Origin of the sequence: Bradyrhizobium sp. TM239, assembly GCF_036247985.1 — a bacterium.
GTDB lineage: Bacteria > Pseudomonadota > Alphaproteobacteria > Rhizobiales > Xanthobacteraceae > Bradyrhizobium > Bradyrhizobium ottawaense.
This window is the reverse complement of record NZ_BTIR01000022.1, coordinates 1-115,343: the sequence shown is the minus strand read 5'-3', so window position 1 is coordinate 115,343 and position 115,343 is coordinate 1. Positions and strand designations below refer to the sequence as shown.

Sequence of the window (115,343 nt, the reverse complement as noted above, 5' to 3'; positions counted from 1 at the left end):
GAGCTAGCGGCGTTGCACTCTTGGAAGTGAGAAGACAGCACGAGTTCGGCCAGGTGATCCCAGTACTCTGCTTCTGCGAGCAGCTTCCATTTCTTCATGCTGTTGTACGCGGCCTGTTGACGGCACAGCGAACCCATCGCACGCAAGCGTCGCACCTTCTCAACTGCCTCCACTGCGAACCTCCCTTCGCGCTCGCTTTTTTGCAGCGCATTTGTGTTGTCACAACTTCGCAGATTGAATTGACGAGTGATAGTCCGGTGTTTGACGGTGAATCGATGATAGCGCAATCGTCTGACTTTTCAGCTAGTGGGCCGAATGACACGTGCATTGACGACAGCAAAGTCGCTCGCCTTGCCACGTCGGTCACAACAATTGTCCCGACGATTGCACGTCGGGGTCATTCCAGATCATCAGGCACGGGTCCATCCGCCGTCCCTGATGATCGTTGATGCCACTGATTACCGCATCCGATCTGGCGCAGACTGTGGCACCCGGGTGATGACATTCTGCCTCAAAGCCGATGGCTGTCCACCTCTCGTTGGTGGTACTCCAACCGGCTCACTCGCCAAGCACGGGCTGCCCGCCGCGGCGCCGTATACGGCGTGGCCTCCTGTCCGCCGGGAAACCGACTCCCTCCCCGTATCGTAGAGGCTCCTGAAACGGAGATGACATGAGCGTGCCGGAAATCATTCGACAAGCCATCGAGATCGGTGAACGGAACGGCAAGATTACCTTCGATGAATTGAATCAACTGTGTGACAGTCGAGTACTAGGCCCCAAAGACATCGAACGCATTCTCAACGCTCTAAGCGAAGCAGGAATTTGGGTTGAGGGAGACTGAACCTGGCTCTGGCGCAAGCAGCGAGGAGAAGGCGCGCTTCAACACGCTGCAACAGGTCGCAAGCCCCATGAGGACGGCGCGCGTGGGACCTACACCACCGTCCGGTGCCGTTCGATGCAGGTCTGCAGCACCTCGTCCATCGGCTTGCCCCACCAATCGTGGGAGAAGATCTCGATCTCCGAATAGCCGGCGAAACCCTGCGCTTCGACCGCGTCACGCACCGACTTGATGTCGATGACGCCGTCGCCCATCATGCCGCGGTCGTTGAGGATGTCTTTCGTCGGCACCAGCCAGTCGCAAACATGGAACGCGAGCAGGCGATCTTGGCCGGCGCGCGCGATCTGGCCCATCAGCTCCGGGTCCCACCAGATGTGATAGACGTCGAGGGCGACGCCGAGCATGCCGGTACGATCAGGGTCGAGCCGATCGCAGATGTCGAGCGCCTGCTTTGTCGTGTTTACGCAGGCGCGGTCGGCAGCGTAAGCGGGATGCAGCGGCTCGATCGCCAGCGGCAGCTTAGCCTGCTTGGCGTAGTCGAGCATGTCGGCGAGCGCTTCTTCGACCTGCCCACGCGCCGCCACGAGATCCTTTGAGGTCTCGCTGCCCGGCCGCGAATATTGCGGCAGGCCGCCGACGACCAGAACGATGCAGGGCGCACCCAGCGCCTTGGCTTCATCGACGCAGCGGCGATTGTCGTCACGTACCTCCCCGCGGCGCGAGGCATCAGAGGTGAACATGCCGCCGCGGCAATAGCCCGACAATTCGAGGCCGGCGTCGCGCACGGCGCGCACTGCGCGATCGAGACCGACGGTCGCGACCTGGTCGCGCCAGGGATCAATGGCGCGGATGCCATGTTTCGCACAGGCGTTGATGATCTCGACAAGATCACCCTGCTTGCGAACGGTCGCCGTATTGAGAGACAGCCAGCGATGGTCGGACGAGAAATCGCGCATCAGGATTCGATACCGTGGGTGGCGAGCACGGTCTTCATCCGCTGCGTCGCGAGTTCAGGGTTGGCGAGCAGGCCGGCCTTGTCGGCCAGACGGAACAGCTCGGCCAGATGCAACGTTGAGCGCGTACTCTCCTGTCCCCCGACCATGGTGAAATGGTCCTGGTGGCCGTTGAGATACGCCATGAACACCACGCCGGTCTTGTAGAAGCGCGTTGGCGGCTTGAAGATGTGGCGCGACAGCGGCACTGTCGGCCCCAGCACGTCGTGGAAGCCGGCCTCGTCCCCGGCCGCCAGCCGCGACAGCGCGTAGGACGCCGCCGGCGCGATGGCATCGAAGATACCGAGCAGCGCGTGCGAAAAGCCTTCGCTGTCGCCGGCGATCAGCTCGGCGTAGTTGAAGTCGTCGCCGGTGTACATCTTGATGCGCTTGTCGAGGCGACGGCGCATGTCGATCTCGCGCTGCTTGTCGAGCAGCGAGACTTTCACGCCGTCGACCTTGGCGGCGTTGCCGTTGATGATGGCGACCGCCGTATCCATCGCCTTGTCGAGATCCCCGGTGCCCCAATAGCCCGACAGCGCCGGATCGAACATGTCGCCGAGCCAATGGATGATCACGGGCTGCGCTACCCCCGACAGCACGCGGTCATAGACCTTGGCGTAATCGTCGGCATTGCGGCCGAGTTTTGCCAGCGCACGCGACGCCATCAGAATGATGCGGCCACCGACCTTCTCGACCGCCGAGATCTGTTCCTCATAGGCGCGGATCACGTCGTCGAGGTTCCTGGCATCCTCAACCGCGAGATGGTCCGTGCCGGCGCCCGAGAACACCAGCGCGTTGCGGCGCTTGGCGGCGCCGACCGAACGCGTGATCAGCTCCAGCGAGGTCGGCCAGTCCAGACCCATGCCGCGCTGAGCGGTGTCCATGGCTTCGGCAACGCCGAGACCGAGGTCCCAGACGTGCTCGCGAAAGGCGATGGTCTTGTCCCAGTCGACGGCAGCCGCCAGCCAGGGATCGTTGTCGGCGAAGGGATCGGCGACCGTGTGCACGGCCGAGAAGGCGATGCGGTTCAGCGGCCCTTCGAGCTTTGCAGGGAACGTGCGCGAAGCCGCTAACCGGTAGGTCTCGATCGAGCGATCGGCCTTCGGCAATTTCAGCGACAATGACGACATCGGTTGGACGGGCTTGTTCATGATTTCGGACCTCTCCCCGTCATTGCGAGGAGCGAAGCGACGAGGCAATCCAGACTCTCGCCGCGGAGGCATTCTGGATTGCTTCGCTTCGCTCGCAATGACGGTATCAACACTTACTTTCTGCGGACCTCAGACCTTGATCGGCGCGACGTCGATCCAGCGCCGCTCCTTCCAGCTCTTCAGCGCGCACTCGGCGAGCTGCACGCCCTTGGCGCCTTCGAGCAGCGTGAACTTGTAGGGCGCATCCTCGTAGACGTGGCGGATGAACATCTCCCACTGCTCCTTGAAGCCGTTGTCGTAAGCGACGTTGTCGGGCACCTTCTGCCAGTCGCCGTAGAAATCGTGCAGCCGCTTCTCGTCGGGATTCCAGACCGGCCTCGGGGTAGCCTGCCGCGCCTGGATCATGCAGTCGGTGAGCCCCGCGACCGCCGAGCCCAACGTGCCGTCGACCTGGAAGGTGACGAGATCGTCGCGATAGACGCGCGTCACCCAGGACATGTTGATGTGCGCGATGACGCCGCCTTCGAGCTGGAAGGTCGCGTAGGCGGAATCATCCGCGGTCGCCTTGTACGTCTTGCCCTGCTCGTCGAAGCGCTCGGGGATGTCGGTATTGCCGATGCAGACCACGCTCTGGACGTTGCCGAAGAGGTTGTCGAGCACGTAACGCCAGTGGCAGACCATGTCGAGGATGATGCCGCCGCCGTCCTCGTCGCGGTAGTTCCAGGACGGCCGCTGCGCCTCCTGCCAACCACCTTCGAACACCCAATAGCCGAACTCGCCGCGCACCGAGAGAATGCGGCCGAAGAAGCCGCTATCGCGCAGGAACGCGATCTTCTTCAGGCCGGGAAGGAACAGCTTGTCCTGCACCGTGCCGTGCTTGACGCCCTTGGCGTTCGCAAGCTTCACGACCTCGAGCGCTTCTTCGAAGTTCGTCGCGATCGGCTTTTCGCAATAAACGTGCTTGCCGGCATTGATGGCCTGGGTCAGCAGGCCGGGGCGCGCTTGCGTGGTCGCGGCGTCGAAGAACATGGTGTCGTTCTTGTCGGCGAGCGCCGCGTCGAGGTCCGTGGTCCAGCGCGTGATGTTGTAGCGCTTGGCGAGCGCCTCGACCTTCTCGGCGCTGCGGCCGACCAGGATCGGATCGGGCATCACGCGGTCGCCGTTCTTCAGGCGGACGCCGCCCTGCTCGCGGATCGCGACGATCGAGCGGATCAGATGCTGGTTGAGCCCCATGCGGCCGGTGACGCCGTTCATGATGAGGCCGAGGCGTTGGGTGGTCATGTCAAATGCTCCTGAAGTGATCTTGGCTGTTCGAGCGGGCGGAGCGCCGACCAGTCCGGATGGACCGACGTCGCAAAGCCCGTTGCGTGAAGCGATCCCGTCAGGAGATCGCCGTCGTGAATGGAGAGGCGGATGCCCTGCCCGGCATCGGCATAGAGATCGGGATGCGCGGCCGCGAAGGCCCGCGCTTCAGTGGCGGGCGTCTCGCCGAAGCCGTCGACATAGTGATGGCCGTTGCGTTCGGCATGGGTGACGCCGATGAAGGCGCCGAGCGCGAGATCCTGCTGCACGGCAAGGCCGGCCTGGCAAGTGAGGTCCTCGCCGGTCACGAAGAACGTTTCAGCGCCGGTAGTCCATTGCGCGGCGCGGACCGCGTTAAGGATCGATTTGTAGAGACCCTTGCAGGATTTCGAGGAGATGCCGCGATAGCCGAGCGGCCTCATCGCCAGAAACGTTCCGTAGGAATCATCGGCTTCGTCGATGATGAAGTCACGCGTGGCGAGCGACCCGAGAGCTGTCTGGAATGTAATATCGCGCGGCATTGGCTGCTCGATGTAGAGAAGCCGGGTCGAGATTCCGTGCAGCGCTGCGTCGCCATCTAGGCGACCGATCAATGCACGCAAGGCGGCGAGGTCAGCGTACTGCTCGTTGGCGTCTAGCGAGACCTTGTAGTCACGCTCCAATTTGCCGAGCTCGTTGCCGATGCGGACCAGTCGAGCCGCATCTGCTTCCGGATCGCCCGAGAGCTTGAGCTTGAAATAGCGCGCCCCAGCGTTTTCGCGCACGTCCGCTACACCGCCCTCGCCCTCAATCTTGTCATCGAGGCCGACCGTGTGCCGGATGGCAACCCGCGGCAGAGGCGTCCGCCCCATCAGAAACCTGGCGATCTCGGCGCCGGTCAGATCGAGCGACATCCGCCCGTCGATCCCTGCGATGTTGTCGGCCATTCCATCGAAAAAACTGGCGCCAACCGCGCGCAGCAGCGCGTCGAGGATCGCCTTGTCGATTTCCGCCGGACCATAGCCCGCTGCAAGTGGCGGAATATTCTCGTCCGCACACGTCTTGACCTGGGCGCTGATGCACGACGCATGCAGACCGAACGCCGGCCGAAAACTCGTCTCCGCCAAATAAAGCTCGCGCGCGATCTCCAACGAACGGCGCAACTCGTCCACCGTCTGCGCCGGCGACAGCTCCGGCCGCTTGTCGAACCATTTTGGCACCAGCAGCTCGGCGCTTGCGCCGACGGCGCTTCCCTTGCCCTCGACCTCGATTTCGACCCGCACGAACAGCTGCGGCGTCGCATTGATGGTGATCGCACCGAAGCGGAACGGCCGCGCGAACTGCACGGAACGTTCGAAGAAGGCGATGTCTCGCAGCTTCAGGCGGGGTGACATGGTGCTACGGCCTGGCGAAGTTGGTAAGCGAGGTTTGGCCACGGGCGCGGTGCACCTCTCCCGCCTGCGGGAGAGGTCGGCACGAAGTGCCGGGTGAGGGTTTTCTCCTCTGGGGAGTTCTCGCGAGTGGAGACACCCTCTCCCCGACCCTCCCCCGCAGGCGGGGGAGGGAGCGCACCGTGCACATGGTCCGTTCAGAGAACTCCATACCCACCTAGTCCAATGCCCCTTGCGAGAAGAAATGCTTGCGGATGCGCTGCACGAGCTCCGTGAACACCGGATCGGCCATCACATCGAGCGAGCGCGGGCGCGGCAGCGGCACGTCGTAGATCGCGGCGACCGCGCCGGGACGCTCGGTCATGACGAGGACGCGGTCGGCGAGGAACACGGCTTCCGGAATCGAATGCGTGATCAGGAGCACCGTCTTCCTGGTTTCGCGCTGAATCCGCATCAACTCGACATTCATGCGCTCGCGGGTCAGCGCGTCCAGCGCACCGAACGGCTCGTCCATCAGCATGATCTTGGGATCGTGCACCAGCGCGCGGCAGATCGAAGCGCGCTGCTGCATGCCGCCGGAGAGCTGCCAGGGCAGCTTCTTCTCGAAGCCTTCGAGCCCGACCAGCTTCAACAGCGCCTTGGCACGGGCAAGATATTCGTCCCGCGGCAGCCGCTTCATGTCGATCGGCAGCATGACGTTGGACAGGATGTTGCGCCAGGGCAGCAGCAACGCGCTCTGGAAGACGATGCCGACATTGCCGTGCGGGGTCGTTACCTTCTCGCCCTCGACCAGGATCTCGCCTGACGTCGGCGGCAGCAAGCCCGAGATCAGCTTGAGCAGCGTGGACTTGCCACAGCCGGATGGCCCGACCACGACGAAGAACTCGCCGTCATTGATGTCAAAATCGAGCGGCCGCAGCGACGGCACGTCGCCGTCGCGCGTCCGGTAGGTCTTGGACACACCGGAGAGCTTGATGCCCGAGGCATCACCGGCAGCCCGGTCGCTCACCAGCCTCAGATGCGCTGCGGGCTGCACGTCGATGGGCTTGGTCGCGGGGTTCATCGCAGCTCTCTCCCCCCGTCGTCCCTGCGAACGCAGGGATCCATACGCCGTGCCGGCGCGCCCGGGTACGCAGGGAGAGACCTTCGGCAACAATCAAGCCCGGTGGTTATGGGTCCCTGCGTTCGCAGGGACGACAGCGGAGAATGATCGCTCACGAGCCACTCTTCGGCAGATAGTCGTTGGTGTAGAAGGCCTTCGGGTTGTCCTTGGCCTTGGCATCGAGCCCGCCATATTCGACCATCAGATTGACGGTTTCCGTCATGTTCTGGTCGGTGACCTGGAACGGCCGCTTGCTCTTGGTCTCCGCGGTCCGGTACAGCGGAATCGTCAGCTCAAAGCCCTGCGTCAGCGTGTCGATCTTGCCGCCCTTGGGGTTGGCATCGAGGATCGACTGCGCCGCCGCCTTCGGCTCCTTCTCGGCGGCTTCCACCGCCTTGGTCGACGCCGACATGAAGCGGCGGACCAGATCGGCATTGGCCTTCACATAGTCGGCGTTGGCGATGATGCCCGAGGAGACCATGTTGATGCCGTAGTCGGCAAACTTGATCGGGTAGACGTCCTTGCCGGTCGCGTCCTTGATCTTCATCGACTGGTCCATGACGTAGCCGAGCAACAGATCGGCCTGGCCGTTGATGACGGCGTTGAGCTTGGTCTGGCCGTCGCCTGCGACGGTCTGGAAGTCGCTCTCCTTCAGGCCGGTCTTCTTCAGGAACAGCGGCCAGATCTGGGTCATGGAATCGGCCGGCGTGATCGCCACCGTCTTGCCCTTGATGTCCTCGGGCTTCCTGATGTTCTTGTCGGCAAAGCCCATGGCGGACATCGGGCTGGTCTGCAGCAGCACGCCGGTTGCAACCACGGGCGCGCCCTTGATTGCGGCACGCATCATGGTGGGAACGTCGACATAGCCGAAATCGGCGGTCTTGGCGGCGACGGCCTGCGTGGTCGCAGCCGAGCCGCGGCCTTCCTGGATCTCGAGGTCGATGCCTTCGGCCGCGTAAATGCCCTTGGCCTTGCCGTAATAGAACGGCGCGTGCTCGCCATAGACGTACCAGTTGAGCATCAGCACGACCTTGTCGGCCGCCTGCGCCGGCATGGCCGCAAACACCATCAGCGCCACTGATGCAGCCCCAATCAACCGCTTCATCGTCACTCTCCCTTGCCGTTGCTTCGGCCGTTGGTGGCCGTTTGTGCTTGAGTTAAGAAGCGAAAATCACGTCCTCGCGCTGGCTGACATGCCAGGGAATGACCAGCTTCTCGATCCGGTCGACGATCCAGAACAGGATCACGCCGAGCAGCGCGAGAATGACGAGGGCCGCGAACATCGTCGGCAGGTCGAAGGTGCCGATCGAGCGCTGCATCACGTAGCCGATGCCGGAATTGGACCCCACGAACTCGCCGACGACCGCACCGACGACGGCGAGGGTCACCGACACTTTGAGGCCCGAGAAGATCGCAGGCAGCGCGTGCGGCAGATTCACCGCACAGAACACCTGGAAGCGGCTGCCCTGCATGGCGCGGGCGAGATCGACCATGTCGGGATCGACGGACTTGAAGCCCTGCACGGCCGAGACCACGACCGGGAAGAAGCCGAGCAGGAACGCCGAGATGACCTTTGGAATGATACCGAATCCGAACCAGACCACGAACAGCGGCGCGATCGCGATCTTGGGCACGGATTGCGAGAACACCAGCAGCGGATAGACGTAGCTCTCCACCGTCTTCGAGCCCGCGATCAGCATCGCGACGGGAATGCCGAACAGAGCGGACAGCGCGAAACCGCAGACGGTCGCATAGGTCGTCGGCCAGGACTGGCGCAGCAGTTCCGGCCACTCGGTCCGCAGGACGGCGACGACATCGAGAGGCGCCGGTATCTGGTAGGCAGGAATCCTGAACAGCCGGATCGCAACATCCCAGGCCACGACGATGAAGACCAGGAACAGGAACGGCCGAACCCAGGCCGCATTCAGCACCTTGGACACCGCACCTTGCGGCTTCAGCTCAGCCAATTTTCACTCCCGGCATTCTTCTTCGTTCTGGAGAGAAATTAACCCGTTGGATAAATACTGTCCAGAGGATTTACTGTGGCGTTTTGCGGCGGTTCCGAGGTGCTTTGAAAATGGAACGGTCGCCTCCGTGTCCCGGACGCGCTGCAGCGCTCTTGCGTTGCTGCGCAGAGCCGGGACCCAGGAGCCACGCGTCCCGTCGATCCATGGGCCCCGGCTCTGCAGCGCACCGCGAAGACGCGCTGCGCTGCGTCCGGGGCACGAGACCGCTCCACTTGCGACGTCATATCAGTGAAAGCGGGCAATAACGGCGGAGATTGAGAAAACGGGTGGATGCTACATCCACCAACGAGCGGACCGCCCTAAACCGTCTGCGCCACCGTGGCGCGCGACTTCGGCGCTTTCGGGATCTCGAACAACGCGAAGGACTGCCCGGTCAGCGCGGCCAGGACCAGGCCGACCATATGCGCCAACCGCTCGTCCTTGGCCTTCTTGTCCAAGAGGTCGCGGCCGAAGATCACGCTGAGGGTCGCCGAGTTCGAGAGGTAGAAGAAGCAGAGCCCTGCGATGGAAATGTAGAGCTGCACCGGATCGACCGCGACCTGGAAGTCGCCGCTGTCGACGCCGCGCCGCACCACGGTGCGGATCATCTCGACGAAGGGCGAGTGCATCGACTTGACCTTGGTCGATTTCTTCAGGTGCTTTGCGCGCGCGAGGTTCTCGGTCTGGAGCAGCGACAGGAATTCGGGATTGCGAAGGAAGTAATTCCAGGTGAACTCGATCAGCCGCCGGATCGCCTCGGGCGGCTCGAGGTGCTCGAGATCGAGCCCCCGCTCCTCGCTGCGGATCTTGTCATAGGCGCCTTCGAGCACCGCCAGGTACAGCTCGTCCTTGTTGCCGACGTGGTAATAGAGCATGCGCTTGTTGGCGCCGGCCTTGGCCGCAATGCGGTCGACGCGCGCGCCGGCGAGCCCGTGAGCGGAAAACTCCTGCTTGGCGGCTTCGAGAATGCGCAGCCGCATCCCCTCGGGATCGCGCTGCCATTTCAGAGTTCGCTTTGCCTTCGCCAAACCGGGGTGCTCGCTGGGTGGTCAGGCTACGCGTGTAACACGAGGGGGGGGCCGCCGCATAGTTTCGCGACAGCGAAAGCCAAGCAAGCCGGTTTCGTAGGGTGGGCAAAGGCGCGCTTGCGCCGTGCCCACGTCGTCTCACCAAATAGGCAGGACGTGGGCACGCTTCCGCCTTCGCTCTTCGAGCTACGGCGGACAAGTCGCTTTGCCCACCCTGCGGGAGTCTTCGAGCGGAAAGAGCCGCCTAATCCACCGGCTTGGGCGAGCGCTCCAGCAGAACCGTCTGAATGCCGCAGGTGCCGTTCCGCACCGTCATGATCCGCGTGCCGGGCTTGCGGCCGTTGCGGACCTCGGTGACGTCGAGGCCGGCGGCGATCAGGCGGGCGCGCGTGGCGTCGATGTCGGCGACCCGCCAGCTCAGGCCCCACAGCCGGTCGTGCGCGAGGTCGCCGCCAGCAACCGGCCGACGGACCACCTCGACGATGAGATCGCCGCATCGGAAGAACATCAGCTGGCCCCAATCCTGGTGCGAGCGGTCGAGCGCCAAATCGAGGCCGAGCCGCGCGCCGTAGAGCGCCGCGGCGCGTTCGGAATCCTCGGTGGTGACCACGACGTGGTCGAGCGCGTCGATCGGCGCGACGTCGGTCGCGACCGAGAGCGGGCGCTCGTCGGCAAGCTCGAGGAAGAACATGCGCACGCCGCGCGTGAGTTCCGTGGCAGCGCGCGTGCGCTTCCAATGCAGGACGGCTCCCGATTCGGCGTCGCTGCTCTCCACCTCGGTGACGGGATCAGGCTTCAAGGCCACCCGCTCCAGTCGCCGGTGCATCCTGCTCATATCTGCGACGCGAAAGCACAGGCTGGCGAGCATGCCCTCCTGGTCGTCGAGCAGCGCGCGCATCCGGTCCGCGGTCACGCTGAAACCGCTCGGCGCCATCAATTCGATCGTCATGTTCTCGAGGGTGAACAGCACGCGGTCGGCGCCCTCGCCGGAGTTCTGCCAGGCCGGCGCGCGGGCGAGCAGCGTCTGGTAGGCCGCCTTGGCTGCACCGATATCCCTGACCAGAGCGACGACGTGATCGAGGCCGGTGATCATATGTCCCCCTTTTGATCGACCCTTTTATTGACCTGGAACCAATGCGCCGAAACACGGCGTTTGTCCGGGCTTGGCATTGCCCGGTGATGGTCGTATTCCGGCCCCATGCTGACCTCAAGCGCTTGGGGCGGCAAATTTGCGAATAATTTCAGCGATCCCTGAGCGGAACCGGTGCTACAGTAAGCGGCCGGCCTGGACCACAAAGCGCATGACGGACAAGCAATGCAGGCTCTCTTCATCGGACAGACCTATATCGACGTCGTCTTCATCACCGACCACATGCCGACCGGCGACGAAAAGCACGTGGCCTCGGACTACGCAGTCTCCTTCGGCGGCAACGCGGTGACGGCGGCGTTCTGCTGCGCCAAGCTCGGCATCGTGCCTGACCTGATCGCCACCGCGGCCAATGACTGGCTGGGACGCATGTTCCAGGACATGTGCGCAAAATACGCGATCTCGCTGCACGGACGGAAGGTGAACCAGTCCTCGCTCTCCTTCATCATGCCCAAGGACGGCAAGCGCGCCATCGTCCGCTGCCGCGACGACGAGCACATCCATCCCTTTCCGATGCTCAATCTCGGCGGCTGCCGCGCGTTGCACGTGGATGGCCACCAGCCCGATGCCGCGCTCCACTACGCCAAGGTCTGCCGCGAGGCCGGCATCCTGACCTCGCTCGACGGCGGCGGCCTGCGCACCAACACCCATGAGCTGCTGGAATTTATCGACGTCGCCATCGTCGCCGAGCGCCTGTGCGAGCAGATGGATTTGACGCCGGAGAAGATGCTCGACTATCTCAAGAGCCGCGGCTGCAGGATCGGCGGCATTACCATGGGCGAGAAGGGCCTGCTCTGGTACGACGAAACCGGGACGGTGCAGGTGATGCCGGCGATGCCGATCCCGCGCGAGCGCGTGATCGACACCAACGGCGCCGGCGACGTCTTCCACGGCGCCTATGTCTATTCCTACCTCGCCCACCCCGGCAAAAGCTGGCGCGAGCATTTTGATTTTGCCCGGGCCGCCTCGACCTTCAAGATCCAGCGCCTCGGCAACGAGGCCGGCCTACCGACGCTTGTCGACATCGCCAAGGTCCGGCATGAGTTCGAGGTCAGGGTTTAAATTCCACAGGGGCAATTATGGGGCGTGTCTTCGTCGCCGGCAGCATCAACATGGATGTGGTGGCGACCGCCGATCGCCACCCGCGCGTTGGCGAGACCGTCGCGGGTCAGCAGGTACTGTATTTTCCGGGCGGCAAGGGTGCGAACCAGGCGGTGGCGGCGTCACGGCTCGGCGCCCGGACCACGCTGATCGGGCGGCTGGGGAAGGATTCCTTTGGCGCTGAGCTGAGGACGTTCCTCGGCGCGCAGGGTATCGAGCTCGGCTCGGTGCGCGACACCGACACGCATACCGGCACCGCGATCATCACGGTCGCGGCCTCCGACAACACCATCGTCGTCATTCCCGGCAGCAATGCGCAGGTCGGCGCGGATGATGTCGCGGACGTGCCGCTGATGAAGGGCGATATCGCGGTCAGCCAGTTCGAGATTCCGCTGCCAACGATTGCCGCGTTCTTCCGCCGCGCGCGCGAGGCCGGCGTCGTAACCTTGCTCAACCCGGCGCCGGCGCAAAAGATGTCCGGTGAGCTGCTCGCGCTGGTCGACATCCTCGTGCTGAACGAGACCGAGCTAGGCTTCCTCGTCGGCGCTGAACTCTTCGACAGCGACGAGCCCGCGAAAATCCTCGATGTCGCGCGAAACCTTCAGGCCCGCGCGGACCAGAGCATCTGCGTAACGCTCGGCAAGCGCGGCGTGCTCGCGCTTGCCGGTCGCGAAGAGGTCGCGGTGCCCGGGCGTGCCGTGAAGGCGGTCGATACCACCGGCGCCGGCGATTGTTTTGTCGGCGCGCTCGCCGCGCAACTGGCTGACGGTGTGCCCTTGCGTGCCGCCCTCGCCTTTGCCAACGCCGCCGCCTCGATCAGCGTGCAGCGCATGGGCGCGGGGCCGTCGATGCCGACGGCCACGGAAGTGGCGGCGGTGCTCCGCGCTGGCTGATCACGCCAGCGCGCTCTTCAGATCGAAGCTCTCATCCGCGGCCTGAGCCGGCGTGATCGAGCGATTCATGCCCTGCAACCGTCGGCCGAACATGTGATCGCCGGCGCGGTTGATGGATTCGATACCGAGCAGCGTCTCACCCTTGTAGCAGAACGCGGAGAACGCCTTGTTCGCGGCGCTGCCACGCAGCACGACGCGGTCATAGCCGGTGGTGAGGCCGGCGATCTGGAGCTTGTCATCGCCCTGGTCGCTCCAGAACCAGGGATGGCTGTCATAGGGCTTTTTGTCGCCGGTCAGCCGCGCCGCGAGGCAGCGGGCGTGGTCGGTGGCATTCTGCACCGATTCCAACCGCAGCGATCCGCCGAAGCGCGGGCTTGCGAACAGCGCGCAGTCGCCGATCGCGGAGATATCAGGGTCGGCCGTCGAAAGATATTCGTCGACGATGATGCCGGCGGCGACCGGCAGCCCGGCCTCAGCTGCAAGCTCGATGTTCGGCAGCACACCGACGCCGACCACGACGAGGTCGGCGGGCAGATGCCGTCCGTCGCTCAGGGAGACCCCGGTGACCTTGCCGCCTTCTGCCTCGATCGAGGTGGCCTGCACGCCGAGGTGAATGCGGATGCCAGCCTCGCGATGCCGCGCCTGAAAATACTCCGAGACCTCCGCCGTCACCGCCCGCGCCATCACGCGCGGGGCAAGCTCGAGCACGTCGACCTCGAGGCCCTTGATCCGCGCGGTGGCGGCGAATTCGATACCAATGAAGCCGGCGCCGATCACCACGACCCGTGTCTTCGAGGGCATGATCGCACGCAGCGCATCGCTCTCGTCGAGGATGCGCAGATATTTCACGTCGGGCAGATTGGCGTTGGGCAGGTCGAGCAGCCGGTTGCGCGCGCCGGTGGCCAGCACGAGGTGACCGTAGGCCAGCGTCTCGCCCGAGGCGAGCAGCACCTTGTGGCCGGCGCGGTCAATCGACACCGCGCGACCCGCGATCAGCTCGATCTTCTGGTCCTGGTAGAATTTTTCGGGGCGGAACATCAGGCTCTCCGGCCCGGCCGAGCCCTTGATATAGGCCTTGGACAAAGGCGGCCGCTGATAGGGCAGATGCGCCTCGTCATTGATCAGGCAAATGCGCTCGGAAAAGCCCGCCTGGCGCAGCGATGCCGCGACCTGATAGCCGCCATGGCCGGCACCGACGATGATCACCGGACCGTCGCTCATTGGACGGCCCATTTCCGGAAGACACGAGCGTAACCCATGTCGTCTCCTCTCTCGCTGATTTTGGTTGCTGGCCTTACGAGGAGCCGGCGCTCGTGTCCGTCTCTTGGCGAAGGCGGCCCCATTTGAGCCTATCGTTTCGCCCCGCGCAAGGGCGGCGGCCGGGGATTGTCACCCCTGCCCTTCTGCGATTTAGTTGCAGCAACCACCCCTGCCGGAGATTTTCTCAGATGCCAGCTCCCATCTCCCTGCCTGATGATCCCGCCCTGCTGCGAATCGACGGCCCGATCGCGACCATCACGCTCAACCGTCCCGCCGCGTTCAACTCCATCAACCTCGCGATCGCGCAGAAGCTCGAGCAGCTCGCGGCCTATATCGAAGCCGCTGACCCCATCAGGGTCGTCGTGCTCGAAGGCGAAGGCCGTGCGTTCTCGGCCGGCGGCGATCTGCAGACGATTGGTGCCGCCGCTGAAGCGGGCACGGTGACACCTGTGGTCGGCGAGCTCTTGAAGCACTATCACGCCTTCATCGAGATCGTCAGACGCATGCCAAAGATCTCGCTGTCGAGCGTCCACGGCTCGGCCGCCGGCGCTGGCATGGGCCTCGCCTTCGTCACCGATCTCTGCATCGCCGCTGATGACGCCAAGTTCACGCCCGCCTATGCCAAGATCGGAGTGTCGCCGGACGGCGGTTCGACGGTCGGCATCGTCGGCACAGTCGGCTCCCGCCGGGCGCTGCAGATCTTCCTGTCCGAGGACAACTTTACTGCGCGCCAGGCCTATGAATGGGGCCTCGTCGCCAAGACGGTTCCGGCCGCCGAACTGAAGGCGGCCACGCGACAACTCGCCGAGCGTCTGGCGCAGAACCCGCCGGCTGCGATCGCCGGCACCAAACAGCTGGTCTACCAGGCTGCCACCACGCCGGTGAAGCAGCAGCTCGATGCCGAGGAGCACAAGATCATCATGGCCATGAACACGGAAGAATTCCGCACCGCCGTGAAGAAGTTCACGAGCAAGTCGAAGTGACGACTCCAGCGCGTACGTTCTACGGCCTTCGTCATGGTGCGACCGACTGGAATCGCGAGGGACGATTCCAGGGGCGGACCGACAATCCGCTGAACGAGGACGGCCTGCGGCAAGCGCACGAGGCCGTGGACATGCTGCGCGGCGCCGACATCAGCCGCATCGTCGCAAGTCCCTTGGCCCGCGCGGCACGAACGGCCGAGATCATCGCGGCCGCGATCTCGGTGCCGCTGGCGATCGACGACGGCATCATCGAGTTCGACTTCGGAAGCTTCGAGGGCCTGCCCGTTCGCGACCTCATGATCAAGCATGGGGTCAAGTCGGCGACGGGCCTCGTCTCGATCCTGCCGGCCGACGGCGAGAGCTGGGACGCCATGACGGAACGGTCGCTGGCTTGCGTCTCGGCCTGGCTCGACGGTCACCCCGACGATAACTTGCTGTTCGTCTGCCACGACGCTGTGATGCAGGGCATGGCGAACGCGCTATGCGGCAGCTACTTCAAGAATAGCCATGGCACGCCGTTCCGTTACGTGCGCGAGCAGGCGCAATGGCGGATCGAGCAAGTCGTTACTTAGGACAGATATAGCCCGTCCCCGCCGGGGACTTGAAGCAGCCGACCGATTCCGGCAGCACCTTCTGCGGCAGCCACAGCACCACGCTCGGGAAGTAGATCGCGAATGCGATCGTCCCCAGGAACACCAGATAGATCGGCAACGCAGCGCGTAGCGCTTTCGCGAAACTTATGCCGACGAATTTCGACGCCATTAGCAGCACCAGCCCGTAAGGCGGCGTGATCAGGCCGAAGGCGAGCGTGGCGATCAGCACCACGCCCATATGGACGCTATTGATGTCACCCGCCTCCGTCAGCGTGTTGACCAGCGGCATGAAGATGATGATGGTCGGCACCGGCTCGATGAAGTCGCCTACGATGGTGAAGAGCAGCACCATCAGCAGCATGATCAGATGCGGATCGTTACCTGCCATCGAGGTGATAACGTCGGCGATGTAGCTCGCGCCCCGCAGATAAGCGAGCATCCAGCCGAAGGCATTGGCCGCGCCGATGGTGACCAGCGGCAGCGAGAAGATCAGTCCGGCAATGCAGAAATCGTAAGGGATATTCTTGATGTGCCCTCGATTGAGCGCGGGGATCACGACGAGCACGATCCAGACCACGGCAACGACGCCCGCCTCCGTCGGCGTGAACCAGCCGGTCAAAATGCCCCCTAACAGGATCACCGGGATCATCAGCGGCAGGGCCGCATCGCCAGCCGCGAACACCACCTGCCGAAGCGGGGCGCGCGGCTTGCGTAGGCCCGAGGGACCGAAGAAGTAGCAGTAGATCATCAGGCCGAAGCCGATCATGAGGCCCGGTACGACGCCCGCCATGAACAGGCCGGCGATCGAGACGTTACCGACCGCGCCGTAGACCACGGCGGTGATGCTCGGCGGCACCAGTGCGGCAATGGTCGAGGCCGAGGCGATGATGGCGGCGATGAAGGCGGGCTCGTAGCCCTCGCGCTTCATCGGCCCGCCGAGCGCGCGGCTCATCACGGCGACGTCGGCGGTGGTCGAGCCTGACATTTCCGAGAAGAACATGCTGAAGACCACCACGACCTGCGACAGTCCGCCCCTGATATGCCCGACCAGCGACACCGACAGGTTGGCTATTCGCACCACCACGTTCGCCGAGCTCATGAGCTCACCGACCAGCAGGAAGAACGGGATCGCCAGCAGCGCCTCGGAATCCACGCCGTCGAAGATCTTCTGGATGATGGCGGCGAGCGAGACGTCGGACAGGATCGCGCCGATGAAGACGCCGGCCATCAGCGAGAACGGCACCGGCACGCCGAGATAGCCGAACGACAGGAAGCAGACCGTCATCAACGCCAGGACAACAGGAGCGCTCATAGCTGCGCCCTCGCCTGCGCATCGGTGACGATGGGCGTTCCATCTTCCTCAGGCGGCTCGGGATGATCAAAGCCGTTGCGCAGGCCGTTGACCAGCTGCTCGATGGTGAACAGGCCGATCAGCACGCCCGACAGCGGGATGATTGCATAGAGCGAGGCGATCGGTGTTCCCGACGGCAGGCGAAAGCTGCCGAAGCCGCGGAGATAGTTCTGGTAGCCGTACCAGATCAGGCAGAACGCAACCCCGAGCACGACGATGCGGATGATGACTTCGACGATCATGCGCGAGGTGCCGTGCAAGGCCTCTGAGATGGCGGTGAGATAGAGGTGGTCGTTGCGCCGGGTCGCAGCCGCCGTGCCGACGAAGATCGCGTAGATGAACAGCGTCGAGGTCACCTCCTGGAGCCACAGCCAGGGATGACCGATGGTGCGCGTCACGATGTCGGCGGTCACCGATAGCGAGAACCCGAAGCACAGCACGCCGCAGAGGATCATCAGCGCGAGCTCGAGCCAGTCGAGCCAGCGCCATTTCAGGTGGCGCTGGCGTTGCACGAGCAGTTTGTCGGCGATGGCCATCAATGTCCTCGTCGTCCCGGGCCTAGTGCGAATCGGCGGCTGCTGGCTGAGTGAACCTCTCCCGCCTGCGGGAGAGGCATAGGCCGCCTACGGCGGCCCTTCTTCTAGGACACGCCGAGGCTAAGCCTCGGCTATGGCGGAGCGCCGGGTGAGGGCTGCCTCCTCATTGGGGTACTCCGCGGAGACACCCTCTCCCCTACCCTCTCCCGCAAGCGGGAGAGGGAGCGCACCGTCTTCCGGCATCACGTTAGTTGATCGACCGGATCAAGTCCTTGATCTTCTCGGCGTGGGGACCGAGCTCCTTGGCGAGCTTGTCGAGATAGGGATCGGCAATCGTCGTGAAGGTCTTCTTGTCGACGTTGTCGACGATCTTCACGCCCATCTTCTTCAACTTCTCGGCCGCGGTACGTTCGAGCTCGAACGCCTTTGCCGGCTCCTTGGTGCTGATCTCGTTGGCTGCGGTCTGCACCCAGCCCTTCTGCTCGGCCGAGAGGCTCTGCCAGAGCTTGTCCGAGATGAACACGAGCGCGTTGTTGGCCTCGTGCTCGGTGATGTTGAGGACCGGCGCGACCTCGTAGTGCTTGTTGACGAGGTAGACGTTGATGCTGTTCTCGGCGACGTCGACGACGCCGGTCTGCAGGCTGGTGTAGACGCTGCCGAACGGCATGTGCACGGTCTGGGCGCCATAGGCCGGGAACATGGTGTCCTCGGTCGCGGTCGCCTGCACGCGGACCTTCAGGCCCTTGACGTCGCCGACGTTGTGGATTTCCCGCTTCGAGTACATGTGGCGCACGCCCTGCGATCCCGTCGCGATCACGTGCAGGCCCTGCGTGGTCTCGTCGATCAGGGTCTTGAGCGCTTCGAACACTTTCGGATCGGCCAGCCCCTTGATCACGTGGTTCTCGTCGCGGAACAGGAAGTGCAGGGACATCACGCCGGCCTGCGGCGAGATCGTCGCGGTGTTGGCGGAGGAGATGATCGCGAATTCGACGTCGCCGGCTTTGACGAGCTGGAGCACCTGCGGCTCCTGCCCGAGCTGCGCGCCGGGATACTGGTCGATGATCATGGTGCCCTTGCTCAATTCCTTGAGCTTGTCGGCAAAGAGGTCACCCGCGATGGAATAGCCGGTGTTGCGCGGCTGGTCGTAGGCGAAGCGATAATGCTTCACCTCCTGTGCCCCCGCCCCGGTCACGAACAGCACGGCAGCCACAGCCGCCAACCCATGTAAGAATCCTGGCATGGATCGTGCAATCATCGTTTCCCCCTGTTGTATCGCCCGCCGCTTGTGCGGTCTGAGCGCTCGATCGAGTGGTCGATCAACCCTTCTCAGTCGTCTTCCCAGTCCTCTGCATGAAATCGAAGTCGCAGCCCTCGTCGGCCTGCATGATGGTCTCGTTGAACAGCCAGGCATAGCCGCGCCGCGCTTCATCGAGCGCAGCCGCCGGCTTCAACGCGGCGCGCCGGCGCTCCAGCTCGGCTGCATCGACCAGCAGCTCGATGCTGCGCTTGGCCACATCCAGGCTGATCATGTCGCCGTTCTTCACCAGTGCCAGCGGCCCGCCCACGGCGGATTCCGGCGTGATGTGGAGAACGATAGTGCCGAACGCGGTGCCGCTCATGCGCGCATCCGAAATGCGCACCATGTCCTTGGTGCCGCCGCGCGCGAGCTTCTTCGGGATCGGCAGATAGCCAGCCTCAGGCATGCCGGGCGCGCCCTTGGGGCCGGCATTGCGCAGCACCAGCACATCGTCGGCGGTGACGTCGAGATCGGGATCGTCGACGCGCAAGGTCATGTCCTCGACGGATTCGAACACGACGGCACGGCCGGTATGCTTCAACAGCTTGGGGCTCGCGGCCGATTGCTTGATGACGGCCCCGCGCGGCGCGAGATTGCCGTGCAGGACGGCAAGGCCGCCTTCCCTCTTGATCGGATTGTCGCGCGAGCGGATCGCGTCCTGACCAGGCACGTCCTCCGCATCGGCGACGACATCGCGCAGCGTCTGGCCTGAGATCGTCTTGGCGTCGAGATCGACGAGGTCGCCAAGCTGCGCCAACAGCTTCGGCACGCCGCCGGCGTGATGGAAGTGCTCCATATAGTGCTCGCCCGACGGCTTGAGGTCGACCAGCACCGGCACCTCGCGGCCGATCTGGTCGAACACTTCGAGATCGAGCCGATGCGGCGAGCGATGCGCCATCGCAGTCAGATGGATCAGGCCGTTGGTGGAGCCGCCAATCGCCTGGAGCACGACCTGCGCATTCTTGAAAGATGCCGGCGTCAAGAGCTCGCTCGGCTTCGGTCCCTTGGTCTTGGCCATCTCGGCGGCAACCCTGCCGCTCGCTTCCGCAAGTCGGAAACGTTCGGCATGCGGTGCCGGGATCGTCGCGCTCATCGGAAGCGACAGGCCCATGGCTTCGATCATGCAGGCCATGGTGGACGCCGTGCCCATCACCATGCAGGTGCCGACCGACGGCGCGAGGCGGCCGTTCACTGCTTCGATTTCGACATCGTCGATTTCGCCGGCCCGATACTTGCCCCAGAGACGGCGGCAATCGGTGCAGGCGCCCAGCACCTCGCCCTTGTGATGGCCGACCACCATCGGCCCGACCGGAATGACCACGGTCGGCAGGTCGGCGCTGATCGCCGCCATCACCTGCGCCGGAAGCGTCTTGTCGCAGCCGCCGATCACGATCACCGAATCCATCGGCTGGGCCCGGATCATCTCCTCGGTGTCCATCGCCATCAGGTTGCGCAAATACATCGAGGTCGGATGCGCAAAGCTCTCGGCGATCGAGATGGTCGGGAACACGAACGGCATCGCGCCCGACAGCATCACGCCGCGCTTGGCGGCCTCGATGATCTGCGGGACGTTGCCGTGGCAGGGATTGTAGTCGCTGTAGGTGTTGGTGATGCCGACGATCGGGCGCTCCAGCGCGTCGTCGGAATAGCCCATGGCCTTGATGAACGCCTTGCGCAGGAACAGCGAGAAGCCGGCATCGCCATAGCTCGTCAGACCCTTGCGCAAACCACTCGTCATCATGGCACTCCTTCAGTTGCCATTGTGGTACAGCCCGCCCCTCGATTGTCAATAAGCTTGGTCCATATGGTCGCATTTTCCGCCGAATGGCCGCCTCTTCGTCTCGAATTATTGACAATCTGCCACTTCCCTGCTCCACAGGGCGGGCCGGCCAGACGCCGGGAGACCGAGGGCATGTCCGACATTCGCACCGCAGACAGCATGCCGGTCCGGCACGACGATCCGGACGACGTCGTCGCGCGGCTGGAGGAGGACATCATCTTCGGCCGCCTCGCGCCCGCCGCGCGCCTCACCGAGGACGCGCTGATGTCGCGCTACGGCACCTCCCGCCACTTCGTGCGTCAGGCGCTGGTGGATGCCGAGCGCCGCGGCATCGTCCGCCGCGAGAAGAATGTCGGCGCGACCGTGCGGTTCTATTCGGCCGAGGAGGTCCGACAGATCTACGAGGTCAGGGAGATGCTGACCCGGCAGGCCGCGCTGATGATCCCCCTGCCCGCGCCGCAAGCCCTGATCGACGAGCTCTCCGCCCTGCAACGGCAATATTGCGCGAAGGCCGATTTGCGGGATCTGCGCGGCATCCACGAGGCCAACGACGCCTTCCACCTCGCGCTGTTCTCGGCCTGCGGCAATCCCTATCTGGTGCGCTCGCTGCAGGACTACATGAACCTGACATTGCCGATGCGCGCCAAGAACCTCGCCGACCGCGAAGGGCTCGCGCAATCGCGGCGCCAGCACGAGATGATGATCGAGCTGCTGATGGGGCGCGACAGCTGGGCGCTGGCGCAGCTGTGCGTGGATCACATGCAGTTCAGCAAGAAGGATTATCTGGCGAGGATTGGAGGGGAGACGCGACGCTAGCGTGTGACGCCACACGAATATTCAGTACCGCCTCAGTAGCCCGCGATCTATGCTCGCCTCGCCATAATCGGCGCAAGCCCTTTTCGGGTTTCTGATCAGATCTGTGCGGACGCGCCTGAAGGTTTTGCGGGCCGCATCGGACACCTCGGGACGGAATTTGCGGGGATCGTAGCTCTCACCATCGCGGGCCTTGATGGCCGCAGCATAGGCGTCGATCATGGCCATCGCCGCATCCGGACTGCCGAGCAATCGGGCGCCGAGCTGAACGCTGCTGCTGCCATCAACCTCGTAACCGTCGCACCGCTGCTCGAGCACCACGGAGGCGATGACCAGCTGGTCTAGGAACGTCGCCTCGGCATCGGTGAGCGCTGCAGCTTGCGCGGGGCCTGATACGATCGTCGCGATCATCGCGACGGCTGACAATTTGATTCTCATTGTCGTGGCTCTCAATTCCGATCGCACGAAACGAAAGCCGGATGATGTCCGCGGTGAGGTTGATCTGGATCAATGGCGGTCGCCGCGAGTCACATGCTTGCTGACGGGCATCATTCCTTCAACACGTCATTGCGAGCGTAGCGAAGCAATCCAGTATCCCGCCGCGGAAAGACGCTGGAGTGCGTCGCTGCGCTCGCAATGACGGTGTCGAGTACTGCGCCCCGACTTCACCGTCCTCGCGGAAACGCCCCTCACCCCAACCCTCTCCCCGTAAGAACGGAGCGAGGGAGCGCACCTGCGTGCGCGTCAGGCGTCAGCGCTTATTCCAATCGATAATCCGGCTCGCGTCGGCATCGAACTCCATGCTGCAGAACGTGCCGCCCTGGAAATAGTCGCCGACCGGATCCGGCTTCAGCTTGGCCTGCTCGGCCATCGCGTGCTCGCGGAAATCTTCGGCGCGGCCCGTGGGGCGATAGCCGAATTCGTAGGCGCGGCTGTTGTCCCACCAGGCTCGCTCGTTGAGGGAGGCGCCGTAGAAGATTTCGAAATGGATGTCGGGATGCTCGAGCCCGATGCGGCAGAGCTGCACGAGGTCGTCGGGCTTCAGCCAGATCGCGAGCCGGCGCTGGTCGAGCGGCATGTCGCCGAAATTGCCGATGCGCAGGCACGTCACCTTCAGCCCGTGCTTGTCGGCATAGAGCGCGCCGACGGCTTCGCCGAACACCTTGCTGACGCCGTAGCGGCCGTCGGGGCGCGGAGTGACGTCGGTGCCGATCTTGTGGTGGCGCGGATAGAAGCCGACGGCGTGGTTCGAGGAGGCGAACACGACGCGCTTGACGCCCTTGCGGTAGGCGGCCTCGAACAGATTGTAGCCGCCGATGATGTTGGCCTGGAGGATCTGATCCCAGGTGCCTTCGACCGAATAGCCGCCGAAATGGATGATGCCGTCGACGCCTTCGCAGATCGCCTCGCATTGCGCGAGATCGGCGAGGTCCGCCGCCTTGAATTTTTCGTTCGCACTGAGATCGACAGGCGGCTTGATGTCGGAGAGCAGAAGATCCGGATAGATCGGCGGCAGCAGTTTTCGCAGGCTCGTGCCGATTCCGCCCGAAGCTCCCGTCATCAAAATACGCGGCATGTCTTCCCTCACCGTTGGTGACCGATTTGCCGTCACGTGTCCCTAATGATAGCAGGATTGTCCAGAGGGAACGAAACGAGAGAACCGACATGAATGAGGCATCGTCCCACACCCAGGAACGGCCGGGCTGGCGGCCGGCGACCTATTACCCCGACTCCGCGATCAAGGCGCTCGATCCCCGCTTCGAAAAATACTGGCTGAAACTGTCGGCGGTGGAGCGGCTCGCGACCGGCCTGCGCTGGGCCGAGGGTCCGGTGTGGTTCGGCGACGGGCGCTATCTCTTGTGCAGCGACATCCCGAACCAGCGCATCATCAAATGGGAGGAAGAGACGGGCGCGGTCTCGGTGTTCCGCAAGCCTTCCAATTTCGCCAATGGCAACACGCGCGACCGGCAGGGCCGGCTCGTTACCTGCGAGCATGGCGGCCGGCGCGTGACGCGCACCGAGTATGACGGCAGCATCACCGTGCTGATGGATCAATTCAACGGCAAGCGGTTGAACTCGCCCAACGATGTCGTTGTTAAATCGGACGGCTCGATCTGGTTCACCGACCCGACCTTCGGCCTGCTCGGCAATTACGAGGGTTACAAAGCCGAGCCCGAGATCGACATGAACGTCTACCGGCTCGACCCGGAGACCCGCAAAGCCACCGTCGTGGCCGAGGGTGTGCTCGGGCCGAATGGGCTCGCCTTCTCGCCGGACGAGAAAATCCTCTACCTCATCGAATCCCGCGGCGTGCCGACCCGCAAAATTCTCGCCTATGACGTCTCGCCTTCCGGCGATAAGCTTTCGAACAAGCGCGTCTTCGTCGATGCCGGCCCCGGCACGCCCGACGGTTTCCGCGTCGACATCGACGGCAATCTCTGGTGCGGCTGGGGCATGGGCGATCCCGAACTCGACGGCGTCGTGGTGTTCGCGCCCGACGGCGTGATGATCGGGCGCATCGCGCTGCCCGAGCGCTGCGCCAATCTCTGCTTCGGCGGCGTCAAGCGCAACCGCCTGTTCATGGCGGCGAGCCAGTCGATCTACGCGCTGTATGTGAATACGCAAGGCGCGGTTGGGGGATAGGTGCTTCGCACCGCCCTGTAGCCCGGATGGAGCGAAGCGTAATCCGGGGACCGTTCCCGCATTACGCTTCGCTCCATGCGGGCTACGAATAGAAAACGCCGGAGCGGTTTCCCGCTCCGGCGTCATTCGTTCAGGCGAAAAAGCTTACGCCGCGTTGAAGCCGGCGACGGCCTTCACTTCGAGGAAATCCTCGAGGCCGTACTTGCCCCACTCGCGGCCGTTGCCCGACTGCTTGTAGCCGCCGAACGGCGCGGTGCGGTCGTTGGGCACGCCCTGGAGGTTGACGTTGCCGGCGCGGATCTGGCGGCCGACGCGCTTGGCGTCTTCGACCGAGGCACCCGTGACGTAGCCGGCGAGGCCATAGGGCGTGTCGTTGGCGATGTGCACGGCTTCCGCTTCGTCCTTGGCGCCGATGATGGTCAGCACCGGTCCGAAGATCTCTTCACGGGCGATCGTCATGTCGGGGGTGACGTCGGCGAAGATGGTCGGACGGACATAGAAGCCCTTGTTGACGCCTTCGGGCAGGCCCGGGCCGCCGGCGACGAGCGTTGCGCCCTCGTCGATGCCCTTCTTGATCAAGCCCTGGATCTTGTCCCACTGGCCGCGGTTGACGACCGGGCCGATGGTGGTGCCTTCGGCGCGGGGATCACCGGCCTTGGTCTTGTCGGCGACGGCCTTCGCGATCGCGGCGACGTCCTTCATCTTGGACAGCGGCACGATCATGCGCGAGGGCGCGTTGCAGGACTGGCCAGAGTTGTTGAACATGTGCATCACGCCGCCGGTCACCGCCTTCGTGAGGTCGGCGCCTTCGAGGATGACGTTCGGCGACTTGCCGCCGAGCTCCTGGCTGACGCGCTTCACCGTCGGTGCCGCGCGCTTCGCCACATCGATGCCGGCGCGAGTCGAGCCGGTGAAGGAGATCATGTCGATGTCGGGGTGCTCGCTCATGGCGGCGCCGACCTCGGGGCCGAGGCCGTTGACGAGGTTGAACACGCCCTTGGGCACGCCGGCTTCATGGAGGATCTCCGCGAAGATCAGCGCCGAGGTCGGGGTGAACTCCGACGGCTTCAGGATCATGGTGCAGCCGGCGGCGAGCGCGGGTGCGACCTTGCAGGCGATCTGGTTGAGCGGCCAGTTCCAGGGCGTGATCATGCCGACCACGCCGATCGGCTCGCGCAGCACCATGGCGGTGCCGACCGGCTCCTCGAAATGGTAATTCTTGAGCACGTCGAGCGTGGTCATGAGATGGCCGAGGCCGGCGCCGGCCTGGAGCTTCTCGGCCATCGGCAGCGGCGCGCCCATCTCGTCGGACACGGCGGCGCCGATCTCCTTGAGGCGGCCCTTGTAGATCTCGATGACCTTGGTGAGCAGCGCGACACGCTCTTCACGGCTGGTCTGGGAGAAGGTTACAAAGGCGCGCTTGGCGGCGGCAACCGCCTTGTCCACGTCGGCCTTGGAGCCCAGCGCAACCTCGTACATCGCCTCTTCCGTCGCGGGATTGACCACGGCGGTGAACTTCTTGACGGCGGGATCGACCCAGGCGCCGTCGATGTAGAATTGCATGCGATTGACCATCGTTAACCTCTTCTTGGGGGCATGGTGGGGGCGTTTCGGCAGGCATCCTTGCACGAAAGCGCCGACAATTGAACCCGCCATATGCGGGGCCAGCGTTGCGGCGGACGCGCGGAATATGGGACGCGATTTGAAGCGAAGCAAGCGGCCTGGGTCCCGGCTCAGCGTCGCGACATTTCATGTCGCGCCTCGTCCGGGACACGCGATTGGAGCGCGTCTAACCAGGCTCGTGCCCCGGACGCAGCGCAGCGCTACTTCAGCGGGGCGCTGCAGAGCCGGGGCCCATGCAGCCGGTTACCTCGACTACACCGCCATCTTTCGATGCAGCACCGGCGCGCCGGTGGTGAGGCTTTCGGCCGCATCGATGATTGCGTTGGCATCGATGCCGTAGTGTCGATACAGGTCAGCGATCGTGCCGGTCTGGCCGAACTGCTCGACGCCGAGCGCCTCGACGCGGTGGCCGCGGACGCTACCGAGCCAGCCGAGCGCTGACGGATGGCCGTCGATCACGGTCACGATGCCGCAGTCGCGCGGCAGCGGCGCCAGCAATTTCTCGATGTGGCTGAGATGCTGCACGCCGCGGCGGTCGCGCCGCAATTTCCGCGCGGCGGTCCAACCCGCATGCAAGCGGTCCGCCGAGGTGATCGCGAGCAGGCCGATATCGCGCCGGCTCTCGCCGACGAAGCCCGTCGCCTCGATCGCTTCCGGCGCCACCGCGCCGGTATAGGCGATCACGACTTCGGCATTGGGGCCCGGCTTGCGCAGCCAATAGGCGCCGTCGGTGATGCCCTGCGTAAGCTCCGACGTCATGATGCGCTGGGCCTGCTCGATGCTGCGCGTCGACAGCCGCAAGTACACCGAGCCGCCCTCGCCCGCTTCGCGCTGCATGTGCTCAAAACCGAAAGCCATGATCACGGCGAGTTCGTCGACGAAAGCCGGCTCGAACGAGGCGAGCCCGTCCTGTGCCATGCCGATCAGGGGCGTTGCGATCGACTGGTGCGCGCCGCCCTCGGGCGCGAGCGTGATGCCTGACGGCGTCGCCGCCACCATGAAGCGCGCATCCTGGTAGCAGGCGTAGTTCAGCGCATCGAGCCCGCGCTCGATGAAGGGATCGTAGAGCGTGCCGACCGGCAGCAGCCGCTCGCCGTTGATCTGGTGCGACAGCCCGAGCGCCGAGAGCATGATGAACAGGTTCATCTCGGCAATCCCAAGCTCGAGATGCTGGCCCTTGGGTGAAAAGTCCCAGTTGAACGTGGACGGAATTTTCTCGCTGCGGAATAAATCCGCCTTTTCGGCGCGCGCGAACAGGCCGCGGCGATTCACCCACGGACCGAGATTGGTCGAGACCGTGACGTCGGGCGAGGTCGTGACGATGCGCCTCGCCAATTCGCTGTCGCTGCGCGCGATCTCGTTCAAGACGAGACCAAAGCCCTGCTGGGTCGACATCTGCGGCGACGGCTTGAAGGCGAGCTGCTGGGGCACCTCGACGACCGGTGCGCTCAGGCGGCGGCCGTCCTGGTTGAACGGCACGCGCGCGAGGAAGGCATCGAGCTCGGCGGCGGATTGCGCGAGGCCTTCATACTTCTCCCATTCATGCCCGGGCCGGATGTTCTGGCTGTCGCGATATTTCTCCATCTGCGCGACCGTCATCAGGCCGGCGTGGTTGTCCTTGTGGCCCTGGAACGGCAGGCCGACGCCCTTGATGGTGTAGGCGATGAAGCAGACCGGGCGATCGTGATCGATGGATTCGAAGGCGTCCAGCATGCTCGCCATGTCGTGGCCGCCGAGGTTCGACATCAGCGCCAGCAATTCCTCGTCACTGCGGCTGTCGATCAGTTTCGTGATCGGCCCCTGGTCGCCGATCTCGTCGTGCAGATGTTTTCGGAACGCTGCGCCGCCCTGGAAGCACAGCGCGGCGTAAAGCGCATTCGGGCAATTGTCGATCCAAGCCTTAAGAGCCTCGCCGCCGGGCTCGGCGAAGGCCTCGCGCATCAGGCGACCGTATTTCACGATGACCACGTCCCAGCCGAAATTACGGAACATGGTCTCGAACTTTTCCCAGAGCCCTTCCCGCACGACGGCATCGAGCGACTGCCTGTTGTAGTCGACCACCCACCAGGTGTTGCGCAGGCCGTGCTTCCAGCCCTCGGCGAGCGCCTCCCAGATATTGCCCTCGTCCATCTCGGCGTCGCCGACCAGCGCAATCATCCGCCCCTCGCGGCGATCCTTCATCCAGCCATGCGCCTTGACGTAATCCTGCACCAGCGAGGCAAACAGCGTCTGCGCGACGCCGAGGCCGACCGAGCCGGTGGAGAAATCGACGTCGTCGACGTCCTTGGTGCGCGAGGGATAGGATTGCGCGCCCTTGAAGCCGCGAAAGTTCTCCAGCTTCTCGCGGCTCTGCCGGCCGAACAAATACTGAATGGCGTGGAACACCGGGCTCGCATGCGGCTTCACCGCGACGCGATCCTCAGGGCGCAGCACATGGAAATACAGCGCCGACATGATGGTGGCGAGCGAGGCGGACGAGGCCTGATGTCCCCCGACCTTCAACCCGTCGGCATTGGGGCGGATGTGGTTGGCGTGGTGGATGGTCCAGGATGACAGCCACAGCGCCTTGCGGCTCAGCGCGGTCAAGGTGTCGAGGCGGGCGGTATCGACGGGCATGGCAAAAGCTCCCGGAAAACAGGTGGGGCGATGATACGCCTGCGAGGGGCGCCAAACTTCTCAATTTTTCGCGCAATACCTGATGATATTGGGATAGCATACTAATAATTCTCCAAAATATGCAGGTTTCATCCCAATGCCAGAGCTAGACGCCATCGACCGAAAGATCCTCGCGCTGCTTCAGGCCGACAGCCGGATGACCATGCAGGAACTCGCCGACAAGGTCGGGCTCTCGGTCTCGCCCTGCCATCGCCGGGTCAAGCTGTTGGAGGAGCGCGGCGTCATCAGCCGCTACGTCGCGACCGTGGACCAGAAGGCGCTCGGCCTGCATGTCAGCGTCTTCATCTCGATCAAGCTGGCGCGGCAGAAGGAGGAGGATCTCAACCGCTTTGCCCGCGCGATCTCGAAATGGGACGAGGTGCTGGAATGCTATCTGATGACCGGCAACCGCGACTATCTCCTGCGCGTGGTGGCGGCCGACCTCGCCTCCTACGAGACCTTCCTCAAAACCAAGCTGACCCGGCTCGACGGCATCGCCTCGATCGAGTCGAGCTTTGCGCTGAGCCAGGTGAAGTATTCGATCGCGCTACCGGTGTGATAGCGGCGGCTGTCACATGGGTGCAATAGACGCCACCGATGGTCCTCGGCGACTGGCACCCGAGCCGAGAGAAGGACCCATGACCGCATCCGACCGCACCCCTGAAATGGCCAAACGCGAGCGCATTATTCGGGAAATGACCGACGATCTCGACGAAGAGCTGGAGATGGAGCTCGACGATGCGCGTCTCGACGAGCTCCTGGAGGAGACCGATACGCTGGGCCCGGCGGTCGACCGCAAGCTCTATTTCCGGGAGTTGCTGCGGCTCCAGGGCGAACTGGTCAAGCTCCAGGACTGGGTCCAGAGCGAGAAGAAGAAGGTCGTGGTGCTGTTCGAGGGCCGCGACTCCGCCGGCAAGGGCGGCGTGATCAAGCGCATCACCCAGCGCCTCAATCCGCGCATCTGCCGCGTCGCGGCTCTCCCCGCGCCGAGCGAGCGCGAGCGCACGCAATGGTATTTCCAGCGCTATGTGTCGCATCTGCCCGCGGGCGGCGAGATCGTGCTGTTCGACCGCAGCTGGTACAACCGCGCCGGCGTCGAGCGCGTGATGGGCTTCTGCAGCGACGAGCAATACCAGGAATTCTTCCAGACGGTGCCGGAGTTCGAGCGGATGCTGATCCGCTCCGGCATCATTTTGGTCAAATACTGGTTCTCGATCACCGACGACGAGCAGCAGTTCCGCTTCACCATGCGCATCAAGGATCCCTTGAAGCAGTGGAAGCTGAGCCCGATGGACGTCGAGGCCCGCAGCCGCTGGGAGCTCTACACCAAGGCCAAGGAGACCATGCTCGAGCATACGCACCTTCCGGATTCACCGTGGTGGATCGTCGACGCGGTGGACAAGAAGCGCGCGCGCCTCAACTGCATCGCGCATCTGCTGAGCCAGATGCCATACCAGGAGGTCAGCCGCGTGCCGGTGGTGCTACCGCCGCGTGTCCGCAACCCCGACTATCACCGCGGGCCCATTCCGGCGGAGATGTACGTGCCGGCGAAGTATTGAGAAAGGTTTCGTAGGGTGGGCAAAGCGGCTTGTCCGCCATAGCTCGAAGAGCGACGGCGGAAGCGTGCCCACCAATCTCACCAGGAACGCGGATGCATGGTGGGCACGGCGCTTTGCGCCTTTGCCCATACTACGAGACCGTCACCGCCACGGCTGCACGATGATCTTGGTGTGCACTTCCGGGTTGGCGAGATCGGCGAAGGCCCTGGCGACGCCGTCGATGCCGACCTCGGCCGTGACCATCGCCGCCGCATCCACCTGCCCTTCCGCGATCAGCCGAAGTGACGCGCCGAACTCCTCCGGAGTGTAGCCGAGCACGTATTGGACGTTGAGCTCCTTCATGATGCCGAGCATGGGCTCGCTCTTGTCGGTCTCCATGCAGACGCCGACCACGACGATCCTGGCATCGCGCGGTGCGCCTTCGAAACCCTGCTGCAGCAGCCCGGGCACGCCGACGCATTCGAAGATGATCGCGGGCTTCAGCGCCGGCAGCATGGCCTGGAACGGTGGCCTCGCCGCCTTCTCGGCGTCCGACATCTGCGCGTGCTCGGCCCAGGTCGCATAGGGCTGCGACACCCTGGGATCGACGACGATATCGGCGCCGAGCTTTGCCGCGAGCGCGCGCCGCGCCGGCGAATAGTCGGCGGCGACGATGGGGTGCAGCCCCTTGATCTTCAGCGCCGCGATCACCGCGAGCCCGACGGGGCCGCAACCGATGACGAGCGGCACCTCGCCACCCCGGATGTCGGCCTTTGCCACGGCGTGAACGCCGACGGCGAGCGGCTCGGTCAACGCCGCATGTTCCGGCGCAAGACCGTTGGGCACTTCGAGCAGGAGCGGCTCGCTCAGAACCATCTGCTCCGCATAGCCGCCGACGAAGTCGTTGGAGTAGCCGATCCCCTTGATGCCTTCCGGCGTCACCAGCGCGGGCAGCGAGCAGACATGCGTCCCCGGCTTGAACTTGCGTTCCGTGCCGGGGCCGTAGTCGACGATCTCGCAGCAGAATTCGTGACCGAACACGACGTCACGCGACAGATCCATCGGCGTGCGACCGGTCTTCCTGGCCATCTCCACCATCCGTGGTGCATGCTGGCGCGCATGCAGGTCGGAGCCGCAGATGCCGCAGGCGAGCGTCTTGACCAGCACCTGGCCCGGGCCCGGCTTCGGCTCGGCCATCCTGTCGACGACGATCTCACCGTTCCTGAAAATCGCAGCGCGCATCCGGCTCCTCCCGTATTGTTGGAGCCGTTGATAGCACATGACAGCATGCGCAAACTTGCGTCAGGGGTTCGGGGAACGCTCTTCCAGCACCAGCAGCTGGGCGCGGCGGATACGCTCGCGATGGGCGATGTAGAGACCGCTGGCGACGATGAAGGCTGCGCCGACGACCGTCCAGAGATCGGGGACCTCGCCGAAGATGAAGAAGCCGAGAATGCTGACCCACAGCAGCTGGGTGTAGGAGAACGGCGCCAGCACCGAGGCATCGCCGTAGCGATAGGCCAGCACGATGATCCACTGGCCGACGGTCGAGGCGACGCCGATCACGATGCCGAGCCCGATCGCGGTCCAGGTCGGCGTAACCCAGACGAACGGCACCATCACGGAAAGGATCGCAACGCCCGTGAGCGCGGAATACGCCATCGTGGTGAGCACGGCTTCACGCCCGCTCATCATCCGCGTCAGGATCAGCGCGGCGGCCCAGCAGAACGCAGAGACGATCGGGAAGAACGCGGCGGCGTGAAACGCGCTCGAGCCGGGCCGCAGGATGATCAGCACGCCCGTCAGGCCGATCGCGGTCGCGATCCAGCGTCGCATGCCCACCGTCTCGCTGAGGAAGACGATCGAGAGCGCGGTGACGAACAGCGGCGAGACGAAGCCGGTCGCCGAGGCCTCCGCGATGGGAAGGAACCGCAGGCCGGTGATGAAGAACAGCGAGGAGCCGAGCAGCGCGGCACCGCGCATCAGCTGCAGTCCGAGCCGCTCGGTGCGCATCGCATGGAGCGGAGAGCCCGGCAGCATCACCGGCGTGAACATCAGCGCGAACGTGACGAAGCGGATCCAGGTGATCTCGATCGACGGCAGGCTGGTCGAGAGATATTTCGCAGTGACGTCGGAGGTGCCGAGAAACACCGTCGACAACAGCACCAGTGCAATGCCCTTGAAGGGATGGTCGACACGCGCGGGCGCGCGGCGAGCCGTCTGCTTCTTCTCCGGCACGGGCATGGGGATACTGTCGAGCCTTGCGGCTGCGGCGGGCGGCGGTGTCACGGCTGGAACCCGGGAAAAAGCGAATCGAGAACGGTTGTAAAAAACGACAAATGCGCCGCATTCACAACTTCCGAAAACAGGATGCCGATATGCGCGAGCCGCCGCGCGCGTCAATGCTCCGTTAATAATGGGCGTTTGTGCATTACAGCATGGGCAGGCTGCGCGGCTTCGGACCGCGCGGAAACGCCGCATCTAACGCCGTAATCTCGTCTTTCGTCAGCACGAGATCACCGGCGGCCGCATTCTCGCCGGCATGTTCGGCAGACGAGGCCTTCGGGATCGCGAACACCGTAGTCGCACGGGTGAGGAAGCCGAGTGCGACTTGACGCGGCGTCACGCGACGCGCCTCCGCAATGCGCGCCAGCACGGCACCGCCCTTGCTGCGCGCGTCCGGGAAATCGTCATGACCGAACGGGGAATAGGCGACCACGGCGACACCATGCCGCTCGCACCAGGGGATCACCGCATGCTCGATCGCGCGTTCCTTCAGATGATAAAGCACCTGATTGCAGGCAATGCGATCCTCGCCGGAGACGTCGAGAATTTCGTCGAGATCATCAGCATCGAAATTGGAGACGCCCCAGGATTTGATCTTGCCTGATTTCACCAGCTCCTCGAACGCGGCGACGGTGTCTTCGAGCGGATAGGAACCGCGCCAGTGCAGGAGATAGCAATCGAGATGATCCGTCTTCAGCCGCTTCAGCGAACGCTCGCAGGCGGTGATGGTGCCGCGGCGCGACGCGTTGCTCGGCAACACTTTGGAAACGAGAAACACTTCATCGCGGCGGCCCGCGATCGCGTCCGCAATGACGAGCTCGGCATCGCCATACATCTCGGCGGTGTCGATGTGGGTCATGCCGAGATCGAGCCCGCGCTGAAGCGCCGTAATCGCGCGCTTGCGGTCGCCGTGGTCGAGATACCAGGTGCCCTGCCCGATGACGGAGACTTTGGCGCCGGCTTTGCCGAAGAATTTTGTGTTCATGTTAGAGCTCACAGTCCGCCGATATCCGCAACCAGCACGCTGCCGGTCGACGACTCCGTGATATAGAGCCGATTCCCGCTTTCGCCACCGATTGCGACATTGGTGCAATTCGGCCCCGCGCACGACTTGATCCGCGCGAGCAATTCCCCGTTCGGGGCGAACACGAAGACGTGGCCGAGCGAAGCGTGGCCGACGAAAAGGCGGCCCTTGGCGTCCATGGTCAAGCCATCGGGACCGCTGGTGCCGAACAGCGAGCAGAAGCGGCCGACCTTGGATACACTGCCGTCCTTCATGAACGGCAACCGCCACACCGCGTTGTCGCGCGTCATCGCGACGAACAGTACGGTTTCGGTGAGATCGAGCACCAGGCCATTCGGGCTGATGCCGGTATCGATCAGGCAATCGAGCCGACCATTCGACGCGAGACGATACACGCGACCGCTGGGGTCGTGCAGGCCGGTCTGGCCCTGATCGGTGAAATAGATGTCGCCGTTGGAAGCAAGATGCAGGTCGTTGCAGCCGCGGAAGGATTCTGAATTGCGCGCGGTCAGGACGGGCTTGATGCGACCGGCCTTGGGGTCGAGCTCCATGATGCCGTGCCTGTAGTCGGCCACCAGGATGCGCCCATCAGATGCGATCTTCAGCCCGTTCGGCCATCCCTCATATTCGATCACGAGCGACCATTCGCCATCAGGCGCGATACGAAAGATGCGGCCGAAGGGAATGTCGACGATGTAGAGATTGCCGTCGCTGTCGAAAGACGGTCCTTCGATGAAGCTGTCGGTCGGCACATTCGGCCGGTTGGCATCAGCCCAATCGGTCCGCACGCCCCTGCGGCGGAACTTTTCGGGCATCGCGGAGAAAAGCCTCGTCTCGATCAGGCGCGGCGGCGTTTCCAGGTACATCATGGTTGTTATGGATTGCTGAGGGGGGAAGCCGCAGCACCATAGGGCACAATCGAGGGCCCGTCGATTGGGCCGGGGGAATGGCTGCGTCCACGCCACCCTCGCGTCCCGGGCGCGCTGCAGCGTGAAACGCTGCTGCGCAGAGCCGGGACCCAGAAAGGCCAAACACTCGCTGCTAGATGGGCCCCGGCTCTGCAGCGCACCGCTACGCGGTGCGCTGCGTCCGGGGCACGAGGCCTACCCCACCGCCCCCGCGACCTTCGCCTGCTTCACCGGCGCCACTTCCGTCGTTGCAATCAGGCGCTTCAGCTCCGGGATGCAGGAGCCGCAGTTGGTGCCGGCCTTGAGCTTCGCGCCGATCTCAGCAGCCGTACGCGCACCGGCCGCGATGGTGTCGCAGATGGTGCCGCGGCCGACACCGAAGCAGGCGCAGACAATCGGGCCGGTCGAGGCGGCGCCTTCGCTGGACTTGCCTGACAGCAGCATGCGGCGCTGATCGTCGGTGACCAGGTCGGCCACGAACAGGCTCTTCACCACCTCCCAGTCTCCGGCATCATGCCCAGGGCCGACGAACAGGCAGGTGTCGATGCGATCGCCCGCGAACGACGCCGCACGATAGATCCCGCCGCCGAAGTCGCGATAGTCGGCGACGTCCTCGCCGGCGACGCTCTCGACCCAGGCCGGCCAACGCGAGAGGTCCGCGTTGTCGGCAAAGAGATAGCCAAAGCCGCCGGTGACCGTGACGCGGGTCCACAACAGGTTCGGCGGCAGATCGAGCTGCCTTCGCGACAGCGCAAAGCCGCGGAAGACGAATTCATAAGGCGCGATCGCGGCCGGCGTCGCCTTGGATTCCGGCTGCCCCGAGAACGGATCGGTGAAGGATTGCACCAGCGCGCCGACGCGGCCGTGCGAGGTATTCATCGCGCTCCAATGGATCGGCGCGAACAATGTGCCACGCTGAGTGCCGTCACTGACGACGACCTTCAGGATGCACTGACCGTAATCGGTGGTCACGCGGGCAAAGCCGTCGTGAACGATGCCGTATTTGCCGGCATCATCAGGATGGATCTCGACGAAGGGCTCTGGCAGATGCGCGCCCAGCCGCTGGCTGAGTCCCGTGCGCGTCATGGTGTGCCATTGGTCGCGGATGCGTCCGGTGTTGAGCCTGAGGGGACGCGAGGCACCGGTCTCGCCGCGCAGCGATGGTACCTCCGGCGCAACGAAGCGGCCCTTGCCGTCATTGGTGAAGAAGCCGCCCTTCGCAAAGAAACGCTCGCTCGACGCCTCGCCTTCGCGCACCGGCCACTGCACCGGCTTCAAGGCATCGAAGGCGTCGTCGGACAGCGAGGTCAGCGCGCCGATGTCGAAATCGCGGCTACCGTCGTTTTCGAACGCCGAGAGCGCAGCATGCTCGCGGAAGATCTCGGCGGCGGATTCGTAGTTGAAACTGTCGCCGAAGCCGAGGCGCTTGGCGGTCTCGCTGAGGATCCACCAATCGGGGCGCGCCTCGCCCGGCGCCGGCAGGAACGAGCGCTGGCGCGAGATGCGGCGCTCGGAATTGGTCACGGTGCCCGACTTCTCGCCCCAGGCGAGCGCCGGCAACAGCACATGCGGGCCGGCATCGACGGTGTCGTTGGACAGCACGTTCTCGGAGACCACGAACAGCTCGAGCTTCTTCAACGCCTCGCGCACGAAGTCCGCATCGGGCAGCGACACCGCGGGGTTGGTACCCATCACCCAGAGCGCCTTGACCTCGCCGCGATTGATGGCTTCGAACAGCTGCACCGCCTTCAACCCCTCGTGGGTTGCGATGCGCGGCGCCTTCCAGAACCGCCTGACACGATCGATGTCCGGCGGCGTGAAGCCCATATGCGCCGCAAGCATGTTGGCGAGGCCGCCGACCTCGCGGCCGCCCATCGCGTTGGGTTGGCCGGTGAGCGAGAACGGCGAGGCGCCCGGCTTGCCGATGCGCCCCGTGGCGAGATGGCAGTTCAGGATCGCGTTGACCTTGTCGGTGCCCTGCGCCGACTGATTGACGCCCTGCGAATAGAGCGTGACAACCTTCTCGGTGGCGCGGAACATCTTGAAGAAGGTGGTGACGTCCTGCTCGGAGAGGCCCGTCGCGAGCGCCGTCGCAGCGACGCTGCCGGCGATGCTGCGCGCTCGCGCCAGCGCGTCGTCGAAGCCCGACGTGTTGTTCGCGATGTAGTTCTGATCAAGCGCACCATTGTCGGCGAGATGGGCGAACAGTCCGGAGAACAGCGCGGTGTCGGTGCCAGGCTTGAGGCCGAGGAACAAATCGACGTCTTCAGCCGTGTCGGTACGGCGCGGATCGATCACGATCATGCGCGCGCCGCGCTCCCCACGGTTCTTCAGCATCCGCTGGAACAGCACGGGATGGCACCAGGCCGCGTTCGAGCCGACGAAGACCAGCAGATCGGCCTGGTCGAGATCCTCATAGCAGCCGGGCACGGTGTCGGCGCCGAAGGCGCGGCGATGGCCGGCGACCGACGACGACATGCATAGCCGCGAATTGGTATCGACATTGGCCGTGCCGACAAAGCCCTTCATCAGCTTGTTGGCGACATAATAGTCTTCGGTGAGGAGCTGGCCGGAGAGATAGAACGCGACCGCGTCCGCGCCGTCGCGCGCCACGATGTGCTGCATGCGGTGCGCGACATGGTCGAGCGCATCGCTCCAGGCGACGCGTTCGAGCACGCCCTTGCATCGGATCATCGGATAGAGCAGACGGCTTTCCAGCCCGACGGTCTCGCCGAGCGCAGAGCCTTTCGAGCACAGCCGGCCGAAATTGGCGGGATGGTCAGGATCGCCCGCGATCGCCGCACCGCCCTTGCCGTCCGGCGTTGCAAGCACGCCGCAGCCGACGCCGCAATAGGGACAGGTCGTCTTGGTGGCGCGGAGCGTGGGATCGATCGCCGTCATATCAAGCTGCTTTCGAAGGAAGCGCGAGCGCGCGGCCGAACATCATGTCGGGTCGGATCGCCGCCACCTTGTCGCGATTGCGGATCAGCTCGAGATACCAGAGCGCATCGACGGTATCGCCGATCAACACCGCGCCGGTGAGCCGGCCGTCGGCGATCACGAGCTTCTTGTAGGTGCCGCGCCTGCGGTCGGTCAGCACCAGGCTCTCGCTGCCCTCGCCGCCCATGAAGTCGCCGGCAGAAAACACGCTGACGCCGGAGACCTTCAGATTGGTCGAGACCACGCTGCCCTGATAGGCGGCGGGCTTGCCGGCGAGATGGCGTGCCAGCACCCGCGCCTGTTCATAGGCCGGCTCGACCAGGCCATAGCAGGTGCCGCGATGCTCGGCGCATTCGCCGAGCGCGAAGATGTCGGGCGAGGCCGTCTGCATCTCGTCGTTGACGACGATGCCGCGGTTGACCGCGATGCCGGCGTCTTTCGCGAGCGCGACGTTTGGCTTGATGCCGGCGGCGAAGATCACGGCGTCGGCCTCGATGCGGCTGCCATCGGCAAGCTCGACGGCCTCGACATGACCATCGCCCTGGATGCGGGCGGTCGAGGCATTGAGCAGGATGCGGATGCCCTTGCGCTCGACCAGCGTCTTGAGCAGGTCGGCGGCCGGCCCATCGAGCTGACGCTCCATCAGCCGGTCCATCAGATGCAGCAGCGTCACCGGCGCGCCGGCCTTGGCAAGGCCGTAAGCTGCCTCAAGCCCGAGCAGGCCACCGCCAACCACGACGACACGCTTCTTCGCAGCGGCCAGCGTCAGCAAAAGGTCGACGTCGCGCGTATCGCGAAAAGTGTGCACGCCGGCGAGATCGGCGCCCGGCAAATTGAGCCGCAGCGGCGTCGATCCGGTGGCGAGCACGAGCTTGGAATACTCCATGCTCTCCTCGCCCTCGATCTTGAGCTCGCGGCGGCCGGTGTCGATCTCGGTGACGCGATAGCCATAGCGGACCGTGACGCCGCGATGGCGCCACCAGTCGGCCGGCCGCAGTTCGATCTCGTGCGAGCCGGTCTCGCCGGCCAGCACGGAGGAGAGCAGCACGCGATTGTAAGCGAGCCGCGGCTCTTCGCCGATCACCGCGACCGCATAGCGGCCGAGCGAGGTCTTGGCGAGCTCGTCGACCAGACGCGCGGCCGCCATACCGTTACCGACGATGACCAGCGGTTCACTCACGAGGCATCTCCTATTCAGCGGCCTGCGGCTGTGCGCCATAGGCCTCGGACATCATGTAGCCGGACAGCACGCCGTAAGCGTCGGTCCAGGCCTTTGCCAATTCGGGCGTCCAGGCTTCGCCAAGCCCCTTCTCCAGCGTCCACAACAGCGTCGCACCGACCACGGGATAGTGTTCGGCCATTGCGCCGTAGGCGACGTGACGCTTGGCGAGCGCGGAGGCCGCGGGAAGAATCGTCTCCAGGTTCGACAGGCCGCTGACGACGGCGGCGAGCATGCCCATCAGCTTCTTGCGCTGCTCGGTCATGTCTTCAGGGAACATCGCGCGCACGGACGGCGCCACCTCGAACAGGCGGTCGTAGAACAACGCGGAGGCAGCTTCCGAAATCGGCGCGACCTTGGCGAAGCTCTGCTGGATGAGGGTGATCTGTTCGGGCGTCATGTGGTTCTCCTGTCTGTTTCGGTTTGCCTTGGTGCGCTTCGTTGCGAACAAGGTTCATGGGTCAAACGTCATCAGAGAGTCTTCTCCCCGCGTACGGGGAGAAGCGACATTCGTGCCAAGTATTAGACCCTTGCTTGGGCAAGGCTTGAGGCGCCCTCACCCTGCGGGCCGCGACGCAGGTAGAACCACCAGGTCAAGCCGAGGCAGCTGGCATAGAAGGCGAGATAGATCGCGAGCGCGAGCTGGGGGCCCCCGGTCAGGGCGATCGACTTGCCGAAACCGGTCGGGATCAGGTAGCCGCCGACGGCACCGATCGCGCCGATGAAGCCCACCGCTGCACCGCTCTCGATGCTCGCCGTCTTCAGCGCGAGCGCGCGCGCCGCCTCGCCCTTGCCGCGCACCCTGAACAGGTTCTCTTCGCGGAAGATCGAGGGGATCATGCGATAGGTCGAGCCGTTGCCAATGCCCGTCGTCACGAACAGGATCAGGAACATCGACAGGAAGCCGATGAAATCCTTTTGCCCGACGAAGTAGAGCACGCCCACCGTTGCGCCTGCCATCGCGATGAAGTTCCAGAAGGTGATGATGGAGCCACCGATCTTGTCGGCGAGCCAGCCGCCGAGCGGACGCGACAGCGAGCCGACCAGCGGCCCCAGGAACGCAATCGCAATCGTGATTTGCGGGAACTGGGTCTTGATCAGCAGCGGAAACGCAGCCGAATAGCCGATGAAGGAGCCGAACGTACCGATGTAGAGATACGCCATGATCCAGGTGTGCTTGCGCTTGACGATCGCAAGCTGGTTCTTCACCGACGACTTCGCCGTGGTCAGGTTGTTCATGAAGAACACGGCACCGAACACCGCGATCGCGATCGGCAGCACCCACATCAGGCCGGCATTCTGCAGGAAGATGCCGTCGACCGGGGTTGCCTGGAACAGATTGAAGACGGCGAGCGTCATCAGGATCGGGGTCAGGAGCTGCACGCTGGAGACCCCGATATTGCCGCCGGCCGCGTTCAGGCCGAGTGCCCAGCCCTTCATCCTGTCGGGGAAGAAGAAGGAGATGTTGGTCATGCTGGAGGCGAAATTGCCGCCGCCGAGACCCGCGGTCGAGGCGATCAGCAGCATCAGCCAGAACGGCGTGTCGGGCTGGCTCACGAAATAGGCAAGCGACAGCGTCGGGATGAACAGGATCGCCGCGCTGAAGATGGTCCAGTTGCGGCCGCCGAAGGTCGTGACCGCGAACGTATAGGGAAAGCGTATCAGGGCGCCGATGAGCCCCGGCACAGCGATGAGCTGAAACAGCTGGTCGGTGGTGTAGTGAAAGCCCGCCTGCGGCAGCTTGGTGGTGACGATGCTCCAGATCAGCCAGACCGAGAAGCCGATATGCTCGGCCACGATCGACCAGATCAGGTTGCGTCGCGCGATCGTCTTGCCGGTCGCATTCCAGAACGCCTCATCTTCGGGGCGCCAGTCTGAAATCCAAGTAGGATTCTTCGTCATTGAGTATCCCTTCCAGGCTCACCGCTGCGTCGTTGCAGGCTCCGCCTCACATGGAGGCGCGCTCCGAGGCTTCACCCCGGTGGCGAGTTCACGATGCTGATTGATGATGTTGAGGGACGTCGTCGTTGGCGTCGCGCAAAGACATTTCAATTTCCGTGCCAGTTGCGCGCACGCTGGAAATGCAGGGATTCCAGGGCGTTATTCGTATTGCCAGAAATTCTGGCAGGGCCTTTCCGCACGCTAAATTTGCGATTCGCTCAATCCTTGTGCGGCGCACAAGGATTGAGCTTGATGTCGATTATTTAGGCGCAGACCTTCTGCCAGTAACCTTTGGTTTACGCGGCCTCGACGAAGCGATGACGCTCGTAGAGGAATTCGAGCACGCGCTGGCGGCACTTCAGATAGGTGGTGTTGGTGGCGAGCTCGAGCCGCTTGCGCGGGCGCACCAGCGGCACCTCCAACACCTCGCCGATGCGCGCGCTCGGCCCATTGGTCATCATCACGATGCGGTCGGACAGCAGCACGGCCTCGTCGACGTCGTGAGTGATCATCAAAATGGTGTTGCCGAGCTTCTGATGCAGCGCCATCACCGAGTCCTGCAGGTGAGCGCGGGTCAGCGCGTCGAGCGCGCCGAACGGCTCATCCAGCAGCAGCACCTTCGGCTCCATCGCCAGCGCCCGCGCGATGCCGACGCGCTGTTTCATGCCGCCGGAGATTTCGGACGGGCGCTTGTCCCTGGCGTGGGCCATCTGCACCAGGTTGAGATTGTGCATGACCCAGGCGTCGCGCTCGGCGCGGGACTTGGTCCTGGCAAAGACCTTGTCGACGCCGAGCCTCACGTTCTCGTAGACGGTGAGCCACGGCAACAGGCTGTGGTTCTGGAACACGACGGCGCGGTCCGGCCCCGGCGAGTTGACCTCGCGGTTTTCCAGCAGCACGCCGCCGGTGGTGGCGTTGGTCAACCCCGCGATGATGTTGAGCAAGGTCGACTTGCCGCAGCCGGAATGGCCGATGATCGAGACGTATTGACCCTTCTCGATCGTGAGATTGATCTCCTTCAGCACCTCCGTGGTGGCGGCACCGCGGGTAAAGACCTTGTCGATGTGGTCGAGCTTCAGATAAGCGGTCATGTGCTCTTCTCCCTCAGTTCAGCGCGGTGCCGCGGGTGACGACCTTGCCGAGGCCGGCGATCATGCGGTCCAGCACGAAGCCGACGATGCCGACATAGAACAGCGCCAGGATGATCTCGCTGATATGCGAGGAGTTCCAGGCGTCCCAGATGAAGAAGCCGATGCCGACGCCGCCGATCAGCATTTCCGCGGCGATGATGGCGAGCCAGGACAGCCCGATGCCGATACGAAGGCCCGTGAAGATGTAAGGCGCCGCCGCCGGGATCATGATCTTGGCGAAGAACTCGAGCGGGTTGAGCTGCACCACCGCCGCGACGTTGCGATAATCCTGCGGGATGTTGCGGATGCCGACCGCGGTGTTGATGATGATCGGCCAGATCGAGGTGATGAAGATGACGAAGATCGCCGAGGGCTGGCCGTCGCGGAACGCCGCGAGCGAGAGCGGCAGCCAGGCCAGCGGCGGAATGGTGCGCAGCACCTGGAACAGCGGATCGAGCCCGCGCATCGCCCAGACCGACTGCCCGACCAGCACGCCGAGCGCGATGCCGGCGATCGCCGAGAGCGAATAGCCGAAGGCGACGCGCTGGAGACTGGCGGACAGATGCCAGAACAGGCCCTTGTCGATGCCGCCATGGTCGAAGAACGGATCGAGGATCAGCTCCTTCGTGTCCTTGAACACTTTTGACGGCGGCGGCAGCGCCGAGCCGGCGCGGCGGCAGACCAGCTCCCACACCAGCGTCAGCAGCGCGACTACGACGAGTGGCGGGATGACGCGCACGGCCAGCTCCCGCGCCATGCGCGCGTAGGCTTCACTGCGTGGCGCACGCTTCGGCGTCATCGCAACGACCGGTGCGGCGCTCGCAGCAGGCGTCGCGGTCTCAAGCTCAATCTTGGTGGCAGGCATGTTCATCGAAAATCCTCTTCCGGCTTGAAAGGACGAAGCGGCCGCCTGACGGCGGCCGCGGGCTCTATCAGACTTCGACGCGCTTGATCGCGAGCGATTTCAGATAGGCTGCCGGATTTTCGGGATCGAACACCTTGCCGTCGAAGAAGGTCTCCTTGCCGCGCGAGGTGGAGGTCGGAATGTCGGAAGCCGCAACGCCGAGCGTCTTGGCCGCGTCCTTCCACATGTCCTCGCGATTGACCTTGGCGATGAGCGCCTTGCTGTCGAAGCCGGCCTCGTATTTGCCCCAGCGGATGTCCTCCGTCATGAACCAGAGATCATGGCTCTGGAAGGGATAGGAGGCATGGTCGCGCCAGTACTTCATGATGTGCGGCGAGTTCTCGACCACCTTGCCGGGAAGGCCGTAATCGAACTTGCCCTTGGCGCGATCGGCGATGTCCTCGACCGGGCAGTTGATCCACTGGCGCTTGGCCATGATGGTGGCGAGCTCCTCCTTGTTCTCCATCTTGTCGGCCCATTGCTGGGCTTCCATCACCGCCATCAGGATCGCTTTCGCAGCCTTCGGGTTCTTGTCGACCCAGGCCGCGCGCATGCCGAGTGACTTTTCGGGATGCTTGCTCCAGATCTCGCCGGTGTTGACGGCGGTATAGCCGATGCCCTGGTGCACCAGCTGCCCGGGCCAGGGCTCGCCGACACAGAACGCATCCATGGTGCCGACCTTCATGTTGGCCACCATCTGCGGAGGCGGCACGGTGATGGTCTCGACATCCTTGTCCGGATCGATGCCGCCGGCGGCGAGCCAGTAGCGAACCCAGAGGTCATGCGTGCCGCCGGGAAAGGTCATCGCCACCTTGGCCGACTTGCCCTCGGCCTTCTTCTTCTCGAACGCCGCCTTCAGCAGCGAGGCATCGACGCCGACCTTGAGGTCGGCATATTCCTTGGCGACCGAGATGCACTGCGCATCGAGATTGAGCCGGGCCAGGATGTACATCGGCGTCGGCTGGTTGTTCTGCGTCACCTTGCCGGCCGAGATCAGATACGGCATCGGGGTGAGGATATGCGCGCCGTCGATGCCGTTGCCCTCGGAGCCGAGCACGAGATTGTCGCGCGTGGTGCCCCAAGAGGCCTGCTTCTGCACGTCGACGTCGGGCATGCCGTATTTGGCGAACAGACCCTTATCCTTGGCGACGAAGAGCGGGCCGGCATCGGAGAGCGCGATGAAGCCGAGCTTGGCGCCCTTGACCTCGGGGCCAGCGTCCTGCGCGAAGGCGCCGGCGGGAAAATTCAGTTTGGCGGCGGCGAGAAGTGCGGCGGTAGAGCCTGCGGCCTTCAACAATTGGCGGCGGCTGAGCCCATTGTCCGAGGGCCTGCGGGTGCGCTTGGTCATATGTCGTCCTTTGCGTCGTTGCAGAATTGATGGCGTCAGTGCACACGAGCAGCCCGTCCGTCCGGCGGCGCCGTCTTTGGCGCATGCGAACGCACGACGGGGGAGACCCCCGTCTGGTGGCGTCGGCAAGTCGGATGAGAAGTCTCGCGGGACGGCTTCAATGGCGTCGGCACGGAACCATTCAAGCTTCATGCCAAGCCCTTCGCCGTCAAAAATGGAGGACAATGAAGAGGTTACGGTGATCGCGCCAGACTGCCGCACCTCCGCTCCGCACGCGAAATTTGCGGCCTGCTCAATCTTTGTGCGACGCACAAAACTTGTGCAATAGCCCGGGCAAAAGGCTTGGGGGCACGTCGGCAGCCAACCAAGCAGCGACCCATCATATTGAGATTGCTTGATCTTTCTCGTTGACCCGAACGGCACGCGACTTGCATTTCCTGGGCCGTCAACGAAGACTGCGGCTCGCCGCATTGTTGCAGCCTCTGGCGGCTGCATCCCGGAAGCTCACTGCTTCGCGGCCCTCACCGGCTCAGTCCTCGTGACGCGATTCTCACGGCTTCCAATTCTCCATACCGCTCGTGCGTGGCAAGCCAGCCCGCACGGCCAAAGATCTTCAGCCGCGCTCTCGCCAGGGGTGCGTCGATCTCACTTACGAAGCAAAAGGAACCATTGATGTCGTATCTCGCGCCTTCGGAATTCGTCACCAAGATGGTGGATGCGGGCGAGTCCAAGATCTTCATGTCCACCCGGGATACCATCATTCGCGCCTACATGGCCGGCGCCATCCTCACGCTCGCCGCCTGGTTCGCCGTCACGATCAACGTCAACACGGGCCAGCCGCTGGTCGGCGCGCTCTTGTTTCCGGTCGGCTTCGTCATGCTGTACCTCCTCGGCTTCGACCTCCTGACCGGCGTGTTCGTGCTCTCGCCGCTTGCCCTGATCGACAAGCGTCCTGGCGTCACGATCGGCGGCGTGCTGCGCAACTGGGGCCTCGTGTTCATCGGTAATTTCGCCGGCGCGTTCACGGTCGCCTTCATGATGGCCTTCGTCACGACCTTCGGCTTCACGCAGCCGCCGGACAAGGTCGGTACCGCCATCGGAATCATCGGCGAAAGCCGGACGCTCGGCTACGCCGCGCACGGTGCGGCCGGCATGGCGACGCTGTTCATGCGCGGCATGCTCTGCAACTGGATGGTCTCGACCGGCGTCGTCGGCGCCATGATCTCGACCTCGGTCCCCGGCAAGGTGATCGCGATGTGGATGCCGATCCTGGTGTTCTTCTACATGGTGTTCGAGCATTCCGTCGTGAACATGTTCCTGTTCCCGTCCGGCCTGCTGCTCGGCGCAAAGTTCTCGATCCTCGACTATCTGATCTGGAACGAGATCCCGACCGTGCTCGGCAACCTCGTCGGCGGCCTCGCCTTCACCGGCATGACCCTCTACGCCACGCATGTCATGACCTTGCCGAAGCGCCAGGTCGACAAGGCTGCGAAGCCCCGCGTCGCGGCCTGATCGAATACGTCTCGACAGGGGAGCCTTGCCCGAGCAGGGTGAGGCTCCCCTCTCCTGGTGATGACGATGACCCGCGGACTCCTGATTTCGGTCGGCCAGCACTCCGACAAGGGCCGCAAGCCCGTCAACCAGGACTTTCACGGCGTCCTCATTCCAGAGGAGCCGCTGCTCGGCCTGAAGGGCATCTCGGCGGTCCTCGCCGACGGCATCTCTTCTAGCAGCGTGAGCCAGATCGCCAGCGAGTCGGCGGTCAAGAGCTTCCTGATGGACTATTACTGCACGTCGGAATCCTGGACGGTGAAGACCTCCGCCCGCCGCGTGCTGGATGCGACCAATTCCTGGCTGCACGCGCAGACGCGCAAGAGCCAATACGCCTATGACCGCGACAAGGGCTATGTCTGCACCCTCAGCGCCATGGTCATCAAGGCGACCACCGCGCACATCTTCCATGTCGGCGACTGCCGCATCTACCGCGTCGCCGGCAAGGCGCTCGAGCAGCTGACCGACGATCACCGGATCATCGTGTCATCGGAGCAGACCTATCTCGGCCGCGCGCTCGGCATCAATCCGCAGCTCGAGATCGATTACCTGGCGTTCGAGGTCGAGGCCGGCGACACGTTCCTGCTGGCGACGGACGGCGCCTACGAATTCGTCGACGCGCGCTTCATCACGAGCGCGCTGAACGAGCACGCAGGCGAGCTCGACGGAGCGGCAAGGGCGATCGTCGAGGAAGCCTACCGGCGCGGCAGCGACGACAACATCACGGTCCAGATTATCCGCGTCGACGCGGTACCGCAGCGCGAGCCGGCCGGCATCTTCAATCAGACGTCACAATTGCCGCTGCCTCCGCTGCCGGAGCCGCGCGCGATGTTCGACGGCTACCGGATTGTCAGGGAAATCCACGGCAGCAGCCGCAGCCATATCTATCTCGCCGTCGATGCCGAGACCGAGGAGCCGGTCGCGCTCAAGCTGCCGTCGATCGATTTGCGTGACAATGCCGCCTATCTCAAGCGCTTCCTGATGGAGGAGTGGATCGCGCGCCGGATCGACAGCCCGCACGTGCTCAAACCGCTGTCGCAGTCGAGGCGACGCAGCTACCTCTATGTCGCGACCGAGTTCGTCGAAGGGCAGACCTTGAGGCAGTGGATGACCGACAATCCGCGCCCCGATCTCGAAACCGTGCGTGGCATCATTGAGCAGATCGCCGCGGGCCTGCGCGCCTTCCACCGCATGGAGATGCTGCATCAGGATCTCAGACCCGACAATATCCTGATCGACAAGACCGGCACCGCGAAGATCATCGACTTCGGATCGGTCAGGGTTGCGGGCGTCGCGGAGGCTGCGCCACGGGACGAGGCCGACGAAATCCTGGGAACGGTCCAGTACACGGCGCCGGAGTATTTTCTCGGGCAAGGCGGCTCGCCGCGCTCCGACATGTTTTCGCTGGCGGTGATCTGCTACCAGATGCTGACGGGAAAGCTCCCCTACGGCGCCCAAATTGCCAGGATCCGGCGCAAGGCGGACGTGCGAAGGCTCAAATATCGCCCTGCAGACGACGACCGCAATGTGCCGGCCTGGATCGACGGCGCGCTCCGCCGCGCGCTCCATCCCGATCCCTACAAGCGGCACGAGGACCTGTCCGAATTCGTCTTCGAGCTTCGCACGCCCAATCCGGCCTATCTGGACACGCGGATCACGCCGCTCCTGGAGCGCAGCCCGCTAATGTTCTGGAAGCTGACGTCGGCCGCGCTCGCCTGCGCCGTCGTCGTGCTGCTGGCATTGCTGCACGCCCGCTAGGGCGTAAGCTTCTGACGGTCATGCGAAATTTTACCGTTTGTCAGAGAATTGCTGCCGAGGTCTCCCCTAAATCAATCTTTTTGTCGGACACGTTTATCGGCGCCGACTATCCGCCAGCGTGATAGCGCCTGCAGCCACTAGGACAATGACGATGACCGTGGCAAGCGCCTCCACCGAGGCCAGGGTGTCGTACCAGCTGTTCCAAAGCTCAAGCATGCGCTGGCCTCTATCGCGCGCGCCGCCCATCAGCGATAGAATACGCTTTCTCAAAAGGACGCGCCTTCGCGCGCAAGCACAATGCTGCGTTTCGTCGCGTGCCTTTTGATCGCGCGGCAACGTGACCCATGCCGGAGGCCGGAATATCGAGCGAACGTAGTTGTGGTCGCCGCGTGGGGAGATCGCCGGCGGCTATGTCGAAGATGTTGACCAACTGTGAAGTGGTTTACATCCTTGGGTCTTGGCTCGGGCTAAAGTGACGAAGGCTTCTTACTTTGAAGGAGGCATCCAATGCTCGCGGCAATCAAATGGAACTCCCGATATAACGCTCGCGAATGGGTGATGAAGGCTGGGGCGCTCGTCGTCCAACTCCGCGCACCGAATGCAGACCGACAGAACGGTGAAAGTAGGTCAACGCGGCCACTCTGGAAACAGTTCGACGACACCCATCATTGGGACTCAACCGCGGAGGAATGGGTCCCAAACCCTGATCGGTGATCGTGCAACGCATTGTGCGCGCACCGGCCGAATTCGGAGACTTCAAGATCCCTGTCGCTGACGGGCCCGTCGAGCGGTGAGGCCGCATCTCGGCTTTGGTTTGCTCTGACATCCGTATCACGGACTGACGCGGTCGGCCCTACTGGGCTTGATCATAGGCCTGAAGGATCCTGACAAAATCAGCCATGCTGGATCGATCCTGGTTTTCAGCCATAGCCGCAATCTGAGTCTTGGACGCGGGTTGGCTTCCCTGCCAGAACTGCATCAGGAGATCGGCGATGTTTCTCATGGCGTACTCTCTGCACCAACCATGGCAATACGCATCGGTTGAACGGCAAGGCGCCCGCTAGTTCGGGAGAAGGGCCAGCGGGCGCTACGCCGCCGGCCTTGTCCCGCAACTGCCGGCTCACAGGGCCGGTTCCGTTGCTTTTCACTCTGGATGCATCGGTAACACCAAGCATTCGGTCGGCGCCATCGCGCGCAGGTATGAAGTGACCATACTTAGGTAGACTTGGATTAGTGAATTGGGCTCAGTCGACCAAGTGTCGGTTTAACCGCTGGTAGGTTGACGACTTGCGTGGATGGCCCAACTCGGAAATCCGCTGAGGTCCGTTTTTGTGCCGCTATCAGTAGTACGCCGGACGTCGTACGCGCCCGGACTGCCGCGGCATCCCGGCGGGCCATCAGGCCCGCTCCACAGCCTTCACCCCGAGCGGCGTCGGCGCCATGCCGCCGCCGGGCTTAAGGTGGAATTCGTAAGTCATCAAATGCCACTGACCGTTCGCCTTCGTCCCGTCGGGCATCGCCGGATCGTTGCGCGGCTCGACCTTGGCGACGAGATCATCCTTGACGCCGAACACGACGTCGGAATCGAGATATTTGTCGCCGTCCATGAAGACGTGCGTGATCAGCGGCTCGTATCCCTTGGCGTTGACCAGGAAGTGCACATGCGCCGGGCGCATCGGATGACGCTTGGTCTGCACGATCATCTCGCCGACCGGGCCGTCGGTCGGGATCGGATAGCTGCATGGCAAGATGGTACGGAAGAAGAAGCGGCCGTCCGCGTCGGTGATGAAGCGCGCCCGCGCCGAAGCGCCGACCTCGTCATAGTTCGGCTTCTGGGAATCGTAGAAGCCGTCGTCATCGGCATGCCAGACGTCGACGGGGACATTGGCCAGCGGCTTGCCCTGGAGGTCGGTGACGCGGCTCTGCACGAACATCCGCTCGCCGGTTTGATTGTTCGGCGAAATGTCGGTGCCGTGCGCGGTCACCTTGTGCTCGCCGACATAGAACGGGCCGAGCACCGTGGTCTGGGTGGCGCCCTCACGGTCGCGATGGTTGACCGCGTCGACCAACATGGAGACACCGAGCACGTCGGACAGCAGGATGAACTCCTGGCGGGTATCGGTGCATTTCTGCCCGGTGCGGGTCAGGAAATCGATGGCGTAGTCCCATTCCTCGAAGGTGAGACCCGTCTTGCTCACGTAATCGTGCAGCGACTTCACCAATTCCTGCAGCAGGAATTTCGCGCGCGGATTGGGCGTGCTGTCGAAGCTCTTGACGACGGCCTCGGTAAGATCAGTCTCGTTGAACTGGGTCATGATGGTTTGCCCTGCGTTTTCTCGTTGGCCCTTTTGGGGGCCCTTGGGGCTCCCTGGAGGCGTTCCAGGGGGCAGCCTACACCAGCCGGCCCGCCCGCGTTAAGCGCGAGCGGCTTGGAATGGGGCCGCCATTTGGCTATCAACGGATCGACAAAACTGCCCGGAGGAACTGATGCTCGCCCCCACCCCCGCCTCGCCCGAATCCGTCGGCATGTCCAAGGCCGCGCTCGACCGCATCGATGCGCATCTGAAGAACCGGTACATCGATGCCGGCCGCTTCCCGGGCACGCATCTTCTGGTCTACCGCCGCGGCAAGGTCGCGCACAGCTCGGTTCAAGGCTTTGCCGACGTCGAGCGCAAGCTGTCGGTCAAGGACGATACCATCTACCGCATCTATTCCATGACCAAGCCGCTCACCAGCGTCGCCTTCATGATGCTGGTCGAGGAAGGCCTCGTCGCCATCGACGAGCCCGTCGCCAAATACATTCCGGAATGGAAGGATCTCGGCGTGTTCGTTGCCGGCAACTCGCCGGCGTTCCTGACCCGGCCGCCGTCCAGGCCGATGCTGATCGTCGACCTCCTGCGCCACACGTCCGGCCTCACTTACGGCTTCCAGCAACGCTCCAATGTCGATACCGCCTACCGCACTGAAAAGATCGGCGAGGTCGAGAAGTCGGGCACGCTCCAGACCATGATCGAGGCTCTGGCCAAGATCCCGCTGGAATTCTCGCCGGGCGAGGCCTGGAACTACTCGGTCGCAACCGACGTGCTCGGCTATCTCGTCGGCAAGATCTCGGGAATCCCCTTCGAGCAATTCCTGAAGCAACGCATCCTCGACCCGCTCGGCATGACCGACACCGACTTCCACGTGCCGGCCTCCAAGGCGCATCGGTTCGCGGCCTGCTATTCCGCAGATCCCGGTGGCGGCATGACCTTCCATGCCGGACAGCGCCGCGAAGGCCTGACGCTTCAGGACGACCCGACAACGAGCTCGTTCCTCACCCCGCCCTCCTTCATCTCCGGCGGCGGCGGCCTCTGCTCGACGGTCGCAGACTATCTCACCTTCTGCCGCGCACTGCTCAACGGCGGCGAGCTCGGCGGTATCAGGCTGATCGGACCGAAGACGCTGGCCCTGATGACCAGCAACCACATTCCGGGCGGCCGCGCCCTGCCCGAAGTGTCGCGCTCGCTGTTCTCCGAGGCCGCCTATAACGGCATCGGCTTCGGTCTCGGCTTCGCGGTGACCATGCGCCCCGCAGAGACGCTGATCGCCGGCAGCCCCGGCGAATACAATTGGGGCGGCGCGGCCACGACCTCGTTCTGGATCGATCCGGCCGAAGAGCTGATCGCGATCTTCATGACGCAGGTGCTGCCGTCGAGCGCCTACCCGATCCGGCGCGAGCTGCGCAGCATGGTCTACGCCGCGATCACCGAGAGCAATCTGTAACCAATCCAACCGATCCCGCGGCCCACGGCCGCGGGATCGCGCCATCAGACGCTCATTTGAGCATCTCTGGCACGATCAGGCGCGGCAGGAACAGCGACACGCTTGGCCAGACGATGACGGCCGCCAGCACCAGCAGCATCGGGATCAGCATGATCACCGTGTCCTTCAGAGCATAGCGCAGCCGCACGCCTGCGATCGAACAGGCGATCATCAGACATAGGCCATAGGGCGGCGTCACCAGTCCGAACGCCAGCGACACGATGGAAATGATCGCGAACTGGACCGGATGGAGATCGACGGACCTGGCCAGTGGCTCCAGCACGGTGCCGACGATGACGATCGCCGGGATGGCGTCGAGGAAGCAGCCCACCACCAGAAAGCAGAAGGCGATGAAGAAGCCGGCTGAGACGGTGCCCATGCCCCATGTCGAGACGTTGGCCAGCAGCTCCTGAGGGATCTTGTAGTAGGCGAGCAGCCAGCCGAACGCACTTGCGGTGCCGACGCAGAACAGCGCCACGCCGGCAAGGCGCCCGGTGTCGAGCAAGGCCTTGTACAATTCCCGTATGCCTGTCTCTCGATAGAAGAACGCCGACAGCGCGACGGAATATAGCACCGCGACGCAGGCGGACTCGGTTGCGGTGAACCAGCCGAGTAGAATGCCCCCAACGATGATGAAGGGTGTCATCAGCGCCGGAATTGACTTCCAAATGGCGCATCGCATCTCGACCCAGCTTGTCTTCGGATAAGTCGGGTAGCCGCGGCGCACTGCATAGACGTGCACCGTCGCCATCTGCGCGCCCGCGATCAGCAAACCCGGCACGATGCCGGCCAGATACATCGCCGCAATCGAGGTCGAGATCAGGCCGCCCCATACGATCATGAGGATCGACGGCGGGATGATGACCGCCAGGACCGCCGACACCGCCGTGATGGCGATCGAGAACGAGAGATCGTAGCCCTCCTTGGTCTGTGCATCGATGAAGATCTTTGACTGGCTCGCTGCATCAGCGGTGGAGGAGCCCGAGATGCCGGCAAAGAACACCGACAGCACGACATTGATCTGCGCCAGCGATCCGGGCCAGTGCCCGACCATCGAACGCGACAGCGCCACCAGGCGATCGGTGATGCCGCCGATGCTCATCAGGTTGGCCGTCAGCAGGAAGAACGGCACCGCGAGCAGGATGAATGAATTGTAGGCGTTGAAGGTTTCCTGCGCGAGCATCATCATCGAGAGATGAGGCTCGATCAGCAGAATCGGAACGCAGGCAAGGCCCAGTGCGAAAGCGACCGGCACCCGCACGATGAGCAGGCCGATGAAGACCCCGAACAGCACCATCGCGGCCTGTCCGGCAGAGAGTACATTGCCGCTCATCGCCCTGCCCCAACCAGAATGCGCAATTCATCGATGATCTGTTCACCCGCAAAGACGATCCACGTCACGCCGGTCACAGGCCAGGCGACGTGAATCAGCCAAAGCGGCAGATCCGCCAGTTCCGACGTCCTGTTCCAGGCAAAGCGGGTGAACTCGAGGCCGGCCGATACGAACACCAGCGCCAGCGCCAGTATGCCGAGCCGCGCGAGGACCCGCACCGCGGCCTCCGACCGCCGCGACAGGTCAGGCCACACATCGACCTCGAAATGCTGCGCTTCGCGCACGCCGACCATGGCGCCGATCATGATCGTCCAGACGAACAGGAAGCGCGCCATCTCCTCCGTCCAGATGTAGGACGGAATGAAGGGCGTGTAGCGTGAGATGATTTGCAGCGTGACCGGAACAACCAGGACGCCGACGCAGGTGGCCAGCAGGAATTCCAGCAGCTTCGCATAGGCCGCCGATACGCGGCGCCACAGCGACGGTGTGGACGGGACGGGCATTTCAGACATTGGGGCTCCGTGCAGCAGCTCATCCGCCAGCTCCGGGCAAGAAGCGGGGCTTGCCCGGACGTGCTGTCGGCGGACGCAAAGACCTCAGACGACGTTGATCTTCTCGAAAATGCCCTCCGCACCGATTTCCTTGGCGTAGGTGGCCATCACGGGGTCGGCAAGCTTCTTCATGGCGTCCCGCTCCTCGAAGGGAACGCGCTTGAGCTTGCCGGCCTTCTCGAGCGTGTCGAGCTTGACGACCTCTTCGCTCGACTCGAGCTGACGGCCGTAGTCGCCGGCCTCCTTGCCGGCCTTCATGATCGCGTCCTGCAGCTCCTTCGGCAGGGTCTTCAGCGTCTTCACCGAGAAGCAGATCGGCCGGATCGACACGGCGTGCTGGGTCAGGTTGAGATGCGGAGCGACTTCGTAGAACTTCATCGCCTCGACGCCGGCCGCCTCGTTTTCGCCGGCCGATATCACGCCGTTCTGGATCGCGTTGTAGATCTCGTTATAGGCGATCACCGTCGGGCTCATGCCGACCGCCGCAAAGGTCTTCGACCAGATCGGCGCGCCCTGCACGCGAACCTTGAGTCCCTTGAGATCGGCGAGATTCTTGAGCGGCTTGTTGGCGAAGATGTTGCGGATGCCGCCGCCGGAATAGCCGATCAGGACGACCTCGGCCTTCGCCGCGACCTCGTCGGCGATCGGCGCCAGGATATTGGCTTCGACGACCTTGTTCATGTGCTCGATGCCCTTGAACACGAAGGGCGCATCGATGAAGGGAGCGGCCTTGGCGAAGGTCGACATGTGAGCCGGCGAGACGATGCCGTAATCGACCGCTTTGCCCTGCGACATGTACTCGAAATACTGCTTCTCGAGGCCGAGCGAGGAGTTCCTGTGCAGGGTGAAGTTGACGGGCTTGCCGTAGTACTTCTTCACCAACTCCTCGAACCGGAGCAGTGCCCGGTTGAAGGCGTGGTCGTCGTTGAACTGGACCGCGCCGTTCAGCGAGATCGGCGCTTGCGCCCTGAGGATCGACGGCATCCCAATCGTGGCCGCCGCAGTGGTCGCACCGATACCAGCGAGAAATGACCTTCGCTTCATCGTCTCCCCTCCCTTTGATGCTCCGGCCCTGTAGCCGGGCCGTGAGCGCAGCCGGTATGCGGCTTGCGAAATGGAAGCGTATGAAAAACGTCGGCCGGACGGAAGTCATTTCGCGTGCGCTGGAGGTACTCTTCGTCGCAGGGTTACGCCCGGCACGCCTGCTGCACTGCAACTCGCGCTCCTGCCGGCGCGGCCAGTCCGTATGGGCGCAGTCGCACTCTCGTAGGAGGCGGACCACGAGCGGACCTGTGCGCTGCACGCACGGACCCGCTCGCCCGTTACTGCTGGCCTAGTGCATATGCCCGATCAGATGGATGCCGCCGCCGATCACCAGCACGGCCGGCACGGCCCAGCAAGATCAATACCGGCATTTGAATCCTCCTCAGTTTGACGTGCAGCCTTCACGGTCTTCATGCCGCTTTCAGCCTCGGTCCGCGATTTGTAGATCGTGCCCGACGGGCTGACGACGGTCATCGACGTGTCCGTCAGCTTCCTGTCGACGATGGTGCACTTCTTCGTCTTGGCGTCCTGCACGACGTAGAACTCGTCGACTGCGAACGAGGGCAGGGACAATGCAGTAAGCATCAACGCTGCGGTTACTATTCTCAGCTTCATTTGCTTCTCCTCCAATCGCCGCGCTTTCCCGACCGGCTCATTCAAAACCGGCGCTTATTCTCGTGAGGAGGACAAAGATGAAGAAGCTGCTCTTGCTATCCGCCGCGGCTGTTCTGATCTCGACCGGCGCCTTCGCGCAATCCACTGTGGTGACCATCACCGAAACCGGTCACACGGCAGCGGTTCAGATCGAGCCGCAAGACCAGACCAGGATCAAATCCTACGTCACTGGCATCACCTTCGCCCGATCACGACAAAGGAAAGGATCATCGTCGGCGCGACCGTGCCGGGCGACGTCGAGCTGGAGGCCGTGCCGTCCGATTGGGGTCCCTCGCTCACCAAGTATCGCTACGTGTATTCCGGCGATCGCGTGATGCTCGTGGACCCAGGCTCGCGCACAGTGGTTCAGGAAATCGATTGATCAAGTCGTGAGGCGGCCGTCTTGAAGGCGGTCGCCTGCCCGGGTTTGACCGCATGACCTCGCATCGAGACGCCGGGATCGGCACTTCTGACCGCACTCCGCTTGAGCTGAAGCGCGGACATCCCGGACTGCGCTGCAACATCTCGTTTCCGAACCGCTCGCCATCTGCGAAAAACATGGCGCCGCGCAAGTCCCGCACGTATGGTCTGCCCAAAATCATAATCCGGCGCCGCTGCGCCGGAACCGGGACGCCCGCGTTTGTCAAAGCTCACCCTGCCGGTCCGGCTCGCTCTTCTGGTGACGGGAACGATGTTGCCGCTGATCGTCTTTGCGGTTGGCATTGTGTTCTACAATTACAAGCAGGATCGAAGCGACGCGACCCGTCGGGTGCTGGAGAACGTGCGCAATATGCGCCTCGTGCTCGACTCCGAGGTGCAGCGGATGACCGGCGGCTTGCAAGTGCTTGCACTGACGAATTCGCTTCGTAACGACGACTTCCAGAACTTCCGCCGCATCGCGCTCGGCTTCCTCGACCAATATGGCAAGGGCGGGCTGGTGCTGATCTCCGATCGCAAGGGCCGGCTGCTGTTTTCCTCCGCAACGGAAGACACCGCAAGCCTGCCGCCACGCGGCCATCTCGAGATCATCGAAAAGGTCTTTGCGACCAGGTCGCCGCAATATTCCGACCTGTTCACCGGCGCGATCAACGGGCGGCAGGTGCTCACCGTCGAGGTTCCGGTGTTCCGCGACGGCGAGGTGATCTACGACCTCTGCTTCAGCCCGCCTATCAGCATCTTTCAGGAGCTGGTGGAGAAGCAGCGGCCCGACCGGCTCTGGACGGTGACTCTGCTCGACACCAAGGGCATCGTGTTTGCACGCGCGCCGAACCCCAGCGAGACCTTCGGCAAACGCGCCTCGCCCTCGCTCTATGCCGAGATGTTCCGCCGCAGCGAGGCATCGCTCCCGACGGTGTCGCTCGACGGCATCGCTCTGGCCGCGGCCTACACACGATCGCGGCTGACGGGCTGGACGATCGCCGCCGGCGTCGACGAAAGCTCCCTGATCGCGCCGCTCTGGCGCAACATCGCGATCACCAGCCTGATCGGCGGCATCCTGCTGCTGACCGGCCTGACCTTCGCGGTCAGGATGGCGACCACGATCGCGCGCGGCGAGATGCTGCACAATCTCCTGATCGACGAGCTCAACCATCGCGTCAAGAACACGCTGGCCTTGATGCAGGCGATCGCGGTGCAGACCTTCCGCAGCGCCAGCCGGGACGAGCGGATGAAGTTCGAGGGACGGCTCGGCGCACTGGCCGAAGCGCATAATTTGCTGAGCCAGGAGAAATGGGCGGGCTCCGAGCTGCGGGAGGTGATCGCCCGCGCGCTTCAGCCGTTCCTGATGAATAGTCCCGACCGCATCCGCATGGCCGGACCCGCCGTGCCGCTATCGCCGCGGCTCGCCGTGGTGCTGTCGATGATCGTGCACGAGATCGCCACCAACGCCGCGAAATATGGCGCGCTATCCAACGAGTCCGGCCGGGTGACGCTGGACTGGGAGATCATCGCCGATGCCCCGAAACCGCGGCTGCGCCTGATCTGGACCGAGATCGGCGGACCGCCGGTGACCGCGCCGGTACAGCGCGGCTTCGGCTCGCGCCTGATCGAGCGCAGCGCACGCGACCAGCTCGGCGGCGAGGCCACCGTCGACTTCCTGCCGCGCGGCGTGGTCTGCACGGTGGTCTGTACGCTGGACGAGGCGCGGTAGCCGCTCCGGGCCTGACGCCATATCGCAGCGCAATACAGCCTTCCTGCGACAATTGCGCTCGCCCCACGCAATCATCCGATGTTAAACATCGGATGATTGTGAAGCTGCCGGCGGGCGGCCAATACAAATGAACCGGCCGCGACAGGCCGGCGGGGAGAACCAAACCGGTGGCAAGAGCGCGGCCGAGCCCAGCCGACAAACTGATCAAGCCCGGCCGCATCCGCGCCGTGCTGACGACGCTCGGCCGCGAGATCGCCCAGGATCTCATCCCCGTCGGCACCACCCTGCCGCCGGAGCCGGAACTCGAAGCCCGTTTCGGCGTCGGGCGCGGCGTGGTGCGCGAGGCGATCAAGACGCTCGCCGCGAAGGGCCTCGTCAGCGTGCGACCGCGCCACGGCACGCAGGTGCTGCCGCGCCACGAATGGAGCCTGCTCGATCGCGACGTGCTGAGCTGGCTCGTCGGCCAGGACGAACCGGATCGCGATCTGCTGCTGGCAATCCAGGAGGTGCGCTCGATCATCGAGCCTGCAGCCGCAGCGCTTGCGGCCGAACGCGCGACCAGGAACGATCGCTGGCGGATCGATACGGCCCTGGCCGCGATGCAGACCGCAAAGGACCAGGCCAGCGCCCTCGCCGCCGACAAGGCCTTTCATCTTGCCATCCTGGATGCGACCCATAACCCGGTGTTGCAGGGCTTTCGCAGCGCGATCGACACCATCCTGAGCACCGTCTTCACCGTCGCCGTCGGAAGCCCCGGGGGCTGGTTCAAGGATAATTTGCCGAACCACGTGGCGGCGGCGCGGGCCATCGAGAGCGCCAACCCGGAAAAGGCGCGCGTGGCGATGGAACGCCTGCTCGGCTACACCCGCCTGAAGCTCTCGAACCGGAAGACGGTCATCGCTGCGGCAACTCGCAAAACCGACGGATCGGCCGTGCGCGCGGCCAGGACGTCGGGCGTCACGAGCAGGAGGAAACGTCGTGGACCGTGACAGGAAGGGCTCGCCCCACATCCACGCTCCGCCCGGGATCGCGGTCGTGGCAACCGACGGGCAGCCGCGATCGCGCGAGACACGGTGACGATGTCAGGAATGATCAGCGTGAAATGCCGGCACAGGCATAGCTGAGCGTCAGGGAGGTCAAATGCAGGTGACGGGCAGTCTGAAAGGTCGATCGTCGCGATTGATCCGCAGCGTCAATTCGCTGGCGGGCGCTGCGATGTTCGTCGCGCCGCTGCTTGCGCTGGTGGCGATCTGGGCGATCGTCGTCCCGCTGTTCAACGTCAATCCGCGCGTGTTTCCATCGGTCGGCGCGGTCGGCGCGGCCGCCATGGAGTCGATCCGCGACGGCACGCTGTTCGCCCATGTCGGCGCCAGCCTTTTGCGCGTCGGCCTCGGCACGCTGATCGGCATCGCCACCGCCGTGCCGCTCGGTATCGCCATGGGCGTGAGCCCGACGGTGGCGGCCTTTCTCACGCCATTGTTCCGCTTCTTCTCGGTGCTCGCCGGCATCGCCTGGATTCCGATCGCGACCTTGTGGTTCGGCTACGGATTCGGTGCGATCGTCTTCGTGATCTTCAACGCCGTGTTCTTCGTCGTCGCCTACAATACCCTGCTCGGCGTCAGGACCATTCCACACACGCTGCGCAATGCTGCCGCTTCGCTTGGCGCCGGCCGCTGGGCGCTGCTGACCGAGGTGCTGCTGCCGGGGGCGCTGCCCAACATCGTCACCGGCATCCGCACCGGCCTCGGCTTTGCCTGGCGCGGGCTGATCGCCGCCGAGATGATCGCGACCAATGTCGGGCTCGGCTACATGCTGTTCGTCGCACGCGATTTCTATCGCACCGAGGTGATCGTGTTCGGCATGATCGTGATCGGCGTGCTCTGGCTACTGATCGACCGTCTGCTGCTGGTCCCGCTGGAACGCGCGACCATCGAACGCTGGGGCTTGGTGAGGCGCGCATGAACCTGCTGCTGCAAATCTGGGGCGGCTATACCCGCCTGACCCGGCGCTGGCCGGGGATCGCGGCCATCATTCCCTTCATCCCGGTGCTCGCGCTGTGGACCGCCGTCAGCGAGGCCGGGGTGTTTCCGCGAGCGTTCTTCCCCGGCCCCGCCGATGTGCTGCGCGCGTTCTTCACGCTCACCTACAAGGGGATCCTGCCCGACTATCTTCAGGACAGCCTGATCCGGCTCGCAACCGGCGCCGCCGTCGGCATGGCGCTCGGCATTCCCTTGGGCATCCTGATCGGCACGAGCCGCTGGGCACACCGGATCTGCTGGCCGGTGCTGCTGTTCTTCCAGGCGATCGGCGACATTGCCTGGCTGCCGATCCTCTTGATCTGGTTCGGCTTCGGACTGACGACGATGACCTTCGTCATCGTCTACACCGTGCTGTTCCCGGTCGTGCTCAACACCGTGCTCGGGGTTGAATCCGTGCCGCGCGACCTCGCGCGCGCCGCCCTCAGCCTCGGTGCCTCGCGCGCGCGGGTGCTCTGGGAGGTGACGCTGCCGGGCGCGCTGCCCAACATCATCACGGGCCTGCGCAACGGCCTCGGTTATGGCTGGCGCGCGCTGATCGCGGTCGAGATGATCGTCGGCACATCGGGCATCGGCTTCATGATGTTCGATGCCCGCCGCGCCGGCTCCACCGTCGAGATCCTGCTCGGCATGATCATTCTCGGATTGCTCTGGTACATCGTGGACGCCTGGGTCCTCGCGCCGCTCGAGCGCGTGACCGGCCAACGCTGGGGATTGGTGACATCATGAAGACGCTTTCGCTGCGCAATCTCGGCAAGACCTATTTCGATCCTTACGCAGGCGCGCATGTCACCGCCGTTCACGACGTCTCGCTGGACGTCGAGCCCGGCGAGTTCATCTCGGTGGTCGGCCCGTCCGGCTGCGGCAAGACGACGATCCTCAACATGATCGCCGGCTTCATCCCCTATTCGAAGGGGGACATCCTGCTCGACGGCAAGCCGGTGCACGGGCCCGGCCCCGAGCGTGGCGTCGTGTTCCAGTCGTTCGCGCTGTTTCCCTGGAAGACGGTGCTCGACAATGTCGGCTTCGGCCCGAAGATGCGCGGCGTGCCGAAGGCCGAGCGCGACCGCATCGCGCGCGAATATCTCGCGCTCGCGGGGCTGTCGCACGCGGCGCACCGCTATCCCAACGAGCTCTCCGGCGGCATGCAGCAGCGCGTCGGCGTGGTGCGCGCACTCGCCAACAATCCCGACGTCCTGCTGATGGACGAGCCGTTCGCCAGCGTCGACGCGCAGACGCGCATGACGCTCCAGGAGGAGCTGACCAGGATATGGCAGGAGCGCAAGCCGACGGTGATCTTCATCACCCATGACGTGCCGGAAGCGGTGTTTCTCGCCAACCGCGTTGTGGTGCTGTCGAAGGGACGCGTGCTGGACGAGATCGCGGTCGACCTGCCGCGTCCCCGCGTCTGGGACGACCTCGTCAAGGACGACGACTTCAAGCAGCTCTCGGCGCGCGTGCTCCAGATGGTGCGCGCGGCATGAGCATCGCCTCCGACGTCCTGCGCTCGCCCAAGGGCCGCATCGTGCTCGGCGCCATTGCCGCATGGGCGCTGTTTCAACTCTGGTTGACGGTTGCCGCGCCGGGAAAGATCTCGCCGGACCTGAAGGGCACATCGGAAAAAGTGAACGTGCAGATCGAGCTGCCGTTCACGCCGGAGCGCTTCCACGTGCTCGCATTCCAGCAATATGGACGCGTCTCGGGAACGGATGAGCATTCGATCGAACTACGCGGCGTCAAACGAACGGACCTCAACGCCGTCGCCCGCCCCTATTGGGTGACGGCGGTGGGGCCGATAAAAGAGGGAGGCTGAGAATATGAAACGACTCTTGCTGCTCGGAATCGCGCTCTTGGCCGGCATGGTGCCGGCGAGCGCCCAGACCCCGACGAAACTGAAGGCCGGCATGGTCACCGGCATCGACCAGATCGGCCTGCCGATCGCACTCGAGCGCGGCTTCTTCGAGAAGTACGGGCTCGACGTCACCATCGCACGCCCCTACGCGACCGGCGTCGACGCACTGAACGCGTTGCAGGCCGGCGAGAGCGAGATCGTGCAGGTCGGCGTGCCCATGATCGGCGCCGTGCTGCGCGGCATGGACCTTGTCGCACTTGGCAATTACAGCGGCAACGCCACCAAGGCCGGCTCCGACGCCACCATGGCGATCATCGCGCGCGAAGGTTCAGGCATCGTCAAGGGCGACCTGTCGACGCTGAAGGGCAAGAAGATCGCGGCCTCCTTCGGCACGATCAATCACCTCTACATCCTGGCGACGCTGGAGAAGGCCGGGCTGAAGCCCGACGACGTGACGCTGGTCAACACGCCGCCGCCGGACATGACCGTCGCCCTGCTCGCCAAGGGTATCGACGCGTTCTCGGGCTGGGATCCCTGGCCGATCGTTGCCGGCAAGGATGTGCCCGGCGCGGTCGAGATCATCCGAGGCGGCGACGTGATCTCCTATATCGGCTTCAACGTCGCGCTCCGTCCCTGGGTGCAGGCCAACGGCGAGACCATCGAGAAATTCCTCGCCGCCGTCTCCGAGGCCGACCAATGGATGCGCAAGAACCCGAAGCAGGCGGCGCAAGTCGCCACACGCTGGATTCCGGGGCTCAAGCAGGAGGTCGCCGAGGCAGCGATGCAGTTCAACATCCAGCAGGCGGACCGCCGGCTGTCGGCCAACAACTACCGCGCGCTGTGGAGCGCCGAAGACCGGCTGTCGCGGCTCGGCATCCTCAAATCGACCTTTGACGTCAATGCGCATATCGAGCCGAAGCACATTCTCAAGGTCATGAAGGATCGTCCCGAACTGTTCGCCGATCTGCCGCCGATCCCGGAGACGGCGGCGATTTCGCCGGGCTACGTGTTCAAACCCTGAGTCAACCGCACACGGGGACGCCGGCGCGATCAGCGCGCCGGCATTTCCGGATCACGCCCTACCCGATGGTCTGCAGCGCCGGGAACGTCTCAAGCAGCCAGATGCTCACATTCGAGACCGCGCCGGTGAGAAAGCCGATGCCGGTGATCACCATCAGGACGCCCATGGCGCGCTCGACATTGACGAGATGGCCTTTCATCCGCGCGAACAGCGCGGAGAACTGCTCGATCATCAAAGCGGCGATCAGGAAGGGAATGCCGAGACCGGCGGAATAGACCGCGAGCAGCCCTGCGCCCTTTGTCACCGTGGCCTCAGCGGCGGCGACCGAAAGGATCGCGGCGAGGATCGGGCCGATGCAGGGCGTCCAGCCGAAGGCGAAGGCGAGCCCCATGATATAGGCACCCCAGAGGCCGACAGGCTTGGGGATCGGCAGCCGTCCCTCGCGCATCAACAGGCCGATGCGCGTCAGTCCCAGGAAGTGCAGGCCCATGATGATGATGACGATGCCGGCGAGGATCGACAGCTCCGCCGACCAGGCACGAATCAGCCCGCCGATCAGCGAGGCGCTGGCGCCGAGCGCGACGAACACCGTGGAGAAGCCGAGCACGAACAGCAGCGCCGACATCATGATCGCGCGCTTGGAGGCCGAGGCCGGCTCGTCGCTCTCGACATGCTCGATCGTGGCGCCCGTCAGATAGATCAAATAGGGCGGGACCAAGGGCAGGACGCAGGGCGAGAGGAAACTGACGAGGCCGGCAATCAGCGCCGCCGGGATCGAAACATTTTGCATGATGCCGTCTGAGCCATCTCAGGCACCGGTGCGGCGCGCCGGGAATGCGCGCGGCCCGAAGCCGAACCGGCCTTGGTGTAACCGATGCCGGAGAATGCGCAACAGAGGCGCACGAAACCAGGGCTCCTCCCGATGCCGCCTGCGATCACAGGTGCGGCATCGGGACGCGCACAAACCTCGCCAAAAAGCGAGATTGGGCGGCGCGGCTACTTCACCACGCGGAGCAGCGGACGCCGGGGCTGGTCCTGCGTCTGCTTGGAAGGGGACGGCGGCTCGCTCGCAGCGCTCCGCAGCATTTCGTCGCACAGTGCCTTGAGATCGGCACTGTCAATTCCTTTGAGTTTCATCCTGACGTCGAGGATGACAATGGACAGCAGCTCGGCCGACTCACGGCTGTCGCACGCGTTGAGAGCCCTGCGGCACCCCTCGAGCGTTTCCAGCACCGACTGCAACTGTTCGTCTGAATGCGACACCGGCGTTCTTTCCGTTAATTCGGCCTGCGAGACGTGGTTGTGACGACCCCTTCGGCCCCCATGGAATACCGAGGATAGCATGAGGCCGCTGCGCCTCTGAACCTGATTTCAGTAGGTTTCTGCCTCGGAACTGCGGTTCCGGCTAACCTCGCCGCACTGCGCCGTTGGCCATGGTCGAAGCAGTTCGAGAGCAAACGCCTGGCGTGCTGTGATTGATCCATTGAAGGAGCCGGCGGCGGCTTTCGCGCAAGCACGTTCATCGCGGACAGCGCCTGCAATCCCGCAGCCATTTCACGGCTCGCAACGGAACTCACGCCACACCCCTCATCCGGGCGACGACCTGCCCGATTCCCAATTCTTGGCAGCACTCAGATACCACCCACGAGGTAGTAAGGATGACGTTTAAAACTCATCATCCCCCAACCCGCAGTGGTTGTGGTTTGCGCCAGATTCTGCCAGTTTAGTCACCCGAAGGGACTTGTATGCACTCCTTGGCGGAAAGGGGCGTTCCTCTGGCGGAACGCCCAAAGACAAACATCAGCGGCCTCTCCGATTGGGATACGGCTCGCATATTTCTCGAAGTCGTCCGATGCGGCAGTTTCCGCTCGGCGGCTGAACGTCTGTCCTTGTCGATCAACGCCGTGCGCCGGCGAATCGACGATTTCGAACGCCAGACCGGCACCACACTCTTCACCCGCGACGTCCATGGCACTCATCTGACCGATGAAGGCGCGCTGGTGGTCTCCGCCGTCGAGCGCATGGAGGCCGCCACCTTCGACGTGCTGCGCGCCAGCGATTCGATGGCCAACGCCCTGTCGGGCGAGGTCCGGGTCGCTGTCACCGAGGGGCTCGGCACGTTCTGGCTCGCCCCGCGCCTGGTTGAATTCCAGCAGGCTTATCCGAAGATCCTCGTCGACCTGCATTGCGCGATGCGCTCGGCCGACGTCTCGCGCCACGAGGCCGACGTCGCCATCCATCTGTCGCGTCCCTCGGCGCTCGACATCAAGCTGGTGCGGCTCGGCCGCATGCATCTGATGTTCTGGGCCTCCGAGAAATACATCGAGAAGCATGGCGCGCCGCGCTCGGCGGCGGAATTGATCAAGCATCGCCTGGTGCTGCAATTCGCCGACCAGCTTGCCGCCAAGGAATCCTTCGAGAGCTTCTTCCCGGGCGTGTCGGAACGTGACCTTCTGGTCATGAAGACCAACGTCTCGAGCGCCAACTACTGGGCGGTCGCGAATGGCGCCGGCATCGGCGTCTTCCCGAGCTACGCCATTGCGCTTGGCGGGAAGTTGATTCCACTGGAGGTCGAGTTGAACCGACCGCTGGATATCTGGTTGTCCTACCATCCCGGTAGCGGCCGTATTCCGCGCGTGCGGCACATGATTGATTGGCTGATCGAAGCTTTCAGTCCGGCTCGCTTCCCGTGGTTTAAGGAAGAGTTCGTGCATCCGCATGAATTCAAGGACTCGTATATGGGCGAACCCCTGACCCAGCTCTTCGGGGGATTTTCAACCGAAGAACAAAGGTGAAAACGAAGATGAAAGCAGCGGCGAAAAGAATGAAGCAGCGCAGTGCCGGCAAGCCGGACATCGAGCTTGGCAAGCGGATCCGTCTGCGGCGCGTCGAGATGAAGATCTCGCAGGCCGAGCTCGGCGAGAAGCTCGGCGTCAGCTTCCAGCAGGTCCAGAAATATGAGAAGGGCGTCAATCGCGTCGGCGCGGCTCGGCTGCAGCAGATCGCCTCCGCCCTCGACGTGCCCGTGACCTTCTTCTACGACGGTGACAACAAGGCGCGCGAAGTCGAGAGCCTGCTGTTCCTCGATTCGGCCTTCAGCCTCCGCCTGCTGCGCGCCTACAGCAAGATCAAGGACCAGACCGTGCAGCGTCAGCTGGTCTCGCTGATGGAATCGATCGCGGCGAACGAGAGCTGAGATCGACCGACGGTCTGCTCAAGGCCGATCTTCAATCCGCCGCGTCACGGGGGCGCGGCCGGATTGAACGAGCATATTCCGGCTCGCGCGCTTGCGCGCGGCCTTTGCGGGGCGGCACGACCGCCCCTTTTCTTTGCGCGCGCGACACTCGGGACCACGCGCCATGCAATCCCGGTACAGGCGGATGCAGACTCGCCCACCCTGCCGCGGTTGACCCCGGAAGCGCCAGCGCAGCACATTGCCCCTCGCACATGACCAGCGAGCAAGCGATGCCCGACATCTTCAGCACGACCGAAGTGCCCTACGCCGACGGCAAGATCCTCCGGCATACGACCAGCGGCATCGGCGTGATCACCTTCAATAATCCCGACAAGCGCAACGCGATGTCGCTGGAGATGTGGGAGGGATTTGGCGAGGCCTTGACCAGCCTGCGCGACGACGAGACGGTGCGCGTCGTGATCCTGCGCGGAGCCGGCGGCAAGGCCTTCGTCTCCGGCGCCGACATCAGCCAGTTCGAGAAAACCCGCCATAACGCGGCAGCGTCCGAGGAATATGCCAGGCGTAGCGCCGCCCAGCGCGCACTGCTCGCCGACTATCCCAAGCCGACGATCGCCTGCATCGAGGGTTTTTGCCTCGGCGGCGGCATGCAGGTCGCGATGCTCGCCGACATCCGCATCGCCGCGCATGGCAGCCAGTTCGGCATTCCCGCCGCCAAGCTCGGCATCGCCTATGGCTATGACGGTCTGCGGCACCTGGTGTCGCTGGTCGGCCCGTCCTGGGCTCGGCTTCTGATGTACACGGGCATGCGTATCGATTCGGATGAAGCGCTGCGCATCGGCCTCGTCGAACGCGTGTTCCCGGTCGACGAGCTCTGGGGCGAGACCATGACGATTGCCGAGACGATCTCGCAGAACGCCCCGCTCGCGATCAAGGCCGCCAAGATCACCATCGCACAAGTGCTGAAGGATGAGAGCCAGCGCGACATGGACGCGATCAAGGCGATCGGCAATGCCTGCATGGATTCCCGGGATTTCCGCGAGGGCCGGCAGGCCTTCATGGAGAAGCGCAAGCCGCAGTTCCAGGGACGTTGAAGCTGAACCGACGTTCACGAAGATTAAATTCCTCTTGCAGCTCAGCGCGGTAGCAACCAGTTGATCTGGCGAAAGTTCTCCCGCCACAACGAGGGAGATCGCGATGACACTGAAATTTGCTGTTCTTGCTCTGGCCACCATCGGCGGTGTGGCGCTCGCGTCGGGCGGGGCGCTCGCGGCAATGCCGAATGGCATCCCGCAGGCGGACAAGATTGCAAGCGGTCCGGTCGCTGACGTCGATCAGGTGCGCTGGGTGTGTAACCCCTGGGGCCGCTGCTTCTGGCGGCCGAACTATTACGGCGCCTACGGCTATTACGGCGGCCCACGACGCTTCTACGGCCCGCGCCCGTGGGGCTGGGGCCATCGCCACCACCATTGGCGCCGCTGGTGAACGACAAAGGGGCCGCGAGGCCCTCTTCTTTTGAGATGAACCGGCGCCGCGGCTCGACTGCTTCTCAGAGCGCCGCCAACACCGCTTTCGTGATATCCGCGGTGCCGTTGCTGCCGCCGAACTCCATCGGCTTGATGCCGCCGGCATAGACCTGATCCACCGCACGTTCGATCGTCTCGCCGGCTTCCGCCGCGCTCTCGACGCCGTGCTTGTCGGCGAGCCAGTCCAGCATCATCGCCGCCGACAGGATCATGCCGGTGGGATTGGCCTTGCCCTGCCCCATGATGTCAGGCGCGGTGCCGTGGCAGGGCTGGAACACGGCGTATTTGTCGCCGATGTCGGCCGACGGCGCCATGCCGAGGCCGCCGATCAGGCTCGCGGTGATGTCGGAGACGATGTCGCCGAACATGTTCTCCATCACCATCACGTCGAAATCCCAGGGGCGTTTCACCAACATCGCCGAGCAGGCATCGACATAGAGCCGGTCGGTCTTCACGGTGGGATGCTTCTTTTCGATCTCGTCGAAAATGCCGCGGAAGAACGCAAACGCCTTGAACACGTTGGCCTTGTCGACGCAGGTGAGCAACCCCGGCTTGCCGCGCGCCTTACGCCGCTCGGCCAGGCGAAACGAGAACTCGAACAGGCGCTCTGAGGTCCTGCGCGTGATCACCATGGTCTCGCGCGCGTCCTCATGGGTGACGACGCCCTTGCCCATCGAGGCGAACAGGCCTTCGGTCGATTCCCGGATCACGACGAGATCGATGCCGCGCGCATCGGCGCCGACGATCGGGCTCGGCACGCCCGGGATCAGGCGCGCGGGTCGCACGCCCGCATAGAGATCGAAGATGAAGCGCAGCTCGATCTGCGGCGCGATCTCGGTATTGTCGGGGTAGCGCACCGACGGCAGTCCGCAGGCCCCGAGCAGGATCGCATCCGCCTCCTCGCACAGCTTGATCGTCGTATCAGGCATCGATTTTCCGGTGGCGAGATAGTTGTTGGCGCCGGCCGGTGCCTCGGTAAAGCGGAAGCGCAAATCCGATTTCTGCTCGATCTTGCGCAGCACCTCGATGGCCGGCGCCATGACTTCGGGACCGATGCCGTCACCGGCGAGCACGGCAATGTGGAAGGCGTTGTTTGCGGACATTGGGGTTCCTGTATTTTCAGGCGTCATTCCGGGGCGGTCCGCAGGACCGAACCCGGAATCTCGAGGTTCCGGGTTCGATGCTCCGCATCGCCCCGGAACGACGAATACACTACGGGGTCAGCACCGTGCGCCCGACCACCGCGCCCTGCTGCAATTGCAGCAGCGCGTCGTTGGCCTTGGCGAGCGGCGCTGTCGTCACCGGGATCGGCGGCACCTTCTTGGTGCGGACAAGGTCGAGCAATTCCTGCGTCTCGCGCAAGTTTCCGACATAGCTGCCCTGGATCGTCACCGCCTTGATCGGAATCAGCGGCAGCGCCCAGGTCGCGCCGCCGCCGAACAGGCCGACGATCACGAGCTTGCCGCCCTTGGTCAGGCAGTCGAAGCCAAGCTGCGTCGTCGCGGCATTGCCGACGAGGTCGATCACGGCGCGGATCGGCCCGCCCGCTTTCTTGGCGAGTTGCTCCAGCGCATCCGGCGCCTTCGGGTCGACGGTGGCGAGCGCGCCGGCCTTTTCCGCCGCCTCGCGTTTCCTGGCGTCGATATCGACCATGATCGCGCCCTTGCCGCCCATCGCCTTGAGCAGCGACAGCGCCATCAAGCCGAGACCGCCGGCGCCGAACATCACGATCGGCGTGTCGAAATGCTGCTCGACCTTTTTGAGCGCACTGTAGGTGGTGACGCCCGAGCAGGCGTAGGGCGCGGCCGACGCGGGATCGAGGCCTTTCAGATTGAGCAGATAGCGCGGATGCGGCACCAGCATGTGATCGGAATAGCCGCCGTCGCAATAGACGCCGAGCGAGCGCGGCGTCAGGCACATGTTCTCGTCACCAGCGAGGCACGTCGCGCACTTGCCGCAGCCGATCCAGGGATAGACCAGCCCGACATCGCCGAGCTTGAGATCGCCCTGGTCGGTCGGTTTCACGTCAGGGCCAAAGGCCAGGATTTCGCCGACCGTCTCGTGACCCATGGTCAGCGGCAGGTTGATGCCGCGATCCTTCAGCGACAGCGGCTTGCGGCCATGGCCGAGATCGTAGCCGCCTTCCCAGATGTGGAGGTCGCTGTGGCAGACGCCAGCGGCCTTCACCTTGATCAGCACCTGCGTGCCCGAGGGCTGCGGCGTCGCCTCGTCGAACTCCTTCAGCGGCGCCTTGAAGTCGGCGACCTTGAAACTCTTCATCGGCGTTCTCCCGGCATGCTTGTCGTTGTCGCGCCACCATGCCATGGCCGGCGAGGCGAGACAAACCGGTCTTAGTTCAGGTCAGCGGATGATGGCAAGCCGCGAACTGGCCGGGCCCGACTTCGCGCAACTCCGGTATCTCCGCGCTGCATCGCTGATCGGCCCGCGGGCAGCGGGTGCGGAAGCGGCAGCCCGACGGCGGCGCAATCGGCGATGGCGGCTCACCCGCCGCCACACTCTCGGCGGGACGCACATCCGGATCAGGCACCGGGATCGCCTGCAACAACAAGTTCGTGTAGGGATGCACAGGCTTTGCGAACAATTGCTCGGACGGACCGACCTCGCAGAGCCGGCCGAGATACATCACCGCGACGCGGTCGCTGACCGCTTTGACCACCGCGAGATCATGCGCGATGAACAGCAGCGTCAGGCCGAAGCGCGCCTTCATCTCCTCCAGCAAATTGAGGATCTGCGCGCGGATGGAGACGTCCAGCGCCGAGACCGGTTCGTCGCAGACAATGAATTCCGGATTGAGGACGAGCGACCGCGCGATACAGATGCGCTGGCACTGCCCACCGGAGAATTCGTGCGGCAGGCGGCCCGCCACGATGTCGGGATCGAGCCCAACCGCGCTGAGCACCTCGTGAACCCTACGCTTGCGCTCTGCACCGTCCTTGACGCCGGCGATGATCAGCGGCTCGGCCACGATGTCGCCGATGCGACGGCGCGGATTGAGCGAGGCGATCGGATCCTGGAAAATAAGCTGCACGCGGCGGCGCATCTTGCGCAGCGCCTCGCCCTCCATCGCGGTGAGGTCCTCGCCGTCGAACAGCACCCGGCCGGACCTGGCGCGGCGCAATTGCAGCACGGCGCGTCCCAGCGTCGACTTGCCGCAGCCGGACTCGCCGACCAGCCCCAGCGTCTCCCCGCGCGCGACCTGGAGGCTGACACCCGAGACGGCGTGAACCGTCCTGTTGCCGAGACCATACTCGACGACGAGACTGTCGACGTTCAGCAGCGGCTCGGCGCGCACGGCAAGCTGCATCATGCGCCAACGCCCTCCACCATCTGGATCGGGTGGAAGCAGGCATAGAGATGATCAGGCATCTCGGCGCTCTTCAGGTCGGGCTTGGCCTCATGGCAGCAGCTAGCGGCATAGCGGCAGCGCGGCGCGAAGGAGCAGCCACGGAGCGGCCGTGTCGGATCGGGCGGACGGCCGGAGATCGCGGGCAGCGGCGTATGCGGCGCGGCCTCCAGCTTCGGGATCGCCGCCAGCAGCGCCTCGGTGTAGGGCATGTGCATGCGCTTGAACAAGGCTTGCGTCGGCGCGCGCTCCACCACCCTGCCCGCATACATCACCGCGACCTCGTCGGCGCGGCCCGCGACCACGCCGAGATCGTGGGTGATGATGATCATGGCCATGTGGCGACGGCGCTGCTCGCGTGCGAGCAGATCGAGGATCTGCGCCTGGATGGTCACGTCGAGCGCGGTCGTCGGCTCGTCCGCGATCAGCAACTTCGGCTCGCAGGACAGCGCGATCGCGATTGCGATACGCTGGCGCATGCCGCCGGAACATTGATGCGGATATTGCGTGAGCCGCTGCTCCGGCGCCGGAATACCAACAGCCGCCAGCAGCTCGATGCTGCGCTTCCGTGCCGCGGAGGCATCGAGCTCGAGATGCTCCTGGATCGTCTCCATCAGCTGCGTGCCGATGGTCAGCACTGGGTTGAGCGAGGTCATGGGATCCTGGAACACGACTGCAAGGTCGCGCCCGCGCAGGCGCCGCAGGCTTTCAGGCGCGAGCCGCACCAGATCCTGGCCGTCGAACATCACTCGTCCCGTGAGCTTGGCCTTCTTCGGCAAGAGCTGAAGCACCGCACGCGACAGCATGGTCTTGCCGCAGCCGGACTCGCCGACGATGCCCAGGGTGCGGCCCGCCTGCAGCGACAGGTCGACATGATCCACGGCGCGCAAATTGCCGCGCGGCGTCGGCAGCTCGACTGCGACGTCCGCGATGGTCAGCAGCGGGGCGCTCACAGCGCCCCCTGACGCGGGTCGGTCAACGCCCGCAAGGTGTCGCCGACCAGATTGAAGGCCAGCACGGTGAGGAACAATCCGGCCGCCGGCAGGAACGCTAGCCGCGGCGCGACGTCCAGGCTGTCCCGCCCCTCGCCGATCATGCTGCCCCAGCTCGCCATCGGCGGCGGCACCCCAAGACCGAGGAAGGACAGCGCACCCTCGACGACGATGGTGACGGCAACGCCGAGCAGGAAGAAGGCCAGCAGCGGCAGGATCACGTTCGGCAACAGCTCGCGCAGCAGGATGCGCGCATGGCTGGCACCTAACGCCTCGGCCGCGATCACGAATTCCCGCCGCGCCAGCGTCAGCGTCGCGGCCCGCGCCACACGCATGAAGGCGGGAATGCCGAGCACGCCGAGGATCAGGGTGAGGTTGGGGACCGATTGGCCGAGATAGGCGGTCACCGCGAGCGCGAAGATAAGCGGCGGAAAGGCGAGCAGCACGTCCATGCTGCCGACCACGATTGTCTCGAACCGGCCGCGGAAATAGCCGGCAAGGAGGCCAAACGCGCCGCCGATGGTGAGGCCGATCATCGGTGCGATCAACCCGACCGTCAGCGAGGCCCGCGCGCCAAAAATCAGGCGGGCGAGTTCGTCGCGGCCGAGCCCGTCGGTGCCGAGCCAGTGCTCGCTGGAGAACGCCGCACGTCGCTCCAGCATGTCCATGTCGACGGGATTTTGCAGCGGCAGCACCGGCGCGAGGATCGCGAGGGCAAGGATGATCGCGAGCCAGGTGCTCGCGATCCAGAACAGGAGGCCGAGCTTGCGCTTGCGGCCAACCGGCACGGGCACCGCCTCGTCCTGCATCGACAGCTCAAGCGTGGCCATGGCGGATCCTGGGGTCGAGCACGGCGTAGAGCATGTCGACGATAAAGTTCACGATGACAAAGCCGCAGGCGACCAGCAGCACCACCCCCTGGAGAATGACGAGGTCGCGGGTGTAGATCGCCCCGACCAGCAGCCGGCCGATGCCGGGCAGCGCAAAGATCGATTCCACGATCAGCGTGCCGCCGAGCAGGCGGCCGATATTGATGCCGGTGACCGTCACCAGAGTCAGCGACGACGGCTTCAGCGCATGCACGAACAGGATACGCGCCGGCTTGAGGCCTTTTGCCTTGGCGAGCGCGATATAGTCCTCCTGCAGGGTCGCGATCATGTCGGAGCGCAGCACCCGCATGATGCCAGGCCATTCCGCCAGCGCCAGCGTCAGCGCCGGCAGCACGAAGAAGCGCAGATTGCTCAGCGGCTCCTCGGTGAACGGCACATAGCCGGTCGCCGGCAGCCAATGCAGCTCGACCGCAAACAGATAGATCAGCAGGATCGCCATCAGGAAAGACGGCATCGACAGCATCGCGAACGCGCTGCCCGTCATGAAGCGGTCGAACGCGCCGCCGGCCCGCGCGGCACAGGCGATCGCGACGGGAACGCCGATCAAGAGGCCGATGAACTCGGCCATCAGCATCAGCTCGAGCGAGACCGGAATGCGCTCGGCGACCGCCTGCAACACCGTCTGCCCGGTGCGGAACGAGCGACCGAGATCGCCTTGCAGGACGTGGCCGAGCCAGCTCAGATAACGCCACCACAGCGGCTGGTCGAGCCCCATGTCGCGGCGCAGCGCCGCCACGTTCTCCGGCGTTGCCTGATCGCCGAGGATGACGAGAGCGAGATCGCCCGGCAGCAGCGAGGCGATCAGAAAAGTCAGCAGCGAGACCGCGAGCAGCACCGGCAGCATGGCAAGCAGTCGCCGAACGACGAAGTTCAGCATCGCGCCGTCATTCCAGCCAGGTCGTCGAAACGTCGATCACGCCGTTGTAGATCTTCGGGAAGCCCTTCAGCTTGGCGCTCGACAGCGCGTAATAGGTGTTCTGGAAGGTCCAGAACCAGATCGCCTCCTTGTTGATCAGGCGGCCGATGGCGCAGTAATCCTCGGTGCGCTGGCCGACATCGGCGGTGACGCGCGCGTGGTCCAGCAGCTTGTCGAGCTCGGGGTTCGAATACCCGGCGAGCGCCAGCGGGCTGCCGGTGCGGAAATTCGCGTACATTTGCGGATCTGGATCGGCGAGATCGACGATGCGCCACGGCGTCATCTGGAACTGGCGGGTGAAAGCACGCGAGGGAATGGTGGCCTGGTCGACCTGCTCGATCTCCATGTTGGCGCCGACGCGCTTCCAGAACTGCTGGAGCACCTGTCCGACCATGCGGCCCCGGGGCGTCGCGGTCACCAGCGTCTTGAACTCGACCGGCTTGCCGTAATCCTTGATCAGCGCCTTGGCCTTCTCGACGTCAAATGGCAGCGCGCCGTCGTCCTTGCACTTGACCCAGGAGCCGTCACCGTAAGGATTGCTCGCGGGCCGGCTGAGGCCATTGGTAATCGCCTGTGACATCTTCGGGCGATCGATCGCCATCACCAGCGCCTGTCGCACACGAACGTCGTCGAATGGCGCCACCTTGGTGTTGAAGGCGTAGACCTGCGCACCCGAGCCCTTGTAGGTGTGAACGGTGAGCTTGGAGTCCTTCTGCGCCTTCATGATGTTGTCGGCGTCGTTCTCGTCGTCCCAGATGATGTCGGCCTCGCCCGATTGCAGCGAGGCGAAGCGCGACTGCGCATCGGGCAACGGCTTCAGGACAATGCGGTCCAGATAGGGCCGGCCCTTGTCCCAGTAATTGGGATTCTTCTCCAGCACCATGCGGTCGCCGGCGGTCCATGATTTCAGGATGTAGGGACCGGTGCCGACGGGGTTGCGGTTGTAGTCGTCGCCCCTGGTCTTCCAGGCCGTCGGCGAATGCACGACATTGTTTTGGCTCTGAATGGTGATCGTTGCCGGCAGGTTCACGGAGGGATCGGTCAGATTGAAGACAACGGTGTGTTCGTCCGGCGCCAGCACCTCCTTGATGTTGGTGATGTAGAAGGCGCAGCGGCACTTGTTGGCGGGGTCTTTCTGCCGGTCAAAATTCTCCTTGAAGGCCTGCGCATTGAACGGCGTGCCGTCATGGAATTTCACGCCCTCGCGCAGCTTGAAGGTCCAGGTCTTGTAATCCTCGGAATGGGTCCAGGACACCGCGAGCTTCGGTGCCGGCTCGCCCTTGTCATCGAGCGTTGTCAGCGTGTCGAAGATCGCGGCGGCAGCGGTGTTGGTCGACGTGTCGTAAACGCCAACCTTGAGCGGGTCGAAGCCGGGAATGTCGAGTTCCTGACCGACGGTGATGCTGCCGCCTGGCTTCTGCGCCGCAGCCGGAGTCGCCAGGGCAAATGCCGCAGCAAGGAAAATCGGCGCGTGCTTGCGCGCCGCCGCAGCAATCTTCGTCATTGTTCCTCCCGGGATCCCTCGTCCGATATTTCGGATCGTTGAATGACTGGGAGGAGATTGGCGACAAATGCTCGCCACGGCAAGAGGAACACCCGACAGATCACACGCGGCACGTGCGGCGTAATGGTGCTCAGCCTGTCGCGGCAGTTTTGCCTGTCGGAATTGACGCGTCACTGGCGAGCCTGATCTCCTCGCGCAGCGCATCCGTATGCTCGCCGAGCACGGCCATCGTCTTGGCCGGCGTAGTATCGGCACCCGACATCCGGAACGGCAGGTTCAGCACCTGGAAAGAGCCACCCTCGTCCCGCACCTCGGAGAGCGCCCGCCGGTGCGCGAGCTGCGGATCGGCCAGCGCCTCGGACACGGTGCGATAGGCCGAGGCCGGCACGCCGGCCGCGCCGAGGGCTGCGAGACAAGCCTCGGTCGTGAGCTGCCGCGACCAGGCTTCGACGCCGTCGATCACCTCCGCCCAATTATCGCGGCGCGCGGCATAGGTCGCAAAGCGCGGATCGGAGATCCATTTGGGGCGGCTGATCACCTGCATCAGGGCTTGGAACGTCTTCTCGCTGGCCACCGTGATCATGACATAGCCGCTTGCCGTCTCGGTCGGGCCGAACATCGGGCGCGGCGGCGGCTTCACGGCGAATTGCGCGCTCTGCAATTCGGTCAGCGTCAGCGACAGCATCGATTCCAGCATGGACACGTCGATGTGCTGGCCAAGGCCGGTCACGGTGCGCTGATAGAGCGCGGACGCGATCGCGCCGAAGCCGTAGGTGCCGGTGACCACGTCGGCGTGATAGATGCCGCAATAGTCGGGGCGATGACGACCGGGCTGGTAGGCCAGATGCGCCATGTCGTAGCCGGAGGCCGCATGGATCACCGGAGCATAGGCCGGCAGCTCGGCCGAGGGGCCGGTCTGGCCATAGCCCGAGATCGAGCAATAGATCAGCTTCGGGTTGACCTGACGCATGCTGTCGTAGTCGAGGCGCAGCCGGTGCATCACGCCGGGGCGGAAATTCTCCACCAGGATGTCCGATGTCGCGGCCAGCCGGCGCACCGCCTCCTTGCCGTCCTCGGACTTGAGGTCGAGCACCACGCTCTTCTTGCCGACATTGAGCTGCCCAAACGCGGTGCTGCACCCCTTGCGCAGCGGCGGCCGGGTCCGCATCGTCTCCCCGCCGTCGGTCTCGATCTTGATGACCTCGGCACCCATGTCGGCAAGCATCCGCGCGCAGTGAGGACCGGCAATGGTGGTCGAAAAATCCAGGACCCTGAGGCCCGCGAAGGCCTTTGTCGTCGTCCCATCATGCTTATCTGCTAGCTGCATGCCTGCTCACGTCCTTGGGTCTCCTAGGAACTCTCGAAGTTCTCTGTTGTTGATGCGGCGACCCTAGAGGGCGGCGGCTGAGTAGGAAAGTGTTTACCGAACAGACGCGCCGCGTGGGCGGGCTTTGAGAATTTCAGGACAACTGGACCCGTTCTTGCATAGCAGCAAACGGGATCGACAGAGGGCAGCTGTTCTTGAGGGTCTTGTTCGTCACCACGGAGATGGACGACTTCATCCGCGTCGGCGGCCTTGGAGCCGTGTCCGCTGCCCTGCCACGCGCCCTTCGCTCCTTCGCCGATATCCGGATCATGCTGCCCGGCTATCGCGACATCATCGAGCAACTCACGCATATTCAGATCGTTGGCCGCTGCCCGGCCTTCGCGGAGATGCCGGCCTGCTCGCTCGGACGGGCCGCGACCAAGGACGGGCTGCCGGTCTACGTGCTGCTGTGCTCGCAACTCTACGACCGGCCCGGCAACCCCTATGGCGACGAGTCCGGGCGCGACTGGCCGGACAACGACATCCGCTTCGCGCGCTTTGCCTCTGCCGCCGCTGAGCTCGCCATGGGCAAGCTGGACAAGAATTGGGCAGCTGACCTGATCCATGCCAATGACTGGCAGGCCTCGCTCGTGCCGGCCTATCTCGCCTGGCGCGGCGCCAAGCTGCCGTCGATCCTGACCATTCACAACCTCGCCTACCAGGGCCTCTTCCCGAAGGACTCGCTGCGGCGGATCGGCGCACCGGAGAGCTCTTTCCACATCGATGGTGTCGAGTTCTACGACCAGCTGTCCTTCCTCAAGGCGGGCCTCGTCTACGCCTCGCACCTCACCACCGTCAGCGGCACCTATGCACGCGAGATCACAACGGCCGAATTCGGCTGCGGCCTGGAGGGCCTGCTCCGACTTCGCTCGGACGCGTCCGAGCTCACCGGCATCCTCAATGGCATCGACGAGAGCTGGGACCCGCGCTCCTGCGCCCAGCTCGCCCAGCAGTTCGGCGCCGGCGACTGGGTCGGCAAGAGGGCCAACGCGGATTACGTCCGCAAGCAGTTCGGGCTTGCGGTGTCGCGCGGCCCGATGTTCGGCATCGTCGCGCGCCTCGTGCATCAGAAGGGCATCGACCTCGTGCTGTCGGCGGCCGACGAGATCGTCGATGCCGGCGGGCAGATCGTGGTCACCGGCTCCGGCGAGCCGGCGCTGGAGCAGGCCTTGATCGACGCGCATCGCCGCCGCCCCGACGCCATCGGGGTGGTAATCGGCTTCAACGATGCCCAGGCCCGTCGCATCTTTGCCGGCAGCGATTTCACCCTGATGCCGTCGCGCTTCGAGCCGTGCGGGCTCAGCCAGATGTACGCCCAGCGCTTCGGCTCGCTGCCGATCGGGCACCAGACCGGCGGCCTTGCCGAAACCATCACCGACGGTGAGACCGGCTTCCTGTTCTCAAGGCCCTCGCGCGAGTCCTTCCTTGGCGGCGTCCGCCGCGCCTTCTCGGCTTTCATGGCGCAAGACCAGCTCGACACCATGCGCCGCAGCGCCATGGGACGGTCCTTCTCCTGGAGCACTTCGGCCGGCAGCTACAACGCGCTGTATCGGAAGCTAGCGTCGGTGTGAGACGAGCCGCTTCCTCCTTCTCCGTCATTGCGAGCGCACTCATCCATCACCGTCACCCTGAGGTGGCCGCTTCTTCAGCGGCCCTCGAAGGGCGACGGCCCGGCTGCAGCTGCGGGGCCGAGCATCCTTCGAGGCTCATGGCGCGATGCATTTGCATCGCGCCATGAGCACCTCAGGATGACGGGATTAAGAGCGGAGCACGTCACCCCTTCCCGCGCGCGTCCATCTGCGGCCGGCCGATCCAGGCCCTGTTGAGGCAGCGCGTCATCCAGTCCGGGTGCGGCTCGCCCCGCAAGCGCGCCTGCGCTTCCTGGTAGGGGCCGACATAGCGCAGCCGGTCCGGCAATGTCGGATAGATGCGCCGGATCCATCGCAGCGCGTTGTCGGCCGATCTGACCTCTCGCTCGCCGAGCTCAAACCCGAAGCCGGCGCGCAAGCGTTCCGACAGCAGGCTCGCCGTCAGCGCGCGATACCATCGCGGCGGCCGCAACCACGGACGCGCGCCGCTGAAGATTTGCGCGGCGATCTCGCGCGCCGCCGGGCTAACGGTCAGCGTGTCCGACTGCGCCATCGCCGCAGTGTAGGCCGTAAAGCCCGACCAGTCCGCGGGCAGGTCATCCGCCGTCAATCCGAACAATGCACCGAACGTCCGACTCTCGGTCCAGTAGCGCTCGCGCTCCTCCGCCGAGAATGGCGGAAGAACCAGATCGTGCGCCATCAACGCCGTCTCGACCAGCGTCGCGTGAACCCAACGCAGCGACGGAATGTCGTTGGCACAATAGCGCGAACCCGCCGCGAAAGGGCCGACCGTCTCGGGCATCTCTCCGACGATCATGCTGTGCCGCCGATGCAGCTGCCGGGACGAGCGCAAGGCACGGTCGAGCGAGCCGAACACCATGGCAAAGACGATGTCGAAGGTGCGATGGAAGCGGCCGATCGGATCGGCCAGAGTTTTCGAATGCTCGGCGATGGCGGCGGCGACCCAGGGATGGGCCAGCTGAAGCAACAACGCGCGGCCGGCACCGAGAAAGATGACAGCCTCGCGGTCGATCTGCCAGGTCAGCGTATCAGGGCCGAACACGCCCGCCACCGGTCCCGCCGCGTTGGCGCGGACCTGATCGAGCGTTACCTCGAGATCTTTCTCAGCGACCAATTGCGAGCCTCGCCACGAAGACGCGGCAACAATAGCCCAGACCGCGCCGTCGGGAAATCGTCACTGCGAAAGACAATCACGAACGAATCCCTCACTCCGCCGCAATCGGCATCTCCTCCATATGCTCGTGCAGCACCACGCCGGCGAGCGGATCGAATTCGCCGATCCAAGGCTTGCGCGCCAGGACCGATCGCGTGTGAGCATAACCGGCGTGCCAGCGCCGTGTGATCCCCGACGGGCTGAAGTCGATATCCTTGGTATGGGTCTCGCGCTCGAGCTGCGGCGCCAGCAGCCGTACCACATGCATGCGGGTTGGACAGCCATAGCTCATCAACTCTCTCACCGCAGGATCGCTGCGCTCGCTCTCTGGAAGCCGTGCCGCGAGCTGGTTGATGACATGGCGCAGGCGATGGGCCTGCTGCTGGCGCGCAATCTGGCTCGAAATGCGGCTGGAATATTGCACGTCCTTGTGCCGGTTCAGCACCTCCGCGATCGTGTTCGGCTCGGCCCCGACGGGATTCCACAAATGCACGGAGAAGATCAGCGAATCCCTGCGCGGATTGTCGTCGAACACCGCTTCCGTCGGCGTGTTCGACAGGATGCCGCCGTCCCAATAGAGCTCGCCGTCGATGCGCACCGCCGGGAAAGCCGGCGGCAGCGCGCCGGACGCCATCACATGCTTCACCGTCAGTTCACCGTTGCGGCTGTCGAAATAGCGCATTTCACTGGTGCCGACGTGAGCCGCACCGACCGTCAGGCGCGGCGCGCAGCGATTGGCGAGATCGAAATCGACCAGCTCGCTCAGAGTCTTCTCCAGCGGCGCGGTCGAATAATAGCCCGCGTTGTCGGCACCGAGCGGATAGGAATCGCCCGCATGCGCCAGTGGATTGGGCCGGAAGAAGCCGCGAATGCCGCCGGTGACAGTCGACCAATAAGCGAGCCGCTCGTTGAAGTCGGGAAAGGCGCCGCCCAGGGTCCAGACCGGGGTCTGCTCCATCCGCTTCCAGAATTCCTTCAGGCGCGCCAGCCGTTGCTCCGGCACGTTGCCGGCAATCAGGCTCGCATTGATGGCGCCGATCGAGGTGCCGATGACCCAGTCCGGCTCTATGCCGGCCTCGTGCAGCGCCTGGTAGACGCCCGCCTGATAGGAACCAAGCGCACCACCGCCCTGAAGCACCAGCACGACCTGACCTGGAATATCCGCACCTTTGCCCTTCATGCCGTTCATGGTTCGCTCCTGGTGAGCCTGCACCGGCCAAATTTTCGTCGGACGCGGCGGCATTGTTGCGCGATCGTTTTAAGAGATCGCGGGACCTTTTGAAATGCCAGTTGGCTTCCGAGTCCATACGCCCGCGCTATCGCGCGCGGGATGTCATTTCTGGTTCCGATCGGCTAGATTTGAGGTCGATCTTGCTGGGAGCCGATCCATGGAGATGCACCAGGTCCGCTATTTCCTCGCGGTGGCGCAGCTACTCAATTTTACGCGCGCCGCCGAAGAGTGCAACGTGACGCAGCCCTCGCTGACGCGCGCGATCAAGCAGCTCGAGGCCGAGCTTGGCGGCGATCTGTTCCGCCGAGAACGACCGGCCGCGCAACTGACCGAGCTCGGCCAGCGCATGCATCCGCTCCTGAAGCAGTGTTTTGACGCTGCCGCCGGCGCGCGCTCGCTCGCCTCCTCGTTCAAAAGCGGAGAGGTCGGCGCGTTGCGCGTCGCCTTGACGCATTCGATCGACCTCGCGCTGCTCATTCCGCATCTCAACGAGATCAGGCGGCAATTCAACCAGCTCGAATTCCGCTTCCTGCGCGGGACGAGCCGCGAGGTCGGTGAATTCCTGAAGAAAGGTGAAGCCGAGCTCGGCATCGCCGCCGAGATCGACGAGGCCTGGGAACGGCTCGACGCCTGGCCGCTGTTCACCGAGAGCTTCGAGCTCGTGGTTGGCGACAGACATCGGCTGGCCGGCCGCAGCAGCATCGAACTGGACGATTTGCGCTCGGAGCAACTGTTGGACCGGACGTTCTGCGAGCACGCGCGCCGCATCTCCGCGAGCCTGCGCGAGCACGGCATCGAGCAAGGCCACGAGGTTTGGAGCGAGCGCGACCTGATCGAGCTGGTCGAGGCCGACATCGGCGTCGCCATGGTGCCGCACACCTCGCCTTTGCCGGAGAAGCTGACGCGTGCCGCCGTCGCCGGCCTGGACGCCCGCCGCACCGTCAGCCTTTACGGCGTGGCCGGCCGGCAGCGCACGGCGGTCGCGAACGCCGTGATGCGCATGCTGCGCGGTGCCGACTGGCGCGAGATCGCGGGGTAGCGAGAACGGTCTTTGATAAGGGGAGAAGGTGAGAACCTAGTTCTCCCTGCCCGCGCTCTCCAGCGCGGCGAGCAGATCGTCGATCTCCATGCGCTTGCGGAAATCGGGATCGACGAAGCGCGCTCTCACGATGCCGTCGCGGCCGACCACGAACACGGCCGGGATCGGCAGCATCCAGCCGTCATTGCCGTGGAATTTCGCCATGTCCTGATAGGACAACAGGCGCTGGATCTCGGCACCGAGCCAGATCGCGAGATTGAGCGACAGCGCATAGCCGTTGTCGAGATCGGTCAGGACCGGAAACGGCGCGCCGGATTCAGCCTTGAGCTGGCGGGTAAATTCCTGCGTCTCCGGCATGACCGCAACGATCTGCGCACCCATGGCCTCGATGCGATTGAGCGCCTGGACCACGGCACGGACATTGAGCCGGCAATAGGGACACCAATGGCCGCGGAAGAACATCACGGCGAGCGGACCGCGCTGCAGCAGCGAAGGCAGCGTAACGAGACGCCCGGCCTCGTCCGGCAGCATGAACGCCGGCATCGCATCGCCCGGGTGAGGCGCGGTCTCGCCACCGCCGTTCCCGCCCAATCTCGCCACCAGGCGATCAACGGCCTCGCCATAGGCCGGAAAGACCGCACGGCTGGCATCGGCATAGGCGCGGAGCTGTTCGTTCAGCGTGCCGTCCATGTCGCGGCAGCGCTGGAAAGCAAGCCTGAGCTGTTCGGCATCGGCTGGCGAGAGAGATGTCATCTTCTGCTCCGGCATTCGGCCAATCTTAGTTTCCCGGTTCGGCCGCCCGCAAGGGGGCGGCCGCGATGCCGGGCCGGTTCAGTTCACGTAGAAATTGCCGGTCGGATCGAGCCGTCCCGAGGTGGAGTACAGCGATCCGTTGCTCATGAAGAAGACGGTGTTGTCGGGCACCTTCTTGGCGTTCTTCATCATCGCCTCGTGGTTCTTCTCGGCCGGAGCCATGGCCATCGCCGACATCTTGCCGGGGCCGCCATAGACATAGGCCATGCCGGCCTTGAAGTCCCAGGCGGCCTCCGAGAAGGCCGAGGTGGCGATGACCGCAAACGCGGCGGTGGCGATCAGGGTCTTGGACAATTTCGGCATTGGGGCTCCTGCGGATTGACGTGTACGCCCGCCAATCGGGCGCCGTGCCATCGGACGCCGAATGCCGCGAAAGCGGAAATGCCGTTGCCCAATCGGATCGATAGCCGCCGCGCATCAACATAGCGCACCGCTATCGCATCGAGAGCAAGCCGGCATTTCAGGATCGACGCGATCTCGATGAAGCTCCCGTCATCGCCGGCGACCAGCGGGGTTGCGGCCAACACAGGAGACCTCCCCATGTTCAAGAGCTACGCTCTATCGCGTCTGATCTGGCCGGGCCTTGCCATCGTCAGCGCGCTCGCACTCTCGGCGCAGCCGGTCGTTGCCGGCGAGTGCCCGGCCGGTAAGATCAAGCCGAACGCCCAGCAGATGGTCGATCACAAACCCGTCGGCGTTACCGACGTCACGCTCGGGGCGATCGATCTCGGCAAGCAGCCGGCGCATATCGAGGGCCGCGAGCTGCGCTTCCGCAAGCTCACCATCGAGCCCGGTGGCATCGTGCCCTGGCACAGCCATGACGATCGCCCCGCTCTCATCTTCGTGCAGCAGGGCGAAATCGTCGAATACGCCTCCAACTGCGTCGACCCGATCGTGCACAAGGCCGGCGACATCCGCCCCGAGGTCTACGGCACCTCGCATTGGTGGAAGAACCTCGGCAAGGAGACCGTCGTTCTCTATGTCGGCGACGTCCGCAAGGATCCCAACGATCACCACATGTAACGAGCGCATTCCAGCCCCAGCGCACCCGTTATGGATGTGGCGCCCGCGATCCCCATGCCGGGCGCCACATCCTCACAGGACAATCAGGCCATGACCGATCTTTCCGCACCAATCAAGCCGGCCGCGATGACGATGGAGGCGCACTCGCCGGGTCTGGCGCTACGCTCGCTCGTGATCGGCCTCACCGCGTTCCTGACCGTCGTCGATCTCTTCGCACACAGGCGATCCTGCCCTCGCTGACGCGCCATTACGGCGTCACGCCCGCAGCAATGGGCTTTGCCGTCAACGCCAGCACGTTCGGCATGGCCACAGCCAGCCTCGTGGTTGGCTTTCTCAGCCCGCATGTCGACCGCCGGACCGGCATTTTTCTCAGCTTGATGCTGCTCGCGCTCCCCACCAGCCTGCTGGCGATCGCGCCAAATCTCGCCGTGTTCACCGTCCTGCGCGTCGCACAGGGTCTGTGCATGGCCTCCGCCTTCGCGCTCACCCTCGCCTATCTCGGCGAGCAATGCAGCGCGATGGACGCCGGCGGCGCCTTTGCCGCCTACATCACCGGCAATGTCGCGAGCAATCTCGTCGGCCGGGTGATCTCGGCCGCCGTTGCAGACGGCCTGGGCCTTGCCTGGAATTTCTATCTGTTCGCAGCGCTCAATCTGGCCGGCGCGGTGCTGGTCTATTTCACGATTCGACGCGTGCAGCCGATGCATGCGATGATGCCGGCTGCTTCGCCGCTCAAAGCCACGGTCGCGCATTGGCGCAATCCGCGATTGCGCGCGGCCTATGGTATTGGCTTCTGCATTCTGTTCGCCTTCATCGGCACCTTCACCTTCGTTAATTTCGTTCTGGTCCGACCGCCGCTGTCGCTCGGCATGATGGATCTTGGCCTTGTCTATCTGGTGTTCCTGCCCTCGGTCGTCACGACCTTGCTGGCGGGACGGGTCGCCTCACGCATCGGAGCGCGCCCGACGATCTGGGGCTCGCTCGCCGTTGCCGGCATCGGCCTGCCGCTGATGCTGACTGCGCGGCTGCCCGAAGTGCTCACCGGAATGGTGCTCGTCGCGATCGGAACCTTCTTTGCACAGGCGGCGGCCACCGGCTTCGTCGGGCAGACGGCGACCGAGAACCGTGGGGTCGCCAGCGGCACCTATCTTGCGTGCTATTTCTGTGGAGGGCTCGTCGGCACAGCCGTTCTCGGCCGACTGTTCGATGCCTTCGGCTGGCACGCTTGCGTGACCGGCGTGGGCATAGCCCTTGCGGCCGCTGGCCTGCTCGCGCTGAACTTGAAGCACTAGCGCTTGACTGGGGCTTCCTGCGGCGGCTCGTCGTCGGCGATGGCGCGCCAAGCGGCGCCGTCGAGATCGTCGTACTGGCCGCTCCGGAGCGACCAGAGAAAGGCGACGAGACCGGCGCCGCCGAGCATCAAGGCCAGCGGGACCAGGATGACCAGGATCTCCATCACACGATCTCCCGTGAGGTGCTGCGGGCGCGCAGCGAGTTCAGCATGACCAGGATCGACGATCCGCTCATGGCCGCCGCCGCAATCAGGGGCGTCACGACGCCGCTGATCGCAACCGGCACGGCCAAGACATTGTAGCCGATGGCGAGCCAAAGGTTCTGCCGCATCAAATGCAGCGCCTTGCGCGAGGCGTCGACGGCGGCGACCACCGGAGCCAGCGGCCGGCCGAGAAAGACGAGATCGGCGGTGGCCTGGCTCAGATGCGCGGCCGAGATCGGCGACATCGAGACATGGGCTGCCGCGAGCGACGGCGCGTCGTTCATGCCGTCGCCGACCATCAGCACCCTGGCGCCGCGCTGCTTCAGTTCCTCGATCCGCGCGATCTTGTCGGCCGGCGTGACGCCGGCGCGCCATTCGGGGATTTCGAGCGCATGAGCCGCGGCCTTCACCGCCGGCTCGCGGTCGCCGGAGAGAATCTCGATGCCGATATTGCGCGCCTTCAGCGCCGCGATCGCAGCCTGCGCGTCCGGACGCAGGCCCTGGCGGACCGAGAGCACGAACCTCTCGCTGCCCTTGCTGAACGCGACGATGGAGGCTTCGGGATCGACGACGGTGCTGCCAACCAGCGCCTCCGCGCCGCAGAAGGAGGGTCGGCCAAGGCGAAGCTCGACGCCGTCCACGGTCGCACGGACGCCCTGCCCGGCCTCTTCGATCGCACCAACAACAGGCGATTTGGCGGCGGCGGCCTGCGCCACGGCGGCGGCGACCGGATGATGGCTCGACAGCGCGAGCCGGCCGGCGAGCTCGAAGATGTCGGCGGGGATGTTGGCGGCATTCATCACTTCGAGATCGGGCAGCGTCAGCGTGCCGGTCTTGTCGAAGATGACATGGTCGGCCTCGGCCAGCCGCTCGATCGCGTCGCCGGAATTCAGCAGCACACCGGACTTGAACATTGCGCCGGAGGCGATGGTCTGCACGGTCGGAATGGCAAGCCCCAGCGCGCAGGGACAGGTGATGATCAGCACGGCGACGCCCGTCACGATCGCATCATGCCAGGACGCGCCGGCAATGACCCAACCGAGGATGGTGATGAACGCGGTGGCATGGACCACCGGAGCATACAGCCGCGAGGCGCGGTCGGCGAGGCGCATATAGCGCGAGCGCGCCTGGAGCGCGTTGTCGAGCAGCCGCGTGATCTCGGCGAGCAGCGTCGCCTCGGACGCGGCCGAAACCCGCACCCGCAGCGTGCCGGAGATGTTCATGGAGCCCGCATAGACCGGCGTGCCCTGCTCGGCCGTGACGTAGAGCGTCTCCCCGGTGATCAGGCTCTGGTCGATCTCCGAACGGCCCTCGATCACGGTGCCGTCGACCGCGCAGCGCTCGCCGGGCCGGAGCAGCACGATGTCGCCGGGATTAATCGCGGCCACCGGGACCTGCGATATCTCGTCGGGACCGACGAACTTGGCCGCCGTCTCCGCCTTCAGCGCGGCGAGATTGCCGGCGACTGCGCGGGTGCGCCGCCGCATGTTCTGGTCGAGGAAGCGGCCGACAAGCAGGAAGGTCAGCAGCATGATTGCTGCGTCGAAATAGGCGTGCTCGGCGTGGTGGATGGTCTCGACCACGGACATGCCGAGCGCCAAAATTACGCCGATCGAGATCGGCACGTCCATGTTGGTCGTCTTCGCCGACAGCGCGCGCCAGGCCGAGCGGAAGAACGGCTGGCCGGCATAGGCCGCCGCCGGCAACGCGATCAGCGCCGACAACCAGTGGAAGAAGTCGCGCTGCTCGGGCAGCATGTCCGAGACGTTGCCCGACCACACCGGGATCGACAGCATCATCACGTTCATGGTGGCGAAGGCCGCGACACCGAGGCAGCGCAGCAGGAAGCGCGATTCTGCGACCTCCGCCACCTCAGCGCTTTCGGTCTCGAACGGATAGGCCTTGTAGCCAAGCTCCTCGAGGCGATCGATGAAACGGCCGGGGTCGAGCGTACCCGCCTTCCATTCCAGCGCGACGCGACGGTCGGTGAGGTTGACGCGCGCCAACGTGACGTCGGGAATGGCGGACAGGCCGCGTTCGATCTTGGCCATGCAGCCGGCGCAGTGAACGCCTTCAACCGCGAGATCGATGTGCTGGACGCCCTCGCCCGCGGTCCGGACGTAGTGCGAGAAATCCCGCGTGACGTGCATGTCGAAGTCCTTCAGTTCAGGATCACGCGGTTGCGCGACAGGAACACGCGCGTCCCCCGCGCCTCGCCCTCGATCACCAGGTCCCACTGGCCCGGCGCGACGGACGCGGCATCGCCCCGATAGAGGCCGATGCCGGCCTCGGTGAGCTCGACGGCGAGATCGGCGCGCTTGTCGGTCGGCCGCTCCAGGCGCCCGCCGAATTTCAGTCCGGAGATCGGCTGGCCGCCGGCATCGCGCGCCTCGACCTGGACCACCGCGCCGCCGTCGTTGCGGCGTTCGATATGGGCGTTGACCTTCCATTTGCGCGCGGCCTGGTCCTGCGCCGCCGAGATCTCGCGGTCGTAGGTCAAGCCGGCCGCATAGGGGCTGTCGACGTCGGTGCCGGGCAGCGTCGCGATCGCCAGCTTCATCATCGTGACGTTGACGCCGATCACGAGGCCGAAAAAGGCGACCAGCATCAGGAAGACCTTGGTTCCGGTCAGCGGCTTGGATGACATGACGGTCTCCTGGATTTACGGCGCGACGAAATTGTCGGTGGCGCTCGCGGCGACGCCCAGTCCGATATCCATGACGTGGAAGCGGACCGGAATCGACTTCTCCGGATTGTTTTCGGCCGGCGCGGTGACGAGCAACCGCAGCTCGCTGGTGGAGTCGCGCGGGATCACGATGATCGGCCGATCCGGTGTCACCGAATCGACGCCGACGACGTGCATCGTGGGATTGGCTGGCCCCTCCACGTCGATGGCGATGGCGCGGTCGTAGCCGCTCTTGTTCAGCAGCCGCACCGTGTAGGCGTTGCGGATCGAGCCGTCGCTGAGCTTGACCGCGACCGGATTGCGGTCGTGCAGCACGTTGACGTCGAGCAGGCTGCGGGTCGCGAGCGTATAGACCATGAAGCCGCCGATCGCCGCGATGATCGCGCTGTAGACGATGGTGCGTGCCCGGACGATCCGGTAGATCGGCGCCTTGCCTTCTTGGCGTCGATGGATGTTGATGTCGTTGTCGTAGCCGATCAAGCGCTTCGGCCGGCCGATCTTCGTCATCACGTTGTCGCAGGCGTCGATGCAAAGGCCGCACTGGATGCATTCCATCTGAGGTCCGTTGCGAATGTCGATTCCGGTCGGGCAAACCGCGACGCACTGGTAGCAATCGACGCAATCGCCAACCTGCTCGCCGAGCGCGCGCAGTTCGGCGGCCTTCTTGACCGAGGTACGCTTCTCGCCGCGGTCGTAGCGGTAGGTGACGTTCAGCGCCCATTCGTCGGTGAGCGCGGCCTGGATGCGCGGCCACGGGCACATATAGGTGCAGACCTGCTCGCGCATGTAGCCGGCGAGCAGATAGGTCGAGGCCGTGAGAATGCCGATCCAGATATAGGCGATCATCGGCCCCTGGAAGGTGACGAGCTCCTTCACCAGGGTCGGTGCGTCGTTGAAGTAGAGCACCCAGGCGCCACCGGTCCACCAGGCGATCATGAGCCAGATCGAATGCTTGAGCACGATCTCGGAGATCCGCTCGAGCTTCAGCGGGTCGGACGATTTGTCCTTCTTCATCCGCTCGCGCCGGTCACCTTCGATCAGACGCTCGACGGCATAGAACAGGTCGGTCCACACCGTCTGCGGACAGAGATAGCCGCACCAGATGCGGCCGCCGACCGAGTTCATCAGGAACAACGCCACCGCGGCCACGATCAGCAGGCCGGTGAAGTAGTAGACCTCCTGCGGCCACAGCTCGATGAAGAAGAAGTAGAAGCGGCTATTGGGAAGATCGATCAGCACCGCCTGGCTGGGGGCGCCGAGGCCGCGGTTCCAGCGCACGAACGGCAGGAAATAATAGACGCCGAGGCAGATCGCCATCAGGCTCCATTTGATCCGGCGGAACGTGCCGGAGACGCTCTGGGGATAGACCTTCTTGTGGGCTGCGTAGAGCGGCCCGTTGTCGTCCACAGGCTTGAGTTCGTTCGGGTTGACGGTCTTGTTCATCGCTTGGAACTTCTCGAAGAGGTGCGATTAAACCTAGACCCGACATCGCCGCGTCAGTTGATCCAGCTCAAACGGGGGCACTTTTGTTCACCCCCGTCTGAACCCTTTTGCCACGGATCCGCTATTTTCCACCGCCTAGCGAGTGGACGTAGACCGCCATCGCCTTGATGGTGGCGGGATCGAGCCGCCCTTCCCAGGCCGGCATGACGCCGGCACGTCCCTGGCTGATGGTCTCGATCAGAGCCGCTTCGTCGGAGCCGTAGAGCCAGATCTTGTCGGTCAGGTTCGGTGCGCCCATCTCCTGGTTGCCCTTGCCGCCGTCGCCGTGGCAGGCGACACAATTCTCCGCGAAGATCTTCTCGCCCTTGGCGGCATCGAAGCCGTTGCGGGTCGGAAGGCCCGACAGTGACCGCACGTAATTGGCGACCGTGACGATCTCGTCGGGCTTCAGCACGCCGTCCTTGCCGAAGGCGAGCATCTGGCCCTCATGGGTCTTGGTATGACCGGAGCGCGCGCCGAACTGGATGGTCTGCATGATCTGGTCGAGCGTGCCGCCCCACAGCCAGTCGTCGTCGTTCAGGTTCGGATAGCCCTTGGCGCCGGCGGCGCCAGTGCCGTGGCAGGGCGCGCAATTGTCGCCGAACACGGTTTTGCCCTTGGCGCGGGCGAGCGCCAGCAAGGCCGGGTCCTTCTCGATGTCGGCGAGCGAGGCCGCGCCCAGCGCCACCATCTTGTCACCGCGGATCTTCTCGAGGTTGGCAAGCTCGACCGCGACGTCGGCCCGCGAGGAGTAGCCGAACATGCCCGTGGTGTTGCTGGAGATCAGCGGCCAGGCCGGATAGACGATCCAGTAGCCGATCGCCCAGACGATGGTGAGGTAGAAGCAGATCACCCACCAGCGTGGCAGCGGCGTGTTGAGCTCCTTGATGCCGTCCCACTCATGTCCGGTCGTGGACTTGCCGGAGACGGAATCGATGTCGCTATGATGGTCGGTCATGGTCTCTCACTCCTCCCGCAACGGCAGGTGCGCTGCTTCATCGAAAACAGCCTTGTTACGGGGCCAAAATGCGTAGGCGATGATCGCGAGAAAGATCGCGACGAACACCGGCGTCCAGATCGTCGTCACGAGCTCGGACGCTAGATTATGGACTGACAGGATAGCTTTCATCGTTCATGCCTTCTCAGCGAAGATTGGCTTTCTCGTTGTAGATCTTGAAGTCGACCAGCGTGCCGAGCATTTGCAGGTACGCGATCAGCGCGTCCATCTCGGTCGGCGTGCCGGTCTTGCCGTCGAAATTGCGCACGGCGGCCTTGGCGTAGCGCTTGTTGAAGGCGTCGGCGCCGGCATTCTCCGGATCGGCCTGGGCCTTCAGATCGGCGCTGGCGCTCGCGATCTGGTCGTCCGTGTAGGGCACACCGACGGTCCTCAGCGTGCGCATGTGGTCGGCGATCGTGTCCGGATCGACCTCGCTGTGGCTGAGGAACGAATAGCCCGGCATCACCGACTGCGGCACGATCGCACGCGGGTTGGTCAGATGGGTGACGTGCCAGTCGTCGGAATATTTGGCGCCGACGCGGGCGAGATCCGGACCGGTGCGCTTGGAGCCCCACTGGAACGGGTGGTCGAACATGCTCTCGGCGGCGAGCGAGAAGTGGCCGTAGCGCTCGACCTCGTCGCGCAGGGGGCGGACCATCTGCGAGTGGCAGAGATAGCAGCCCTCGCGGACGTAGACGTTGCGGCCCGCCAGCTCCAGCGGCGTGTAGGGCCTGACCCCGTCGACCTTCTCGATCGTGCTCTTGAGGTAGAACAGCGGGGTGATCTCGACGAGACCGCCGATCGCGATCACCAGCAGGATGCCGACGATCAGGATGATCGAGTTCTTTTCGAAGATTTGGTGGCGTGTCCAGAACGACATGGTGGAACTCCTCATTCCGCCGGCTGAAGAGCGACGGGCATCTGGACTTCCTGTTCGCCGACACGAACGGTCATCCAGAGGTTATAGGCCATGATCAACGAGCCGATCAGGAACAGCCCGCCGCCGGCGGCGCGGATGATGTAGAAGGGATGCATCGCCTCGACGGTCTCGATGAAGGAATATTCGAGGAAGCCGAGCGAGGTGTAGGCGCGCCACATCAGGCCCTGGAGGATGCCGGACACCCACATCGCCGAGATGTAGAGGACGATGCCGAGGGTCGCGACCCAGAAGTGCCAATTGACGAGCTTCAGGCTGTAGAGCCCCTTGCGATTCCAGGCCCACGGCACCAGGCAGTAAAGCGCGCCGAAGGAGACGAAGCCGACCCAGCCGAGCGCGCCTGAGTGCACGTGGCCGATGGTCCAGTCGGTGTAGTGGCTGAGCGAGTTGACCACCTTGATCGACATCATCGGGCCCTCGAAGGTCGACATGCCGTAGAAGGCGACGGAGACCACGAGCATGCGCAGCACGGGATCGGTGCGCAGCTTGTCCCAGGCACCCGACAGCGTCATCAGGCCGTTGATCATGCCGCCCCAGGAGGGCATCCACAGCATGATCGAGAAGGTCATGCCGAGCGTCTGCGTCCAGTCCGGCAGCGCCGTGTAGTGCAGATGGTGCGGGCCGGCCCAGATGTAGAGGAAGATCAGCGCCCAGAAGTGGATGATCGACAGCCGGTAGGAATAGATCGGCCGCTCGGCGCGCTTCGGGATGAAGTAGTACATGATGGCGAGGAAGCCGGCGGTCAGGAAGAAGCCGACCGCGTTGTGGCCGTACCACCACTGGAACATGGCGTCCTGGATGCCGCCCCAGGCGACGTAGGACTTCGAGCCGAACACCGAGACGGGAAGCGCCGGGTTGTTGCCGAGATGCAGGACCGCGATCGTCACGATGAAGGCGAGATAGAACCAGTTCGCGACGAAGATGTGCGGCTCCTTGCGCTTGATGACGGTGGCAAGGAAGACGAGCAGATAGACGACCCAGACGATGGTCAGCCACAAATCGGCATACCATTCCGGCTCGGCATATTCCTTCGACTGGGTGACGCCGAGCAGATAGCCGGTGCCGGCGATCAGAATGAAGAAATTGTAGCCCACTACGACGAACCACGGCGCGAGATCGCCGGCGAGGCGCGCGCGGCAGGACTTCTGCACCACGTAGAAGGAGGTCGCGATCAGCACGTTGCCGCCGAAGGCGAAGATCACCGCGGAGGTGTGCAGCGGCCGCAGGCGGCCGAAGCTGGTCCAGGGCAGATCGAAGTTCAGCGCGGGCCAGGCCAGTTGCGAGGCGATGAGGAGACCGACGAGGAAGCCGGCAATGCCCCAGAACATCGCCATGAAGGAGGAGAATTTGATCGGGCCCATGTTGTAGTTGGGGCGCCCGTTGATCTCCGCCGGCGGCAGCGCCGCCGGACGGTCGAGGTAGCGGTTGACGATGACGAAGACCGCAGCAAGGCTCGCCGCCGCGCTGAGCGCGGCATGGAAGGCGAAGGGCGCATCGAGCGCCTTGGCCGAGGCGATCACGCAGAGGAAGGCGGTGACTGCGAACACGACAGCCAGGCCGCTTTCACCGATGGTCATGGATTTGGAAATGGAGGGCTGGCTCATGCGGATTCTCTCTGAAAGAACACAGCGCCAGAAACCACATCCACCCTCACCGGGAATTGATTGAAATCAAGACAGGCATTTAAGTTCTTCGTAGCCGGCGACGATCCTGTTGGTTTCTTCCGGACGTCTGCGCGCAGCCGGTTACGGTTCCCCTTGCGAGGGGCAGCGACGACCGTGCAGCAAGCTCATTTGGGTGGGGCGGCTCCGCATCGGACGTTTTTCCGCGGAAGGAGCCCCTCATTCGGCGCCATCGCCGGAGCTTCGCTCCGGCGCGACGTACAAAGGGGAGCGGCCTCCGTAAAATCACGGAGGCGATAACGGATTCCGATCAGGCGTATTCCGTCAGTCGCGCGCCGTCGCCTTGAGCGCCGCGATGACGTCCTCGCGGGCGATGATTCCGACCAGCTTCTGCGCACCGTCGAGCACGATGATGCTCCTGATACGGTGCTCCACCATGATCTGGAGCACGCGCGTCAGTCGCGTGTCGGGGCTGACATAGATGAACTCGGGCGTCATGACATCGCCGATCTTGCGGCTCATCAGGTCGTGATAGCGGGGCAGCATCTGGCTCGGCGTGAAGGCGAAGCACTTCAGGATGTCGAACTTGGTGACGATGCCGACCACCTGCCCGTCGTCCTCGACCGGATAGGAGTTGAAATCATCGGTCTCGAACATCTCGCTGAGCTCGAGCAGGTCACGGTCGCGCTGCACCGCCTTGACGTTGCGCGTCATGTAGCCGTCGACCGTCTGTTCAAGAAATCTGTACACGGCGCGTCCTCCTCGATTCGATTCCGGCCGGCCGTCAGTGCGACAGCAGCACGCTGCGGGCGGTCTGCGTGACCAGATATTGGGTGACGCCTCCCAGGATCAGTTCACGAAACCTCGAATGGCCATAGGCGCCCGCAACGATCAGGCCGGCATCGACGTCGCCGGCGACTTTCTCCAATTGTGCGGCCGCGGTTTCGTTCCGGGTGCCTTCGTAGATGCGCGCGGTCGCGGTGACGCCGTGGCGGGCGAGCCAGGCGGCAACGTCGGTGACGCCGGCCATCACGACCGAACGGTCGTCGTCGCGCTCCGGAATTGTGGTGATGGTGACGTCCCTCGCCTTGCGCAGCATCGGCAGCGCGTCGGACACCGCCCGCCGGGCCTCCGGCGTGTCCTTCCACGCCACCAGCACGCTGCGCAGGTCGAGCCAGTTGGCCCGGTCGGGGACGACGAGAAGCGGACGGCCGGCCTGCATCACCAGGTCCTTGGGGCTCGCGAGCGCGAACGCATCGGAGAAGGCCGGGCTCTGCCCGCCGCTGACCACGATGTCGGCGCAGCGCGCCTGCGCCAGGACGAATCGCGCCGGAAAGTCCATGGCGCTGCGCCACTCCGCATGTCCGCCGCGATTCTTCGTGGCGGCGCGGAATTGCGCCTCGAGGCCAGCCAGCCGCCGCTTGACCGAAGCTTCGCCCTCGTCGATCAGTGCTTGCGCCTCGGCGCCGTCAGTGAAATAGAGCGGCGGCGCGAACTGGGCCGCGGCGACCCCGACGATGGCTGCCTCGAATCGCTCGGCGAGCTCGCCCGCGACCTGAAGACGCGCTTCGTTGGGCTGGTCGAGCGCCAGGCTGACCATCACCGTCGCGTATGTCATCGGAATTCTCCAGTGCAAAAACTTTGGTGAAAGTTACGCCCGCTTCCGGACATCGGGATGAGATAGATCAAGGAGGGCGCCGGCGCCCGACTTGCCGTCAATCGGCAAGCCGACAGAACTTGCCTCCAGCCCGGCCTTAGGCGACATTAGGGGAGCGGTAACCGCGTCCGGAGCCGCCGCATCAGGATGAGGAGCATCATTTGTCGCCGACCCGCGTAACGCACTCGCAGGACGACGGCCGGGGCGAACGTTTTCTCGTTCGGATCGAAGGGTTTGGCGTCGGCACCTGGGATCTCGACCTCGCCACACGGGAATTGGACTGGTCCGAGACCGCCAGGGCTCTGCTCGGGGTCGAACTGGACCAGCCGGCGAGCTACGACCTCTTTCTGTCGCGGCTTCAATCGACGGACAGAGAACGGGTCGAAAGCGCGATCAAGCGCGTTTCCGAGCGTGGCGGCAGCTTCGACGTGTCGTTCAAGGTCGCGAATGCCTCGGGCAGCGGGCAATGGATCCGCGCCCGGGCCGGACTCATTCGGGACGAAGCCGGCGCCGCGCGTCATCTCAGCGGCATCTTTCTCGACATCGACGAGGAAAAGCAGGTCGAGGAGGCGCTGCGCACGCGCGAGACCCACCTCCGCTCGATCCTCCAGACCATTCCCGACGCCATGATCGTCATCGACGGCCACGGCATCATGCAGCTCTTCAGTACGGCCGCGGAGCGCCTGTTCGGCTGGTCCGAGCACGAGGCGATCGGCAAAAACGTCAGCATCCTGATGCCGGAGCCCGATCGCACCCGCCACGACGGCTACATCGCCCGCTACCGCTCCACCAACGATCCGCACATCATCGGCATCGGCCGCATCGTGACCGGCAAGCGCCGCGACGGCACGACCTTTCCGATGCACCTGTCGATCGGCGAGATGGAATCCGCCGGCGAGCCCTATTTCACCGGATTCGTCCGCGACCTCACCGAGCACCAGCAGACCCAGGCCCGGCTCCAGGAATTGCAATCCGAGCTGGTCCACGTCTCGCGATTGACCGCGATGGGCGAAATGGCCTCCGCGCTCGCCCACGAGCTCAACCAGCCGCTGGCCGCGATCAGCAACTACATGAAGGGATCGCGGCGGCTGCTCGCCGGCAGCACCGACGTGAACACGCCGAAGATCGAAAGCGCGCTGGATCGCGCGGCGGAGCAGGCCTTGCGCGCCGGCCAGATCATCCGGCGCCTGCGCGACTTCGTCTCCCGCGGCGAGTCGGAGAAGCGGGTCGAGAGCCTGTCCAAGCTGATCGAGGAGGCCGGCGCGCTCGGGCTCGCCGGCGCGCGCGAGCAGAGCGTGCAGCTCCGCTTCAGCCTCGATCCCGACGCCGATCTCGTCCTCGCCGACCGGGTGCAGATCCAGCAGGTGCTGGTCAATCTGTTCCGCAATGCACTGGAGGCGATGGCGCAATCGCCGCGCCGCGAGCTCGTCGTCGCCAACGCCTGTGTCGCCGACGACATGATCGAGGTGGAGGTCTCGGACACCGGTTCCGGCTTCCAGGGCGACGTCATGCCAAACCTGTTTCAGACCTTCTTCACCACCAAGGAAACCGGCATGGGCGTGGGACTGTCCATCAGCCGCTCGATCATCGAGGCTCACGGCGGTCGCATGTGGGCCGAGAGCAATGCATCGGGCGGCGCGACCTTCCGCTTCACCCTGCCGGCCACCGCCGAGAACTGACTGACGAGAACCGATTCATGACCACCAAGGGACATATCTACGTCATCGACGACGATGCGGCGATGCGGGATTCGCTGAACTTCCTGCTGGATTCCGCCGGCTTCGGCGTCACGCTGTTCGACAATGCGCAGAGCTTCATCGACGCCCTGCCCGGCCTCGCCTTCGGCTGCGTCGTCTCCGACGTGCGCATGCCGGGACTCGACGGGATCGAGCTGCTCAAGCGGATGAAGGCGCAGCAAAGCCCGTTTCCGATCCTGATCATGACCGGTCACGGCGACGTGCCCCTCGCGGTCGAGGCGATGAAGCTGGGGGCGGTCGACTTCCTCGAAAAGCCGTTCGAGGACGACCGCCTCACCACCATGATCGAATCGGCGATCCGCCAGGCCGAGCCCGCCGCCAAGAGCGAGGCCGTCACGCAGGACATCGCCGCCCGCGTCACCTCCTTGAGCCCCCGGGAACGCCAGGTCATGGAAGGGCTGATCGCGGGCCTGTCCAACAAGCTGATCGCCCGCGAATACGACATCAGCCCGCGCACCATTGAGGTCTACCGCGCCAACGTCATGACCAAGATGCAAGCCAACAGCCTGTCGGAACTGGTCCGCCTCGCAATGCGAGCCGGCATGCTCAACGACTGAGAACGAGCCGGATTGAGGCAAGTCAAGGCTACTTCCCGGCGCCGTGCTAGCCAAGGAGCATGATCGAGGTCGGTTCACATTATGAGCGGCCGTCGTCCTCATCGCTCCCCATTGTCTACGTGGTCGACGATGATGCCGCCGTCCTGGGCTCTCTGCGTTTCCTGCTGGAAACCGACGGCTTTGCCGTGCGGACCTTCAGGAGCGGCACTGCGTTGCTCAACGCCGGCGGTTCGCGCGGGGCGGACTGCTACGTGATCGACTACAAGATGCCGGACATCAACGGCATCGAGCTGGCAGGCCGCCTGCGCGAGGCCGACGACAGCACGCCCGTGATCCTGATTACCGGCTATCCGGACGAGAACATTTCGACCCGGGCGGCAGCTGCGGGCGTCAAAGACGTGGTTTTGAAGCCGCTTCTCGACGAAAACCTGGTCAAGCGCATCCGCCGCGCCATTCAGGACAGCCCCCGCGCGTGACCTACGGGATTCTACGTAGGTAGACCCCCTTAAGATATCGCTCGAAATTTTCGAAGCCCCCGATACCGCGTACCAAAGCGTCATCACAACGGAGATGGCGCAGATGCTCACCCAGACCCTCAACACCCAGGCGATCAACACCCAGATTGTTGGCAAGATCGCCCCCGCCCATCCCGTCACCGACCAGTTCGGCGCCATCACCGGCCATGTCGGCCTCGTCGCCACCGAGTTCTCCTACCGCAAGGACGAGGAAATCTACGGCGAAGACGAGCCGGCGGAATATGTCTACCAGGTCGTGTCCGGCGCAGTGAGCAGCTACAAGCTCCTGTCCGACGGCCGCCGCCAGATCGGCGCCTTCCATCTTCCCGGCGACGTGTTCGGCCTCGAATCCGGTCCCGCTCACCGCCTTGCTGCCGAAGCCATCATCGACACCACCGTGCGCCTCGTGAAGCGCGCCAGCCTCGAGAAGGCCGCAGGCACCGACGTCCAGGTCGCCCGCAAGCTCTGGGCGATGACCGCTGGCGAGCTGCGTCATGCCGAGGACCACATGCTGCTGCTGGGCCGCAAGACCGCGATGGAGCGCGTTGCGACCTTCCTGCTCGAAATGGACCGCCGCCTCGCCGTTGCCGGCATGATGGCGCTGCCGATGTGCCGCCGTGACATCGGCGACTATCTCGGCCTCACCCTCGAAACCGTGTCGCGCGCGCTGTCGCAGCTTCACGCCCAGGGCATTCTGGGCTTCTCCGGCGCCCGCCAGATCGTGCTGCGCAACCGCCAGCGCCTGCAACATCTCGACGCCTGATCTTCGCTATTCTTCCTCCTCCCTACCCACTTGGCCGGCCGAACGCGTTTCGGCCGGCCATTTTCTTTGGCTGGCGAATCATGCCGTGCGCCGCGTCTCCGGCATCACGAAAAGAACCAGCAGGAGCCCGGTCGCGGCAACGCCGGACAGCCCGATGAAGGCGGTCGCATTGCCGAACTTGTCGCTGACATAGCCTCCGAGCGCGGTGCTTAAAGATGCGCCGATGCCGGTCGCGGTGCCGACGATGCCCTGTGCCAGGTTGAAATGGCCGCTGCCGAAGGCGACATCGGCGACGATCAGCGGAATCATCACCGCGAACACCGCCGCCGTGAGGCCGTCGAACACCTGCACCGCGACCAGCAGATACGGATCGCGCACGGTCGCAAACAGCAGGCCGCGAATCGTCAGCGCGCCGAATCCGATCAGTAGCAGCGGCCGCCGGCCCCACGCTTGCGCCTTGCGCCCGACCGTCGGCGACAGCAGCGCCACGATCGCCTGCGGGACGACGATGCAAAAGGCGACGAGCACCGTCGCCCATTGGGCGGACCGCGCCGTCACCGCGCTCGCCATCAGCGGCATCATCGCGGCGTTCGCGAGCTGCAACAGCAGCACGCTGAGGGCGAAGATGATGAGCGGCCGCTGCCGGATCAGGTGCCAGATATTGGTGTCGCCACGCTCGGCCGCCTCGCGCGGCATCTCACCGTGACAGCGCGCGATGTCGACCTCGTGCTCGCGGATGCGCGAGAGCGCGATCAGGGTCGGAATCACGAGCAGGAAGGTGACCAGGAACACCGCGCGGCTCGACAGGAGATAACCGACGGTGCCCATCACCGCCGCGGCAACGCCGCTCCCGAGCGAGGCAAAGCGCGCGTTGCGGCCGAGCCGCTCGCCGATCGCGAGCGGGCCAACGAGGCCAAGGCTGATCGCCGCAATCGCCGGCCCCAGCACGCAGCTCGCCGCCGCGTGCAGGGTGGCCGCGGCCACCACCACGGGAAAGATCGGCATCGCGGCATAGGCCAGCGCGCAAGCGCCGATGGTCGCGATTGCGAGGGCGGCGACCAGTCGCTCCGATTTCGCGGCATCGATGATCGCCCCGCCGGGCATCTGCCCGATCAACGCGACGATGCCGCCGATCGACAGCACAAGGCCGATCTCGACCTGGGTCCATTTCTGGGTCGTCAGATAGACCGCGATGAAGGGACCGAATCCGGTCTGCACGTCGGCGAGGAAGAAGATGAACCAGTCGAGACCGCGCAGGCTTTGGCGCGACGGCGCAGGAATGCCCACGGCCGTTGGCGCGGCGACGTAGTCCTGCTCGGCGCGGCCGTCACGATCTGCATGGTTCGGCTTCCTCGACAACAGCACAGGCGGTCAGCCCTCCCGGCACCTCACTGGATCGCTTGCAGCGGTTGAAGGCTGCCGGACGCGCCGAGCACGACGATCGGCGTGTCTTCCTTGTATTCCGGCGCGGCTGCGACCTGCGCCTTGGTCAATTCCAGCGTGATGCTGTCCTTCTTGTTGACAATCTTGCCGAAGCGCAATGCGTTCCAGTCCACCACGATCTTGCGGCTGCCGACACCGAGAAACCCGCCGAAATCGATGGCCGCGGCGCGGACATGGCCGCCGCGATCGACGATGACGTCGACGATGCGGCCCATGTCCTCATCCGCGGCGCTGCGTACGTCGCGGCCGAGGACGCCATGGGCTTCGCTCGCGCCGATGATGGTCACCGACGGCGGCGGCGCGGCGTCCTTCGGCGTGACCGGGACGGCCGAGGTCGGCGACGGTGCCGTCGGCGCTTTCGCCTCGCTCGGCCCTGCAGGCGGCTCGTCCGCGGCGCGCGATGTGGTCACCGCCAGGCCCGCGACGATGGCTATGCCAAGGATCAACGCTCCGATCGCACGCATGACACTCTCCCTGCGCGCCGCTAGCGCGCCAGCACGATCGAGACCTGGATCTGGCCGCGCGTGCGCAAGACTTCCAGTGCCACGTCGTCGCCGTGTCGGCTGACACGAAGGTCGACGCTGGATCCGCCGAGCCTGAGATCGCGCAGGATCACCTCGTGGAGGAACGCCGGCAGATGCGGGTTGCGCAGGCGAATCTCGTTGCGCGCCACGTCGAACTCGATGCCGAGCGCCGCCTCCAGCAGCGTGAACGGCGTCGCGCTGGCCCAGGCCTGCGGCGCGCAGGCGACCGGATAGAGCGTCGGGCCGCGGCGCTTCTCGCGCCGAAAGCCGCAGAACAATTCGGGCAACCGGCGCAGGTCCATATAGGTGGCGGCGTCGAACAGCCCCTTGAAGACATGCGCGACCGAATGCTTGAGGCCGTAGCGCGCGAGCCCGAGCGCGATCAGCGCGTTGTCGTGCGGCCAGATCGACCCGTCATGATAGGACATCGGGTTGTAGCGCACCTCACCGACGGCGACCGTGCGGATGCCCCAACCCGAGAAGAAATGCGGCCGCATCAAATCGGCGGCGACGAGGCGGGCACGGTCCTCGCGGATCATGCCGCTGAACAGCACCTGGCCGGCGTTCGATGTCCGCACCTTGCAGGGCCGCTTCTTGCCGTCGAGGGCGAGAGCGTAGCTGCCGAGCTCTTCGCACCAGAACGCCTCCTCGAAGCGCTCAGCCAGCGTCCTGGCTTCGGCCTCGAGCTTGCGCGCACGGTCGGGCTTGCCGAGCCTCAGCGCGCAACGCGCGGCGAGCTGCTTGGCGGCGTAGACATAGCCCTGGACTTCGGCGAGCGCGATATTGCCTTCGGCAAGCTGGCCGTCGGCATGGAAGATCGCGTCGTACGAGTCCTTCCAGCCCTGGTTGGCGAGCCCCTTCTCGGTCGCGCGCTGGTATTCGACGAAGCCGTCCTGGTCCGGATCTCCGGGACCGTCGATCCAGGCCAGCCCCGCCTCGATCGCCGGCCATAGCTCGATCAAGGTCTTCTCGTCGCCGGTCCGTTCGAAATAGCTCCCGGCGAGCAGCACGAACAGCGCGGTCGAATCGACGCTGCCATAATATTGCGCGAACGGCACCTCGCGCAGCGCCGCCATCTCGCCGCCGCGCATCTCATGCAGGATCTTGCCGGGCGCGGCATCGGCGAGCGGATCCACCGCCTTGGCCTGGAAATGCGCAAGCCGGCGCAAGACGCCCTTGGCGACGCGCGGATCGACCCACAGCATCTGGAGCGCGGTGATCAGGCCATCTCGGCCGAACGTCGTCGAGTACCAGGGAATGCCGGCATAGGGATAACGCCCCTGCGGCGTCTCCGTCATCAGCATGTTGAGGTCGGCCATGGCCTGGCACAGCACCTCGTTGAAGATGTTGTTCGAGGTCTCGATGCTGGCGGCGCCCATCGTGGACCGGCGCATCTCGCGGCGATGGGCGAGCAGGCCCCTGAAGAAGCGTGCGGGCTTCTCCGCGACCGGCCGGTTGCAGGATACGGCGACGAACAGCGATTTGGATTCGTGCGGGTCCAGCTCGATCTGCCAGGTCGCGGCATTCACCGACAGCCGCGTCGGACGCGGGTCGAAATGCAGGCCCGTGGTGCGCTCGGTGTCGTCGAGGCCGCGATATTCGAACAGGACGTCGGTCGGCCCGAGCAATTTGCTCGTGCCGGTCCCGCGGCGCGGGCGGCGCTCGCCGCGGACCTCGAACAGATCGGCAAAGTCGTTGTCGAACAGCAGCGTCAGCTCGAAACTGGCCCGCCCTTCGCCGTGGTTCTGCACGCCGATGCGCTGATAGGCCGTGCCGCGCCACAGGAAGATCGTGCGCACGATGTGCAGCAGGTCCTTCTGGAAGACGAGGCGGCCCTGACGGTAGATGTCGGGATTGGTGAGATCGACGGTGAGCGACGAATTATCGTCGCGCAGATTGGAGCCGAGCAGCAGCGGCTGGAGGTCGTCGAGCACGAGCTCCAGCCGCGCCAGATAGCGCGTGTCGTAGTGAAACAGACCGTCCGGCCCGCCGGCGGAGGCGCCGATGTCGCCATGGCTGTCGAGCACGATGAAGGTGTCGTCGTGCTTCAGGGACCGTCGCGGCCGGGCCGACGGCCCGGTCATGGGAATGTAGAAAGGCTGTTCCGCAACCTGTTCGGAGGTGCGCGTCACGGAGACGAATTGGGCTACGGCTTCGGCCGACATGAGCTGCTCCCCTGCGCTTGTTTCGAAACGCAACCGACTCGAGAACGCGACTGTGGCTTTACGCGGCGGCTTGCGCGAGCCGGCTCATTTCCCGCGTGACCAGCTCACGATATGGCCCGTGGCCCTGCATCAGACGCTCCGGCGAGCCGTCCTCGATGATCTTACCATGCTTCAGCACCACCACGCGGTCGAAATTGCGCAGCGTCGCCAACCGGTGCGCGATCGCGATGACGGTCCGGCCGCGCATAAGGCGCGACAGCGCCTCGCGGATCGCTTCCTCGGACTCGCTGTCGAGCGCCGCAGTGGCCTCGTCCAGCAGCAGGATTGGCGCGTCCTTGAGGAAGGCACGCGCGATGGCGATGCGCTGGCGCTGGCCGCCGGACATCTTGACGCCGCGGTCGCCGACCATGGTGTCGAGACCATCGGGCAGGCTCTCGACGAAATCGCAGCGCGCCGCGATCGCCGCGCGCAGCACCTCGTCGTCGGTCGCGTTCGGGCGGCCGTAGCGGATGTTCTCGCGGATGGAGCGATGAAACAGCGAGATGTCCTGCGGCACGACGGAGATCGCCTCGCGCAGGCTGAGCTGCGTGACCATCGAAATGTCCTGGCCATCAATGGTGATGTTGCCCTCGTCGGCATCGTAGAATCGCTGCAGCAGCGTGAACAGCGTGGACTTGCCGCCGCCGGACTGGCCGACCAGGCCGACGCGCTGGCCGGGCTGGAGCCGCAGGCTGAACCGCTCGAAGATCTTCTCAGCCCCGGGATAGCCGAAGGTGACGTTGTTGAACGCGATCGCCGCGCCGCTCTTCACCAGCGGCTCGGCGTCGGGGTGATCGCGCAGATCGTGCGGCACCAGCAGCGTGGCAATCGCCTCGGTCAGCCGCGCGACGTGCTGGGTGACGTCGACCAGCGCCACCGCGAGATCGCGCGTCGCATTGAGAATCGAAAGGCCGAGCGTGCAGACCAGCACCACGTCGCCGGTGGTCGCCTCACCCTTCTGCCAGAGGGTGATGGCCCAGGCCATCAGCGCCACCGTCAACAGCACGGTCACGCCGGCATGCGTGAGCCGCAGTTTCTCCAGGTAACGCAGGCTGCGGCCGCGAGCGGTGAGCTCCCGGTTCACCGTGGCGTCGAACCGCTCGTGCTCATGGCCGATGCCGCAGAAGGCCCGCACCAAGGGCATGTTGCTGATGACGTCGATCATCTCGCCGTCGACCACGGCGGCCTTGTCGGCGAAGTCGTCATGCAGCGGCTTGCCGGCGGCGGCGAGACGGAACATGGCAAGCACCATGCCGCCGGCAATCACGATCAGGCCGAGCGCCATGTAAGGACTGACGGTTCCAATCAAGGCGATTGCCGCAATTGTGGCAATGCAGGGCGGCAACACGTTCCAGACGAACATGTTCTCGACCGTGAACACCGCGTTCGACGTCGCCGTGATGCGGCTCGTCAGCATCCCGGGCATCCGGTCCGAGAAGTAGCTCGGCGCGTGGCCGGTCAGATGACGAAATATGTCACGCCGTAAATCACCCGTGACGCGAACGAAGGTGAAGCTCGCCGTCCAGCTCGCGATACGCCAGAGGAAGTTGTCGGCGGTGATCAGCGACATGAGTAAAATGAATGCCAGCCATACGCCACCGCCTTGCGAAGGACCCGCAGACAAGGCGTCGACAAGGGACTTGACCCCATACTGGGTGCCTACGGAGCAGGCAACCGCTCCAACGACCGCGGTCAGGATCACCAGATGCGATGCCATTCGCATCCGAAGATAGCGCAAGACAAAGGCAAATGGCCTGCGCGCATATCCAGAAAGTTGATCCATATGGCTATCGCCCCGTTCTGCTGATCTTCATTTTGTTACTGATCGACTGAACATCGACCAGTTCGCCTCGGTTCCCGGGCAACGTCATCACGACATGCGGATGCGGGCGATCTGCGAAGATGTGATGGCAGCATCGCGACGAAACCGGACGTGTCTAATAAGTAACGTTCGGAGGAAGGAACTTCGCAAGTGCGGGAACGTTCCCTTGGCTGGCATTGCCGGTGCCGGCACGCGGGGGCTTTCTACGATCATGATCGCACAAAGGAGATGGTGAGATGCGCATCGCGCAGGTTGCTCCGTTGACGGAGGCTGTTCCACCCAAGCTGTATGGCGGCACCGAGCGGGTGGTGCATTGGTTGACGGAAGAACTGGTGGCCCTCGGGCACGACGTGACGCTTTTCGCCAGTGGCGACTCGCAGACCTCGGCCAAGCTGGATGCGTTGTGGCCGAAGGCGCTCCGTCTCGACGGTTCCGTGCGTGACCCCAATGCACTGCACATGGTGCTGCTGGAGCGTGTGCGGCAAAAATGTGACGACGAGGAGTTCGACTTCCTGCACTTCCATCTCGACTATTATCCGTGGTCGTTGTTCCACCGGCAGCCGACGCCGTTCCTGACCACGCTGCACGGCCGGCTCGACCTGCCGGAGCATCAGCCGGTGTTCAACACCTTCTCCAAGATGCCCGTCATCTCGATCTCCAATGCGCAGCGACGGCCGGTGCCGCAGGCGAACTGGGTGACGACGATCCATCACGGTCTTCCGGAGAATTTGCTGACGCCGAAGCCGGCGAAACAGGAATACCTCGCCGTGCTCGGCCGCATCGCGCCCGAGAAGGGCGTCGACCGCGCCATCAAGATCGCGACCCATTGCGGCATTCCGCTAAAGATCGCGGCCAAGGTCGATCGTGCCGATCAGGACTACTACGACGAGCTGATCCGGCCGATGATCGAGAACAATCCGCTGGTTGAGTTCATCGGTGAGATCAGCGATCACGAGAAGTCGGAATTCCTGAGCGGCGCGCTCGGCCTTCTGCTGCCGATCGACTGGCCGGAGCCGTTTGGTCTCGTGATGATCGAAGCCATGGCCTGCGGAACGCCGGTCGTTGCCTTCAACCGTGGCTCGGTGCCTGAAATCATCGACGAGGGGCTGACCGGCTTCATCGTCGAGGACGTGCTCAGCGCAGCCGGCGTCGTCGGCCGCCTCGCGCAACTCGACCGCACCGCGATCCGCAGGCAGTTCGAGACGCGCTTCACCGCGCGGCGGATGGCACTGGACTATCTCGCGGCCTACCGCAGCCTCGCCGAGGAAAAGGCGCCGCGGATCAAGCTGGTGAGCAGCGCGGAGTAAAGTGCCAGACCCTCAGCTGTCGTCCCGGACAAGCGCGCCCCAAGCGCGCGCCGATCCGGGACGCCCGCGCGAGCGCTTGCGCTCGTCGCGATAACCACAGGACGTTGTTTGGCGAAGACTCGGAGTGACCAGCTCGCGCCTAAACCTCTCCCTGGGGTTATGGGTCCCCACCTTCGCGGGGATGACAGCGGGGTGTGACGCGCCCTCAGCGCGTCAACACGACCTCCCCTACCTCACCACCGCCCGCTTCGGCTCGACGATCTCGAACATCCTTGGGAATTCGTCCATCAGGCCCATAAGCTCGGCGAGCTTCATGGGGTTGCCCGACAGCTTCACCTTGCCGGCGGCGACCGCTTCCGGAAAGCTGGTCAGCTTGGCGATCACCTCGTCGAGCGTTGCGCGCGCCAGCGTGAAGCTGGCATCGGCGCCCTCCGCCTGCACACCCTCGGTATAGGTCAACGCGCAGTTCTCCAGATTGAGCACGAAGGTCTCGCCGGTATCCGAAAAGCTCCAGTTCAGCACGATGTGCTTGCCCTCGGCCTTGGGACCGTTGAGGCGGATGCCGAGCACGTCCCAGAGCTGGGAGGTGCGCAGCGCCGCCAGCGTCTCGCGCGGCATCGGCGGGCGCGCCGGCACCTTCGGCATGCCCTGGCGCAATTCCTGCGCGCCGAACAGATAGGCGTTGCGCCAGGTCGCGCTTTCGGCGGCGTAACCGAGCTGCTCCAGCGTGTCGGCCAGCAGACTGCGCGCCGCCGCATTGTCCGGCTCGGCGAAGACGAGATGGCCGAGTGCCTGCGCCACGAAACGAAACTCGCCCTTGTCAAAATCCGCACGCGCCCGCGCGAGGATCGCATCCGCTCCGCCCATATACTCGACGTATTTCTTGCCCGACTCCACCGGCGGCAGCGGATCGAGATTGACCGGGTTGGCGTCGTACCAGCCGAGATATTTCTGGTAGATCGCCTTCACATTGTGCCGGATGTGGCCGTAATAGCCGCGGCCATGCCAGGCACCCTCCAGGCTCTCCGGCAACTGGATCGTCTCGGCGATCTCGGCCGCGGTGAGGCCGTGATTCATCAGGCGGATGGTCTGGTCATGCGCGAATTTGTAGAGATCGCGCTGCTGCCGGATCATCGTGCCGATACGCTCAGCTCCCCACACCGGCCAGTGATGCTGGCCGCACATCGCCTCCGCCTTGCCGTCCCAGAGCTGCAAAGCCTCATTGAGGTACTTCGACCAGGCCAGCGCGTCGCGCACGTCTGCACCGCGGAACGGCAGCAGATTGTGGAAATTGTGCGTGCAGTTCTCGGCGAGGTTCAACACCCTGTAGCGCGGGATGAAGAAGTGCATCTCCGCCGGCGCTTCGCTGTTCGGGGCCATCTGGAATTCGAATTCGACGCCGTCGATGACGCGCCTGTCGCCGGTCGCCATGATCAAATCGGTCGGGCGCAGCAGCGCGACCGAGCCTGCCGCCATCGACTTGCCGAGCCCGCAATCGACCTGACCCCGCGGCCCTTTGGCGAGCAGCGGCCCGAACTGGTACTGCGCCCGCCGCAGCATCGCGGGGCCTGCGATGATGTTCTCGGACACCGCGTGCTCCATGAACAGGTTCGGCGCGATGATCGGCACACGGCCGGCGGCGAGCGCGTCCTCCTCCAGCACGCCGCGCGCGCCGCCCCAGTGGTCGGTGTGGGTGTGGGTGAACATGACGGCGGCGACCGGCTTCAGGCCGCGATGCCTAAAGTAGAGATCGAGCGCGGCCCGTGCCCCCTCGATCGAGGTCAGCGTGTCGACGACGATGACGCCGCTGTCGCCCTCGATCAGCGTCATGTTGGCGATGTCGAGCCCGCGCACCTGGTAGACACCGGGCACGACCTCGAACAGGCCGTGCTGCATGTTGAGACGCGACTGCCGCCACAGGCTCGGATTGACCGTGGGCGGCGCCTGTTCGTCCGCCAGGAAGCCATAGGGCGCAAGGCTCCAGACCGTCCGCCCCTGCGGGTTCGTGATCGCCGCATCCTCGATCGTGCCAAGGAAGCCGCGCGCGGCATCGTCGAAATCCCGCGTGTCGGAAAACGGCAGCGCGGTGAGCATCGCCGCTTGCTGCGTGATGACGGACGCGCTCGCGTCCTTCGGCTCGCTGCTGGGTTCAGTCATGCTCGCTCCTCCCGGGACGGTGTTCTCTTCCCTTCTCCCCTTGTGGGAGAAGGTGGTGCGGAGCGCCGGATGAGGGGTTCTTTCCATTGGCAAGACTGGTCGTGAGGAGAGAGCCCCCTCACCCGGCTTCGCTTCGTGAAGCCACCCTCTCCCACAAGGGGCGCGTCCATCGCTCGCGCCGCTACATCCCCAGCAAGCGCGGCAGCCACAGCGACAGGCCGGGCCAATACGTCACCACCACCAGGAATCCCAGCATCGTCAGCAGCCATGGCCACACCGCGACGGTGAGCTCGGTGATGCCCATCTTGGCGATGCCCGAGGCGACGTAGAGGTTGAGGCCGACAGGCGGATGGCACAGGCCGACCTCCATGTTGACCGTCATCAGGATGCCGAAATGGATCGGATCGATGCCGAGCTTGATCGCGACCGGAAACAGGATCGGGGCCATGATCAGGATGATCGAGGATGGCTCCATCACGTTGCCGGCCAGCAGCAGCAGCAGGTTGACGAGGAGCAGGAAGCCGATCCACCCCAAGCCCTGGTCGATCATCCATTGTGCCAGCGCTTGCGGCACGTTCTCGTAGGTCATCAGGAACGAGAACAAGACGGCGTTGGTGATGATGTAGAGCAGCATCGCCGACAGATTTGCCGACGACAGCAGCACCCGCGGCACGTCGCTCAGTTTCAGGTCCTTGTAGATGAACACCGCGACGATGAAGGCGTAGACCGCACTGACGGCGGCAGCTTCGGTCGGGGTGAACAGGCCGCTGTAGATGCCGCCGATCACGATCACGATCAGCAGGATGCCCCAGATCGACTTGCGGAAGGCATCGAAGCGCTCGAACAACGTTGCCTTGCGCATCCGCGGATAGTCGTTGCGCCAGGCCCGATAAAATGTCGTGGCGCCGAGCAGCGTGGCCAGGACCAATCCCGGGATGATGCCGGCGATGAAGAGCTTGCCGACCGAGCTGTTGGTGGAGACGGCGTAGAGCACCATCGGGATCGACGGCGGGATGAGAATGCCGAGCGAGCCCGACGTCGTGATCACGCCCGCGCCGAACCTCTTCGGAAAGCCTTGTGCGACCATCGCCGGCAGGATCACCGAGCCGATCGCCACCACGGTCGCCGGCGAGGAGCCGGAAATCGCGGCGAACAGCGCACAGGCCACCACCCCCGACAGCGCGAGACCGCCGTACCAATGGCCGACCAGCGAGGTCGCGAAGGTGATCATCCGCCGCGCCACCCCGCCATGAGTCAGGAAGTTGCCGGCGAGGATGAAGAACGGGATCGCCATGATCTCGAAGTTCTCGATGCCGGTGAACAGCTTCAGAGCCACCGATTCCGTTCGCACGTCGGTCAGCGTGAACATGAAGCTGAGCACGGTGAGACCAAGCGCGATCGAGATCGGCATGCCCGTCAACATCAGCGAGAGCAGCAGTGCGAACACGATGAAGACGCGCAAGCCCTGCGGCAGCGTGATGAGGTGAGCCGAATGAGCGAAGCAGATGGCGACGATCAGCACCGGCAGCAGCATCAGAATCCAGCCGAGCGGGCTGCGCTCGTCCCGGACGACCTGGCTGGGCGTGACCGGGGCCGGATGCACCGGGTCCACCTCCACGCCCTCGACGCCGGCCATGTCGTGATGCGGCAGCTCTCCGGTGCGATGGAACGACCAGGCGACCTGCAGGAAGCGGAAGCACATCAGGCCGGATCCGATCGGGATGGTGAGATACACCATCCACATCGGTGCTTCCAAATCGTTGGACTGCTGGCCGGTCTGCCACATCTGCCCGACGAACGCGGCGCCGAAATAGGCGACGATGGCGGTGAAGAGAGCACCGCACAACAGCCCGAAGGTGATGACGCGCCGGCGCGATCCGCCGGGCAGGATGTTGACGAGCACGTCGACGCCGACATGGATTCCGGTCCGCACGCCGTAGGCGGCGCCGAATTTCGCCATCCAGATGAACATGTAGATGCAGAGTTCCTGCGCCCAGGACAAATCGAGCGCGGCAAGCCAGACGAACGCCGCGCGCGCCGGGACGGCGAGGAAGGAAAGATTACGGGCTTCCGCCCATTTGGCGATGTCGATCGACAGGCCGGCGCCGTAGCGGTGCAGCACGGCGACGAAGATGAGCGACGTCGCAGCCGCGATCATCGTCGCGATCAGCCATTCCTCGAGATGATCGAGCACACGATTCAGCACACGCAGCAACTTCGTCCCCCCAGCATTGGCTCGTCCATTCAAGAGCGAAACGGCCGGGAGTGCGATCACGCCCGACCGTTGCCGTTGCTCTCGTCAGGGCGCGGCCGTTAGTTCATCTTGACGTCGAGTTCCTTGGCGACGAGATCGAGCACTTCCTGCCCGACTCGGCCCTTTGCCCATTTATACGTCGGCTGCATCGCTTCCTGCCATGCCTTGCGATCCGCGTCAGTCAGATAATGCAGCGTGGTCTTGCCCGTCTTCTTGATCTCGGCCAGCGCGTCCTCGTTTTCCTGCCGCGCGATCGAGTTGGTGTAGTCGGTCGCGTCCGCCATCGCCTTGTCGAGTTGGGTGCGGATGTCGGGCGGCAGGCCCGACCAGAACTTCGCATTGACGATGACGGCATATTGCAGATGGGCGTGATAGGACACGGTGATGTCCTTCTGCACCTCGTAGAATTTCTGCGTCAGATAGTTGGAAGCGGTGTTCTCGCAGCCGTCGACCACGCCGGTCTGGAGCGCTTGGTAGACTTCGGAGAACGCCATGATCTGTGGGATCGTCCCGAGCAGGCGGAAATACTGGTCCGCGACCTTCGATCCGGAGATGCGGACCTTCAAGCCCTGAAAATCGGTCGGCTTCACCAGAGGACGGTTGGCGGAGAGCATGTGGAAGCCGTTGTCCCAATAAGCCAGCCCGGTGATGCCCTTGGCCTCGAGCTTCTGGAACAGCCACTTGCCGACCGTGCCCTTCATCGCGTTGGAATAGGTCGCATCGTCCTTGAACAGCCAGGGCAAGTCGAGCGCCTCGAACTCCTTGATGCCGAGCGGCGCGAATTTCGCGGTCGAGGGCGCGAGCATCTGCACCGAGCCGAGCTGCAGCGCCTCGATCTCCTCCTTATCCTTGTAGAGCGTGGAGTTCGGGTAGATTTCGACCTTGACCTTGCCGTCGGTATATTTCTCGGCGAGCTCCTTGAACTTCAGCGCGCCCTTCCCCTTCGGGGTGTCGTTGGCGACGACGTGGCTGAACTTGATGACGATTGGAGTTTGGGCCTGCGCAGCGGCAGGGGCCAGAATCAGCGCAGCCGCCGCGACCGCAAGAAGCAGTTTACGCATGAAGCCTCCCTAACAACCCCAGACAAGCCGGGTGCTTTTTGTTTTGCAGGTCAGTAGTGGCAGCAATCCGCAGGCCGAACAACTAGACCTAAGCCCAATTTGCCGCAGCCAAGCTATCTTGACGAGCGCTGTCTACGCAACCCGGCAGTTGCTTCCGTGGTTGGGAACGAGCCCTTATGTCGCATTGCGGCAGTGCATCAGCTCTTCCGCTGCACAACCATGAAGAGGCGGCGGAACGGAAACAGGGTCTGCCCCGCCGCATTCTTCGGATAGGCCTTCGCAACCCGCGCGCCATAGGCAGCTTCAAATGCGATCTTCTCCTCGCCTGCGAGCACGTCGAGATAGCGCGTCAGCCAGGTCCCCTTGGTCCATTCCTTGACGGGGTTCTCGCCTTCGACGACCTGCAGATATTCGGTCTCCCAGATGTCGATGCTGGCCGACATCGGCGCAAGAAGATCGTGATAGAAAGCCGGCCCCTCCACCGGCGGCGGCGTCACGAGATGCTCGACCTTGGATCGCCACGGACCATCGAGCGCGGTCTCACCGATCAGCACATGCGACGGCGCCAGAAAGTTGCGCGGCATCTGCACCGCAAGCATGCCGCCGGGCTTCACCTTCGCCATCACCGACGGAAACAGCGCCTTATGATCGGGCAACCAGTGCAGTGCGGCATTGGAATAGACCAAATCATATTGCTTCGCCGGACTCCAATGTCCAAGGTCTTCATGCGACCATTCCACGTCCGGTGCAGCCTTGCGGCCGGCGGCAACCATCTCCGCCGAGCCCTCGACGCCGGTCACCGTCGCAGTCGGCCAGCGCTCCCTGATCAGTTTCGTCACGTTGCCGGCGCCCGCGCCGAGATCGACAATCTCGCGCGGGCCAAAATCCGGAATCCGCATCAAGAGGTCTACGGCGGGCCGGAGCCGGTGGCCGGAGAATTTCAGATATTGCTGCGGATCCCAGACCATCGCTCAACGCCTTTTTCTTTTTCGTGTTTCCTTCAACGTCGCTCTTGGTTACCACTGCTCGTCCCGCTCAGGCAATTCGCAAGGCCCGCGGGACGGGCAGGAAACGAACAGCAATAAGCAAGAACCAGACAAGAGAGCGTGTGACCATGGACCTCGGGCTCAAATCGAAAACCGCTGTCGTCACCGGCGCGAGCATCGGCATCGGCCGGGCCATCGCCAAGGGCCTCGCCGCCGAGGGCGTGCGTGTCGTCGGCGTGGCGCGGCGCACCGATCTTCTCGCCGAGCTGGTGAAGGAGGAAGGCTCCGGGCTGATCAGCCCATTCGAGCAGGACGTGATGGCCAAGGACGCGGCGGAGCGGATCGCAGCCTTTGCGTTGAAGGAGCTCGGCCATGTCGACATCCTCATCAACAATGCCGGCGGCAGCCGCCCCCTGCCGGTCGATGCCCCCGACAGCAAATGGGACGAGGCGATCGCGCTGAACTTCACCAGCTACCGCCGCATCGCGCATGCGCTGCTGCCGCAGATGATCGAACGCAAATGGGGCCGCATCGTCAACATCACCGGCAAGTCCGAGCCGGAAGGGCTCAACGCGGCGTTCGCCGCCAAGGCCGCCGTGCACGCCTGGGCCAAGGGCCTGTCCCGCGAGATCGGCGAGCACGGCATCACCATCAACTGCATCCCGCCCGGCCGCATCATGAGCGAGCAGATCCGCCGCAACTACGCGCCTGATTATCGCGAGCGCTTTGCGGAAGAGGAAATCCCGGTCGGCTATTGGGGCGAACCGGAGGATCTGGCCGCACTCGCGGTGTTTCTGGCCTCGCCGGTGGCGCGCTACATCACGGGCACGGTGATCCCGGTGGACGGGGGACTGAGGCGGTATCAGTTTTAGGGTTGGCCTCCCAAATCCACAGCCCGCGAACGCACGCCCTCTCCGGTTTGCCGCCGGACCTCACGGTTTGACGTAGCTCCAGCCCTGCTCCTGCAGCTCCATGACGCGGACGACGCCGGATTTGACGATCGTGGCCTGTGGAATCAGGTTTATGTCCTTGTTCTCCGCCTTGCGCATGTTTTCCTGCGTGTTGCCACAGGCTTTAAAGGAGATTTCGGGATGGCTCATCGCGAGCACCTCGATGCGCGGCTTTACCGGCGAGGTGTCATCGCGCAGCATGTGAAGGCCTGGACCAAAGGTGACGACCTCGATCGACACTGGTTCACCGAGATCGCGATAGTATTGCGCGACGTTGCTCGCATTGTTGAGCGTGAGGTTCATCATCGCAGGTTCGTTGGAATTGACCTGCAGCACCAGCCGGTGCGGCTTTTTCGCACTCTCGGTCTTCGTAGCCTGAGCCATCTTCGTGCTGTTCGGAGGATCCTGCCTGATCGCGTGGTTCTGCCGCGGCTTGCTCACCTGCTTCTGTCCACCCGGATGCTTCGGGTTGCTCGCCTGGCTCTTCTCGCGCGCCTGCGGGATCCACTGGGTGTCCTGCTGCGCCTGCGCGCCTGGTCCGACCAGAAGCAGCATCGTCAAGCCGCCGATGACTGCCATCACCAATCTTGGATTGATCATCTCGTGTCTCCCAATTCCTGACCATCACCTACCCGGTCTTGCGACGGCATGTGGCCATTTGCATGCAGCCGCCATTTTCTTGCGCACGTTTTCGAATCCGCTGAGCAGGAATTGTCCGTCCTGCGCCGGGCCAGTGCGGGTGAAAAGGCTCACAACGATGTGACCGTCGTCGGGCAGTGAGCTTAACAGCTTTACGACGTCGCCCCCGAAGGCGACGCCGGAGCCGAATGACGGCGACGCTGCTGCGAGTTGCATTGGCGTATCCGCATTCAGCCGAAAGGAGATGACGTATTCGTTGGCGCTGCGTGACAGCGCCGGTCCGGCGACTATGACTTCCGTGCGGCCTCTGCGGCAGTGGATTGCGAGCTGCATCGCGGCGCCATCCGAGCTGCCGACAGAAGTGGCGGTGGCGGTGACGACCGGCAGATAATCGACTGGCGAAGTCGTCTCGCTGACGATCCAGCCAGCATCCCGGCTGCCCCGACTGGACGGTGGAATCTTGCGCGATAAGTCTTGCAGGCATTCCAGCCGGGCTTGTCCCTCCATCGCCGAACAAGCCCTAAGTGTTTCCATGGGATCGCTCGTGCTTTGCGCGTAGGCGATACCGCAGGCGACGTTGAAGGCGACAGCGAGCGGAGGAGCGGCAGTCTTCATGGCCTCGCCTGTACGCTGCGCGCTTTGCGATCCAGCCATTCCTGCGCGGCTTGGAAGCGGGTGAGACCCGGGACGGATGCCGCAAGATTGATCGACTGCCATTTCGGATCGAAGCCTGGTGCCTGCAGGCGGTCGATGCGCGAGAACAGGTACTCGACAAGGCGAGCCACGCGTTGGTAGCGATTGGAGCCTGGCGGCCAGTTGAAAGCGACAAGCGCTGTCGGGACCGCGATGGTCGAGACCCGCTCACCCTGCTTGATCAGATTAGGATACTCATTGGCGTCCAAGGTCGCGGGCAGATAATAGTCCTCGAACATCTTGTCGTAACGGATCGGGAGGAACTTGAATCCAGCCTCCCAGCGGCCCTTTACGAAGGCGTCGACGGGTTTCGATGTGATGAACACCACGGCCGACATTTCGCCTTTGCGCATCTGTTCCAGGGCAAGCTGATGCGGGATGAATGTCTTTTCGACATCGATCCCGAGACGGCTGAAGATCAGTGGTCCTGAATAGGCGGCCGCAGTTCCCAGGGTGTTGAAGTTCACCTTCTTGCCGACAAGATCCTGCAGGCTTGTGATTTCAGGCCGCACAAAAATGTGCAGCTCGGATGGGAAGAGATTGAGCAGATAGGTGATGCGGCTTCGGATCTGCGGTGCCTGGATCTTATACTCCTCGAGCGCGTCGGAATTGATGATGGCTGTGTCGACGCCGCGCAAATAGAGCAGCGCATTCAGATTGTCGGTGGCCCCCCGGGTGACGATCGGCAGGAGATGCAGGTCTGCTCCGTCGTCGACGACGCGAGCCATTTCTGCGGCGAGGCGGATCGGCGCGCCCTCGAGCAGGCCTCCGGCGAGCCCGACCGTCCAGGCGTTCATCCGGTCCTTTTCGTTCTCGTTCGGAAGCGGCCGTCGGACGAGCTGTGCATCGGCCTTGGCATTTCTCGCCGTTTGCGCTTCCAAGCAGGCCGTTTGAAGCATCATGGCGACCGGCACCAACCAGGTAAGCAGGAGCAACGAGCGTGACTTTGGCGCCTTGTTCATGTCGTTCCCTTCCGGCTCAGCCATCGCAGGCTTTCGTTCTCTCGGACTGCAAGAAGCCCATTCTCAGGGTCGCAACGCATCCAGCCGTTCCTTCGCTTCGCGAATCCCGCCCCTGTCTGCCTTCGCGTAGAGTTCGCGCGCCTTGGCCGCTTCGCCGCGAGTTCCATAAGTGCCCCAGGCGGATAGAACCGCCGGATCGTAGGTCTCGGCGAGCATGAAACTCGCCTGCGCAATGTCTTTCTCAGCCGCGAGCTCGAGTACGATGCGTGCTGCACCAATATTTCCCTGATCGAGCAGCGCCCTGGCACGCGGGATCAAACGGGCCTCCGCCTCGTTCTGGACCGCGGCGGTCGGTGGCTCCGCCACTTCCACGCTCCGCGTCGCCGGCAAGACCGGGGCGTCATTTGCTTGCTCGGCGAGGACGCGCTCATGGGTGGAGCGCCACCCCGGTGCAAGATCTGTCTCCCTGGCCTCGGTTTTGCTCAGCTCCTGTTTCAGCGTCTGCCGCAGTTCACTGATCTCTCGTTTCGCCGCCTGTTTCTGCTGCAAGGTCGCAATTTCGGCCTCGCGCAATTGCACGTTGCGGGCTTCGATCTCCCGGCGCACTTCGGCAAGTTCGCTCTCCAGCGCAGCGGCGTGCGCCTGAGCCGCTTCGAGAGCGCGGCGTTGTTGATCGGCATCGGCAGCTGCTGCCTGCGCTGCTTTGGCTTCCGTGACGAGAACGGCGTTCTTTTCCTGCTCTTGCTGCAGGGCCTGCCGCAGTTCGGCAATCTCCGGCCCCGCCGCCTGGCTTTGCTCCGGGGTCGCAGCTTCCGTCATAAGCAATCGGCGAGGCATTCCGGCGAGTTCGCTCGCGAGCGCGGCGGCGCGCAACTGCGTCTCGTGGCGCTCCTGCTCAGCGCTCGCTGCTGCTGCCTGTGCGGCGTTCACCTGCCTTGCGCGGACGGCGCTATTTTCCCGCTCGCGCTGCAGAGACTGCTCTAGTTCCGCGATCTCCCGCTGCGCCGCCTCTCTCTGCTGCGCGGCCACATCCTCCGCCTTCCGCGATCCTGCGTCGCGGGCATCGATCTCGCGGCGGAACTCAGCAACTTCGTTCGCGAGCGCAGCGTTGCGCGCCTGCTCCTGTTGCAGCGACTGCCGCAACTCGTCCGCCGTAATCTTTGCAGCGTGGGCGTGCTGGACCGCCTGCTCAAGTTCCTTGCGCGCCCCGTCCAGTTCACTGGCGCGCGCATTACTGTGCAAAGCATCTCGATCGGGCCATGGCTCAGGCTGCACCATGCCCGCCGGCACCGTGTACGTCAGGGCTCCGCTCGCTTCGCGCTGCAGGAGAGCTTGCGACCCCGCCCCTATTTCCGGCCGTTGGTCGGAGCTGAGGGCATTCTCGCCGCCGATTTGCGTCCTTTCCGGAATCGCTCGTGCGCCGAAAGTGTCGAACACACCCAGTAAAGCCGCTCCAATCAGGATCGCAGGAAGCAAAATGAGAGCCGCTGCGAGCGGATTGCCCAATGGTCCGCCGTCTGGGTCGGTGTCCTCAGTTTCGGGATACCAATGGGTCGGCTCAGCGTCGATTGGAGCGCCGTCTTTGGAGACCCATTTGCCTGCTTGAGGCGACCAGCGAGCGACGTCAACGACCCCGGTCGCATCTTCCACCCAGATGTCTTCTCCGTCCCTGGGTGCAGTCTCAATCGGTCGGCGCATCGATCACGCCTCTTTAGATACGGCTAGAGCGGCGCGGTTGCTCCGCCTGTTTGGCAGTACGGCATGGACGAAAAATTCCTTGGATCGAAATGACTTGGCA

General features: G+C 64.3%; 104 protein-coding genes and 3 pseudogenes (1 of these 107 running past the window's edge). 34 read left to right on the top strand and 73 right to left on the bottom strand.

Annotation, left to right across the window (positions count from 1 at the left end):
* Positions 1-173: the 5' portion of a hypothetical protein gene (locus AABA84_RS30290; protein ID WP_338313955.1), read on the bottom strand. Its footprint begins 73 nt before the window's first position; the window shows 173 of its 246 coding nt (coding positions 1-173); its start codon is at positions 171-173; the stop codon falls past the left edge of the window.
* Between the two features lie 497 nt (positions 174-670).
* On the opposite strand from AABA84_RS30290, the gene AABA84_RS30285 reads away from it, so the two are divergent.
* On the top strand, positions 671-841 hold the full coding sequence (locus AABA84_RS30285) for an RNA polymerase sigma factor region1.1 domain-containing protein (protein WP_212248001.1): 171 nt from the start codon (positions 671-673) through the stop codon (positions 839-841).
* Between the two features lie 89 nt (positions 842-930).
* Here the strand turns inward: AABA84_RS30285 and AABA84_RS30280 are convergent, their stop codons facing one another.
* The 9 genes from AABA84_RS30280 to AABA84_RS30240 form a co-directional block, all read right to left on the bottom strand.
* On the bottom strand, positions 931-1,794 hold the full coding sequence (locus AABA84_RS30280; RefSeq protein ID WP_212247999.1) for a sugar phosphate isomerase/epimerase family protein: 864 nt from the start codon (positions 1,792-1,794) through the stop codon (positions 931-933).
* Positions 1,794-2,984, bottom strand: a complete 1,191-nt coding sequence (locus AABA84_RS30275) for a dihydrodipicolinate synthase family protein (RefSeq protein WP_338313954.1) — start codon at positions 2,982-2,984, stop codon at positions 1,794-1,796. The genes AABA84_RS30280 and AABA84_RS30275 overlap by 1 nt, the downstream gene beginning before the upstream one ends.
* Before the next feature lie 129 nt (positions 2,985-3,113).
* Positions 3,114-4,265, bottom strand: a complete 1,152-nt coding sequence (locus AABA84_RS30270; protein ID WP_338309118.1) for a Gfo/Idh/MocA family protein — start codon at positions 4,263-4,265, stop codon at positions 3,114-3,116.
* Entirely contained in the window at positions 4,262-5,659 is a 1,398-nt protein-coding gene (locus AABA84_RS30265; RefSeq protein ID WP_338313953.1) for a hypothetical protein, read from the bottom strand. The genes AABA84_RS30270 and AABA84_RS30265 overlap by 4 nt, the downstream gene beginning before the upstream one ends.
* A 214-nt stretch (positions 5,660-5,873) precedes the next feature.
* A complete protein-coding gene (locus tag AABA84_RS30260; RefSeq protein WP_212247987.1) occupies positions 5,874-6,719 on the bottom strand; it encodes an ABC transporter ATP-binding protein in 846 nt (281 codons plus the stop codon).
* Positions 6,720-6,870: 151 nt separating this feature from the next.
* Positions 6,871-7,863, bottom strand: a complete 993-nt coding sequence (locus AABA84_RS30255; RefSeq protein ID WP_212247985.1) for an ABC transporter substrate-binding protein — start codon at positions 7,861-7,863, stop codon at positions 6,871-6,873.
* Between the two features lie 52 nt (positions 7,864-7,915).
* Positions 7,916-8,725 carry an ABC transporter permease gene (locus tag AABA84_RS30250; protein ID WP_338309122.1) on the bottom strand — a complete coding sequence of 270 codons (810 nt, stop codon included), beginning with the start codon at positions 8,723-8,725 and terminating at the stop codon, positions 7,916-7,918.
* Between the two features lie 359 nt (positions 8,726-9,084).
* Entirely contained in the window at positions 9,085-9,792 is a 708-nt protein-coding gene (locus AABA84_RS30245; RefSeq protein WP_338309123.1) for a TetR/AcrR family transcriptional regulator, read from the bottom strand.
* 244 nt (positions 9,793-10,036) lie between these two features.
* The gene (locus AABA84_RS30240) at positions 10,037-10,885 is read right to left on the bottom strand and encodes a VOC family protein (protein WP_338309124.1); all 849 of its coding nucleotides are present in this window, start codon (positions 10,883-10,885) and stop codon (positions 10,037-10,039) included.
* Positions 10,886-11,107: 222 nt separating this feature from the next.
* Here AABA84_RS30240 and AABA84_RS30235 point away from each other — a divergent pair, with 222 nt between their 5' ends.
* The gene (locus AABA84_RS30235; protein WP_038947033.1) at positions 11,108-12,001 is read left to right on the top strand and encodes a sugar kinase; all 894 of its coding nucleotides are present in this window, start codon (positions 11,108-11,110) and stop codon (positions 11,999-12,001) included.
* A gap of 17 nt (positions 12,002-12,018) precedes the next feature.
* Complete coding sequence (gene rbsK, locus AABA84_RS30230; protein WP_338313952.1) at positions 12,019-12,933, top strand: ribokinase; 915 nt, start codon at positions 12,019-12,021, stop codon at positions 12,931-12,933.
* On the opposite strand, the gene AABA84_RS30225 is transcribed toward rbsK, so the two are convergent.
* On the bottom strand, positions 12,934-14,154 hold the full coding sequence (locus AABA84_RS30225) for an NAD(P)/FAD-dependent oxidoreductase (RefSeq protein WP_338313951.1): 1,221 nt from the start codon (positions 14,152-14,154) through the stop codon (positions 12,934-12,936).
* A 227-nt stretch (positions 14,155-14,381) separates the two neighbouring features.
* On the opposite strand from AABA84_RS30225, the gene AABA84_RS30220 reads away from it, so the two are divergent.
* Together AABA84_RS30220 and AABA84_RS30215 are read left to right on the top strand one after the other, a co-directional pair.
* Positions 14,382-15,176: an enoyl-CoA hydratase/isomerase family protein gene (locus tag AABA84_RS30220; protein ID WP_338309127.1), complete on the top strand. Its 795-nt coding sequence runs from the start codon at positions 14,382-14,384 to the stop codon at positions 15,174-15,176.
* Positions 15,173-15,748, top strand: coding sequence for a histidine phosphatase family protein (locus tag AABA84_RS30215; RefSeq protein WP_338313950.1), 576 nt, complete (start codon positions 15,173-15,175; stop codon positions 15,746-15,748). The genes AABA84_RS30220 and AABA84_RS30215 overlap by 4 nt, the downstream gene beginning before the upstream one ends.
* Here AABA84_RS30215 and AABA84_RS30210 read toward each other — a convergent pair.
* The 4 genes from AABA84_RS30210 to AABA84_RS30195 form a co-directional block, all read right to left on the bottom strand.
* Positions 15,741-17,081, bottom strand: coding sequence for a TRAP transporter large permease (locus AABA84_RS30210; RefSeq protein ID WP_038947027.1), 1,341 nt, complete (start codon positions 17,079-17,081; stop codon positions 15,741-15,743). The two genes, AABA84_RS30215 and AABA84_RS30210, sit on opposite strands and share 8 nt — an antisense overlap.
* Positions 17,078-17,656, bottom strand: coding sequence for a TRAP transporter small permease (locus AABA84_RS30205; RefSeq protein ID WP_038947025.1), 579 nt, complete (start codon positions 17,654-17,656; stop codon positions 17,078-17,080). The genes AABA84_RS30210 and AABA84_RS30205 overlap by 4 nt, the downstream gene beginning before the upstream one ends.
* A 247-nt stretch (positions 17,657-17,903) precedes the next feature.
* Positions 17,904-18,911, bottom strand: a complete 1,008-nt coding sequence (locus tag AABA84_RS30200) for a TRAP transporter substrate-binding protein (RefSeq protein WP_338313949.1) — start codon at positions 18,909-18,911, stop codon at positions 17,904-17,906.
* 61 nt (positions 18,912-18,972) lie between these two features.
* Entirely contained in the window at positions 18,973-20,691 is a 1,719-nt protein-coding gene (locus AABA84_RS30195; protein ID WP_338313948.1) for an IlvD/Edd family dehydratase, read from the bottom strand.
* A 174-nt stretch (positions 20,692-20,865) separates the two neighbouring features.
* Here AABA84_RS30195 and AABA84_RS30190 point away from each other — a divergent pair, with 174 nt between their 5' ends.
* Positions 20,866-21,549, top strand: a complete 684-nt coding sequence (locus AABA84_RS30190; protein ID WP_212247972.1) for a GntR family transcriptional regulator — start codon at positions 20,866-20,868, stop codon at positions 21,547-21,549.
* A gap of 21 nt (positions 21,550-21,570) precedes the next feature.
* On the opposite strand, the gene AABA84_RS30185 is transcribed toward AABA84_RS30190, so the two are convergent.
* Both AABA84_RS30185 and AABA84_RS30180 read right to left on the bottom strand, forming a co-directional pair.
* Positions 21,571-21,984, bottom strand: a complete 414-nt coding sequence (locus AABA84_RS30185; protein ID WP_038947021.1) for a hypothetical protein — start codon at positions 21,982-21,984, stop codon at positions 21,571-21,573.
* A gap of 313 nt (positions 21,985-22,297) precedes the next feature.
* Positions 22,298-23,122: an NAD-dependent epimerase/dehydratase family protein gene (locus tag AABA84_RS30180; protein WP_212247968.1), complete on the bottom strand. Its 825-nt coding sequence runs from the start codon at positions 23,120-23,122 to the stop codon at positions 22,298-22,300.
* 89 nt (positions 23,123-23,211) lie between these two features.
* Here AABA84_RS30180 and AABA84_RS30175 point away from each other — a divergent pair, with 89 nt between their 5' ends.
* Positions 23,212-24,189, top strand: coding sequence for an SMP-30/gluconolactonase/LRE family protein (locus AABA84_RS30175; RefSeq protein WP_212247965.1), 978 nt, complete (start codon positions 23,212-23,214; stop codon positions 24,187-24,189).
* Positions 24,190-24,333: 144 nt separating this feature from the next.
* On the opposite strand, the gene AABA84_RS30170 is transcribed toward AABA84_RS30175, so the two are convergent.
* Together AABA84_RS30170 and AABA84_RS30165 are read right to left on the bottom strand one after the other, a co-directional pair.
* On the bottom strand, positions 24,334-25,764 hold the full coding sequence (locus tag AABA84_RS30170) for an aldehyde dehydrogenase family protein (RefSeq protein ID WP_338313947.1): 1,431 nt from the start codon (positions 25,762-25,764) through the stop codon (positions 24,334-24,336).
* 300 nt (positions 25,765-26,064) lie between these two features.
* On the bottom strand, positions 26,065-28,428 hold the full coding sequence (locus tag AABA84_RS30165; protein WP_212247962.1) for a transketolase: 2,364 nt from the start codon (positions 28,426-28,428) through the stop codon (positions 26,065-26,067).
* Positions 28,429-28,564: 136 nt separating this feature from the next.
* Here AABA84_RS30165 and AABA84_RS30160 point away from each other — a divergent pair, with 136 nt between their 5' ends.
* Positions 28,565-29,026, top strand: coding sequence for an Lrp/AsnC family transcriptional regulator (locus AABA84_RS30160; protein ID WP_212247960.1), 462 nt, complete (start codon positions 28,565-28,567; stop codon positions 29,024-29,026).
* Between the two features lie 79 nt (positions 29,027-29,105).
* Complete coding sequence (gene ppk2 / locus AABA84_RS30155; protein WP_338313946.1) at positions 29,106-30,026, top strand: polyphosphate kinase 2; 921 nt, start codon at positions 29,106-29,108, stop codon at positions 30,024-30,026.
* 141 nt (positions 30,027-30,167) lie between these two features.
* On the opposite strand, the gene AABA84_RS30150 is transcribed toward ppk2, so the two are convergent.
* The 11 genes from AABA84_RS30150 to AABA84_RS30100 form a co-directional block, all read right to left on the bottom strand.
* The gene (locus tag AABA84_RS30150; protein ID WP_338313945.1) at positions 30,168-31,247 is read right to left on the bottom strand and encodes a zinc-binding dehydrogenase; all 1,080 of its coding nucleotides are present in this window, start codon (positions 31,245-31,247) and stop codon (positions 30,168-30,170) included.
* A gap of 60 nt (positions 31,248-31,307) precedes the next feature.
* Positions 31,308-32,249, bottom strand: a complete 942-nt coding sequence (locus tag AABA84_RS30145; protein WP_212248169.1) for a DMT family transporter — start codon at positions 32,247-32,249, stop codon at positions 31,308-31,310.
* A gap of 187 nt (positions 32,250-32,436) precedes the next feature.
* Complete coding sequence (locus tag AABA84_RS30140) at positions 32,437-33,276, bottom strand: aldo/keto reductase (RefSeq protein ID WP_212247954.1); 840 nt, start codon at positions 33,274-33,276, stop codon at positions 32,437-32,439.
* 8 nt (positions 33,277-33,284) lie between these two features.
* Positions 33,285-34,181, bottom strand: a complete 897-nt coding sequence (locus tag AABA84_RS30135; RefSeq protein WP_212248160.1) for an SMP-30/gluconolactonase/LRE family protein — start codon at positions 34,179-34,181, stop codon at positions 33,285-33,287.
* A gap of 237 nt (positions 34,182-34,418) precedes the next feature.
* On the bottom strand, positions 34,419-37,124 hold the full coding sequence (locus AABA84_RS30130) for a nitrate reductase (RefSeq protein WP_212247953.1): 2,706 nt from the start codon (positions 37,122-37,124) through the stop codon (positions 34,419-34,421).
* Position 37,125: 1 nt separating this feature from the next.
* Positions 37,126-38,343 carry an NAD(P)/FAD-dependent oxidoreductase gene (locus AABA84_RS30125; RefSeq protein WP_212247952.1) on the bottom strand — a complete coding sequence of 406 codons (1,218 nt, stop codon included), beginning with the start codon at positions 38,341-38,343 and terminating at the stop codon, positions 37,126-37,128.
* Positions 38,344-38,353: 10 nt separating this feature from the next.
* Positions 38,354-38,782 (bottom strand): globin family protein, encoded by a 429-nt coding sequence (locus tag AABA84_RS30120; protein ID WP_212247951.1) that lies wholly within the window; start codon positions 38,780-38,782, stop codon positions 38,354-38,356.
* A gap of 122 nt (positions 38,783-38,904) precedes the next feature.
* Complete coding sequence (locus tag AABA84_RS30115) at positions 38,905-40,284, bottom strand: MFS transporter (RefSeq protein ID WP_212247950.1); 1,380 nt, start codon at positions 40,282-40,284, stop codon at positions 38,905-38,907.
* A 335-nt stretch (positions 40,285-40,619) separates the two neighbouring features.
* Positions 40,620-41,414, bottom strand: coding sequence for an ABC transporter ATP-binding protein (locus AABA84_RS30110; protein WP_212247949.1), 795 nt, complete (start codon positions 41,412-41,414; stop codon positions 40,620-40,622).
* Between the two features lie 13 nt (positions 41,415-41,427).
* Complete coding sequence (gene ntrB, locus AABA84_RS30105; RefSeq protein WP_212247948.1) at positions 41,428-42,324, bottom strand: nitrate ABC transporter permease; 897 nt, start codon at positions 42,322-42,324, stop codon at positions 41,428-41,430.
* A gap of 61 nt (positions 42,325-42,385) precedes the next feature.
* Positions 42,386-43,705, bottom strand: a complete 1,320-nt coding sequence (locus tag AABA84_RS30100) for a CmpA/NrtA family ABC transporter substrate-binding protein (RefSeq protein WP_212247947.1) — start codon at positions 43,703-43,705, stop codon at positions 42,386-42,388.
* Positions 43,706-44,377: 672 nt separating this feature from the next.
* Here AABA84_RS30100 and AABA84_RS30095 point away from each other — a divergent pair.
* Positions 44,378-45,217, top strand: coding sequence for a formate/nitrite transporter family protein (locus tag AABA84_RS30095; protein WP_092259682.1), 840 nt, complete (start codon positions 44,378-44,380; stop codon positions 45,215-45,217).
* 60 nt (positions 45,218-45,277) lie between these two features.
* Complete coding sequence (locus tag AABA84_RS30090; protein ID WP_338314002.1) at positions 45,278-47,014, top strand: bifunctional protein-serine/threonine kinase/phosphatase; 1,737 nt, start codon at positions 45,278-45,280, stop codon at positions 47,012-47,014.
* Between the two features lie 853 nt (positions 47,015-47,867).
* On the opposite strand, the gene AABA84_RS30085 is transcribed toward AABA84_RS30090, so the two are convergent.
* Complete coding sequence (locus AABA84_RS30085; RefSeq protein WP_338313944.1) at positions 47,868-48,017, bottom strand: hypothetical protein; 150 nt, start codon at positions 48,015-48,017, stop codon at positions 47,868-47,870.
* A 394-nt stretch (positions 48,018-48,411) separates the two neighbouring features.
* Complete coding sequence (locus AABA84_RS30080; RefSeq protein ID WP_338313943.1) at positions 48,412-49,329, bottom strand: intradiol ring-cleavage dioxygenase; 918 nt, start codon at positions 49,327-49,329, stop codon at positions 48,412-48,414.
* 172 nt (positions 49,330-49,501) lie between these two features.
* On the opposite strand from AABA84_RS30080, the gene AABA84_RS30075 reads away from it, so the two are divergent.
* Positions 49,502-50,776: a serine hydrolase domain-containing protein gene (locus tag AABA84_RS30075; protein WP_338313942.1), complete on the top strand. Its 1,275-nt coding sequence runs from the start codon at positions 49,502-49,504 to the stop codon at positions 50,774-50,776.
* Positions 50,777-50,828: 52 nt separating this feature from the next.
* On the opposite strand, the gene AABA84_RS30070 is transcribed toward AABA84_RS30075, so the two are convergent.
* From AABA84_RS30070 to AABA84_RS30055, 4 genes and pseudogenes are all read right to left on the bottom strand, one after another.
* The gene (locus AABA84_RS30070) at positions 50,829-52,148 is read right to left on the bottom strand and encodes a TRAP transporter large permease (RefSeq protein WP_212247942.1); all 1,320 of its coding nucleotides are present in this window, start codon (positions 52,146-52,148) and stop codon (positions 50,829-50,831) included.
* Entirely contained in the window at positions 52,145-52,660 is a 516-nt protein-coding gene (locus AABA84_RS30065; RefSeq protein WP_338313941.1) for a TRAP transporter small permease, read from the bottom strand. Before AABA84_RS30065 ends, AABA84_RS30070 begins: the two co-directional genes overlap by 4 nt.
* An 84-nt stretch (positions 52,661-52,744) precedes the next feature.
* Complete coding sequence (locus tag AABA84_RS30060; RefSeq protein ID WP_018322778.1) at positions 52,745-53,743, bottom strand: TRAP transporter substrate-binding protein; 999 nt, start codon at positions 53,741-53,743, stop codon at positions 52,745-52,747.
* 382 nt (positions 53,744-54,125) lie between these two features.
* Positions 54,126-54,358, bottom strand: a pseudogene (locus AABA84_RS30055) (hypothetical protein).
* 283 nt (positions 54,359-54,641) lie between these two features.
* On the opposite strand from AABA84_RS30055, the gene AABA84_RS30050 reads away from it, so the two are divergent.
* The 8 genes from AABA84_RS30050 to AABA84_RS30015 all read left to right on the top strand — a co-directional run bounded on the left by AABA84_RS30050 (position 54,642) and on the right by AABA84_RS30015 (position 61,455).
* Positions 54,642-54,779, top strand: coding sequence for a DUF1236 domain-containing protein (locus AABA84_RS30050; RefSeq protein WP_338309143.1), 138 nt, complete (start codon positions 54,642-54,644; stop codon positions 54,777-54,779).
* A gap of 309 nt (positions 54,780-55,088) precedes the next feature.
* The gene (locus AABA84_RS30045) at positions 55,089-56,546 is read left to right on the top strand and encodes a sensor histidine kinase (protein WP_338314001.1); all 1,458 of its coding nucleotides are present in this window, start codon (positions 55,089-55,091) and stop codon (positions 56,544-56,546) included.
* A 167-nt stretch (positions 56,547-56,713) separates the two neighbouring features.
* On the top strand, positions 56,714-57,535 hold the full coding sequence (locus AABA84_RS30040; RefSeq protein WP_212247936.1) for a FadR/GntR family transcriptional regulator: 822 nt from the start codon (positions 56,714-56,716) through the stop codon (positions 57,533-57,535).
* A 151-nt stretch (positions 57,536-57,686) separates the two neighbouring features.
* Complete coding sequence (locus AABA84_RS30035) at positions 57,687-58,508, top strand: ABC transporter permease (RefSeq protein WP_038947001.1); 822 nt, start codon at positions 57,687-57,689, stop codon at positions 58,506-58,508.
* Entirely contained in the window at positions 58,505-59,311 is an 807-nt protein-coding gene (locus tag AABA84_RS30030; protein ID WP_095426387.1) for an ABC transporter permease, read from the top strand. Before AABA84_RS30035 ends, AABA84_RS30030 begins: the two co-directional genes overlap by 4 nt.
* Positions 59,308-60,066 (top strand): ABC transporter ATP-binding protein, encoded by a 759-nt coding sequence (locus tag AABA84_RS30025; protein WP_338309145.1) that lies wholly within the window; start codon positions 59,308-59,310, stop codon positions 60,064-60,066. Before AABA84_RS30030 ends, AABA84_RS30025 begins: the two co-directional genes overlap by 4 nt.
* Positions 60,063-60,395 carry a hypothetical protein gene (locus AABA84_RS30020; RefSeq protein ID WP_338309146.1) on the top strand — a complete coding sequence of 111 codons (333 nt, stop codon included), beginning with the start codon at positions 60,063-60,065 and terminating at the stop codon, positions 60,393-60,395. Before AABA84_RS30025 ends, AABA84_RS30020 begins: the two co-directional genes overlap by 4 nt.
* Positions 60,396-60,399: 4 nt before the next feature.
* Positions 60,400-61,455 carry an ABC transporter substrate-binding protein gene (locus AABA84_RS30015; RefSeq protein ID WP_212247930.1) on the top strand — a complete coding sequence of 352 codons (1,056 nt, stop codon included), beginning with the start codon at positions 60,400-60,402 and terminating at the stop codon, positions 61,453-61,455.
* Between the two features lie 58 nt (positions 61,456-61,513).
* Here AABA84_RS30015 and AABA84_RS30010 read toward each other — a convergent pair whose 3' ends face one another.
* The gene (locus AABA84_RS30010) at positions 61,514-62,245 is read right to left on the bottom strand and encodes a cytochrome c biogenesis CcdA family protein (protein ID WP_338309147.1); all 732 of its coding nucleotides are present in this window, start codon (positions 62,243-62,245) and stop codon (positions 61,514-61,516) included.
* Positions 62,246-62,451: 206 nt separating this feature from the next.
* Complete coding sequence (locus AABA84_RS30005; RefSeq protein WP_212247927.1) at positions 62,452-62,718, bottom strand: hypothetical protein; 267 nt, start codon at positions 62,716-62,718, stop codon at positions 62,452-62,454.
* A gap of 482 nt (positions 62,719-63,200) precedes the next feature.
* Here AABA84_RS30005 and AABA84_RS30000 point away from each other — a divergent pair, with 482 nt between their 5' ends.
* The 4 genes from AABA84_RS30000 (at position 63,201) to AABA84_RS29985 (ending at position 66,133) form a co-directional block, all read left to right on the top strand.
* Positions 63,201-64,250 (top strand): LysR family transcriptional regulator, encoded by a 1,050-nt coding sequence (locus tag AABA84_RS30000; protein WP_212247925.1) that lies wholly within the window; start codon positions 63,201-63,203, stop codon positions 64,248-64,250.
* A gap of 29 nt (positions 64,251-64,279) precedes the next feature.
* Entirely contained in the window at positions 64,280-64,651 is a 372-nt protein-coding gene (locus AABA84_RS29995; protein ID WP_020608151.1) for a helix-turn-helix domain-containing protein, read from the top strand.
* A gap of 269 nt (positions 64,652-64,920) precedes the next feature.
* Complete coding sequence (locus AABA84_RS29990; RefSeq protein WP_338313940.1) at positions 64,921-65,742, top strand: enoyl-CoA hydratase; 822 nt, start codon at positions 64,921-64,923, stop codon at positions 65,740-65,742.
* A 103-nt stretch (positions 65,743-65,845) separates the two neighbouring features.
* On the top strand, positions 65,846-66,133 hold the full coding sequence (locus AABA84_RS29985; RefSeq protein WP_212247921.1) for a hypothetical protein: 288 nt from the start codon (positions 65,846-65,848) through the stop codon (positions 66,131-66,133).
* 64 nt (positions 66,134-66,197) lie between these two features.
* Here the strand turns inward: AABA84_RS29985 and AABA84_RS29980 are convergent, their stop codons facing one another.
* The 8 genes from AABA84_RS29980 to AABA84_RS29945 all read right to left on the bottom strand — a co-directional run bounded on the left by AABA84_RS29980 (position 66,198) and on the right by AABA84_RS29945 (position 75,167).
* Positions 66,198-67,277, bottom strand: a complete 1,080-nt coding sequence (locus tag AABA84_RS29980) for an isocitrate/isopropylmalate dehydrogenase family protein (RefSeq protein ID WP_338313939.1) — start codon at positions 67,275-67,277, stop codon at positions 66,198-66,200.
* A gap of 109 nt (positions 67,278-67,386) precedes the next feature.
* Positions 67,387-68,454: an alcohol dehydrogenase gene (locus AABA84_RS29975; protein WP_338313938.1), complete on the bottom strand. Its 1,068-nt coding sequence runs from the start codon at positions 68,452-68,454 to the stop codon at positions 67,387-67,389.
* A 76-nt stretch (positions 68,455-68,530) separates the two neighbouring features.
* Positions 68,531-69,502 (bottom strand): ABC transporter ATP-binding protein, encoded by a 972-nt coding sequence (locus tag AABA84_RS29970; RefSeq protein WP_212247909.1) that lies wholly within the window; start codon positions 69,500-69,502, stop codon positions 68,531-68,533.
* On the bottom strand, positions 69,499-70,491 hold the full coding sequence (locus tag AABA84_RS29965; protein ID WP_338313937.1) for an ABC transporter ATP-binding protein: 993 nt from the start codon (positions 70,489-70,491) through the stop codon (positions 69,499-69,501). Before AABA84_RS29965 ends, AABA84_RS29970 begins: the two co-directional genes overlap by 4 nt.
* Entirely contained in the window at positions 70,488-71,360 is an 873-nt protein-coding gene (locus AABA84_RS29960; RefSeq protein ID WP_212247903.1) for an ABC transporter permease, read from the bottom strand. The genes AABA84_RS29965 and AABA84_RS29960 overlap by 4 nt, the downstream gene beginning before the upstream one ends.
* Positions 71,347-72,297 (bottom strand): ABC transporter permease, encoded by a 951-nt coding sequence (locus AABA84_RS29955; RefSeq protein ID WP_212247901.1) that lies wholly within the window; start codon positions 72,295-72,297, stop codon positions 71,347-71,349. The genes AABA84_RS29960 and AABA84_RS29955 overlap by 14 nt, the downstream gene beginning before the upstream one ends.
* Positions 72,298-72,304: 7 nt before the next feature.
* Entirely contained in the window at positions 72,305-73,840 is a 1,536-nt protein-coding gene (locus AABA84_RS29950) for an ABC transporter substrate-binding protein (protein ID WP_212247899.1), read from the bottom strand.
* Between the two features lie 130 nt (positions 73,841-73,970).
* Complete coding sequence (locus tag AABA84_RS29945) at positions 73,971-75,167, bottom strand: CaiB/BaiF CoA transferase family protein (RefSeq protein WP_338309154.1); 1,197 nt, start codon at positions 75,165-75,167, stop codon at positions 73,971-73,973.
* Positions 75,168-75,361: 194 nt separating this feature from the next.
* Between AABA84_RS29945 and glgA the strand changes: the two genes are divergently transcribed.
* On the top strand, positions 75,362-76,777 hold the full coding sequence (glgA, locus tag AABA84_RS29940) for a glycogen synthase GlgA (protein ID WP_338313936.1): 1,416 nt from the start codon (positions 75,362-75,364) through the stop codon (positions 76,775-76,777).
* A gap of 202 nt (positions 76,778-76,979) precedes the next feature.
* Here the strand turns inward: glgA and AABA84_RS29935 are convergent, their stop codons facing one another.
* Both AABA84_RS29935 and AABA84_RS29930 read right to left on the bottom strand, forming a co-directional pair.
* Positions 76,980-77,930 (bottom strand): oxygenase MpaB family protein, encoded by a 951-nt coding sequence (locus AABA84_RS29935; RefSeq protein WP_338313935.1) that lies wholly within the window; start codon positions 77,928-77,930, stop codon positions 76,980-76,982.
* A 91-nt stretch (positions 77,931-78,021) separates the two neighbouring features.
* Positions 78,022-79,158: a patatin-like phospholipase family protein gene (locus tag AABA84_RS29930; RefSeq protein ID WP_338313934.1), complete on the bottom strand. Its 1,137-nt coding sequence runs from the start codon at positions 79,156-79,158 to the stop codon at positions 78,022-78,024.
* A gap of 199 nt (positions 79,159-79,357) precedes the next feature.
* Here AABA84_RS29930 and AABA84_RS29925 point away from each other — a divergent pair, with 199 nt between their 5' ends.
* The gene (locus tag AABA84_RS29925; RefSeq protein WP_212247889.1) at positions 79,358-80,239 is read left to right on the top strand and encodes a LysR family transcriptional regulator; all 882 of its coding nucleotides are present in this window, start codon (positions 79,358-79,360) and stop codon (positions 80,237-80,239) included.
* A gap of 36 nt (positions 80,240-80,275) precedes the next feature.
* Here the strand turns inward: AABA84_RS29925 and AABA84_RS29920 are convergent, their stop codons facing one another.
* The gene (locus AABA84_RS29920) at positions 80,276-80,992 is read right to left on the bottom strand and encodes a peroxiredoxin-like family protein (RefSeq protein WP_338313933.1); all 717 of its coding nucleotides are present in this window, start codon (positions 80,990-80,992) and stop codon (positions 80,276-80,278) included.
* A gap of 78 nt (positions 80,993-81,070) precedes the next feature.
* Complete coding sequence (locus AABA84_RS29915; RefSeq protein ID WP_038946988.1) at positions 81,071-81,355, bottom strand: hypothetical protein; 285 nt, start codon at positions 81,353-81,355, stop codon at positions 81,071-81,073.
* Between the two features lie 237 nt (positions 81,356-81,592).
* Here AABA84_RS29915 and AABA84_RS29910 point away from each other — a divergent pair, with 237 nt between their 5' ends.
* Positions 81,593-82,075, top strand: coding sequence for a cupin domain-containing protein (locus AABA84_RS29910; RefSeq protein WP_338313932.1), 483 nt, complete (start codon positions 81,593-81,595; stop codon positions 82,073-82,075).
* A 90-nt stretch (positions 82,076-82,165) separates the two neighbouring features.
* Positions 82,166-83,367: pseudogene (locus AABA84_RS29905) on the top strand (MFS transporter).
* Here the strand turns inward: AABA84_RS29905 and ccoS are convergent.
* From ccoS to AABA84_RS29855, 10 genes are all read right to left on the bottom strand, one after another.
* A complete protein-coding gene (ccoS, locus tag AABA84_RS29900; protein ID WP_008138466.1) occupies positions 83,364-83,531 on the bottom strand; it encodes a cbb3-type cytochrome oxidase assembly protein CcoS in 168 nt (55 codons plus the stop codon). The pseudogene AABA84_RS29905 and the gene ccoS sit on opposite strands and share 4 nt — an antisense overlap.
* On the bottom strand, positions 83,531-85,720 hold the full coding sequence (locus AABA84_RS29895) for a cation-translocating P-type ATPase (RefSeq protein WP_338313931.1): 2,190 nt from the start codon (positions 85,718-85,720) through the stop codon (positions 83,531-83,533). Before AABA84_RS29895 ends, ccoS begins: the two co-directional genes overlap by 1 nt.
* An 11-nt stretch (positions 85,721-85,731) precedes the next feature.
* Positions 85,732-86,217 carry a FixH family protein gene (locus tag AABA84_RS29890; RefSeq protein WP_338309157.1) on the bottom strand — a complete coding sequence of 162 codons (486 nt, stop codon included), beginning with the start codon at positions 86,215-86,217 and terminating at the stop codon, positions 85,732-85,734.
* 15 nt (positions 86,218-86,232) lie between these two features.
* Complete coding sequence (gene ccoG / locus AABA84_RS29885; RefSeq protein ID WP_212247872.1) at positions 86,233-87,699, bottom strand: cytochrome c oxidase accessory protein CcoG; 1,467 nt, start codon at positions 87,697-87,699, stop codon at positions 86,233-86,235.
* Between the two features lie 121 nt (positions 87,700-87,820).
* Positions 87,821-88,696 (bottom strand): cytochrome-c oxidase, cbb3-type subunit III, encoded by an 876-nt coding sequence (ccoP, locus tag AABA84_RS29880; protein WP_212247870.1) that lies wholly within the window; start codon positions 88,694-88,696, stop codon positions 87,821-87,823.
* 6 nt (positions 88,697-88,702) lie between these two features.
* Entirely contained in the window at positions 88,703-88,867 is a 165-nt protein-coding gene (locus AABA84_RS29875) for a cbb3-type cytochrome oxidase subunit 3 (protein ID WP_018322742.1), read from the bottom strand.
* Between the two features lie 13 nt (positions 88,868-88,880).
* A complete protein-coding gene (gene ccoO, locus AABA84_RS29870) occupies positions 88,881-89,615 on the bottom strand; it encodes a cytochrome-c oxidase, cbb3-type subunit II (RefSeq protein WP_212247868.1) in 735 nt (244 codons plus the stop codon).
* 11 nt (positions 89,616-89,626) lie between these two features.
* Entirely contained in the window at positions 89,627-91,276 is a 1,650-nt protein-coding gene (ccoN, locus tag AABA84_RS29865) for a cytochrome-c oxidase, cbb3-type subunit I (protein WP_212247861.1), read from the bottom strand.
* Between the two features lie 342 nt (positions 91,277-91,618).
* Positions 91,619-92,044, bottom strand: a complete 426-nt coding sequence (locus AABA84_RS29860) for a CBS domain-containing protein (protein ID WP_028143087.1) — start codon at positions 92,042-92,044, stop codon at positions 91,619-91,621.
* Between the two features lie 34 nt (positions 92,045-92,078).
* Entirely contained in the window at positions 92,079-92,912 is an 834-nt protein-coding gene (locus AABA84_RS29855; protein ID WP_212247859.1) for a universal stress protein, read from the bottom strand.
* 200 nt (positions 92,913-93,112) lie between these two features.
* Between AABA84_RS29855 and fixL the strand changes: the two genes are divergently transcribed.
* The 4 genes from fixL to AABA84_RS29835 all read left to right on the top strand — a co-directional run bounded on the left by fixL (position 93,113) and on the right by AABA84_RS29835 (position 96,543).
* Positions 93,113-94,630, top strand: a complete 1,518-nt coding sequence (fixL, locus tag AABA84_RS29850; RefSeq protein ID WP_212247857.1) for a sensor protein FixL — start codon at positions 93,113-93,115, stop codon at positions 94,628-94,630.
* A gap of 17 nt (positions 94,631-94,647) precedes the next feature.
* Positions 94,648-95,265 carry a response regulator FixJ gene (gene fixJ / locus AABA84_RS29845; protein ID WP_212247856.1) on the top strand — a complete coding sequence of 206 codons (618 nt, stop codon included), beginning with the start codon at positions 94,648-94,650 and terminating at the stop codon, positions 95,263-95,265.
* A 59-nt stretch (positions 95,266-95,324) separates the two neighbouring features.
* A complete protein-coding gene (locus AABA84_RS29840) occupies positions 95,325-95,741 on the top strand; it encodes a response regulator transcription factor (protein WP_212247855.1) in 417 nt (138 codons plus the stop codon).
* A 103-nt stretch (positions 95,742-95,844) separates the two neighbouring features.
* Positions 95,845-96,543 carry a helix-turn-helix domain-containing protein gene (locus tag AABA84_RS29835; protein WP_162307431.1) on the top strand — a complete coding sequence of 233 codons (699 nt, stop codon included), beginning with the start codon at positions 95,845-95,847 and terminating at the stop codon, positions 96,541-96,543.
* A gap of 78 nt (positions 96,544-96,621) precedes the next feature.
* On the opposite strand, the gene AABA84_RS29830 is transcribed toward AABA84_RS29835, so the two are convergent.
* From AABA84_RS29830 to AABA84_RS29815, 4 genes are read right to left on the bottom strand one after another with little or no spacing between them, the layout of a single operon-like run.
* Positions 96,622-97,908, bottom strand: coding sequence for an MFS transporter (locus AABA84_RS29830; protein ID WP_212247854.1), 1,287 nt, complete (start codon positions 97,906-97,908; stop codon positions 96,622-96,624).
* A 23-nt stretch (positions 97,909-97,931) separates the two neighbouring features.
* Positions 97,932-98,450, bottom strand: a complete 519-nt coding sequence (locus AABA84_RS29825) for a PRC-barrel domain-containing protein (protein ID WP_212247853.1) — start codon at positions 98,448-98,450, stop codon at positions 97,932-97,934.
* A 20-nt stretch (positions 98,451-98,470) separates the two neighbouring features.
* On the bottom strand, positions 98,471-100,675 hold the full coding sequence (locus AABA84_RS29820) for an amylo-alpha-1,6-glucosidase (protein ID WP_212247851.1): 2,205 nt from the start codon (positions 100,673-100,675) through the stop codon (positions 98,471-98,473).
* 58 nt (positions 100,676-100,733) lie between these two features.
* Complete coding sequence (locus AABA84_RS29815; RefSeq protein WP_212247850.1) at positions 100,734-102,497, bottom strand: ABC transporter ATP-binding protein; 1,764 nt, start codon at positions 102,495-102,497, stop codon at positions 100,734-100,736.
* Between the two features lie 275 nt (positions 102,498-102,772).
* On the opposite strand from AABA84_RS29815, the gene AABA84_RS29810 reads away from it, so the two are divergent.
* The gene (locus tag AABA84_RS29810; protein WP_212247849.1) at positions 102,773-103,843 is read left to right on the top strand and encodes a glycosyltransferase family 4 protein; all 1,071 of its coding nucleotides are present in this window, start codon (positions 102,773-102,775) and stop codon (positions 103,841-103,843) included.
* A 228-nt stretch (positions 103,844-104,071) separates the two neighbouring features.
* Here the strand turns inward: AABA84_RS29810 and AABA84_RS29805 are convergent, their stop codons facing one another.
* The 5 genes and pseudogenes from AABA84_RS29805 to AABA84_RS29785 form a co-directional block, all read right to left on the bottom strand.
* A complete protein-coding gene (locus tag AABA84_RS29805) occupies positions 104,072-106,000 on the bottom strand; it encodes an alkyl/aryl-sulfatase (protein WP_338313930.1) in 1,929 nt (642 codons plus the stop codon).
* Between the two features lie 181 nt (positions 106,001-106,181).
* Positions 106,182-107,462, bottom strand: a complete 1,281-nt coding sequence (locus AABA84_RS29800; RefSeq protein ID WP_246550205.1) for a TRAP transporter large permease — start codon at positions 107,460-107,462, stop codon at positions 106,182-106,184.
* Positions 107,463-107,681: 219 nt separating this feature from the next.
* Positions 107,682-108,158, bottom strand: a pseudogene (locus AABA84_RS29795) (TRAP transporter small permease); the annotation flags it as partial.
* Positions 108,159-108,313: 155 nt separating this feature from the next.
* On the bottom strand, positions 108,314-109,315 hold the full coding sequence (locus AABA84_RS29790; protein ID WP_212247842.1) for a DctP family TRAP transporter solute-binding subunit: 1,002 nt from the start codon (positions 109,313-109,315) through the stop codon (positions 108,314-108,316).
* A 197-nt stretch (positions 109,316-109,512) separates the two neighbouring features.
* The gene (locus tag AABA84_RS29785) at positions 109,513-110,283 is read right to left on the bottom strand and encodes a methyltransferase domain-containing protein (RefSeq protein ID WP_338313929.1); all 771 of its coding nucleotides are present in this window, start codon (positions 110,281-110,283) and stop codon (positions 109,513-109,515) included.
* 146 nt (positions 110,284-110,429) lie between these two features.
* Between AABA84_RS29785 and AABA84_RS29780 the strand changes: the two genes are divergently transcribed.
* Positions 110,430-111,173 carry an SDR family NAD(P)-dependent oxidoreductase gene (locus AABA84_RS29780; RefSeq protein WP_338314000.1) on the top strand — a complete coding sequence of 248 codons (744 nt, stop codon included), beginning with the start codon at positions 110,430-110,432 and terminating at the stop codon, positions 111,171-111,173.
* Between the two features lie 60 nt (positions 111,174-111,233).
* Here the strand turns inward: AABA84_RS29780 and AABA84_RS29775 are convergent, their stop codons facing one another.
* From AABA84_RS29775 to AABA84_RS29760, 4 genes are read right to left on the bottom strand one after another with little or no spacing between them, the layout of a single operon-like run.
* Entirely contained in the window at positions 111,234-111,851 is a 618-nt protein-coding gene (locus AABA84_RS29775) for a DsrE family protein (protein ID WP_338313928.1), read from the bottom strand.
* A gap of 24 nt (positions 111,852-111,875) precedes the next feature.
* Positions 111,876-112,505, bottom strand: coding sequence for a hypothetical protein (locus AABA84_RS29770; RefSeq protein ID WP_338309167.1), 630 nt, complete (start codon positions 112,503-112,505; stop codon positions 111,876-111,878).
* The gene (locus AABA84_RS29765; RefSeq protein WP_246550178.1) at positions 112,502-113,569 is read right to left on the bottom strand and encodes a TAXI family TRAP transporter solute-binding subunit; all 1,068 of its coding nucleotides are present in this window, start codon (positions 113,567-113,569) and stop codon (positions 112,502-112,504) included. The genes AABA84_RS29770 and AABA84_RS29765 overlap by 4 nt, the downstream gene beginning before the upstream one ends.
* Positions 113,570-113,608: 39 nt before the next feature.
* A complete protein-coding gene (locus tag AABA84_RS29760) occupies positions 113,609-115,195 on the bottom strand; it encodes a hypothetical protein (RefSeq protein ID WP_338313927.1) in 1,587 nt (528 codons plus the stop codon).
* Positions 115,196-115,343: the final 148 nt, after the last annotated feature.

Coding starts and splice junctions, on each gene's coding strand:
- AABA84_RS30285 (WP_212248001.1), top strand. CDS start 671: ATGAGCGTGCCGGAAATCATTCGACAAGCCATCGAGATCGGTGAACGG.
- AABA84_RS30280 (WP_212247999.1), bottom strand. CDS start 1,794: ATGCGCGATTTCTCGTCCGACCATCGCTGGCTGTCTCTCAATACGGCG.
- AABA84_RS30275 (WP_338313954.1), bottom strand. CDS start 2,984: ATGAACAAGCCCGTCCAACCGATGTCGTCATTGTCGCTGAAATTGCCG.
- AABA84_RS30270 (WP_338309118.1), bottom strand. CDS start 4,265: ATGACCACCCAACGCCTCGGCCTCATCATGAACGGCGTCACCGGCCGC.
- AABA84_RS30265 (WP_338313953.1), bottom strand. CDS start 5,659: ATGTCACCCCGCCTGAAGCTGCGAGACATCGCCTTCTTCGAACGTTCC.
- AABA84_RS30260 (WP_212247987.1), bottom strand. CDS start 6,719: ATGAACCCCGCGACCAAGCCCATCGACGTGCAGCCCGCAGCGCATCTG.
- AABA84_RS30255 (WP_212247985.1), bottom strand. CDS start 7,863: ATGAAGCGGTTGATTGGGGCTGCATCAGTGGCGCTGATGGTGTTTGCG.
- AABA84_RS30240 (WP_338309124.1), bottom strand. CDS start 10,885: ATGATCACCGGCCTCGATCACGTCGTCGCTCTGGTCAGGGATATCGGT.
- AABA84_RS30235 (WP_038947033.1), top strand. CDS start 11,108: ATGCAGGCTCTCTTCATCGGACAGACCTATATCGACGTCGTCTTCATC.
- rbsK (WP_338313952.1), top strand. CDS start 12,019: ATGGGGCGTGTCTTCGTCGCCGGCAGCATCAACATGGATGTGGTGGCG.
- AABA84_RS30225 (WP_338313951.1), bottom strand. CDS start 14,154: ATGAGCGACGGTCCGGTGATCATCGTCGGTGCCGGCCATGGCGGCTAT.
- AABA84_RS30220 (WP_338309127.1), top strand. CDS start 14,382: ATGCCAGCTCCCATCTCCCTGCCTGATGATCCCGCCCTGCTGCGAATC.
- AABA84_RS30210 (WP_038947027.1), bottom strand. CDS start 17,081: ATGAGCGCTCCTGTTGTCCTGGCGTTGATGACGGTCTGCTTCCTGTCG.
- AABA84_RS30205 (WP_038947025.1), bottom strand. CDS start 17,656: ATGGCCATCGCCGACAAACTGCTCGTGCAACGCCAGCGCCACCTGAAA.
- AABA84_RS30200 (WP_338313949.1), bottom strand. CDS start 18,911: ATGATTGCACGATCCATGCCAGGATTCTTACATGGGTTGGCGGCTGTG.
- AABA84_RS30195 (WP_338313948.1), bottom strand. CDS start 20,691: ATGACGAGTGGTTTGCGCAAGGGTCTGACGAGCTATGGCGATGCCGGC.
- AABA84_RS30190 (WP_212247972.1), top strand. CDS start 20,866: ATGTCCGACATTCGCACCGCAGACAGCATGCCGGTCCGGCACGACGAT.
- AABA84_RS30185 (WP_038947021.1), bottom strand. CDS start 21,984: ATGAGAATCAAATTGTCAGCCGTCGCGATGATCGCGACGATCGTATCA.
- AABA84_RS30180 (WP_212247968.1), bottom strand. CDS start 23,122: ATGCCGCGTATTTTGATGACGGGAGCTTCGGGCGGAATCGGCACGAGC.
- AABA84_RS30175 (WP_212247965.1), top strand. CDS start 23,212: ATGAATGAGGCATCGTCCCACACCCAGGAACGGCCGGGCTGGCGGCCG.
- AABA84_RS30170 (WP_338313947.1), bottom strand. CDS start 25,764: ATGGTCAATCGCATGCAATTCTACATCGACGGCGCCTGGGTCGATCCC.
- AABA84_RS30165 (WP_212247962.1), bottom strand. CDS start 28,428: ATGCCCGTCGATACCGCCCGCCTCGACACCTTGACCGCGCTGAGCCGC.
- AABA84_RS30160 (WP_212247960.1), top strand. CDS start 28,565: ATGCCAGAGCTAGACGCCATCGACCGAAAGATCCTCGCGCTGCTTCAG.
- ppk2 (WP_338313946.1), top strand. CDS start 29,106: ATGACCGCATCCGACCGCACCCCTGAAATGGCCAAACGCGAGCGCATT.
- AABA84_RS30150 (WP_338313945.1), bottom strand. CDS start 31,247: ATGCGCGCTGCGATTTTCAGGAACGGTGAGATCGTCGTCGACAGGATG.
- AABA84_RS30145 (WP_212248169.1), bottom strand. CDS start 32,249: ATGCCCGTGCCGGAGAAGAAGCAGACGGCTCGCCGCGCGCCCGCGCGT.
- AABA84_RS30140 (WP_212247954.1), bottom strand. CDS start 33,276: ATGAACACAAAATTCTTCGGCAAAGCCGGCGCCAAAGTCTCCGTCATC.
- AABA84_RS30135 (WP_212248160.1), bottom strand. CDS start 34,181: ATGTACCTGGAAACGCCGCCGCGCCTGATCGAGACGAGGCTTTTCTCC.
- AABA84_RS30130 (WP_212247953.1), bottom strand. CDS start 37,124: ATGACGGCGATCGATCCCACGCTCCGCGCCACCAAGACGACCTGTCCC.
- AABA84_RS30120 (WP_212247951.1), bottom strand. CDS start 38,782: ATGACGCCCGAACAGATCACCCTCATCCAGCAGAGCTTCGCCAAGGTC.
- AABA84_RS30115 (WP_212247950.1), bottom strand. CDS start 40,284: ATGACGAAGAATCCTACTTGGATTTCAGACTGGCGCCCCGAAGATGAG.
- AABA84_RS30110 (WP_212247949.1), bottom strand. CDS start 41,414: ATGACCGCTTATCTGAAGCTCGACCACATCGACAAGGTCTTTACCCGC.
- ntrB (WP_212247948.1), bottom strand. CDS start 42,324: ATGAACATGCCTGCCACCAAGATTGAGCTTGAGACCGCGACGCCTGCT.
- AABA84_RS30100 (WP_212247947.1), bottom strand. CDS start 43,705: ATGACCAAGCGCACCCGCAGGCCCTCGGACAATGGGCTCAGCCGCCGC.
- AABA84_RS30095 (WP_092259682.1), top strand. CDS start 44,378: ATGTCGTATCTCGCGCCTTCGGAATTCGTCACCAAGATGGTGGATGCG.
- AABA84_RS30090 (WP_338314002.1), top strand. CDS start 45,278: ATGACGATGACCCGCGGACTCCTGATTTCGGTCGGCCAGCACTCCGAC.
- AABA84_RS30085 (WP_338313944.1), bottom strand. CDS start 48,017: ATGAGAAACATCGCCGATCTCCTGATGCAGTTCTGGCAGGGAAGCCAA.
- AABA84_RS30080 (WP_338313943.1), bottom strand. CDS start 49,329: ATGACCCAGTTCAACGAGACTGATCTTACCGAGGCCGTCGTCAAGAGC.
- AABA84_RS30075 (WP_338313942.1), top strand. CDS start 49,502: ATGCTCGCCCCCACCCCCGCCTCGCCCGAATCCGTCGGCATGTCCAAG.
- AABA84_RS30070 (WP_212247942.1), bottom strand. CDS start 52,148: ATGAGCGGCAATGTACTCTCTGCCGGACAGGCCGCGATGGTGCTGTTC.
- AABA84_RS30065 (WP_338313941.1), bottom strand. CDS start 52,660: ATGTCTGAAATGCCCGTCCCGTCCACACCGTCGCTGTGGCGCCGCGTA.
- AABA84_RS30060 (WP_018322778.1), bottom strand. CDS start 53,743: ATGAAGCGAAGGTCATTTCTCGCTGGTATCGGTGCGACCACTGCGGCG.
- AABA84_RS30045 (WP_338314001.1), top strand. CDS start 55,089: ATGTTGCCGCTGATCGTCTTTGCGGTTGGCATTGTGTTCTACAATTAC.
- AABA84_RS30035 (WP_038947001.1), top strand. CDS start 57,687: ATGCAGGTGACGGGCAGTCTGAAAGGTCGATCGTCGCGATTGATCCGC.
- AABA84_RS30030 (WP_095426387.1), top strand. CDS start 58,505: ATGAACCTGCTGCTGCAAATCTGGGGCGGCTATACCCGCCTGACCCGG.
- AABA84_RS30025 (WP_338309145.1), top strand. CDS start 59,308: ATGAAGACGCTTTCGCTGCGCAATCTCGGCAAGACCTATTTCGATCCT.
- AABA84_RS30020 (WP_338309146.1), top strand. CDS start 60,063: ATGAGCATCGCCTCCGACGTCCTGCGCTCGCCCAAGGGCCGCATCGTG.
- AABA84_RS30015 (WP_212247930.1), top strand. CDS start 60,400: ATGAAACGACTCTTGCTGCTCGGAATCGCGCTCTTGGCCGGCATGGTG.
- AABA84_RS30010 (WP_338309147.1), bottom strand. CDS start 62,245: ATGCAAAATGTTTCGATCCCGGCGGCGCTGATTGCCGGCCTCGTCAGT.
- AABA84_RS30000 (WP_212247925.1), top strand. CDS start 63,201: ATGCACTCCTTGGCGGAAAGGGGCGTTCCTCTGGCGGAACGCCCAAAG.
- AABA84_RS29995 (WP_020608151.1), top strand. CDS start 64,280: ATGAAGCAGCGCAGTGCCGGCAAGCCGGACATCGAGCTTGGCAAGCGG.
- AABA84_RS29990 (WP_338313940.1), top strand. CDS start 64,921: ATGCCCGACATCTTCAGCACGACCGAAGTGCCCTACGCCGACGGCAAG.
- AABA84_RS29985 (WP_212247921.1), top strand. CDS start 65,846: ATGACACTGAAATTTGCTGTTCTTGCTCTGGCCACCATCGGCGGTGTG.
- AABA84_RS29980 (WP_338313939.1), bottom strand. CDS start 67,277: ATGTCCGCAAACAACGCCTTCCACATTGCCGTGCTCGCCGGTGACGGC.
- AABA84_RS29975 (WP_338313938.1), bottom strand. CDS start 68,454: ATGAAGAGTTTCAAGGTCGCCGACTTCAAGGCGCCGCTGAAGGAGTTC.
- AABA84_RS29970 (WP_212247909.1), bottom strand. CDS start 69,502: ATGATGCAGCTTGCCGTGCGCGCCGAGCCGCTGCTGAACGTCGACAGT.
- AABA84_RS29960 (WP_212247903.1), bottom strand. CDS start 71,360: ATGGCCACGCTTGAGCTGTCGATGCAGGACGAGGCGGTGCCCGTGCCG.
- AABA84_RS29955 (WP_212247901.1), bottom strand. CDS start 72,297: ATGCTGAACTTCGTCGTTCGGCGACTGCTTGCCATGCTGCCGGTGCTG.
- AABA84_RS29950 (WP_212247899.1), bottom strand. CDS start 73,840: ATGACGAAGATTGCTGCGGCGGCGCGCAAGCACGCGCCGATTTTCCTT.
- AABA84_RS29945 (WP_338309154.1), bottom strand. CDS start 75,167: ATGCAGCTAGCAGATAAGCATGATGGGACGACGACAAAGGCCTTCGCG.
- AABA84_RS29930 (WP_338313934.1), bottom strand. CDS start 79,158: ATGAACGGCATGAAGGGCAAAGGTGCGGATATTCCAGGTCAGGTCGTG.
- AABA84_RS29925 (WP_212247889.1), top strand. CDS start 79,358: ATGGAGATGCACCAGGTCCGCTATTTCCTCGCGGTGGCGCAGCTACTC.
- AABA84_RS29920 (WP_338313933.1), bottom strand. CDS start 80,992: ATGACATCTCTCTCGCCAGCCGATGCCGAACAGCTCAGGCTTGCTTTC.
- AABA84_RS29915 (WP_038946988.1), bottom strand. CDS start 81,355: ATGCCGAAATTGTCCAAGACCCTGATCGCCACCGCCGCGTTTGCGGTC.
- AABA84_RS29910 (WP_338313932.1), top strand. CDS start 81,593: ATGTTCAAGAGCTACGCTCTATCGCGTCTGATCTGGCCGGGCCTTGCC.
- ccoS (WP_008138466.1), bottom strand. CDS start 83,531: ATGGAGATCCTGGTCATCCTGGTCCCGCTGGCCTTGATGCTCGGCGGC.
- AABA84_RS29895 (WP_338313931.1), bottom strand. CDS start 85,720: ATGCACGTCACGCGGGATTTCTCGCACTACGTCCGGACCGCGGGCGAG.
- AABA84_RS29890 (WP_338309157.1), bottom strand. CDS start 86,217: ATGTCATCCAAGCCGCTGACCGGAACCAAGGTCTTCCTGATGCTGGTC.
- ccoG (WP_212247872.1), bottom strand. CDS start 87,699: ATGAACAAGACCGTCAACCCGAACGAACTCAAGCCTGTGGACGACAAC.
- ccoP (WP_212247870.1), bottom strand. CDS start 88,696: ATGACCGACCATCATAGCGACATCGATTCCGTCTCCGGCAAGTCCACG.
- AABA84_RS29875 (WP_018322742.1), bottom strand. CDS start 88,867: ATGAAAGCTATCCTGTCAGTCCATAATCTAGCGTCCGAGCTCGTGACG.
- ccoO (WP_212247868.1), bottom strand. CDS start 89,615: ATGTCGTTCTGGACACGCCACCAAATCTTCGAAAAGAACTCGATCATC.
- ccoN (WP_212247861.1), bottom strand. CDS start 91,276: ATGAGCCAGCCCTCCATTTCCAAATCCATGACCATCGGTGAAAGCGGC.
- AABA84_RS29855 (WP_212247859.1), bottom strand. CDS start 92,912: ATGACATACGCGACGGTGATGGTCAGCCTGGCGCTCGACCAGCCCAAC.
- fixJ (WP_212247856.1), top strand. CDS start 94,648: ATGACCACCAAGGGACATATCTACGTCATCGACGACGATGCGGCGATG.
- AABA84_RS29840 (WP_212247855.1), top strand. CDS start 95,325: ATGATCGAGGTCGGTTCACATTATGAGCGGCCGTCGTCCTCATCGCTC.
- AABA84_RS29835 (WP_162307431.1), top strand. CDS start 95,845: ATGCTCACCCAGACCCTCAACACCCAGGCGATCAACACCCAGATTGTT.
- AABA84_RS29825 (WP_212247853.1), bottom strand. CDS start 98,450: ATGCGTGCGATCGGAGCGTTGATCCTTGGCATAGCCATCGTCGCGGGC.
- AABA84_RS29820 (WP_212247851.1), bottom strand. CDS start 100,675: ATGTCGGCCGAAGCCGTAGCCCAATTCGTCTCCGTGACGCGCACCTCC.
- AABA84_RS29815 (WP_212247850.1), bottom strand. CDS start 102,497: ATGGATCAACTTTCTGGATATGCGCGCAGGCCATTTGCCTTTGTCTTG.
- AABA84_RS29810 (WP_212247849.1), top strand. CDS start 102,773: ATGCGCATCGCGCAGGTTGCTCCGTTGACGGAGGCTGTTCCACCCAAG.
- AABA84_RS29805 (WP_338313930.1), bottom strand. CDS start 106,000: ATGACTGAACCCAGCAGCGAGCCGAAGGACGCGAGCGCGTCCGTCATC.
- AABA84_RS29790 (WP_212247842.1), bottom strand. CDS start 109,315: ATGCGTAAACTGCTTCTTGCGGTCGCGGCGGCTGCGCTGATTCTGGCC.
- AABA84_RS29785 (WP_338313929.1), bottom strand. CDS start 110,283: ATGGTCTGGGATCCGCAGCAATATCTGAAATTCTCCGGCCACCGGCTC.
- AABA84_RS29780 (WP_338314000.1), top strand. CDS start 110,430: ATGGACCTCGGGCTCAAATCGAAAACCGCTGTCGTCACCGGCGCGAGC.
- AABA84_RS29775 (WP_338313928.1), bottom strand. CDS start 111,851: ATGATCAATCCAAGATTGGTGATGGCAGTCATCGGCGGCTTGACGATG.
- AABA84_RS29770 (WP_338309167.1), bottom strand. CDS start 112,505: ATGAAGACTGCCGCTCCTCCGCTCGCTGTCGCCTTCAACGTCGCCTGC.
- AABA84_RS29765 (WP_246550178.1), bottom strand. CDS start 113,569: ATGGCTGAGCCGGAAGGGAACGACATGAACAAGGCGCCAAAGTCACGC.